This window comes from Ferrovibrio sp. (assembly GCF_029255545.1).
Classification (GTDB): domain Bacteria; phylum Pseudomonadota; class Alphaproteobacteria; order Ferrovibrionales; family Ferrovibrionaceae; genus Ferrovibrio.
The window spans coordinates 2,615-87,423 of the sequence record NZ_JANLJJ010000015.1; the positions used below are offsets into that span (position 1 = coordinate 2,615).

At 62.6% G+C, this 84,809-nt stretch carries 87 protein-coding genes, 1 tRNA gene and 1 riboswitch; of the genes, 46 read left to right on the plus strand and 42 right to left on the minus strand.

The window, feature by feature from the left end; all coding sequences use genetic code 11:
- A partial coding sequence (locus Q1J79_RS01365) for a hypothetical protein (protein WP_300295511.1) occupies positions 1 to 719 on the minus strand: 719 nt, incomplete at its 3' end.
- A 43-nt stretch (positions 720 to 762) separates the two neighbouring features.
- On the opposite strand from Q1J79_RS01365, the gene Q1J79_RS01370 reads away from it, so the two are divergent.
- A complete protein-coding gene (locus Q1J79_RS01370; protein ID WP_300295512.1) occupies positions 763 to 1,503 on the plus strand; it encodes a DUF2470 domain-containing protein in 741 nt (246 codons plus the stop codon).
- A 70-nt stretch (positions 1,504 to 1,573) separates the two neighbouring features.
- On the opposite strand, the gene Q1J79_RS01375 is transcribed toward Q1J79_RS01370, so the two are convergent.
- The 5 genes from Q1J79_RS01375 to Q1J79_RS01395 are packed head-to-tail and all read right to left on the minus strand — an operon-like array spanning position 1,574 to position 4,593.
- Entirely contained in the window at positions 1,574 to 2,362 is a 789-nt protein-coding gene (locus Q1J79_RS01375; RefSeq protein ID WP_300295515.1) for a MetQ/NlpA family ABC transporter substrate-binding protein, read from the minus strand.
- A gap of 39 nt (positions 2,363 to 2,401) precedes the next feature.
- Positions 2,402 to 3,055, minus strand: a complete 654-nt coding sequence (locus Q1J79_RS01380) for a methionine ABC transporter permease (protein WP_300295517.1) — start codon at positions 3,053 to 3,055, stop codon at positions 2,402 to 2,404.
- Positions 3,024 to 4,079, minus strand: coding sequence for a methionine ABC transporter ATP-binding protein (locus Q1J79_RS01385; protein ID WP_300295518.1), 1,056 nt, complete (start codon positions 4,077 to 4,079; stop codon positions 3,024 to 3,026). Before Q1J79_RS01385 ends, Q1J79_RS01380 begins: the two co-directional genes overlap by 32 nt.
- 13 nt (positions 4,080 to 4,092) lie before the next feature.
- Entirely contained in the window at positions 4,093 to 4,362 is a 270-nt protein-coding gene (locus tag Q1J79_RS01390) for a hypothetical protein (RefSeq protein ID WP_300295520.1), read from the minus strand.
- 3 nt (positions 4,363 to 4,365) lie between these two features.
- Positions 4,366 to 4,593 (minus strand): hypothetical protein, encoded by a 228-nt coding sequence (locus Q1J79_RS01395; RefSeq protein WP_300295522.1) that lies wholly within the window; start codon positions 4,591 to 4,593, stop codon positions 4,366 to 4,368.
- Between the two features lie 636 nt (positions 4,594 to 5,229).
- Between Q1J79_RS01395 and Q1J79_RS01400 the strand changes: the two genes are divergently transcribed.
- Positions 5,230 to 5,703 carry a PAS domain-containing protein gene (locus Q1J79_RS01400; protein WP_300295524.1) on the plus strand — a complete coding sequence of 158 codons (474 nt, stop codon included), beginning with the start codon at positions 5,230 to 5,232 and terminating at the stop codon, positions 5,701 to 5,703.
- Between the two features lie 13 nt (positions 5,704 to 5,716).
- Here the strand turns inward: Q1J79_RS01400 and Q1J79_RS01405 are convergent, their stop codons facing one another.
- From Q1J79_RS01405 to Q1J79_RS01425, 5 genes are all read right to left on the minus strand, one after another.
- The gene (locus Q1J79_RS01405) at positions 5,717 to 6,142 is read right to left on the minus strand and encodes a DUF2000 family protein (RefSeq protein WP_300295526.1); all 426 of its coding nucleotides are present in this window, start codon (positions 6,140 to 6,142) and stop codon (positions 5,717 to 5,719) included.
- A 35-nt stretch (positions 6,143 to 6,177) separates the two neighbouring features.
- Complete coding sequence (locus Q1J79_RS01410) at positions 6,178 to 7,029, minus strand: AraC family transcriptional regulator (protein ID WP_300295528.1); 852 nt, start codon at positions 7,027 to 7,029, stop codon at positions 6,178 to 6,180.
- Positions 7,030 to 7,070: 41 nt separating this feature from the next.
- Positions 7,071 to 7,613, minus strand: coding sequence for a superoxide dismutase [Cu-Zn] SodC (sodC, locus tag Q1J79_RS01415; protein ID WP_300295529.1), 543 nt, complete (start codon positions 7,611 to 7,613; stop codon positions 7,071 to 7,073).
- A 153-nt stretch (positions 7,614 to 7,766) separates the two neighbouring features.
- Complete coding sequence (gene rho, locus Q1J79_RS01420; protein WP_300295531.1) at positions 7,767 to 9,125, minus strand: transcription termination factor Rho; 1,359 nt, start codon at positions 9,123 to 9,125, stop codon at positions 7,767 to 7,769.
- A 303-nt stretch (positions 9,126 to 9,428) separates the two neighbouring features.
- On the minus strand, positions 9,429 to 10,040 hold the full coding sequence (locus Q1J79_RS01425; RefSeq protein ID WP_300295533.1) for a HupE/UreJ family protein: 612 nt from the start codon (positions 10,038 to 10,040) through the stop codon (positions 9,429 to 9,431).
- Positions 10,041 to 10,101: 61 nt separating this feature from the next.
- Positions 10,102 to 10,316, minus strand: a riboswitch (cobalamin riboswitch).
- A gap of 68 nt (positions 10,317 to 10,384) precedes the next feature.
- Between Q1J79_RS01425 and Q1J79_RS01430 the strand changes: the two genes are divergently transcribed.
- The 4 genes from Q1J79_RS01430 (at position 10,385) to Q1J79_RS01445 (ending at position 14,742) form a co-directional block, all read left to right on the plus strand.
- The gene (locus Q1J79_RS01430; RefSeq protein ID WP_300295535.1) at positions 10,385 to 10,810 is read left to right on the plus strand and encodes a DUF2946 family protein; all 426 of its coding nucleotides are present in this window, start codon (positions 10,385 to 10,387) and stop codon (positions 10,808 to 10,810) included.
- Positions 10,811 to 10,856: 46 nt separating this feature from the next.
- Positions 10,857 to 11,831: a DUF1775 domain-containing protein gene (locus Q1J79_RS01435; RefSeq protein WP_300295536.1), complete on the plus strand. Its 975-nt coding sequence runs from the start codon at positions 10,857 to 10,859 to the stop codon at positions 11,829 to 11,831.
- A 92-nt stretch (positions 11,832 to 11,923) separates the two neighbouring features.
- Entirely contained in the window at positions 11,924 to 14,020 is a 2,097-nt protein-coding gene (locus Q1J79_RS01440) for a TonB-dependent receptor (protein WP_300295538.1), read from the plus strand.
- A gap of 191 nt (positions 14,021 to 14,211) precedes the next feature.
- On the plus strand, positions 14,212 to 14,742 hold the full coding sequence (locus Q1J79_RS01445; protein ID WP_300295540.1) for an energy transducer TonB: 531 nt from the start codon (positions 14,212 to 14,214) through the stop codon (positions 14,740 to 14,742).
- A gap of 67 nt (positions 14,743 to 14,809) precedes the next feature.
- On the opposite strand, the gene Q1J79_RS01450 is transcribed toward Q1J79_RS01445, so the two are convergent.
- Positions 14,810 to 15,346 (minus strand): PRC-barrel domain-containing protein, encoded by a 537-nt coding sequence (locus Q1J79_RS01450; RefSeq protein WP_300295542.1) that lies wholly within the window; start codon positions 15,344 to 15,346, stop codon positions 14,810 to 14,812.
- 223 nt (positions 15,347 to 15,569) lie between these two features.
- On the opposite strand from Q1J79_RS01450, the gene Q1J79_RS01455 reads away from it, so the two are divergent.
- Both Q1J79_RS01455 and Q1J79_RS01460 read left to right on the plus strand, forming a co-directional pair.
- Entirely contained in the window at positions 15,570 to 16,448 is an 879-nt protein-coding gene (locus Q1J79_RS01455) for a helix-turn-helix domain-containing protein (RefSeq protein WP_300295544.1), read from the plus strand.
- A 79-nt stretch (positions 16,449 to 16,527) separates the two neighbouring features.
- Positions 16,528 to 16,941 carry a VOC family protein gene (locus tag Q1J79_RS01460; protein WP_300295546.1) on the plus strand — a complete coding sequence of 138 codons (414 nt, stop codon included), beginning with the start codon at positions 16,528 to 16,530 and terminating at the stop codon, positions 16,939 to 16,941.
- Positions 16,942 to 16,969: 28 nt separating this feature from the next.
- On the opposite strand, the gene htpX is transcribed toward Q1J79_RS01460, so the two are convergent.
- Complete coding sequence (htpX, locus tag Q1J79_RS01465; protein WP_300295548.1) at positions 16,970 to 17,926, minus strand: zinc metalloprotease HtpX; 957 nt, start codon at positions 17,924 to 17,926, stop codon at positions 16,970 to 16,972.
- A 91-nt stretch (positions 17,927 to 18,017) separates the two neighbouring features.
- On the opposite strand from htpX, the gene Q1J79_RS01470 reads away from it, so the two are divergent.
- The 3 genes from Q1J79_RS01470 to Q1J79_RS01480 all read left to right on the plus strand — a co-directional run bounded on the left by Q1J79_RS01470 (position 18,018) and on the right by Q1J79_RS01480 (position 19,998).
- Positions 18,018 to 18,263: a succinate dehydrogenase assembly factor 4 gene (locus Q1J79_RS01470; protein ID WP_300295550.1), complete on the plus strand. Its 246-nt coding sequence runs from the start codon at positions 18,018 to 18,020 to the stop codon at positions 18,261 to 18,263.
- A gap of 123 nt (positions 18,264 to 18,386) precedes the next feature.
- On the plus strand, positions 18,387 to 19,607 hold the full coding sequence (locus Q1J79_RS01475) for an argininosuccinate synthase (protein WP_300295552.1): 1,221 nt from the start codon (positions 18,387 to 18,389) through the stop codon (positions 19,605 to 19,607).
- Between the two features lie 160 nt (positions 19,608 to 19,767).
- Positions 19,768 to 19,998, plus strand: coding sequence for a hypothetical protein (locus tag Q1J79_RS01480; RefSeq protein ID WP_300295554.1), 231 nt, complete (start codon positions 19,768 to 19,770; stop codon positions 19,996 to 19,998).
- A gap of 6 nt (positions 19,999 to 20,004) precedes the next feature.
- On the opposite strand, the gene Q1J79_RS01485 is transcribed toward Q1J79_RS01480, so the two are convergent.
- From Q1J79_RS01485 to Q1J79_RS01505, 5 genes are all read right to left on the minus strand, one after another.
- Entirely contained in the window at positions 20,005 to 20,925 is a 921-nt protein-coding gene (locus Q1J79_RS01485; protein ID WP_300295556.1) for an RNA polymerase sigma-70 factor, read from the minus strand.
- A 1-nt stretch (position 20,926) separates the two neighbouring features.
- Positions 20,927 to 21,874 carry a hypothetical protein gene (locus Q1J79_RS01490; protein ID WP_300295558.1) on the minus strand — a complete coding sequence of 316 codons (948 nt, stop codon included), beginning with the start codon at positions 21,872 to 21,874 and terminating at the stop codon, positions 20,927 to 20,929.
- Between the two features lie 67 nt (positions 21,875 to 21,941).
- Positions 21,942 to 23,216, minus strand: a complete 1,275-nt coding sequence (locus Q1J79_RS01495; protein ID WP_300295560.1) for a PepSY domain-containing protein — start codon at positions 23,214 to 23,216, stop codon at positions 21,942 to 21,944.
- 22 nt (positions 23,217 to 23,238) lie between these two features.
- A complete protein-coding gene (locus Q1J79_RS01500; protein ID WP_300295562.1) occupies positions 23,239 to 23,922 on the minus strand; it encodes a Fe2+-dependent dioxygenase in 684 nt (227 codons plus the stop codon).
- A gap of 101 nt (positions 23,923 to 24,023) precedes the next feature.
- Positions 24,024 to 26,222 carry a TonB-dependent siderophore receptor gene (locus Q1J79_RS01505; protein ID WP_300295563.1) on the minus strand — a complete coding sequence of 733 codons (2,199 nt, stop codon included), beginning with the start codon at positions 26,220 to 26,222 and terminating at the stop codon, positions 24,024 to 24,026.
- Positions 26,223 to 26,602: 380 nt separating this feature from the next.
- Between Q1J79_RS01505 and Q1J79_RS01510 the strand changes: the two genes are divergently transcribed.
- The 4 genes from Q1J79_RS01510 to Q1J79_RS01525 are packed head-to-tail and all read left to right on the plus strand — an operon-like array spanning position 26,603 to position 31,579.
- Positions 26,603 to 27,766 carry an efflux RND transporter periplasmic adaptor subunit gene (locus tag Q1J79_RS01510; protein ID WP_300295564.1) on the plus strand — a complete coding sequence of 388 codons (1,164 nt, stop codon included), beginning with the start codon at positions 26,603 to 26,605 and terminating at the stop codon, positions 27,764 to 27,766.
- A gap of 25 nt (positions 27,767 to 27,791) precedes the next feature.
- Complete coding sequence (locus Q1J79_RS01515; RefSeq protein ID WP_300295566.1) at positions 27,792 to 29,765, plus strand: MacB family efflux pump subunit; 1,974 nt, start codon at positions 27,792 to 27,794, stop codon at positions 29,763 to 29,765.
- A gap of 6 nt (positions 29,766 to 29,771) precedes the next feature.
- Positions 29,772 to 31,217 carry an efflux transporter outer membrane subunit gene (locus Q1J79_RS01520; protein WP_300295567.1) on the plus strand — a complete coding sequence of 482 codons (1,446 nt, stop codon included), beginning with the start codon at positions 29,772 to 29,774 and terminating at the stop codon, positions 31,215 to 31,217.
- A gap of 32 nt (positions 31,218 to 31,249) precedes the next feature.
- Complete coding sequence (locus Q1J79_RS01525; RefSeq protein ID WP_300295568.1) at positions 31,250 to 31,579, plus strand: SMR family transporter; 330 nt, start codon at positions 31,250 to 31,252, stop codon at positions 31,577 to 31,579.
- Here Q1J79_RS01525 and Q1J79_RS01530 read toward each other — a convergent pair.
- The 11 genes from Q1J79_RS01530 to Q1J79_RS01580 all read right to left on the minus strand — a co-directional run bounded on the left by Q1J79_RS01530 (position 31,523) and on the right by Q1J79_RS01580 (position 40,493).
- Complete coding sequence (locus Q1J79_RS01530) at positions 31,523 to 32,461, minus strand: hypothetical protein (protein ID WP_300295569.1); 939 nt, start codon at positions 32,459 to 32,461, stop codon at positions 31,523 to 31,525. The genes Q1J79_RS01525 and Q1J79_RS01530 overlap by 57 nt on opposite strands.
- 134 nt (positions 32,462 to 32,595) lie before the next feature.
- Positions 32,596 to 33,030, minus strand: a complete 435-nt coding sequence (locus tag Q1J79_RS01535) for a hotdog domain-containing protein (RefSeq protein WP_300295571.1) — start codon at positions 33,028 to 33,030, stop codon at positions 32,596 to 32,598.
- 20 nt (positions 33,031 to 33,050) lie between these two features.
- Entirely contained in the window at positions 33,051 to 33,863 is an 813-nt protein-coding gene (locus Q1J79_RS01540; RefSeq protein WP_300295572.1) for an amidohydrolase family protein, read from the minus strand.
- Between the two features lies 1 nt (position 33,864).
- The gene (locus Q1J79_RS01545) at positions 33,865 to 34,764 is read right to left on the minus strand and encodes an alpha/beta hydrolase (RefSeq protein WP_300295573.1); all 900 of its coding nucleotides are present in this window, start codon (positions 34,762 to 34,764) and stop codon (positions 33,865 to 33,867) included.
- Between the two features lie 88 nt (positions 34,765 to 34,852).
- Complete coding sequence (locus Q1J79_RS01550; RefSeq protein ID WP_300295575.1) at positions 34,853 to 36,178, minus strand: TRAP transporter large permease; 1,326 nt, start codon at positions 36,176 to 36,178, stop codon at positions 34,853 to 34,855.
- A 12-nt stretch (positions 36,179 to 36,190) separates the two neighbouring features.
- The gene (locus Q1J79_RS01555; protein WP_300295576.1) at positions 36,191 to 36,706 is read right to left on the minus strand and encodes a TRAP transporter small permease; all 516 of its coding nucleotides are present in this window, start codon (positions 36,704 to 36,706) and stop codon (positions 36,191 to 36,193) included.
- Positions 36,707 to 36,719: 13 nt separating this feature from the next.
- On the minus strand, positions 36,720 to 37,844 hold the full coding sequence (locus Q1J79_RS01560) for a TRAP transporter substrate-binding protein (RefSeq protein ID WP_300295578.1): 1,125 nt from the start codon (positions 37,842 to 37,844) through the stop codon (positions 36,720 to 36,722).
- A gap of 107 nt (positions 37,845 to 37,951) precedes the next feature.
- Positions 37,952 to 38,905, minus strand: a complete 954-nt coding sequence (gcvA, locus tag Q1J79_RS01565; RefSeq protein ID WP_300295579.1) for a transcriptional regulator GcvA — start codon at positions 38,903 to 38,905, stop codon at positions 37,952 to 37,954.
- 73 nt (positions 38,906 to 38,978) lie between these two features.
- The gene (folD, locus tag Q1J79_RS01570) at positions 38,979 to 39,860 is read right to left on the minus strand and encodes a bifunctional methylenetetrahydrofolate dehydrogenase/methenyltetrahydrofolate cyclohydrolase FolD (protein WP_300295581.1); all 882 of its coding nucleotides are present in this window, start codon (positions 39,858 to 39,860) and stop codon (positions 38,979 to 38,981) included.
- A 4-nt stretch (positions 39,861 to 39,864) separates the two neighbouring features.
- On the minus strand, positions 39,865 to 40,233 hold the full coding sequence (locus Q1J79_RS01575; RefSeq protein WP_367182942.1) for a DUF167 family protein: 369 nt from the start codon (positions 40,231 to 40,233) through the stop codon (positions 39,865 to 39,867).
- On the minus strand, positions 40,215 to 40,493 hold the full coding sequence (locus tag Q1J79_RS01580; RefSeq protein ID WP_300295583.1) for a YggT family protein: 279 nt from the start codon (positions 40,491 to 40,493) through the stop codon (positions 40,215 to 40,217). The genes Q1J79_RS01575 and Q1J79_RS01580 overlap by 19 nt, the downstream gene beginning before the upstream one ends.
- A 348-nt stretch (positions 40,494 to 40,841) precedes the next feature.
- Here Q1J79_RS01580 and Q1J79_RS01585 point away from each other — a divergent pair.
- The 5 genes from Q1J79_RS01585 (at position 40,842) to Q1J79_RS01605 (ending at position 43,826) form a co-directional block, all read left to right on the plus strand.
- Positions 40,842 to 40,917 (plus strand) — tRNA-Ala (locus Q1J79_RS01585).
- A gap of 75 nt (positions 40,918 to 40,992) precedes the next feature.
- A complete protein-coding gene (locus Q1J79_RS01590; protein WP_300295585.1) occupies positions 40,993 to 42,732 on the plus strand; it encodes a site-specific integrase in 1,740 nt (579 codons plus the stop codon).
- Positions 42,733 to 42,735: 3 nt separating this feature from the next.
- The gene (locus tag Q1J79_RS01595) at positions 42,736 to 43,071 is read left to right on the plus strand and encodes a hypothetical protein (RefSeq protein WP_300295587.1); all 336 of its coding nucleotides are present in this window, start codon (positions 42,736 to 42,738) and stop codon (positions 43,069 to 43,071) included.
- A 6-nt stretch (positions 43,072 to 43,077) separates the two neighbouring features.
- Complete coding sequence (locus tag Q1J79_RS01600; protein WP_300295589.1) at positions 43,078 to 43,587, plus strand: hypothetical protein; 510 nt, start codon at positions 43,078 to 43,080, stop codon at positions 43,585 to 43,587.
- A complete protein-coding gene (locus Q1J79_RS01605) occupies positions 43,584 to 43,826 on the plus strand; it encodes a hypothetical protein (RefSeq protein WP_300295591.1) in 243 nt (80 codons plus the stop codon). The genes Q1J79_RS01600 and Q1J79_RS01605 overlap by 4 nt, the downstream gene beginning before the upstream one ends.
- Positions 43,827 to 44,290: 464 nt before the next feature.
- Here the strand turns inward: Q1J79_RS01605 and Q1J79_RS01610 are convergent, their stop codons facing one another.
- Complete coding sequence (locus tag Q1J79_RS01610) at positions 44,291 to 45,424, minus strand: M48 family metallopeptidase (protein ID WP_300295592.1); 1,134 nt, start codon at positions 45,422 to 45,424, stop codon at positions 44,291 to 44,293.
- 178 nt (positions 45,425 to 45,602) lie between these two features.
- Between Q1J79_RS01610 and Q1J79_RS01615 the strand changes: the two genes are divergently transcribed.
- The 3 genes from Q1J79_RS01615 to Q1J79_RS01625 all read left to right on the plus strand — a co-directional run bounded on the left by Q1J79_RS01615 (position 45,603) and on the right by Q1J79_RS01625 (position 47,152).
- A complete protein-coding gene (locus Q1J79_RS01615) occupies positions 45,603 to 45,884 on the plus strand; it encodes a helix-turn-helix transcriptional regulator (RefSeq protein WP_300295594.1) in 282 nt (93 codons plus the stop codon).
- 216 nt (positions 45,885 to 46,100) lie between these two features.
- Positions 46,101 to 46,574 carry a hypothetical protein gene (locus Q1J79_RS01620; RefSeq protein WP_300295596.1) on the plus strand — a complete coding sequence of 158 codons (474 nt, stop codon included), beginning with the start codon at positions 46,101 to 46,103 and terminating at the stop codon, positions 46,572 to 46,574.
- Positions 46,575 to 46,633: 59 nt separating this feature from the next.
- On the plus strand, positions 46,634 to 47,152 hold the full coding sequence (locus tag Q1J79_RS01625) for a hypothetical protein (RefSeq protein ID WP_300295598.1): 519 nt from the start codon (positions 46,634 to 46,636) through the stop codon (positions 47,150 to 47,152).
- Between the two features lie 3 nt (positions 47,153 to 47,155).
- On the opposite strand, the gene Q1J79_RS01630 is transcribed toward Q1J79_RS01625, so the two are convergent.
- Complete coding sequence (locus Q1J79_RS01630) at positions 47,156 to 47,899, minus strand: hypothetical protein (protein WP_300295600.1); 744 nt, start codon at positions 47,897 to 47,899, stop codon at positions 47,156 to 47,158.
- A 291-nt stretch (positions 47,900 to 48,190) separates the two neighbouring features.
- Between Q1J79_RS01630 and Q1J79_RS01635 the strand changes: the two genes are divergently transcribed.
- From Q1J79_RS01635 to Q1J79_RS01655, 5 genes are all read left to right on the plus strand, one after another.
- Positions 48,191 to 48,817 carry a TetR/AcrR family transcriptional regulator gene (locus Q1J79_RS01635; RefSeq protein ID WP_300295602.1) on the plus strand — a complete coding sequence of 209 codons (627 nt, stop codon included), beginning with the start codon at positions 48,191 to 48,193 and terminating at the stop codon, positions 48,815 to 48,817.
- Positions 48,814 to 49,968, plus strand: coding sequence for an efflux RND transporter periplasmic adaptor subunit (locus Q1J79_RS01640; protein ID WP_300295604.1), 1,155 nt, complete (start codon positions 48,814 to 48,816; stop codon positions 49,966 to 49,968). Before Q1J79_RS01635 ends, Q1J79_RS01640 begins: the two co-directional genes overlap by 4 nt.
- Positions 49,965 to 51,098 (plus strand): ABC transporter permease, encoded by a 1,134-nt coding sequence (locus Q1J79_RS01645; protein WP_300295605.1) that lies wholly within the window; start codon positions 49,965 to 49,967, stop codon positions 51,096 to 51,098. Before Q1J79_RS01640 ends, Q1J79_RS01645 begins: the two co-directional genes overlap by 4 nt.
- A 2-nt stretch (positions 51,099 to 51,100) precedes the next feature.
- Entirely contained in the window at positions 51,101 to 51,799 is a 699-nt protein-coding gene (locus Q1J79_RS01650) for an ABC transporter ATP-binding protein (RefSeq protein ID WP_300295607.1), read from the plus strand.
- Positions 51,800 to 52,040: 241 nt separating this feature from the next.
- Positions 52,041 to 52,448: a helix-turn-helix transcriptional regulator gene (locus tag Q1J79_RS01655; protein ID WP_300295608.1), complete on the plus strand. Its 408-nt coding sequence runs from the start codon at positions 52,041 to 52,043 to the stop codon at positions 52,446 to 52,448.
- Here Q1J79_RS01655 and Q1J79_RS01660 read toward each other — a convergent pair.
- Positions 52,445 to 53,260 carry a recombinase family protein gene (locus tag Q1J79_RS01660; protein WP_300295610.1) on the minus strand — a complete coding sequence of 272 codons (816 nt, stop codon included), beginning with the start codon at positions 53,258 to 53,260 and terminating at the stop codon, positions 52,445 to 52,447. The genes Q1J79_RS01655 and Q1J79_RS01660 overlap by 4 nt on opposite strands.
- Positions 53,261 to 53,436: 176 nt before the next feature.
- Between Q1J79_RS01660 and Q1J79_RS01665 the strand changes: the two genes are divergently transcribed.
- From Q1J79_RS01665 to Q1J79_RS01680, 4 genes are all read left to right on the plus strand, one after another.
- Positions 53,437 to 53,688, plus strand: coding sequence for a type II toxin-antitoxin system ParD family antitoxin (locus Q1J79_RS01665; protein WP_300295612.1), 252 nt, complete (start codon positions 53,437 to 53,439; stop codon positions 53,686 to 53,688).
- Complete coding sequence (locus tag Q1J79_RS01670) at positions 53,685 to 54,014, plus strand: type II toxin-antitoxin system RelE/ParE family toxin (protein ID WP_300295614.1); 330 nt, start codon at positions 53,685 to 53,687, stop codon at positions 54,012 to 54,014. Before Q1J79_RS01665 ends, Q1J79_RS01670 begins: the two co-directional genes overlap by 4 nt.
- A 196-nt stretch (positions 54,015 to 54,210) precedes the next feature.
- Positions 54,211 to 56,775 carry an SIR2 family protein gene (locus Q1J79_RS01675; protein WP_300295616.1) on the plus strand — a complete coding sequence of 855 codons (2,565 nt, stop codon included), beginning with the start codon at positions 54,211 to 54,213 and terminating at the stop codon, positions 56,773 to 56,775.
- Positions 56,738 to 58,246, plus strand: coding sequence for a hypothetical protein (locus Q1J79_RS01680; RefSeq protein WP_300295617.1), 1,509 nt, complete (start codon positions 56,738 to 56,740; stop codon positions 58,244 to 58,246). The genes Q1J79_RS01675 and Q1J79_RS01680 overlap by 38 nt, the downstream gene beginning before the upstream one ends.
- Positions 58,247 to 58,388: 142 nt before the next feature.
- On the opposite strand, the gene Q1J79_RS01685 is transcribed toward Q1J79_RS01680, so the two are convergent.
- Positions 58,389 to 59,447, minus strand: coding sequence for a DUF977 family protein (locus tag Q1J79_RS01685; protein WP_300295619.1), 1,059 nt, complete (start codon positions 59,445 to 59,447; stop codon positions 58,389 to 58,391).
- Between the two features lie 394 nt (positions 59,448 to 59,841).
- Between Q1J79_RS01685 and Q1J79_RS01690 the strand changes: the two genes are divergently transcribed.
- The gene (locus Q1J79_RS01690) at positions 59,842 to 60,834 is read left to right on the plus strand and encodes a tyrosine-type recombinase/integrase (protein ID WP_300295620.1); all 993 of its coding nucleotides are present in this window, start codon (positions 59,842 to 59,844) and stop codon (positions 60,832 to 60,834) included.
- Between the two features lie 27 nt (positions 60,835 to 60,861).
- On the opposite strand, the gene Q1J79_RS01695 is transcribed toward Q1J79_RS01690, so the two are convergent.
- Positions 60,862 to 61,125 carry a helix-turn-helix transcriptional regulator gene (locus tag Q1J79_RS01695; protein WP_300295622.1) on the minus strand — a complete coding sequence of 88 codons (264 nt, stop codon included), beginning with the start codon at positions 61,123 to 61,125 and terminating at the stop codon, positions 60,862 to 60,864.
- 71 nt (positions 61,126 to 61,196) lie between these two features.
- Between Q1J79_RS01695 and Q1J79_RS01700 the strand changes: the two genes are divergently transcribed.
- From Q1J79_RS01700 to Q1J79_RS01745, 10 genes are all read left to right on the plus strand, one after another.
- A complete protein-coding gene (locus Q1J79_RS01700) occupies positions 61,197 to 61,664 on the plus strand; it encodes a hypothetical protein (protein WP_300295624.1) in 468 nt (155 codons plus the stop codon).
- A gap of 52 nt (positions 61,665 to 61,716) precedes the next feature.
- Positions 61,717 to 62,499 (plus strand): dienelactone hydrolase family protein, encoded by a 783-nt coding sequence (locus tag Q1J79_RS01705; RefSeq protein ID WP_300295668.1) that lies wholly within the window; start codon positions 61,717 to 61,719, stop codon positions 62,497 to 62,499.
- Between the two features lie 12 nt (positions 62,500 to 62,511).
- On the plus strand, positions 62,512 to 63,219 hold the full coding sequence (locus Q1J79_RS01710; RefSeq protein ID WP_300295626.1) for a hypothetical protein: 708 nt from the start codon (positions 62,512 to 62,514) through the stop codon (positions 63,217 to 63,219).
- Positions 63,220 to 63,512: 293 nt separating this feature from the next.
- Positions 63,513 to 63,836, plus strand: coding sequence for a hypothetical protein (locus Q1J79_RS01715; RefSeq protein ID WP_300295628.1), 324 nt, complete (start codon positions 63,513 to 63,515; stop codon positions 63,834 to 63,836).
- Positions 63,837 to 63,886: 50 nt separating this feature from the next.
- The gene (locus tag Q1J79_RS01720) at positions 63,887 to 65,164 is read left to right on the plus strand and encodes a TolC family protein (RefSeq protein WP_300295630.1); all 1,278 of its coding nucleotides are present in this window, start codon (positions 63,887 to 63,889) and stop codon (positions 65,162 to 65,164) included.
- Positions 65,161 to 66,441, plus strand: coding sequence for an efflux RND transporter periplasmic adaptor subunit (locus tag Q1J79_RS01725; protein ID WP_300295632.1), 1,281 nt, complete (start codon positions 65,161 to 65,163; stop codon positions 66,439 to 66,441). Before Q1J79_RS01720 ends, Q1J79_RS01725 begins: the two co-directional genes overlap by 4 nt.
- Positions 66,438 to 69,548 carry a CusA/CzcA family heavy metal efflux RND transporter gene (locus tag Q1J79_RS01730; RefSeq protein ID WP_300295634.1) on the plus strand — a complete coding sequence of 1,037 codons (3,111 nt, stop codon included), beginning with the start codon at positions 66,438 to 66,440 and terminating at the stop codon, positions 69,546 to 69,548. Before Q1J79_RS01725 ends, Q1J79_RS01730 begins: the two co-directional genes overlap by 4 nt.
- A gap of 62 nt (positions 69,549 to 69,610) precedes the next feature.
- The gene (locus tag Q1J79_RS01735) at positions 69,611 to 69,937 is read left to right on the plus strand and encodes a copper-binding protein (protein ID WP_300295636.1); all 327 of its coding nucleotides are present in this window, start codon (positions 69,611 to 69,613) and stop codon (positions 69,935 to 69,937) included.
- A gap of 67 nt (positions 69,938 to 70,004) precedes the next feature.
- Positions 70,005 to 70,742 carry a recombinase family protein gene (locus Q1J79_RS01740; protein WP_300295638.1) on the plus strand — a complete coding sequence of 246 codons (738 nt, stop codon included), beginning with the start codon at positions 70,005 to 70,007 and terminating at the stop codon, positions 70,740 to 70,742.
- A 74-nt stretch (positions 70,743 to 70,816) separates the two neighbouring features.
- Positions 70,817 to 71,923, plus strand: coding sequence for a hypothetical protein (locus Q1J79_RS01745; RefSeq protein WP_300295640.1), 1,107 nt, complete (start codon positions 70,817 to 70,819; stop codon positions 71,921 to 71,923).
- A gap of 37 nt (positions 71,924 to 71,960) precedes the next feature.
- Here Q1J79_RS01745 and Q1J79_RS01750 read toward each other — a convergent pair whose 3' ends face one another.
- The 3 genes from Q1J79_RS01750 to Q1J79_RS01760 all read right to left on the minus strand — a co-directional run bounded on the left by Q1J79_RS01750 (position 71,961) and on the right by Q1J79_RS01760 (position 75,637).
- Complete coding sequence (locus Q1J79_RS01750) at positions 71,961 to 73,385, minus strand: hypothetical protein (RefSeq protein ID WP_300295641.1); 1,425 nt, start codon at positions 73,383 to 73,385, stop codon at positions 71,961 to 71,963.
- On the minus strand, positions 73,382 to 75,064 hold the full coding sequence (locus Q1J79_RS01755; protein ID WP_300295642.1) for an SIR2 family protein: 1,683 nt from the start codon (positions 75,062 to 75,064) through the stop codon (positions 73,382 to 73,384). The genes Q1J79_RS01750 and Q1J79_RS01755 overlap by 4 nt, the downstream gene beginning before the upstream one ends.
- 195 nt (positions 75,065 to 75,259) lie before the next feature.
- The gene (locus tag Q1J79_RS01760; protein ID WP_300295644.1) at positions 75,260 to 75,637 is read right to left on the minus strand and encodes a hypothetical protein; all 378 of its coding nucleotides are present in this window, start codon (positions 75,635 to 75,637) and stop codon (positions 75,260 to 75,262) included.
- 264 nt (positions 75,638 to 75,901) lie between these two features.
- On the opposite strand from Q1J79_RS01760, the gene Q1J79_RS01765 reads away from it, so the two are divergent.
- The 3 genes from Q1J79_RS01765 (at position 75,902) to Q1J79_RS01775 (ending at position 77,755) form a co-directional block, all read left to right on the plus strand.
- Positions 75,902 to 76,123, plus strand: a complete 222-nt coding sequence (locus Q1J79_RS01765) for a hypothetical protein (RefSeq protein ID WP_300295645.1) — start codon at positions 75,902 to 75,904, stop codon at positions 76,121 to 76,123.
- Between the two features lie 2 nt (positions 76,124 to 76,125).
- Positions 76,126 to 76,941, plus strand: a complete 816-nt coding sequence (locus Q1J79_RS01770; protein WP_300295649.1) for a hypothetical protein — start codon at positions 76,126 to 76,128, stop codon at positions 76,939 to 76,941.
- A gap of 295 nt (positions 76,942 to 77,236) precedes the next feature.
- The gene (locus Q1J79_RS01775; protein ID WP_300295652.1) at positions 77,237 to 77,755 is read left to right on the plus strand and encodes an HXXEE domain-containing protein; all 519 of its coding nucleotides are present in this window, start codon (positions 77,237 to 77,239) and stop codon (positions 77,753 to 77,755) included.
- A gap of 37 nt (positions 77,756 to 77,792) precedes the next feature.
- On the opposite strand, the gene Q1J79_RS01780 is transcribed toward Q1J79_RS01775, so the two are convergent.
- From Q1J79_RS01780 to Q1J79_RS01800, 5 genes are all read right to left on the minus strand, one after another.
- Positions 77,793 to 78,344: a hypothetical protein gene (locus Q1J79_RS01780; RefSeq protein ID WP_300295654.1), complete on the minus strand. Its 552-nt coding sequence runs from the start codon at positions 78,342 to 78,344 to the stop codon at positions 77,793 to 77,795.
- Between the two features lie 115 nt (positions 78,345 to 78,459).
- On the minus strand, positions 78,460 to 80,805 hold the full coding sequence (gene hsdR, locus Q1J79_RS01785; RefSeq protein WP_300295656.1) for an EcoAI/FtnUII family type I restriction enzme subunit R: 2,346 nt from the start codon (positions 80,803 to 80,805) through the stop codon (positions 78,460 to 78,462).
- A gap of 5 nt (positions 80,806 to 80,810) precedes the next feature.
- Complete coding sequence (locus Q1J79_RS01790) at positions 80,811 to 81,998, minus strand: restriction endonuclease subunit S (protein WP_300295658.1); 1,188 nt, start codon at positions 81,996 to 81,998, stop codon at positions 80,811 to 80,813.
- A complete protein-coding gene (locus Q1J79_RS01795) occupies positions 81,995 to 83,449 on the minus strand; it encodes an N-6 DNA methylase (RefSeq protein ID WP_300295661.1) in 1,455 nt (484 codons plus the stop codon). The genes Q1J79_RS01790 and Q1J79_RS01795 overlap by 4 nt, the downstream gene beginning before the upstream one ends.
- 320 nt (positions 83,450 to 83,769) lie before the next feature.
- Positions 83,770 to 84,809, minus strand: a 1,040-nt coding sequence (locus Q1J79_RS01800; RefSeq protein ID WP_300295664.1) for a polyhydroxyalkanoate depolymerase, incomplete at its 5' end; no start/stop codon positions are given.

Below are 84,809 nucleotides of genomic sequence, written 5' to 3' on the forward strand. Positions count from 1 at the left end.
TTCAGCGCCGGTTCGCTGATCCGCCACAGCGCGTCCCGATCCAGCTTCGGCTTCGCCCCATCCGCTGGGGCTGCGGCAATCTGGCTGGCCGCAGCCGGCTGGGTGACAGATTGGCTGGCCGGCGCCACCGATGCCACGGCGACGGGGGCATCGGTGCCTGACTTGGCCACCAGGGTCACGGACGTCACCGGGTTATATTTGATGCTGGCGCCCGATGCGGCATCGACGATCAGGCCAATCCCGCCGCCGATCAGCACGTTGCCGATTGTCGAGACGGCCATGTCATACGGAATCTGGGCAACGGCATCCTCGTAACCCGGCTTGCGGCAGGTCACCTCGATATCGGCCCGGGTTTTCTGCACCAGCACGGTGCCTGGCGTCGTGGCGCGGCCGATGATCATGCCGGCCCGCTTCAGCTCGCAGGCCGCGCCGGGCGGGTCGCTCTCGAAAGTCAGGGTCTGCGATGTGCCCTCGGTAAGCGATGAGCAGGCCCCCAGGCCCAGAAGCAGGCTGGCCCCAATCAAAAGCTGGCGCATGATTTTCTGTTCCCCCCGGAACGGTAACCGACCCCGCGCGACCACCCCTGGCAGGTCGCGTTTTGTCATTCCGCCGCAGCCTGCGCGGGAAGTCAATATCGATAAATAAGCCTGCGCGAGGTATTTTCCGAAAAATTGCAGCTTTAACATATCCTGCCGGCCATTCGCCCGGGCGGCATGCATCCCCTATAATTTCCGCAGCACATCTTCCGATCGGACCAAGCCGATGACTGACATTCCCCCTACCCCGGCTGCACGGGCTGTCGCGCGCGCCTGCCGCACCGCGACGCTGGCCACCACGATGGCGGAGGCCGGCAAATCGGGCCAGGGTGGCCAACCCTATGCCTCGCTGGTGCTGCTGGCCTGCGATCTCGACGCCGCGCCCCTGCTGCTGGTCTCCACCCTGGCCGAGCACACAAAAAACATCCTGGCCGACAATCGCGTATCGCTGCTCTGCGACGGCACAACAGGCTTCACCGAACCGCTGACCGGCCCACGCGTAACCCTGCTGGGCTTTGCCGAGAAAACCGAGCTGCCGCGCCACCAGACCCGTTTCCTCGCCCGGCATCCCTCGGCCGAAGGTTACGCCGGCTTCCGGGATTTCGCCTTCTACCGCGTGAGCGTGACGCGCGCGCATATCGTGGCCGGCTTCGGCAAGATCCACTGGCTCGACGATTACACATACAGCGGCGACTGGCAGGCCCTGGCCGAGGCCGAGGCCGGCATCATCGCGCATATGAATACCGACCATGCCGAGGCCGTGCAGCTTTATGCCACCAAGCTGCTGGGCCGCACGGAGGGCACCTGGCGCATGTGCGGCGTGGACCCGGAAGGCGCCGACCTGATCCGCACGGATGAAAGCCATGAGGGCGAGCTGCTCCGCCTGCCCTTCGCCAAACCGGTGAGCGATGCCGAAGGCGCGCGGGTGGAACTGGTGCGCCTGGTGAAGCAGGCGCGGGCGGCATAAAAAAAGCCCGCCAGCCTTTCGGCTGACGGGCTTTCGCGTCCGAGGTCCGGGGAGGACTGAGGCGGACGGTTTACCAGCTGGTGACGACGGCACCCTTGAACTTCTCTTCCACGAAGGCTTTCACCTCGGGCGAACGATAGGCCTGCACCAGTTTGGCGTATTCGGGCTTGTCCTTGTCCTGGCTGCGCACGGCGATGATGTTCACGTAGGGCGATTTCGGCGTCTCGATGGCGATGGAATCGCGCTTGGGGTTCAGGCCGGCGGGGATCGCGTAATTGGTGTTGATCACGGCAGCATCGAGTTCGTCCAGCGCACGCGGCAGCTGGGCGGCGTCGAGCTCCACGATCTTCAGCTTCTTCGGGTTCTCGGCGATGTCCAGCGGCGTCGCCTTCAGGCCGGCATCGGGCCGCAGCTTGATCAGCCCCGCCGATTCCAGCACCAGCAGGGCGCGGCCGCCATTGGTGGGATCGTTGGGGATGCCGATGCGCGCGCCGCTGCCCAGCTCGCCGATGGCCTTCACCTTCTTGGAATAGGCGCCCATCGGGAAATTCACCGTGTAGCCGATATTGCTGAGCTTGTAGCCGCGATCCTTGATCTGCGCCTCGAGATACGGCAGGTGCTGGTAGGAATTCACATCCAGGTCGCCGGCATTCAGCGCGGCATTGGGCTGCACGTAATCGCTGAATTCCACGATCTGGATTTTCAGGCCGTCCTTCTCGGCCACCTTCTTCACGACTTCAAAGATTTCCGCATGCGGGCCGGCGGTGACACCGACCTTGATCGGCTTGTCCTGGGCGACAGCAGGGAGCGAGACGAGAGCCGCGACGGCGAGAACGGCGAAACTGCGACGGTTCAACATGGTATTTTTCCTTTTCTGTGTAGGGAGGTTTAACGAAACTCAACGATGGCTGAGGCGGCGCACCAGGCGGTCGCCCAATGACTGCACGCCCTGCACGAAGACGATCAGGACAGCGACGACGGCCAGCATCACCTCGGGCAGGAAACGCTGGTAGCCGTAGCGGATGCCGATATCGCCCAGGCCGCCGCCGCCCACCGCGCCCGCCATGGCGGAATAACCGATCAGGCTGACCAGCGTGATGGTGAGGCCGGCGATGATCCCGGGCAGGGCCTCGGGCAGCAGCACCTTGGTGACGATCTGCAACGGCGTCGCACCCATGGCCTCGGCCGCCTCGATCAGGCCGGCCGGCACCTCGCGCAGGGCGGTTTCCACCAGGCGGGCAATGAAGGGGATGGCGGCGATGGTGAGCGGCACGACGGCGGCCAGCGTGCCGATCGAGGTGCCCACCACCAGCCGCGTGAAGGGGATCACCGCCACCATCAGGATGATGAAGGGCGTGGAGCGCGCCGCATTCACGATCAGCCCGAGCGCGCGGTTGAGCGGCACGTTCTGCAGGATGCCGCCACGGTCGGTGAGGATCAGCACCACGCCGAGCGGGATGCCGAAGGCAGCCCCGATGCCGCCCGAGACGCCGACCATCACCAGCGTCTCGAGCAGGCCGTCAAACAGCAATTCGATCAGGGCGGACGACATGATTCAGATCCTCGACATGAAGCTGGCGGGTCGCCAAGAACTGGCGGGCGGCGGTGAGCTGGGCTTCGCTGCCGCGGGCCTGCACGACCATGACGCCGAAGGGGCGGCCCTGGATCTCGTCAATCCGGCCATGCAGGATATTGAGGTCGATATTCAGGTTGCGGCTGAGCGCGGCGATCACCGGCTCGTCGGCATGCGGCCCGGTGAAGAGAATCCGCCACAGGCCGGCATGAACATGATCCGGATCGGCGGCGATGCGTTTCTCCAGCGCCGGCGGCAGGGCGAAGCCGATCTGGTCGGCCACGAAACTGCGCGTGGTGGCATGCTGCGGCCGGGTGAAGACATCGAAAGTCTTGCCCTGCTCGATTACGCGGCCCTGTTCCATCACGGCGACGCGGTCGGCGATTTCCTTCACCACCGCCATCTCGTGGGTGATCAGCACCACGGTCAGCTTCAGCCGGTCGCGGATATCCTTGATCAGCGCCAGGATCTGCTCGGTGGTTTCGGGATCGAGCGCCGAGGTGGCCTCGTCGCAGAGCAGCACTTTCGGATCGGTGGCCAGCGCACGGGCAATACCGACGCGCTGTTTCTGCCCGCCGGAGAGCTGCGCCGGATAACGCCCGGCCTTGTCGGCCAGGCCGACCAGCTCCAGCAGCGGTTCGACCTTGGCCTTGATCGCAGCACGGCTTTCGCCACGCAGTTCCAGCGGCAGGGCCACGTTGTCGAACACATTGCGCGCCGACAGCAGGTTGAAATGCTGGAAGATCATGCCGATGTCGCGCCGGGCAGCGCGCAGCGCGGGCGCCTTGAGCAGGGTGAGGTCGCGGCCGGCGACGATCACGCTGCCTTCGGTGGGCCGTTCCAGCAGGTTGATGCAGCGGATCAGCGTGGACTTGCCGGCGCCGCTGCGGCCGATCACGCCGAAGATTTCCCCGGCGGCGATCTCCAGGCTGACATCGCGCAGGGCCTCGACGCTGCCCGATACGCCGGCAAAGCGCTTGGTGATGTGACGCAACTCGATCATGGACAGTGATCCTTCAGCGGTCGAAGGGCAAAAAACTCAGCCCGATCAGGTCGCCGCCCTGGTTCCACTCACGCCCATGCCATTCCGGCGGCAGGGCCAGCGGATCGGTGAGCGATACGGAAGGGTTATCATTGGCGGCGGGCTGCAGCCGGTCGGGCGCGAGGAAGGCGCCGAAGGCGGCCTGCAGGCGATGGGCAAAGCCGGGCCGGCGCCGGCTGCGCTCATGCCGGGTGATGTGGGTGGGCACTTCGTTGGCCGGTGCCAGAAGCAGGAACTCGGTCATGGCTTACCTCCAGGACTGAGACGGGTGGGAAAAACCGCGGCGGCGCGCCGCGTTGTCGTTGGCGGCCAGCAGGGCACGGGCGGCGCGTTCGGCATCGGTGCTGCGGCGGAACAGTTGCTGCTCCAGCGCGGCGAATTGCGGCGCGGATGCGAAGAAGCGGAAACCGCCACGTTCGCGGATCACCACACCGGCGGCCTCGCCGGCCGCCTCGATCAGATAGGCTTCACTCATGGGAATATCTCCGTTGGCCGGCCCGGTTCAGGGCGCGGCTTTCAATCGCTGGACTGGAAAACGCGGTTGGATCGGCGCGTGGTCAGCGACAACAACAGAGACGGGTTTTGCGGATGCAGGTACGGATCATGGGTCACTCCGGACTTTTCATTCGGGCCCACGACTTCCGCCGTGGCGCTTTAGCATTGGTGTCGCGGTGCAAGCTGCCCCTCAAATCCCGCGGTCCGGCCGAAGCCGACGACCCCTATATTTCACACCAGGAAACACAGGTCAACATAAATTCACAAACAGTTACGCAAATAAAACATGCCTCAGGCGCAAAAAATTCATAGCTCCGGCTGAAGCTATTGATAATCATCAATTTTCAGGAGATTTCGGTCGGGGTCGGCCCGGCAATGCCCCATTGTACCGGACCGACCACAAATCCCGACACGACCAGCAGAGTGTCGGGACCGACCTAAGAAACCGCCCCGGCTGCAGGGAAGCAGTGGCGCGATGGGCCTGAGTATATGCGAATGATTTTCAGTTACAAGATCAATCTGCAACCCGACGAAAGTTTTTTGCCCCGGCCTTTTGCCATGGCGCCTGCCCACGGTCGCCATGGCATACTGCCGACAAGGCCATAGCGGGCATGACGTGACGAACCAGCTTCCGGCAACACTGGACACCGTATCGCAACCCCGCTTGCGGCGGATGCTGGGCTACTGGGAAGGCCTGCGCCGCGACGGCGCCCTGCCCGCCCGCGCCGATATCGATCCGCTGGATTTTCCCTGGATGCTCGGCAGCGTCTCGCTGGTCGAGGTGCATGACAGCGGAAACGGCACGCGCCGCTATCGCGTCCGCCTCGTGGGCACCAACACCACCGAACGCTTCGGCTATGAAACCGGCGGCCGCTGGCTGGATGAGCTGCCCGAGCCCGATTATGTCGAACACATCACCACGATGTTCGACGAGGTGGTGCGCCTGGCCTGCCCGATGGTGGAACGGCCGGATATGATGATCGACGGGCGGATTTACAATTATGAGGTGCTGCGCCTGCCGCTGGGGAACGATGGCGCCCATCCCGACATGCTGCTGCTGGCCGCCGACTTCTTCGACTCCAGCGTTTGATCGGTGATTGACGTCAAGGATGCAGCTTCAGGCCCTTCACGGCCTTGTCCACCGCCCTGCGGTCGCCGTGCAGCCCGAGCCCCACCCAATCCTGCGCGGTCGCGTCGCCCGCGGCGAAGACGGCGCGGTTGGCCGCGTCGTGACCGGTGGCAAACATCGCCGCCACATAGGGTGCGATGGTCAGGCCCTGGGCCAGCGCGCGGTCATGCGCCCTGCGCAGGTCATCCAGCCCGGCAGCAAAGACCAGGATCGGCTGGCCACACAAGGCGGCATAGCGGCGGCCGGCGGCATCCACGTAAGCTTGGCCGATACAGCCGGGAATGGCGGCGGCGAGCCCGCTGGCCAGGAAGGCCGTCACGTTCAATTTCTGCCACGCGGCCAGGTCCTCGCGCACCGCAATCGCGATCTTGGTCTCGAACGCCACCTTCGTCTCCGACACGTCATCCTCCTGCCGTTGCAGGACCGAGGATGGCGTCAGGCCGGTAGGCTGTCTGGAAGGTTTGTGCAGGCGCGGCGATAGGCGGCCGGCGTCATGCCATAGGCGCGCCGGAACCAGCGGCCGAAATGGCTCTGGTCGGCAAAGCCGGTAGCGGCCGCGGCGGCCGCCGGCATTTCGCCGCGCACCAGCATCTGGCGGGCCCGGCTGAGCCGGCGCTGCACCAGATAGGCATGCGGCGCCAGGCCATAAGCCGCTTTGAAGGCGCGGGTCAGGCGGAAGCGGTCGGTATCGAGCTCAAGCGCCAGATCCTGCAGGCCAAGATCGGCGTCGAAACAATCATCGATGATCGCGCGCGCCTGCGCCGCCATGCGCGGAGCCCGGATTGCCGTGGCGCCGGCCGGATTGCGCCGGCGCCACAGCAACGCCGCCACGGCGTCCAGCGCCGCCTCGCGGGCCATCCGGCTATCGGGCCTGGCGACCTGTCGCCACGCGGCCCCGATCGCCTGCGCCAGCCGCGGATCGTCGGCCAGGATGGCGGGAAACCCCAGCACGGCCCGGCCATCGCCACGACCGGCATAGAGCGCCACGGCATCCCGCAGCCAGGCCGGATCGAAATACAGCATCGCATACGTGAAGCCGGTGCTGGCGCCAGCCTCGCCGTCATGGGTCTCGCCCGGCTCCATCAGGATGACGCGGCCGGGCGTGCTGCGATGCAGCTGGCGGCGGCAGCGGAATTGCTGCAGTCCCTGCTCGGTCACGCCGACCAGCACCTGATCATGGAAATGCGGATCATAGGCATGGTTGTGAAAGCAGGCGCGCACGGCTTCCGTGCCGCTTTGCGGGTCGCGGGCGAAACTGAGCCAGTCCTTCGGATGCACGCCGGTCATATGGTCGCAGTCTAGCAGAACCGCGATGCAGGCCCAATCGGCTACCGGACCACGCCACAGGCGATGCGGCCGCCACCGCCACCCAGCGGCGCCGGCTGGTCGCTGTAATTGTCGCCGCCGGCGTGGATCATCAGGGCATGGCCGGCAAGGTCGCTCACCTTCAGGCGCGGCGCGATCACCGGCAGCGTGGCGGTGCCGTCGCCGTTGACCACCAGCGGCGGCAGATCGCCCAGATGCCCGGCGCTGTCATGCGGGCCATGATGCCGGCCGGTCCGTCGTGGATCAAAATGCCCGCCGGCCGCCATGCCGGCCGCCATCTGCCCGTTGGGTCCCGGCCCCGGGCCGCAATCGGGCTTTTCATGCAGGTGGAAGCCATGCGGCCCCGGCGGCTGCAGGTTGGCCAGCGCCGGGCTGAGCATCAGGCCCTGGGGCGTGTCCCTGGCCGCGATGGTGCCGATCTTGGCGCCCATGCCACTGGCCGTGATGGCATGGATGTCGATGGTTTTCTCGGCGGCGAGCGCCGGGCCGGCCGCAAGGGCGATGGCCCCGGTGAGAGCTAGGGTCAGGATCAGAACACGCTGCATGTCGTTTCCTCCTCGGGCAGGCCTGCCCTGTCCAACAGATATGCGGCGGAAAAGGTCCGGCAAGCAGGCCGGAATGCAAAAATAGGCGGGACGCACAAAAAAAGACGGGCGGGGTTGCCCCCGCCCGTCCGGTCGCCCAGCCGAGGCCGGCGATCAGGTATTCATCGAATCGAAGAAATCCGCGTTGGTGCGGCTGTGCTTGATCTTGTCGAGCAGGAATTCCATTGCGTCCTGGCCGCCCATCGGCATGAGGATGCGGCGCAGCACCCACATCTTGGCCAGCACGCCCTTGTCGACCAGCAGCTCTTCCTTGCGGGTGCCCGACTTGGTGATGTCGATCGCCGGGAAAGTACGCTTGTCGGAGAGCTTGCGGTCGAGGATGATTTCCGAATTGCCGGTGCCCTTGAACTCTTCGAAGATCACTTCGTCCATGCGCGAGCCGGTATCGATCAGCGCGGTGGCGATGATGGTGAGCGAGCCGCCCTCCTCGATATTGCGCGCGGCGCCGAAGAAGCGCTTCGGGCGCTGCAGCGCGTTGGCGTCCACGCCGCCGGTCAGCACCTTGCCCGAGGAGGGCACCACGGTGTTGTAGGCGCGCGCCAGGCGGGTGATCGAGTCGAGCAGGATGACGACGTCGCGCTTGTGCTCGACCAGGCGCTTGGCCTTCTCGAGCACCATCTCGGTGACCTGCACGTGGCGGCTGGCCGGCTCGTCGAAGGTGGAGGAGATTACCTCGCCCTTCACCGTGCGCTGCATGTCGGTGACTTCTTCCGGACGCTCGTCGATCAAAAGGACGATCAGGTAGACTTCCGGATGGTTGTGGCTGATGGCATGTGCGATGTTCTGCAGCAGCATCGTCTTGCCGGTGCGCGGCGGCGCCACGATCAGCGAGCGCTGGCCCTTGCCCTGCGGCGAGATCAGGTCGATCACGCGGGCCGAGACGTCACGCTTCGGCGCCGAGGAGATCAGCTTCTCGCGCTTGCCCTCGCCGCCGCGGCTCTTGATGGTCGGCGTCTTGGCGGCGGCGGCCGGCGCCGGGGCCGGCTCGGCTTCCTCGGCGGCCGGCATTTCCATGCGCAGGCGCTCGGTCGGATAGAGCGGCGTCAGGTTGTCGAAATGCACCTTGTGCCGGCTCTGCTCGGGGTCTTCGTAATTGATCGTGTTGACCTTGAGCAGGGCGAAGTAACGTTCGCCATCCTTCGGCGCGCGGATCGTGCCTTCGATGGTGTCGCCGGTGCGCAGGCCGAAGCGGCGGATCTGGTTCGGGCTGACATAGATGTCGTCGGGGCCCGGCAGGTAGTTGGCCTGGGCGGAGCGCAGGAAGCCGAAGCCGTCCTGCAGCACTTCCAGCACGCCCTCGCCGGTGATCTCGACTTCCTTCTCGGCCAGCTGCTTGAGGATCGCGAACATCATGTCCTGCTTGCGCAGGGTGGATGCGTTCTCGATCTGCAGCTCCTCGGCGAAGGCGAGCAGGTCGGTGGGGGATTTGGTTTTCAGTTCCTGGAGATTCATCGACGGACTCGCGGACTCAGGCTAGAGCGGATGTGTTTGGGAGATTTGGGCGCTGGCTCCAGAGCAGAGCAGCAGCCAGTGAAGGGGGGTGTTGAGAGCCGCCCGCGCAGATTCCGCATCATGAACTGGAATTCGAAATAGTGCGGAAGGGGTGCCAGAACGGCGCCAGCCCGAAAGAAGATGGGCCGGTTGCCTAAGCGAAATAGCAATGCGCGCCGGGTAAGTCAAGGGCGGGCGGCCACGATTGCAGCCACCCGCCCCATCTTGTCACGATGACAAAAATGCGATCAGAACCGACCGGCGTCAGGCGGCGAGGTTGAGCACCAGGAAAACCGCGCCGATTACCGCCACGCCGGCGCCGGCGAAGCGGCTGAGCTGCGGCAGCCTGTCGCTGGCGCTGCGGCCGAGGAAGCGCCAAGCCAGCACCACGCCGGCGGCGATGCCATACTGGATAATCGCAAGCCCGGCGACATAGGCGCCCAGCGGCGTGGTTTCGGCGCCGACGATGCTCTCGCCGAAGGCATAGCCGTGGAACAGGCCGGCCAGCGCCAGGATGGCGGCGAACAGGCTGTCATCGATCCTGCGCGGGATCACCAGCAGGATACCAAGCAGCAGCACCGAACCGGCCACCAGGATTTCGCCGGCCGGCAGGTCAACGCCGTTGAGATGCACCACCACGCCGGCCAGCGAGGCCAGCACGAAAGCAAGCGGCAGGACCAGACCGCGGGCACGCGGCGCCGCCAGCAGGCCGGCCGCGAGGATGAAGGCCAGATGATCGAGGCCGATCACCGGATGGGCCAGGCCGGAAATCAGGCCGGTGGCCAGCGTGTTTGGGGTTTGACCATCCATCGCGTGATGGGCGAAGGCTGGTGTGGCGGCAAACAAGGCCGCGATGGCGGCAACAAGACGTAACATAGGCGTACCTCCCGTACAGGAAAGACGATCCACCCTGCATCATTCCCCTCGAAGCAGGGCAACCGCCCGGTCAGATGATGGCAGGTCTCCGGGCTTGCGGGTCGTCGCTTGGCGCCGCCTTCCCAGCCGGTTTCCCGGCCAGTGGCATTCTGGTGCCGCGCTCGCCGCCTACCGTAGCGGGGGCTGCTGCGGCCTTGGAAGCAAGCTTCCGCACCGCATTCCCTTTTCACCGCCGGCTGGGTGAATCGCCGGCGGACCATCGCGACGGAGCTTAAGAGCCCGGCCGGCCTGCGTCAAACCGCCGCCCTTGCCGAAGACCGGCGACAGGGGTAAGCCTTGCAGTCATGAGCATTGCCGCATCCCTGTCGCACCCCTCGCGCCGCCATCTGCTGGCGCGCGTTCTGGCGCGCCTGGCCCTGCTGGCAGTGATTTTCCATGCCCTGCTGCCGCTGACCCAGCATGCCATCCAGCGCGTGCAGGCCACCAATGGCATCGAACAGGTCGTGTTGTGTTCGGCGCTGGGGTTCCGCACGCTGGCGCTGAAAGACGGCCTGCCGGTTGACGCCGATCCCGACCAGCCGATGCAGGCAAGCAAGAACTGCCCGGTCTGCCTGGTCACCGCCAATCTGGGCCATGCCATCCTGCCCAGCGCCCTGCCGCTGCTGCTGCCCGGCCTGGCGATCACCGTCCTTTATGGCGCCGCGCCGGACAGCACGCCGGCCCAGGCCCGTTATCTTCCCGCCCAGGCCCGCGCCCCCCCGCTTTCGTAAACCTGAAAACCATCTTTATCTTCAGGATTTACGGGAGGATTTCCCCATGTCGCGTATTTTGTTCATGAGCGCTGCGGCGCTCGCTCTCAGCCTTTCCGCCCTGCCCGCCACAGCCCACGTGGTCGCCGATCCGGCGCTGGCCGAGCCGGGCAGCTATTTCCGTACCGCCCTGCGCGTGTCCCATGGCTGCGGCAGCAGCCCGACCACGGCGATCCGCGTCGCCATCCCCGAGGACGTGGTGAGCGTGCGGCCGCAGGCCAAGGCGGGCTGGCAGGTTGCCATCGAAACCCGCAAGCTGGCCCAGCCGGTCGAGATCGGCCATGGCCAGAAGGCCGACATCCTGGTCAGCGCGGTGAGCTGGAGCGGCGGACGCCTGCCCAACGAGCAGTTCGACGAGTTCGGCCTGGTGCTGAAACTGCCGAACCAGCCAGGCGCGCAGCTCTGGCTGCCGGTGGTGCAGACCTGCGAGGGCGGCGAAACCCGCTGGGAGCAGATTCCCGCCGCCGGCCAGTCGGCCCATGACCTGCCGCGTCCGGCCGCGCTGATCCGCGTCGCCGATGCCACCAAGCCGGTCCTGCTTGCGCAGGCCGGGCATGGCCATGGCATGCCGGCGGCGCCAAAGGCCGGCGACATTGCCATCGAGCAGCCTTTCGCCCGCGCCACGCCGGCGAAGGTGGGCGGCGTGTTCATGACGCTGAAGAATGCCGGCGGCACGGCCGACAGGCTGATGAAGGCTGCTTCGCCGGTGGCCGAGAGTGTCGAGCTGCATACCCATGTGAAGGATGGCGACGCCATGCGCATGAGGCCGGTGGAGGATATCCCCGTGCCCGCCAAGGGCCAGACCGGCCTGGTGCCCGGCGGCTATCACGTCATGCTGATCGGCCTGAAGCAGCCGCTGAAGGAAGGCACGCAGTTCCCGCTGACGCTGACCTTCGAAAAGGCTGGCACGGTCACCATCCAGGTTCCGGTCATGAAAGCCGGCAGCATGGGTGACGCCGGCAACGGCGGCCACAAGCACTAAGCCATCCGATCCTGAAGGCGGCCTGCCGCGCAGCCCGAGCTGCGCCACGGGCGGATTCCGCCTGTCACACAACTTCATCGAAAGATGCCACCATGCATTGCAATGACGCTGCATTCGTGACCCTGCGCCGCAGGGCCGAGAAACTGCTACCCAAGATCGCGCTGACCCTGCTGGGTACCAGTGCCGCCCTCGCCCTGCTGGCGCCTGCCGCCAACAGCCAGACCGTCACCTCGCCAATCACCGTGACCGGCAAGGCCGAAGCCGATTCGATCACCGTGCCCGACGCGGCAGAAGCCCGCCGGCGCATCGAGAAAACCCCCGGCGGCGTCGATATCGTGCCGGCGGAAGAAATCCGCGACGGCCGCGCCACCACGGTGAAGGACGTGCTGGATTACGTGCCGGGCGTGTTCGCCCAGCCGAAATACGGCCAGGAGGATTCGCGGCTTTCCATCCGCGGCTCCGGCCTGTCGCGCAACTTCCACCTGCGCGGCACCCGCATCCTGCGCGACGGCATTCCGCTCAACGACGCCGACGGCGCCGGCGACACGATGGAGATCGATCCGCTGGCCCTGGATTACAGCGAGATCTACAAGGGCGCCAATGCCCTGCAATATGGCGCGCTGTCCCTGGGCGGTGCGGTGAACATGGTCAGCCCGACCGGCCGCAGCCAGCCGGGTTTCCTGCTGCGCCAGGAACTGGGCAGCTTCCAATCGGCGCGCACCCAGCTCGGCGCCGGCGGCGCATCCGGCAATTTCGACTACTACCTGACGCCGACCTACAGCCACTCGGAAGGCTACCGCGACCATACGGGGCAGGATTACCTGCGCTTCAACGGCAATGTCGGCTATCGCTTCGGCGATGGCGCCGAGACGCGTTTTTTCCTGAGCGCAGCCAACATCAACCAGAAGATCGCCAACAGCGTGACTAAGGCAGAGGCCCTGAGCCAGCCGAAAACCGCCTATGCGACCAACGAAAGCAACAACACCAAGCGCAACATCGACTCCATACGCGGCGCCAGCAAGACCACCTTCCTCACCGATACCGGCGAGGTGACGCTGGGACTGTTTGCCGCCAACAAGCAGTTGTTCCATCCGGTGATGTTCAGCCGCACCTTTGGCCGCGTCATCGACAACAATGAGACCAATGGCGGTGGTTTCGCGCGCTGGACCGGCGATACGCAACTGGCCGGGCATCGCAATGAATTCACCCTGGGCATCAATTACATGACCGGCCTCAATCATGCGCGGGTCTATGCCAATAGCGGCGGCGCCAGGGGTGCCTTGGTCAGCGATGCCGACCAGACCTCGAACAACCTCGATGTCTATGGCGAAAACGCCTTCTATGTGATCCCGGAGGTGGCGCTGGTTGGCGGCCTGCAGGGCAGCCTGGCCAAACGCGAGCAGGACAACAAGTCCGGCACCACGTCGTTCGACCGCGACTACAAAAGCCTGAATCCAAAGCTCGGCGCGCGCTGGGACCTGGCGCCGCAGACCCAGGCATTTGTCAACTTCAACTGGTCGACCGAGCCGCCGCCCTTCTCGGAACTGGGCTCGGCCACCGGGCTGGACGCGCAGGAATCGCAGACGCTGGAACTCGGCACCCGTGGCCGGCGCAGCGATTTTGCCTGGGACGCGACGCTCTATCGCGCCCGGCTGCATAACGAGCTGCAGTTCATACAGCTCAGCGGCGGCCCAACCAACGTCAACATCGACCAGACCATCCACCAGGGCATCGAATTGGGCGGCGACTGGACCTTCGCCCGCAATCTGGCAGCGAACAACGACAGGATGACGCTGCGGGGCGCCTACACCTTCAGCGACTTCCGCTTCGACGGCGATCCGACCTATGGCAACAACGATATCCCTGGCGCACCGAAACATTACCTGCGCGCCGAACTGCGTTATGCCCATGCCAGCGGCTGGTATGCCGGACCGAATGTCGAATGGGCGCCGCAGGGTTATTTCGTCGACAATGCCAACACGACGAAAACCAGCCCCTATGCCCTGCTGGGCGCCAAGGCGGGTTATGACTTCGGCAACGGCCTCAAGTTGTTCGTCGATGGCCGCAACCTGCTCGACAAGACCTATATCTCCAATACCGGCGTCACCACCAACATCGCCAACAATGCCGACCTGTTCAACGCCGGCGACGGCCGCGCGGTGTTTGTCGGCGCCGAGTTCCGGTGGTAACGGCAACACTCGCACAGCTGCGCGCACCGGGGCGGCCTCAGCCGCCCCGGTCGCTCCCCTGGCATGGCCTCGCGCCGGCTTTGCTGCTGCATGGCGGCATCGCCTTGATGCTCATGGCGGTAGGGCCTGAGCCACAATCCCAAGCGCCCGTTTTTGAAATCCTGCTGCAACCGGCAGCCTCGGCATCTGAAATGCCGCCGCCTGAAATGCCGGCATCGGATACGACGCCGGCAGAGGCCGCACCGCCTGAGCTTGCCATCGAAACGCTGCCAGAGATCGTGCCGCCGCGCCCGCGCACCCGGCCGCAACGGACCACGACGCCGGTGAACGCGGCCGCAGCCCCCGAATCCATTTCCGGCCCGGTGGCGCCGCCGGTCGCCGCAGTAGCAACCACAACCGCAGTCGCAGCCACGCCGCGCCCGGCCGAATACACGCCGCCGCCCTATGCGCCGGTGCTGCTCGACTGGCTCGGCCGCCATCGCGACTATCCACGCGCCGCGCGCCTGCGCCGCTGGGAAGGCATGCCGCGCATCGCCATCACGCTCGACAATTCAGGTCGCCTGCTGGCCTTGTCCCTGGCCGAAAGCAGCGGTTTCGCCCTGCTGGACGAGGCCGCGCTCGACATGGCCCGCCGCGCCGCACCCTTTCCGCCACCCGTGCTGCCGCGCGGCACCGACCGCGCCACCTATATCGTGCCGGTACAATTCGCCCTGCAGCGCTGATGCGGTTGACCGAAACGGCAAAAAAAGGCGGCCATTTGGCCGCCCTTTCAGGATAGGGAAGTCGGGATCAGTTCTGATAGACTCCGCTATCGCTGAACACCTTCCCTCGATAGGTCCTATCCGGATATTTGTATTCCGGCATGGATTTGAGCTGGTCCTTGGTCAGCGTCGTGCGGACCGCGTCGCCGCCATCGGCCACCATGAGCGAGTTCCAGTTCATCTCGACATCGCGCTGACCCAGGCCCAGGAAACCGCCCACGCCGACGATGACCGACTGGATCTTGCCGTTCTGGTCGATATAGATCGATTCGACCTCGCCGATGGTTTCGTTGTTGGCGTTCTTCACATCCGCGCCGAGAAGCTGATCGGCCGGCACGGCGCCAACCGTCGGGGACGAATTCAGGCCGGGCGCGGTGTCCGCCGAAGATGCCGGAGGGGTATTGGGCGACGTTGTGGCAGGAGACTGGGCCCGCGTGTCCGGAGCCTGCGTACCTGGAGCCTGCGTCTGGGTGTTATCCTTCTTCATGTCGCCAGCAGCCATCGCAGGACCGCCCAGGGCGACTGCGACAGCCAGGGCTGGGAGCCATATGTAACGATGGTTCATTTCACACCTCATACTGTTGTGGATACAGCCCGCGCACGGGTACATACGAAACCCCTTGGCCCCGGCTTTGTTCCGCCGATTGCGTGCCTTTCAACGCTGGCCTGCACCGGGCCCGATCATTTCGGGAATAACGGGCATCGCGCCGCATTCCGCGGAAAACGGCGCATGATGTCTTGTTGAAATCCTGCTGGACGCACGCGGCCGCACGACAAATACTACGTTCATGCAGGTGATCCGTCATCGGTCCGAACGCGGCGCATGGGAAATGGCCTTCGCGCCACCGCACCCACGTCTTGCCGCGCTGGTGGACACCTATATCGGCTATGACGAACGCGACACGGCTTTCACGCGCCGGCATGAACTGCCCGGCCTCAATGCGGTGATGATCGTCAACCTGGGTGATCCGATCACCATCGTCGACACAGCGGGCTTCGTTGTCCCGGTCGGCACCGGCTGCGGCTTCGCCGCCGGCCTGAGCGATGCCTATGCCGTATCGGAAACCGGCGGCTGCCAGCGCGGCATCCAGGTGATGTTCACGCCGCAGGGTGCACGGCGCTTCTTCCGCCTGCCGATGAGCCAACTGACCAATCGCGTCTTCCTGCTGCCCGAGCTGCTGGGCCCGGCGGCAGCGATGCGCCTGATCGAGGGCCTGCAGGCGGCCAATGACTGGCACGCCTGCTTCGCCCGTCTGGATGCGACCATCGCCGCATGCATCGCAGCGCATGAGGCCGTCGACTTGGCCGGCATCCGCAATGCGGGTTGGGCGCTGCGCCAGATCGCGGGGTGCCGTGGCGATGTCTCGATCGCGGCGCTGGCCGAGGCGATGGGCTGCAGCCGCAAGCATCTGGCCGTGTTGTTCCGTGAGCATGTCGGCCTGACGCCCAGCACGGTGGCCGGCCTGCTGCGCTTCCGCCACGCGCTGGACCTGATCGATGCGGCCCAGATCGATGCAGCCCCGGCGAAATGGACCGATATCGCGTTGGCCGCCGGCTATTACGACCAGGCGCATTTCAACCGCGATTTCCGCCGCCTGACCGGCCGCACGCCGGGCGATTACCTCAGCACCCGGCTGCAGGGCCAGGCCGGCCTGCCGGTCGGCTGAACAATCCGGTTACATCTGTACAAGCGCGCCGGCGGGCGGGCCGCTAGCGTGCCGGCATCCAAAGATCAGGAGCCACGACATGACCGACACCCGTCCCAGCATCTATCCCGTCCTGCAATACCGCGACGCGCCGGCCGCCATGGCCTGGCTGGAAAAGGCTTTCGGCTTCCACACCGTGGCCTGCCACAAAAGCCCCGATGGCAAGGTCGCCCATGCCGAGATGCGCTATGGCAATGGCATGGTCATGCTGGGCAGCGTGCAGAATGAAGGTCCGTTTGCCTTCCGCACGCCGCGCGAGGCCGGCGTGACGACCCAGGGCAGCTATGTCGCCGCTGATGATATCGATGCGCTGTATGAGCGGGCCCAGGCCGCCGGCGCCGAGATGGTGATGACCATCCGCGACACTGATTACGGCTCACGCGATTTCTCGGTGCGCGACCCGGAGGGCCATCTATGGAGCTTCGGCAGCTACCGACCCGATTTCGGCGCCTGACCTCAGCTCCCGGGATCAGTTCCAGGGATCAGTTCCAGGGGCCGCGGCGACCACGACCTGAACGGGGCACCGAGCTGCCGCCACCGGAATAGGATGGGGCCGGCGAGGGTGATGGGCGGTAGCCAGCACCGCCGCGCACGCTGGCGGCCAGCTGCATCAGGGCGGCGACGCGGTTCTCGGTGCTGGGATGAGTCGAGAACAGGTTGTCCATGCCGCGGCCATGCAGCGGGTTGATGATGAACATATGCGCCGTGGCGGGGCTGCGCTCGGCCTGCTCGTTGGGAATGCGCTCGGCCGCGCCCGAGATGCGCTGCAAAGCCGAGGCCAGCCCGGTCGGGTCGCCGGCGATTTCCGCGCCCATGCGGTCGGCGGCATATTCGCGGCTGCGGCTGATCGCCATCTGCACCAGCATGGCGGCGATCGGCGCCAGGATCATGATGGCGATCGAGCCGATGATGCCCAGCGGGTTGTTGCGGCTGTCGGAACTGCCATGGCCGAAGAACATGGCGAAATTGGCCAGCATGCCGATGGCGCCCGCCAGGGTGGCGGTGATCGTCATGATCAGGGTATCGCGGTTTTTCACATGGGCCAGCTCATGCGCCATCACGCCGGCGATTTCCTCGCGGCTCAGAGAATGCAGCAGGCCGGTGGTGGCGGCCACGGCGGCATTTTCCGGGTTGCGGCCGGTGGCGAATGCATTCGGCTGGTCGTTGTCCATGACATAGACGCGCGGCATCGGCAGGCCGGCGCGCTGGGCCAGTTCGGCGACCAGGCCATGGAATTCCGGCGCGGTGGCGGCATCGACCTCGCGCGCGCCATACATGGAGAGCACCATCTTGTCGCTGTTCCAGTAGGCGAACAGATTCATGGCGGCGGCCAGGCCGAGGGCGATCAGCATGCCCGCCTCGCCGCCGATCAGGAAGCCGACTGCGCCGAACAGCGCCATCAGGCCCGCCAGCAGGATAGCCGTCTTCATGTAGTTCATCGTCTTTGGTCCTCTCTCCCGGGTGGCTTAACAAGCCGCCCATGCCGCTATATGTATGCAGGGTTGATCCTTACGCAAGATATCCCCAGCCGTGACCGCCGATACCAAACCGACCGGACAACCCGATTTCAGCCTCGACGGCAAGGCGACCGATGCCCCAATTGATACCGGGCCGGTCGATACCAGGCCCGCCGATCCGAAAACCGGCAAGCCGCTCGCCCCGGCCAAACCGGCCGTGAAGCTGACCCAGGCGCCCGGCGAGCAGGAGGGCCCGCAGGGTCCGGAACCCACCCGTTACGGCGACTGGGAACGCAAGGGCATCGTCTCCGACTTCTGAAGGCCGATTTAGGTGCCGATTGCGCCCGAATTGCGGCGGCCAGACCGGGCTGCGCGGCTTGCAAGCCCCCCGCGCCTGCCTATACTCCGGCCCGATTTTCCCGGCTTTTGAGGAGTATGCCCGATGAGCGGCAGCAAGCATGGCAGCGTCAAGAAGGTGGTTCTGGCCTATTCCGGTGGCCTGGACACCTCGGTGATCCTGAAATGGCTGCAGGAGACCTATGGCTGCGAGGTGGTGACCTTCACCGCCGACCTGGGTCAGGGCGAGGAACTCGAGCCGGCGCGCAAGAAGGCCGAGATGTTCGGCGTCAAGCAGATCTTCATCGAGGATGTGCGCGAGGAATTCGTGCGCGACTTCGTCTTCCCGATGTTCCGCGCCAACGCCATGTACGAGGGGCTGTACCTGCTGGGCACCTCGATCGCCCGGCCGCTGATCGCCAAGCGCCAGATCGAGATCGCCCGCGAGGTCGGCGCCGACGCGGTCTGCCACGGCGCCACCGGCAAGGGCAACGACCAGGTGCGCTTCGAGCTGGGCTATTACGCGCTGAAGCCCGACATCAAGGTGATCGCGCCCTGGCGCGAATGGGAGCTGAATTCCCGCACCGCCCTGATCGACTTCGCCGAGAAGCACCAGATCCCGATCGCCAAGGACAAGCGCGGCGAGGCGCCCTTCTCGGTGGATGCCAACCTGTTGCATATCTCGGCCGAAGGCAAAGTGCTGGAGGATCCGTGGGTGGAAGCCCCGGACTTCGTCTACTCGCGCACCGTCGATCCGGAAAAGGCACCCTCCACACCCGAATATATCGAGGTCGAATTCAAGCGCGGCGATGCCGTGGCGGTGAATGGCCAGGCCCTGTCGCCGGCCGCTTTGCTGACCAAGCTGAACGAACTGGGCGGCAAACACGGCATCGGCCGGCTGGACCTGCTGGAGAACCGCTTCGTCGGCATGAAGAGCCGCGGCATCTACGAAACCCCGGGCGGCACCATCCTGCACATGGCCCATCGCGGCATCGAGCAGGCCACGCTGGATCGCGGCGCCGCGCATCTGAAGGACGAGATCATGCCGCGCTATGCCGAGCTGATCTATAACGGCTTCTGGTTCTCGCCCGAGCGCGAGATGCTGCAGGCCCTGATCGACAAGAGCCAGGAGAATGTCGAGGGCACCGTGCGTCTCAAACTGTACAAAGGCTCGGTCAACGTGGTCGGCCGCAAGTCGCCCAAGTCGCTCTACTCACTCAGCCACGTCACCTTCGAGGCCGACTCGGTCTACGACCAGAAGGACGCCCAGGGCTTCATCAAGCTGAACGCGCTGCGCCTGCGGTTGCTGAACCGGCAGAAGGGCTGATCGCAAGTTTCAGCGGATTTCCGCAAAAAGGCGGGTCGCAAGGCCCGCTTTTTTAGTGTGCGGCCCCGTTTTTGTCACAGGCTGCCCCGATCTGGTCGCAACCGGCGCGGACGGCCGCCGGTTACCCTGCCTTCACCTCTGTAGAAGACAGGAGACCGCCATGCCGACGACCACGCGCATCCATGCCGTCAGCGCCTATCGCAGCATCCCGCGTTCCACCGAACGTTACATGGAGGAGCGGCTGTGGCAGCGCGCGTTGCAGCGCCTGGAAGGTCCGAAACAGAAGCCCGTGCCGGCACGCAAAAAGAAGACCGGCCCGGCCAAATCCTTCGCCACCATCCTGCGCGCGATCCGCAACGGCCTTGGCCGCCACGTCGATATCTACGTCTGATCCCCGTCAGGCCACCGCCGGCAGCCGCGCCAGCTTGTCGGGGTTGCGGATGATGAACACGTTGCGCACCACGGCCCCGGAATCACTCTGGGCGACATCCACCGCCATCGCCAGATAAGGCTTGTCGCCATCGAACAGCAGCCAGCCCGGCTGGCCGTTGATGCGCACCGCCATGCCGCGCAGCGTATCGGGCTGCTTGCGGCGCACGCCGACGAAGAACCGCACCACCTTGTCGGCGCCGTGGATCACATTCAGCGCGGCCGCCGCCTTGCCGCCGCCATCCGACCAGATCATCGCATCCTCGGCCAGCAGGCCGGCGAACATCTGCGCATCGCCCGCCCGCGTGGCGGCGGCGAAGCGTTCCGCCAGCTTGCGCGCCGCCTGCGTATCGGCGGCAAAGCGCGGGCGTTGATCCTTCAGGTGTTTCTGCGCCCGGCTGACCAGCTGGCGGCAGGCGGCTTCGGATTTCTGCAACGCCGTGGCGATCTGCGGATAATCGTAATCAAAAGCCTCGCGCAGCAGCCAGGCGGCGCGTTCGGCCGGCGTGAGCCGTTCCAGCACCAGCAGCATCGCCATGGAAAGATCGTCGGCCTGCTCATGGGCCGCGTCGGCGCCCGGCGTCGGGTCGGGCAGGCTGACCTCCAGCTCGACCAGCGGCTCCGGCAGCCACACGCCGGGATACGACACGCGTTCCAGCTTGGCCGCGCGCAGACGGTCGATGCACAGCCGCGTGCAGGCGGTGACCAGCCAGGCTTCCGGATTCTGGATCGCCGACGCGTCGCTGCGATGCCAGCGCAGGAAGGTATCCTGCACGGCATCCTCGGCATCGCCCACGCTGGCCAGCATGCGATAGGCCAGACCGAACAGCCGCCGGCGATGCTGCTCGAAGGTCGCGGTCTTGGCGTCGATCGCCGGCGCGGTCGGCATGTCAGGCCACCTTCAGTCGGATCAGGCTGCAACTCTTGGCATAGCCCAGGGCCCGCTTCAAGACGGGATAGAAACGCGCCAGCCCCAGGGCAATGGCGAGATCGAACATGGCGCGGCGGCCGAGCTGGCGCTGCAGCTGCTCGGCCAGGGTTTCCAGCGCCGGATCGTTTTCCGCCGCGGCGCGGCCGAACCGCAACGCCAGCGCCTGCAACGGCGGCAGGTCGGTCAGGCGATTGTCGAGCGCGGCCTGCAGATGCGCCGGCGCGATGCCGTCCTTCAGCGCCAGGTTGACATGGATCTGCACGCATTCGCCGCAATCGTCGACCTGCACGGCGCCCAGCGTCGCGAAATGCAGGGCCTCGGCCGGCGCCGTCACGTCCTGCCGGCTCAGGCCCGCGATGGCGCCAAACTTCGCCAGCAGGACCGGGGCGATGCGGCCGATCTCGCGCATATAGTCCATGCGCACGCCGAGATACTGCTCCGATGCCGCCACACGCTGCTCGATCAGCTTTGCCGGCGCCAGCCTGGCCAGCGTGGCGGTGGATGGGCGCGGCAGGACCAGCGCAAGCGCCGCCAAAGCCGGCAGGTGGATGCCCAGCAGTTCAACAAACAGCGCGGTGCCATGGGCATGGCCGGCCACCAGCGTCTCGACCAGATGGATGGCCGCATGCAGGCCCAGGAACACCGCCGCCGGCAGCAGGCCGCTCCGTTGGCCACGCCGGGCCGCCCAGGCCGCGCCCAGGCCGGTGGCGATGAAGGCGGCGCCGATATCACGCACGAAATGGTCGTTGAACGGGCCGGTGCCGCTCACCCCCGGCACCCCGGCATACCAGCCGCCGGGAACGGCCAGCATGAACAGGCCGTTCAGCACAAGGCCGGCCGCCAGCAGCGCGGTCAGGCCGCGCCAGACCGGGCCGGGCGCAGGATTCGGGGTAGAAGGGGTCGTCATGGGGCTATCCTTTTCTCTGTGGATACCCCAAAGACGGCCGACCTATGGATTTTGTGACAGGCCGCTTTTATTCAGCCACTTGGCGCAGGGCCTCCTGCTTGGCGCGTTCGGTCGCCTGCCGGTTGCGACGCTTGATCCACCACATGAAAAAGCCGGTGACGGCAAACAGGGGGATGATCACCCCGGAGACGAAAACGAGGAATTTGTAGACCCCGCCCAGGCCGGTGCCGTAATGCAGCGCGCGCTGCCAGGCGATGATGGCCTCGCCCGCCGAAAAGGTTTTCGGGTCAAACACGTCGATCACCTGCGCGCGCCAGGGATCGATCAGCACGGTAATGCCGGGAGCGCCGTCTTCCGGCGTGCCGCGCACCAGGCCAATGCGCAGGGCCTGATCCGGCCGGGTCGGCAGGAAGGCATTCAGGAAGCGCGCATCGGGCACCTTCTCCTGCGCCAGGGCCAATCCCTCGGTGAGGCCAATGCGGCTGCCGCCCCGTACCGGCTCGACGCGGGCCTGGAACATCGCCGCCCGCATGTCGCGGCCAGGGAAGACCGCGTTCACCGCCACCGAAATCTGCTGCGGGAAAGCCAGATAGACGCCGGTGAAATTCACCAGCATGAACAGCAGCAGGCTCCAGATGCCGACCGCGCCATGCAGGTCGCGATGCAGCCGCAGGCCCTTCGCTCCCTTGCGGATGGTGAAGGCGGCTTTCCACTGACCGTTCCGTGGCCACCAGATCACCAGCCCGGTGCAGCCCAGCACCAGCATGGCGATACCAAGATAACCAACCAGGTCACGGCCCAGGCCGCCCGGGATGAACAGATGGCCATGCAGGTCGTGGAAAAAACGCACCCAGCCGGTCATGGCCTGCTGGGTTCCCATCGGCTGCGCCGTTACCGGATCGAGCAGGATCTGCAGGCTGCCGGCAAAGGGGCTGACCCGCGGGATTGCCGCCTGAACCTGGCCCGGCGCTTGGCCCGCCCCGGCCGGCCCGGCATTGCGCATCGCCGGCCGTTCATCGGCCATGCCGGGCCGCGACAGCCGCACGGCGGCGGGCTCACCCGGTTCGGCCGGCCAGCGCACGGCAATGGGAATCCGGCCTGGCTCGCTGTTGGCGGCCGTCGCCGCTTCGATCAGTTCAGCCGGGCTGCGCCATTCGCCGGCTGCCGTGGCCTGCGGTTCATCCTGGCCGAACAGATGCTCCAGATCATGGGCATAGACCAGCACGCTGCCGGTGATGCCCATCATCACCAGGGGCAGCAGCAGGATCAGGCCGGTCCATAAATGAATCTGCTCCAGCCAGTAACGCAGGCTGCGGCGTTGCGGTTTGGATTTGCCAGCCATGGAGCGGGACCCTCGTGTCGTCTCAGCTGTCGGCCCAGCGCCGCAGCAGGTTGTGATAGATGGCGGTAAGCTGCACCACGGCCGGGTCGCCGTGGGTTTTCTCGGCCGCGAGCTGCTGGATGCTGGTATCGAGCTGGAACAACAGGCTGCGCTGGCCGTCATCGCGCACCATGCTCTGCAGCCAGAAAAAACTGGCGACGCGGGCCCCGCGCGTCACCTCGGTGACACGATGCAGGCTGGTCGATGGATACAGCACCATGTCGCCGGCCGGCAGCTTCACCCGGTGCTCGCCATAGGTATCCTCGACGACCAGCTCGCCGCCGTCATACTCCTCCGGCTCGGCCAGGAACAACGTGCAGGACAGGTCGGTGCGGATGCGGAAATCGCTGCCCGCCAGCGGGCGGATCGCGTTATCGACATGATTGCCGAAGGATTCGCCGCCGGCATAGCGGTTGAACAGCGGCGGGAACACCTTCAGCGGCAGGGCGCCGGAGATGAACAGCGGGCTGCGCTCCAGGGCATCGAGCACCAGCTCGCCGACCTGGCGGGCGGCAACCGAGCCCTCGGGAAGCTGCATATTCTTCTTGGCCAGCGCCGACTGGTGGCCGGCGGTGACATTGCCGTCGACCCATTCGGCCGCATCCATGACCTGACGGCATTGCGCGACCTGCTGTTTGGTCAGCACGGCCGGTATTCGCAGCATCATCGGTATCGTCTCCACATCGTGCCGCTTCGGAAAAAGCAACGGCCCCGCCCGTTTTTGCACGGGCGGGGCGCGCGATTCCTGCGCGGTTTCGTTGCCTGGACTCAGAACTTGAAATTCGTCGTCAGCAGCGCCACCCGCCCCGGCGCCACATTGGCGAACTGGCCGGCATGGGTGGCGTCGTAATAGGTTTCGTCGAGCAGGTTCTGGACATTGAGCTGCACATCGACATTTTCGGTGACCTTGTAGCCAACCATCGCATCGAAACGCCAGAAATCAGGCAGCTCGTAGGTATTTGCGGTATTGGCATATCGCCGCGCGGTGTAGATCGCGCCACCACCGATCTTCCAGTCCTTGGTCAGGTCGTAGCTGGTCCACAGGCTGAAGTTATGTGGCGCAATGAAGGGGAACTCCTTGCCGTCGTTGCTGTTGGCCGGACCGTCATCGACCAGCTCGCTTTTCAGGTAGGTATAGCCGCCGAACACCCTCCAGGCCGGCGTGATATTGCCGGTCGCGCCAAGCTCGAAGCCATCAACGCGCTGCTCGCCGACATTTTGAGTGACGCCGCTGCCGACGCTAACCCTGGCATTGGTTTTCTCGGTGCGGAACACCGCGCCGGTCAGGGACAGGCTCTTGTCGAACAGGTCCCACTTGGTGCCCAGTTCGTAGCTGCGGTTTTCCTCGGGCGAAAGATCCTGGACCGCCACGCTCGGATTGCCGGCATCGCCACCCTCGCCGGCCGCGCCGCCGGGCGGATTTGACGACGTGGCATGGGCCACGTAGATGCTGCCGTTGGGCAGCGGCTTGTAGACCACGCCGGACTGGTAGTTGAGGAAATTCGAACTGCTCCTGGTGGCATAGGCGCCGCTTGTGGTCACGCCGTTGCCGTCACTGACATAGCGGTCAAGCCGCAGACCGAGATTGATGTCCCATTGCGGATTCAGCTCGACGGTATCCAGCACATACAGCGCCTGGGTCTGGGTCTTCACATGGGCGAAGGTGGAAGCAGGCGTGATCGTGCCGCTATAGGCGTCGCTGGGATCCGGGTCATACAGGTTGATGCCGGTGATGGTGGCCGGATTGAGCGTATAACCACGGTTCTTCGACTGCTCCAGGCTCAGTTCGATGCCGGCCACATAGGTGTTCTTGTAGCCGCCGATCTCCAGGTTCCCGGTCAGGTCGGTGACATTCGCCAGCAGCATGTTGTCGGCATTGCGGCTGCGGGATTCGCGGCTCATCTGCCCGGTTATGATCTGCGCCAGGCTGGCATTCGGCTTGGTGACGATATAGTCGTTTTCCGAATAGCTGTAGCGCGTGGTGTTGCGCAGCGTTGCGTTATCCAGGTCATGCTCGACCTGCGCGGTGACGCCGTCGTAATAGGTCTTCACGAAATCCCGGCTGGTGAGGCCGTAGAAGTTGTCGCGGGCGACTTCCACCGGCTTGCCGGTGCGCGGATCAAACGGATGACCGTAATCGGGAATATCGTCAGTCTGCAGGTGGTAGTAACTGAGCGTCACGCGGGTCGGCTTGGCCAGGCCGAGGGTCACGGTCGGCGCGAAGCCGAAGCGCTGCACTTCCACTTCGTCGCGGCCGGCGACCTCGGCGTCATGCGCCATCGCATTGATGCGGAAGGCGATGTTGTTGTCGATCACCCGGTTGATGTCGACGGTGGCGCGTTTGGTCAGGTCGGTGCCCAGCGTCAGGCTGCCCTCGTTGAAATCCCGCGCCTTGGCCGTCTTGCTGACCAGGTTCAGGCTGCCGCCGGTGGAGCCGCGGCCGGTATAGGCGCTGCCCGGCCCCTTGACCACCTCGACCTGCTCCAGGTTGAAGGTCTCGCGCGACTGCGCGCCGCTGTCGCGGATGCCGTCGACGAAGGTGTCGGTCAGCGCGTCAAAGCCGCGGATGAACGGCCGGTCGCCGATCGCGGTGCCGCCCTCGCCCGAACCCAGGCTGATGCCGGGCGTGGTGCGCAGCACCTCCTTCAGCGATACGGCGCCACGGTCCTGGATCAGCTCCTTCGGAATCACCGTCACCGATTTCGGCGTGTCGAGCAGCGGCGCGGTGAATTTTGGCAAAGCCGGCTCGGCCTTGTACCCCTCGGGCTCATCAGCCGGCTTCTGTCCCTCGACCGCGATCGCCGGCAACTGCGCCGGCGGCTGCGTCTGCTGCTGCGCCGCGGCCGGCAGGGCAACGGCGCCGAGTGCGACGGCCGAGGCCGCCCCCAGCACATGTGGCGCGACGCGGCCAAGCCGCAGGCGGCCGATGGTGGGTTGTTGAATGGTCGGAAGGCTGGAATCAGCCATGGTTCACCCCCGGAACACGTGAGAAGGATGGAAACCTGGCTGGCGGGTCCGCGCGGCAGGCCGCAGGGCCGGACTGGGCTGGCTTGGCACTTGATATGGGCACCGGGGAAATCAGTCCCGGCGCACCAGCCAGGCGGACCTTTTTCGTCGTCCGCGACTGGCGGTCAGGGACATACCATTGCCATCAGCAATATTGCAACTGATTATCACTCGTATAATTATCCCTGTCGTATAATTATTTTTGCGACTTTGCCGACACCCCAGCCCCGCCCGCGCGCCCTTCCATGTTCCGCCATCCGGTCCGAGTATCGCCGGGTCCAGCGCAGGACTCGGGCGGGAAGCCCGTTTAAGCCGTAAACCCTTCATTTGGCCCCGGTATTATGAAACGCCCGACCCTGATCCTGTCTTCCGCCGCCCTTGTCCTGCTGCTGGCCGGAGGCGCCTGGTGGTTATGGGCCGGCCGCGCCGATACCCAGCCGGCCTTGCGCACCCAGACCGTGGCCTTGGGCAGCGTGGAGGATACCGTTTCGGCGGTCGGCACCCTGCAGCCCCTGACCTACGTCGATGTCGGCACCCAGGTTTCGGGCCAGCTCAGGTCGATCTATGTCGATTACGGCCAGCGCGTCGAACAGGGCGCGCTGCTGGCGCAGATCGACCCCACCGTCTACGAGGCGCGCGTCGCCGCCGACCAGGCCAATCTGCTGGCGCTGAAGGCGCAGCGCTCCGACAAGCAGGTGCAGCTTGGCCTGGCCGAACGCCAGTTCGAGCGCCAGCGCCGCCTGCTGGCCGAACGCGCCACCAGCCAGGATTCCTATGACAGCGCCGAGGCCAACCGCCGCTCGCTGCTGGCGCAGATCGCCGTGCTCGACGCGCAGATCCAGCAGGGCGAGTCGACGCTGAAATCCGACCAGGCCAATCTGGGTTACACCAAGATCTACGCGCCGATGACCGGCACCGTGGTGGATATCAGCGCCAAGCAGGGCCAGACGCTGAATGCCAACCAGTCGGCGCCGATCATCCTGCGCATCGCCGATCTGGATACCATGACGGTGAAGACCCAGGTCTCGGAGGCGGATGTGCCCAAGCTGACCATCGGCATGCCGGCCTGGTTCACCACCCTGGGCCAGCCCGACAAGAAACGCACCGGCACTTTGCGCCAGATCCTGCCCACGCCGGAGACCGTCAACAACGTGGTGCTGTATTCCGCTTTGTTTGACGTGCCCAATCCCGAGCATGACCTGCTGACGCAGATGAGCGCGCAGGTTTTCTTCGTGGTGGCAAAGGCCGAGAACCTGCCCGTGGTGCCGGTCGCGGCCCTGCGCCCGCTGCCCAACGACAAAACGCGCTTCGCCCTGCGCGTGATGGAAAACGGCCAGCCGGCGCGCCGCATGGTGGACGTGGCCGCCAGCAACCGCGTCACCGCCGCGATCGCCGCCGGACTGAAGGCCGGCGAGCAGATCGTGCTGGATGCGCCGCCGGCCGGGCAGCGCAATGCCGCGACGACGCGCCAGAGCGGCCCATCCGGCCCGCCGCCGCGGCTGTAACGCGGGACCCGCGGCGATGAACGTCATGTCAGCTTCCCAGCAGGCCGATCTGCGGCTCGATACGCCGATCATCCGCCTGCGCGATATCCGCAAGACCTTTTATCGCGGCGCGCTGGCCGTCGAGGTGCTGCATGGCGTCTCGCTCGACATCCATGCCGGCGAATTCGTCGCCATCATGGGCGCCTCGGGCTCTGGCAAGTCGACGCTGATGAACCTGATCGGCCTGCTCGACCGGCCGACCAGCGGCTCCTACGCGCTGGACGGTGCCGAAGTCGCGGCCCTGGATGCCGACCAGCGCGCCCTGCTGCGCCGCGAGGCCTTCGGCTTCATCTTCCAGCAATACAACCTGCTGCCCGGCGAAACCGCGGCCGGCAATGTCGAGATGCCGGCGATCTACGCCGGTCTGTCGCGCGGCGAACGCACGGCGCGCGCCGCCGAGCTGCTGACCCGGCTGGGCCTGTCCGACCGCATGGACCACCGCCCGACCCAGCTCTCGGGCGGCCAGCAGCAGCGCGTCTCGATTGCCCGCGCCCTGATGAATGGCGGCGCCGTGATCCTGGCCGACGAGCCGACCGGCGCGCTGGACAGCAAAAGCGGCGCCGAGGTGATGCAGCTTCTGCGCGACCTCAACGCCCAGGGCCATACCGTGCTGCTGATCACCCACGATCCCGAAGTCGCGGCGCAGGCCAACCGCATCGTCGAGCTGAAGGACGGCGACGTCGTGTCCGACCGCAGCGTCGGACAGGCCACGTCCCCGCAGGCATCGCCAAAGCGGCCGCAGCATCGCGCCACGCCCGGCTTTGCCTTGTTCGACGTCGTGGAAGCCGGCCGCATGGCCCTGCAGGCCCTGCGCGGCAACCTGCTGCGTACCCTGCTCACCCTGCTCGGCATCATCATCGGCGTCGCCTCGGTGGTGGCAATGCTGGCCATCGGCGATGGCGCCAAGCAGTCAGTGCTCGACCGCATCACCGCCATGGGCACCAACCTGCTGCTGGTCCGGCCCGGCGCGCCGAATATCCGGCGCAGCGACGGCGTCACCGCCACCCTGGTGGTCGAGGATGCCGACGCCATCCGGCTGGAAATCGCCAACATCGCCGCCGTGGTGCCGGAATATACCGGCAATGTCACCGCGCGGTATCGCGGCCGCGACGTCACCACGCAGGTGAATTCCACCGTGGCCGATTTTCCGATGGCGCGCGACTGGCCGGTGGCCGAGGGCCTGTTCTTCTCGGCCGAGGATGTGCGCGCCTATGTGCCGGTCGCCGTGATCGGCCAGACGGTGGCCACCAACCTGTTCCCCGGCGGCGACCCCATTGGCCAGTATGTCCTGCTGAACAGCATTCCCTTCCAGATCACCGGCATCATGACGCCCAAGGGCGCCACCCCCTGGGGCGCCGACCAGGATGACGTGATCTACGTGCCGCTCACCACCGGCATGCTGCGGCTGTTCGGCCAGCGCTATGTGAAGACGATCACAGTCCAGGTCGAGGATGTGACGAAGATCGATGACACGCAGGAGGAAATCCGCCAGCTTCTGATGGCGCGCCATCGGGCGGAGGATTTCCAGATCCGCAACATGGCCTCGATCATCGAAACCGCCATGGCCACCCAGAACACGCTCACCATCCTGCTCGGCTCGATCGCCGCCATCGCCCTGCTGGTGGGCGGCATCGGCGTGATGAACATCATGCTGGTCAGCGTCACCGAGCGCACGCGCGAGATCGGCGTGCGCATGGCGACCGGCGCGCGGCGGCTGAACATCATGCTGCAGTTCAATTCCGAGGCGCTGGCGATCTGCACGCTTGGCGGCCTGATCGGAGTCGGCGTGGGCCTGGGCGTCACCTGGCTGTTCGCCTGGTTCGGCCGGCCGGTGATTTTCTCGCCCGAGCCGGTGCTGCTCGCCTTCTCCTGCGCCTTCGCCACCGGCCTGCTGTTCGGCTATCTGCCGGCGCGCAAGGCCGCCGATCTCGACCCTGTGGTCGCCCTTTCCGCGGAATAAGCCAGAATGACAATCCTCCGTTCCACTGCCGCGGCCATGGTGGCCCTGTCGCTCGGCGCCTGCTCGATGGTGCCGGAGTATTTCAGGCCCAATGTCGAGGCGCCGCAAAACTGGGACAGCCGGCAGGACGGCGCCGGCCTCTGGCCCGACACGCGCTGGTGGCAAAATTTCCGCAGCGCCGAACTCGATGCCCTGATCGTCGAGGCGCAGGCCAACAACGCCGACCTGCGCGCCGCCGTGGCCCGCATCCGCCAAGCCGAGGCCCAGGCCAAGATTTCCGGCGCCGCGCTCTATCCCACTTTGGGCAGCGATGGCTCCGCCACGCGCAGCCGCACCGGCCGCGGCACCAGCACCACATCGACCACCACCAGCAGCAGCGCCACGTCAGGCCAGGTGATCCGCAACAGCTTCGCCGGCAACCTGACCGCCGGCTATCAGGTGGATCTGTTCGGCGCCAATGCGGCCACCGCCGATGCCGCGCTGACCCGGCTGGAGTCCAGCCGTTATGACCGCGAGACCGTGGCGATCACGCTCTATGCCGATATCGCCACCGGCTATTTCCAGCTGCTCTCGCTGCGCGACCGCATCCGGCTGGCCAACGACACCCTGCGCGTGGCCGTGGGCGTGCTGGAGCTTTTGGAAAGCCAGCGCCGGCTCGGCGTGACCACCGATTACGAGGTGGCGCAGCAGCGCAGCAGCGTCGCCACCCAGCGCGCCACCGTGGCCGCCCTGGAGCAGAGCGAACGCCAGGCGCTGGATGCCCTGGCCGTGCTGCTCGGCCGCAACCCGCAGGGCTTCCGCATCCAGGGCAGCAGCCTGTCCGCGCTCGACCTGCCGCCGGTCACCGCCGGCCTGCCCTCGGAGCTGCTGCTGCGCCGGCCCGATCTGCGCAAGGCGGAAAGCGACCTGCGCGCCGCCAATTTTGATATCGGCGCGGCGCGGGCCGCGCGTTTCCCCAGCCTTGACCTCACGGCGCGGGCCGGCACCCAGAGCGGCACCACGGGTGCGCTGTTCGAGCCCAGCACGATGATCTATTCCATCGCCGCCTCGCTGACCGCGCCGATCTTCCAGGGCGGCAAACTGGAAGGCCAGGAGGAATTGACCCGGGCGCAGAGCCAGGAACTGGTCGAAACCTATCGCGGCGCGATCCTGTCGGCCTTCCGCGACACCGAGGATGCCCTGGGCGCCACGGTGAATACCGGCCGGCAATACGGCTTCGCCACGGAAGCCTTCGAGCAGGCCAACGACGCCTATCGCATCGTCGAGGCGCGCTACCGCGCCGGCACGGTCGGTTTCCTCGACCTGCTGGATGCCCAGCGCTCGGTGTTTTCGGCCAATGACAGCATGGTGCAGGCGGGCCTGAGCCGCTTCACCGCCAGCGTCGACCTCTACAAGGCTTTGGGCGGCGGCTGGGACGGCAGCACGGTTGCGCCTATAATCACGCGTCCCTGAACCACAGCCGGCGCGGCCCGGCAGGAGCGCGCATGGCCTGGCTTTATCTCGGTATCGCCATCGCGGCCGAAGTGGCCGCCACCAGCCTGCTGAAAAGCGCCGAAAGCTTCAGCCGCCTGCTGCCCAGCCTGGGCGTGCTGCTCGGCTACGGCATTTCCTTTTATTTCCTCTCGCTCACGCTGCGCGACATTCCGGTTGGCATCGCCTATGCGGTCTGGTCGGGCATCGGCATCGTGCTGATCGCGCTGATCGCCTGGCTGCTGCATGGCCAGAGGCTGGACCTGCCGGCGATGATCGGCTGCGGCCTAATCGTTGGCGGCGTGCTGGTGATCAACCTGTTCTCGAACAGTGCCCCGCATTGATTCATGCGGCGCTGTCGCCGCCTGCAGCAGCCAGTCGGCCTGCGTCGCCCAGTGCCGGGCCGGCATGTCGCGCTTGAAGAAGCCGAAATGGCCGATGCGTTGCAGGCCCCACTCGGCCGGCGCCACGTGCAGGCGCTCGATGGCAGCATTGGGGTAATAGTCCATCAGCTTGTCGACGCCCTTCTTCGGCCCGAAATCGTGGTCGTCGGCGAAACTGATCATGCGCATGCGCGCCCGTACCGCGTGGTTATGCGGGCGCAGTGGCGCGCCGTCGTCATCGACCAGGTAATGCGGCGAGCAGCACCAGCGCCGCCAGTCGCGCGCAATCGCGCCGGGCAACGGCTGGCCGCCCAGCCACCAGCCGGGGATGCGGCCGATCAGGCTGACCACCGTCGGGAAGGCGACATACCACGACAGGAACAGGCGCAGCTGGTGCCAGCGCGACCAGTTGCGCCAGTAGCCGTGCTGCGCGGCGATCGCCAGCACGGCATCGATCTCGCCGGCCTGCGGCATCAGGCCCAGCATCTGGCCGCCGAAGGAATGGCACACCATGGCGCGGCGAGAGCCCGGCACGTGCCGGCTGAGGAAATCGGCGGCGGCTGGGATGTCGCGCCGGCCCCAGTCGAGCATGCGTGGCAGCGGCGCGCCGGGGCTGCGCGGCGAGCCGCTGATGCCGCGATAGTCGAAGGTCAGCACGGTGAAGCCGCGCCCGCCGAGAAAGGCGGCGAAACCTTCGTAATAGCGGCGCGAAACGCCGGTGGCCGCATTGATCTGCACGCTCACGTCGTTGGGCTGGGCGGGCTTCACCAGCGTGCCGGCCAGCATTTGGCCATCGGCAACGGGAATCGAGACGGAGAGAATATTCAGTCGCGGGATCTGCATGGCGCGCAAACTAGAGGCGCCGGTTCCGCGCCGGCAATTACGCGCGGCGTAAGTTTCCGGGAATGTGATGGGCCTGCCGCAACGGCAGGCCGCTTCGCCGGGTCACGGAGGCGTGGCGGGTGGCCGCGCCACCGCTATCCGGCATACACCGGCATCACCATGCCGGTGCAGGTGGCGAAAACCGTCTCGCCGTCACTCAGGCTGCCCTCGACGAAGCAGACATGCCGCGTCGTCCGCGTCGCCCGGGCCCGGAAGGCCAGCGCGGGCGCGGGCCGCGCCAGATGCAGGAACTGCACCGCCAGATTGAGCGTCACCACGGTATCGGTGTCGTAATGGCCAAGCCCGGTCAGCACCACTGCCGCGTCGAAGCCGGCGGCGATCACGCCGCCATTCAGCGCCGCCGCGCCGCCGCCGCCCAGCACGCCCTGGGGCAACGCCGTGAGGCGGATGACCGCTTCAGCGGCCTCGAAGCCGCCTGCGAAGCCGAACCAGAGGATTTCCGGGCGTCGGTTGAACAGGGCAAGCGCCTGCGCGCGCTCGTCCGGAGCGCGACGGAAAGGCAGTGGCAAGGTGGCCGCCACCCCTCGTGTCACAACCGGTAGACCCGCTGCGCGTTGCCGGCGAGGAACAAGGCCTTTGCCTCGGCATCGAGGCCGAGCGAATCCAGCCGCTCCAGCGCCTTGCCCGGCATGATCATCGGATAGTTGCTGCCAAACAGCACCTTCCTGCGGCCATGGCCCTTCATGTATTCGACCAGCGCGGCGGGATAACGTTCCGCCGTATAGGCCGAGGTGTCGATATAGACCCGCTCATGCTTGGTGGCGACGGCGATCGCCTCGTCGGTCCAGGGATAACCGATATGGCCGCCGACGATGGTGAGCTCGGGAAAATCGATCGCCACCTGGTCGAGATAGATCGGCCGGCCGACCTCGGATGGCATCAGCGGCCCGGTATGGCCGATCTGGGTGCAGAAGGGCACGTCCATCTCGCAGCAGGCGGCGTAGACCGGATAGAAGCGCCGGTCGGTGGGCGGCACTTCCCACAGCCAGGGCAGCACGCGGATCGCCTTGAAGCCAAGCTCGCGCACGCAGCGGCGCACCTCGCGCATGGCAGCCATCGGCTTGGAGATATCCACCGAGCCGACGCCGACCAGCCGCTCGGGCGCCTGCGCCACGAAAGCCGCCACCTCGTCATTCGAGATCATGCTGTGGCGCGGCGCTTCCCAGGCGCAGATCAGGCTTTTGGTTATGCCGGCCTGATCCATGGCGGCGATGGTGGTCGCCACCGGCAGGTCGCTGGTCGGCATCTGGCCCCTGGTCCAGCGCCGCAGCGACTCGAATATCGGGTCCTGCATCAGCCGCAGGGTCGGATGCTGCGCCCAGGAGTCGATGATCATCGTCATCTCAGGCCGCCCTTGAGGCGCTTTTGCGATACGCGGCAGCATACAGCCAGTCGGCCAGTTCGGCCCAGCGCTCATCCGGCATGTCGCGCTTGAAGAAACCGAAATGACCGATGCGCTGCAGGCCCCAGTCGCGCGGGGCGACATGCAGGCGCTCCACCCGCGCCCCGGCATAGGTCTGGGCCAGGGCGTCGACGCCGCGTTTCGGGCCAAAATCGACATCGTCGGCGAAGCTGATCATGCGCATGGGCGCGCGCAGGCGGCGGTTCTGCGGCTGCAGCGGCTTGCCGGCATCGTCGGACATGTAATGCGGCGTGCGGCACCAGCGCGCCCAGTCCAGCGCCACGCCGCGCGGCAGCGGCTCGCCGCCCAGCATGCGGCCCGGCACATGGCCGCGCACAGCGACCGTCAGCGGCATGGCGACATACCAGATCGAGACGAGCCGGACCTGATGCTTGAACGGCCAATGCCGCCAGTAGCCCTGCTGCGCGCCGATGGTGACGGCGGCAGCCAGGTCCTCGGCACGCGGCAGCAGGCCAAGGGCCTGGCCGCCGAAGGAATGGCCCATCATGCAGGGCCGCGCCTCGGGGAAACGCCTGCTGAGGAAATCGGCCGCCGCCGGAATGTCGTGGCGGGCCCAGTCGAGCATGCGCGGCGCCGGGGCGCCCGGACTCTGCGGCGACCCGCCGATGCCGCGATAATCGAAATTCAGCGCGGCGAAGCCGCGTCCGGCCATATAGGCGGCGAAGGCATCGTAATAACCACGCGGTACGCCGGTGGCGCCATTGATCTGCAGGGTCAGGCCATTGGCCTGCGCCGGCGGCGGCACGAACAGGCGGGCAGACAGCTGCTGGCCGTCGGCGGCCGCAAGGGTGACGGATTCGGAGTGGACCATGTCGCTCATGCGCGATCTATAAGCGTGGTCCGGCGGCGCCGGCAAATGCAAACGGCCCGGCTTCGGATGAAATCATTTCATCTCGCCACGGACCGGACTATCCCATCACCGCCCCGACCAGCCAGTAACTCAGCGTCGGGAAGGCCGCCACCAGCACGACCCGCACCGCTTCCGAGCACAGGAAGGGCACGATGCCGGCGAAGATGTCGCGATGCGGGATGTCGCGCGCCAGCATCGAGATGATGAACAGGTTCAGCCCGACCGGCGGCGTGATCATGCCCAGCTCGACCACGATCAGGGTGAGGATGCCGAACCATAGCGCCTGCTGCTCCGGCAGCAGGCCGAAATCCAGCGCCATCACGGCCGGGAAGATGATCGGCACGGTGAGCAGGATCATCGACAAGCTGTCCATCACGCAGCCGAGGATGAGGTAGATCACGATGATGACGATCAGGATCGCGTAGGGCGCGATGCCGGCCGCCGAGATCCACTCGGCCATATGGGTCGGCACCCGGGTCAGGGCCAGCGCCACGTTGAACAGGTCGGCGCCGAACACGATGGCGCAGATCATCGCGGTGGCCGCCGCGGTTTCCAGGCTGGCATCGACCAGGCCGCGCCAGCGCAGGCCGCCGAACAGCACCGCGACCAGGCCGGTGATGACGGCGCCAACCGCCGCGCCTTCCGTCGGCGTGAACAGCCCGCCATAGATGCCGCCCAGCACGATGCCGAAAATCGCCACCACATGACCGACTTTCTTCAGCGCCTGCAGCCGCTCGCGCAGCGGCAGCCGCTCGCGCAGCGGTCCCGCCGATGCCGGGAACAGCCGCACATAGACCATGATGGCGATGATGAAGCCGACCACGGCGATCAGGCCCGGCACGGTGGCGGCGAGGAACAGCTTGACCACATTCTGCTCGGTGAGGATGGCATAGATGATCAGCACCACCGAAGGCGGGATCAGGATGCCGAGCGTGCCGCCGGCGGCCAACGTGCCGGCCGACAGCGCGTTGGAATAGCCGTGCCGGCGCATTTCCGGCAGGGCGAAACGCGACATCGCCGAGGCCGTGGCCAGCGACGAGCCGCAGATCGCGCCGAACCCGGCGCAGCCCAGGATGGTGGAAATCGCCAGGCCGCCACGGCGATGGCCGACCCAGGCATTGCAGGTGGCGAACAATTCCTGGCTGATGCCGGCCCGTGCCGCGAAATTGCCCATCAGCAGGAACAGCGGCACCACCGAAAGGTCGTAGGAGACGAACAGTGAGCTGAGCGAGCCCTTCAGGTAGTTCAGCAATGGCGGCGCGCCGACCAGCGTGACATAGCCGACCGCGCCGACCAGCGCCATCGAGAGGAAGATCGGCATCCTGATGACCATCAGCGCCAGCATGGCCAGGATCATCACCAGGCCGATTTCAACCGGACTCATACGGAAGCCTCGTTACGCGATATTGCGGGGACGGAACAGCGCCAGCACGTCGAGCGCGGCCAGCCAGGCGGTGCCGGCCACGCCGAGCAGCGCCGCCACCGATACCAGGCCAAGCGGAATCTGCAGCATGGCGGTGACGTCGTTATTCTCGAATGTCTCGATCATGCCGAGCCAGAGCCGCCAGCAGAGCAGCGCGGCCGAAACCGCCAGCACCACCGACCACAGCGCATCGAGCGGATCGCGGATCGATCGCGGCAGCCCGTCGGTGAAAATGCCGATCACCACATGGGCGCGGTTCGACTGGCAATAGGGAAAAAACAGCAGGATGGCCAGGCCGCTGCCGACCGAGAGAATCTCGAAATCGCCGCGCACCTGGCCGTTCACCGTCAGCCGCAGGCCAACCGACAACGTGGCGGCGATCGCCGCCGCCAGCAGGATCAGGCTGCCCAGCACGGCCAGGAAAGCGGCGATGCGGTCGGCCAGCCGCGGCGGACGGGCCGCCGCGGCATCGAAAGGCATTTCACTCATGATAAACCGCTGATCAGGCCATCTTGGCGTATTTGTCCACCAGCCGGTCGGCGGTTTCGACCAGCATCTTGCCGTCGAACCCCTTCTTGTTCAGGGTGTCGATCCACTGCGCGGTCAGCGGCGCCACGGTATCGCGCCAGCGTTTGGCCTCGGCCACCGAAATCGTGGTGAAGGTGGCGCCGGCCTTTTCGCACAGGCTGCGGCCGAACGCATCGCCGGCATCGAAATCGGCGCCGAATTTCCGCGCCATCGCCGCGCCGGAATTGGCATCGATCACCTTGCGCAGATCGTCCGGCAGCTTCTCGTATTTCTGCAGGTTCATGGCGAAGACCATCGGCACCGTGTAGAAATTGCGGCCGCCCTTGGCGACTTCGGCGAAACAGTTGGCCAGCTCGTGCAGCTTGAAGGCCGGCACGATCTCGTAGGGCAGCGCCACGCCATCGGCGACGCCCTTGGACAGATTCTGCGCCACTTCGGTGACCGGGAAGAACACGCCGTTGGCGCCCATCATGGAGATCGCCTCGGTGATGATCTGGTTGCCGCCGCGGATGCGCAGGCCCTTCAGATCCTCCATCTTCTCGATCTTCTTGCCCTTGGTCATGAACAGGCCGGGACTCTGCGCCCACCAGGCGATCGGCTTGCAGAAGGCGAATTCCTTGGCGCCCACGGTATTCATGTATTCGTGAATCGACTGGCTGGTCTGCGTCGAGTTGGTGATCAAGAACGGCAGCGTCCAGGTCTCCAGCACCGGATAGCGGCCGGGCTGGTAATGCGGCAGGGCCCAGACGAAATCGGCGCCGCCGCCTTTCAGCTGGTCGAGCAGCTCGGGCGGCTTGCCGCCCAGCGACATGGCTGGAAAAATCTGCACGTCGATGCGGCCGCCGGATTCCTTCATCACCTTCTCGGCCCAGGGCTGGAACATCGTCTTATGCGCGGTCGAGACCGGCGGCAGCATGTGATGCAGCCGCAGGGTCACCTCGGCGGCTTTCAGGTCGCGGATCACCGCCGGCGCGGCCACGGCCCCGCCGATCAGGGCGATGGCATGGCGGCGGCTGATCCGGCGCGCCTTTGCATGCCGGGAATCAGAAGACTGGGAATCCGAAGACAGGGTTTTGGTGGCAGTCGGGCTGCGTGTCATGGCTGTTTCCTCCGCTTGCGGTTTTTGCCGGCGCCCTGGCGCCGCCGCTTCACATCCGGAATTTACTATGACTAACAATAATTATGAATACAAATTATTTTCTGGCGTCACAATTTTTTGACGCTGCGGCGGCGCGGCTTTGCGGCCGGGGCGGCCGGCAGGAAGGGTTGCATCTGTTCGTTGGCGCGCCGCATCAGGTCGAGCAGCCAGTCGCGCAAGGCCTGCAGGGCCGGCCGCTCGGCATCGGTCCGGCGGCAGACGAACCAGTAGCCATGCTCGGCCGGCACCACGACCGGAAACGGCATGACCAGGCGCCCGCTGGCCAGGCGCGGCGCGATCAGCGGCACCACGGCCGGCGCGATGCCTAAGCCCTGCTCGGCCGCCTCGATCATCTGGGTGACGCTGTCGACCCAGACCTCGCGGCCCGCCGTCACGCCATCGATGCCGGCCGCCCGCAGCCAGCGCGGCCAGGCATCGGCGAAGGTGGACAGATGGATCAGCGTCTGGCCCCGCAGGTCGCGCGGGGCCTTCAGCCTTGCCGCCAGTTTCGGCGCGCAGACCAGGGTGGTGGCGAGATCGGTGATCTTCACCGCCGTCAGGCCGGGCCAGCGGCCATCGCCGTAGCGCACCGCGGCGTCGATCGCATCGCGGGCAAAATCGGCATGGCGCGGCGAGGATTCGACGAACAGCCGCAGGCCCGGCCGGCTTTCCAGGAATTCCGCCAGGTTGGGGATGATCCAGGTGGCGGCCACGTTGGGCACGGCCGACAGCCGCAGATCCTCGGCATGCGGCGTCTGGCCGATCCGCAGCGAGGCCTGCGCCACCTGGTCGAAGGCCTTGCGCACCGTGCTGAAATAATCCTGGCCGGCTTCGGTCAGGCGGATTTCGCGATTGAGCCGGCGGAACAGGCTGAGGCCCAGATGCTGCTCGATCTGCTTGACGCGATGGCTGATCGCCGAGGGCGTCAGGTTGAGCTCGGCGGCGGCCGCCTTGAAGCTTAAATGCCGGGCGGCGGCGTCGAAGGCCTCGAGGGCCAGCAGGGGCGGCAGGCGTTTGGCCATGGCGCCAGATTAGGCCGATTCAGCCGGATGGGAAGCCGTGACGTGGCGGCAGCCCCTGCCGCAGCGGCAACGGTCAGAGCATCTTCGGATCGAGCTTGGCGCGGTAGCAGGCGGCCGTCAGCGTATTCTGCAGCAGGCAGGCGATCGTCATCGGACCAACCCCGCCGGGCACCGGCGTGATCACGCCGGCGACCTCGACGGCGGAGGCATAATGCACGTCGCCGATCAGCTTGGTCTTGCCGTCGTCTTTCGGTACGCGGTTGATGCCCACATCGATCACGGCAGCACCACGCTTGAGCCATTCGCCGCGCACCATCTCGGGCCGGCCCACGGCGGCGATCACGATATCGGCCTGTTTGCAGAGCGCGGGCAGGTCGCGGGAGCGTGAATGGGCGATCGTCACCGTGGCATTGCCGGCCAGCAGCAGGCCGGCGACCGGGCGGCCCACGAGAATCGAGCGGCCGATCACCAGCGCGTTGGCGCCGGCGACGTCCACGCCCGCTTTCTCCAGCAGGATCATGCAGCCCAGCGGCGTGCAGGGCGTGAGCGCCTCCATGCCCTGGGCCAGCTTGCCGGCATTCACCGGATGCAGGCCATCAACATCCTTCGCCGGGTCGATCGCCTCGATGATCGCCTGGGTGTCGATATGCTTAGGGAGGGGCATCTGCACCAGGATGCCGTCCACGGCGGGATCGGCATTCAGCCGCGCCACCACGTTGAGCAGGTCGCGCTGGCTGGTGCTTTCGGGCAGCTTGATTTCATCAGAGACCATGCCGGCCTCGCGCGTCTGCACGCCCTTGTTGCGCACATAGACTTCCGAGGCCGGATCGGTGCCGACCAGCACCACGGTCAGGCCCGGCAGGCGGCCGGTTTTCGCCTGAAAGCGCTTCACCCGCGCCGCCACCTCTTCGCGCAAAGCCGCCGCTACCGCCTTGCCGTCCAGAATGATCGTCATGCCGTCACCTCTTCGTGAATGTGGCAAGCCAGGCGATCAGCGCCGCTTCCAGCGCGGCCGGATCGCCGGCGATGTGGATCTGCTTGTGCCGGTCGGTGGCGCCGGCGACGATCTCGAAATCCCGCCCCGGCAGTTTAAGGCTTTTCGCCAGCAGCTTCAGCAGGGCGGCATTGGCCTTGCCGTCTTCCGGCACGGCGGTGACGCGGGCGGCCAGCTCCATGCCTCCGTCGGCGGTGGGTTTCACGCCCTCGACGGCGTCGCGGCCACCCTTGGGCGTGAGGCGCACGAACAGCCGCAGGCCGCCGGCCTGGCGTTTCCAGGGCTGGGGCGGGTCGCCCGGGGCAGGCCGGGCCGTCAGGCCAGGTATTCCCACAGCAGGTTGCGGATGAAGATCAGCAGCAGGATCAGCACCACCGGCGACAGGTCGATGCCGCCCAGGTTGGGCAGGATGCGGCGGATCGGCCGCAGCACCGGCTCGGTGATGCGATAGAGGAAATCGCCGATCGCGTAGACCACGCGGTTGCGCGTGTTGATCACGTTGAAGGCGACGAGCCAGCTCAGGATGGCCGAGGCGATCAGCACCCACATATAGAGGTTCAGCACCATATCGATCAGGACGATCAGCGAATGCACGTAACCCTCCGGGAGCGGCGGACCAGACCGGGCCGGACCGGGCCGCGGATGCGGCGGCCGGGCGGCGAGGCCATGGTCAGAGCGACACCGGGGAGTGATACCGGCAGGCGGGCGGAAACGCAACCGAGCGGCCGCCCGCCCGGGCGTAAATATGGGGACAACCACCGGGCCGCAAATGCCCGGCCGGATTGCGGAAACGGCGCGGCGCCCGGCGCCGGCCGGGCCCGGCCGGGCGGCATTTTGGCCCCTGAGGGTGTGGACAAAGCCCGGCCCGTTTGCTACTTGCTACCCGCCCGGCCGGGACCTTTGCGAAGTCCCCCTAAAATCTTACGGCCGGCGCGCCGGCTTGGGGCCGTAGCTCAGATGGGAGAGCGCCTCGTTCGCAATGAGGAGGTCAGGGGTTCGATTCCCCTCGGCTCCACCAATTTCACACGGATCAATGCTTTAGCGGCTGCTGCCTGGCGACTGTTACACATGGTTGCTACACAGAGGCAGGCGCATGGCGCTCTCCACGAATCTTGTACGGCGCGGCGGCATCTATTATTTCCGGTGCCGCGTCCCCAACGATCTCGTTGCCAGGCTCGGGCGGACTGAACTCAGCCGCTCTCTGGCCACTGCGAACCCGGACGTAGCCCGCCGGCGCGGTCGCTGGGCGGCGCATCTGGTTGAACAGGTCTGGTTACTGGTCCGCGAGTGCATGAGCCCCGAGCAGATTGACGACGTGATCCGCCGCTGGTTGAAGGCGGAGCTTGATAAAGACGAAGTGGCGCGAACCAACACGGCTTTTGCCGGGGATTATGCCGCTCGTCATGGCGTTGACGTCAAAGCCGTCGCCCGCGAAATGATCGGGTCGGATGCGGCGGCGCAGATGGACGAGTGGCAGCGCCATGCCCTGGACGCCCGATGGGAAGAAGCCCAGCCCTGGGCCAACACCATCATCCGCGACCAGGGGCTGCCCATAGAGAAAGGCTCGGACAATTACCGGCTTCTCTGCCTACGCCTGCTGCCCGCCCTCGCCGATTTCCATGGCATTCGGTTGGAACGCTCCGAAGGCAACTGGAGCCACCAGATCGCGCTGCCCTCCGCGCCCATGGTCGCCCCCGAGCTTCTACCTTCTCCCAAAAAAGGCGGCCAACCACTAAAGGATGCGATTGGCGAGTACCTGACGAGCCTTAAGCGCCCAAATGGGCCGATTGAAAAACGCATCATGGAAATCAGGGGGTCCCTGAACCTGTTTTCTGGTTGGTTGGGAGAGGACACCGCCATTACGGCAGTAGATCGCGCGACCATGGGGCGCTTCCTGATGGCGCTGGAGAAGTTGCCGCCCAACTGGACCAAGCGCTTCAAGGGCAAGACCATCCATGAGGTTCTCGAAGCCATCGAGGGCTCCGGGGAGAAGCCACTGCGCTCGAACACCATTAATGGACATTTGGGCGTTCTGACAGGTTTCTTTGACTGGTGCATTTCTACCGGCCAACTTGAAGCCGGCACCAATCCCGCAGTCGGCATTCGGGCAAAAGGCGGACACGATACCGCTCCTGAGAACCAACGAGCGTCCTTCACCGCAGAGGAAGTTCACACGCTGTTCCAATCGCCACTATATACCGGTTGCCGCAGCGAACGGTTTGCCACAACTCCAGGAACTCAAAAGCCCCGTAACTGGAAATTCTGGATTTTGCTGATCGCGGTCTTTACCGGCACGAGGATCAGTGAAATCTGTCAGTTGCGGCCGGAAGACATCCGTGAAGTCCACGGGGTTTGGTGTTTCAGGTTCAACACCAAGGCAGGAAAGCGCCTAAAGACCAAGGCAAGCACTCGTGATCTCCCAATTCATCACGAACTGGTCAAGATAGGCTTACTAAAACTCGCTCAATCCCGGAAAGGGCAAAAGGAACTGTTACCTGATGTACCAGAGGCCGTTTACGGAGTTCCTGGGCATAAGCCATCGCGATGGGGCATTCGCTACCTCACCCGCATTCTCGGTAAAACAAACGAGGATGGGGAGAAATATGTGAACCACGGATTGCGTCATACGATGGAGACAAAGTTGCGAGAAACGGAAGGCGTGGAGGAGTGGATGCAGCACGCCATCATGGGGCACAAGTACCACCATATTAGCGATCGCTACGGCAAGAAGCCGGTCCAGCGACTCGCCGCTGCAATGCAACGGGTGGATTTCGGGGTGGACTTTTCGCACCTCTACTTGGAAGGCGAGGAACAACCAACTCGTGAGTCATAATTTATGAGTCATAAGTTTATGACTCATAAGTTTATGGCTTTTGGACTTTCTTACGTGTCGTGGAAAGAAAGTCGAGGCCAATCCTTAAAACCTGCCCATCATCCGATTGCCTGCTTTTCCAGGAAAATTCCGGCCGCGCCTGAAAGAGCCGCTCATAAAGCATTGATTTTCCATGGGCCGGATTTGGGTATTTTTGATGGGGTTTTCGGCGCTTTCCGAGCACGCTCAAAAATAAAATCGGGTCTCAACTCTCATAAAAAAACACGGCCTAATGCCTACCCGTTCCTATTCCAACTGATGCCAGGAACGGGATCGGTTGGCGACCCGGATGCGGAATAGAGGGCCATGAAGTCCGACTACGCGATCATCATCGAGCGCACCGCCTTCGAGGTGGCATTGTCGACCATGGTGACGGGCCACCGGCAGGCCCTCCGCGATCCCCACTGGTGTATGCTGCTGTCGCATGCATCCGGCCTCCAGGTCGAGACCGCCTGGCTGACAGCAACATTGGAGGGCGACGGGCAATGGTCCCGGCCTGTCAGGGCCGCCGCCCGCCTGCTGCTTCCCCTGGCCGGCAGGCTTGGATCGGCACCAAGCCTCCGCCTGCTGTATGTCTCGGAGCGGCTGTTCATCGATGGCCTGCCCGTGGAGGCCATGGACATGGGCATGTTCCGCCCGGCCTTTACCTCAGGGACGCGGATGCGGGCAGCCGTCCAGCGACAGCTCTTCCGTCCGGAGGCCCTGACGGGCAGGAAAGCCTCCTGGCACATCCAGGCGCCGCTCGCCTCCCTGCCGCTGTTCAGTGCGGACATGGGCGCAGAGATGGCCGGCAACCTGCCGGAGGAAGACCTGTGATCCTGACCGACACTTGGGCCGGCCTGATCGATCCGCCCAAACCATTCGGCGACAACGAAGCCGAATGGCTGCACTTCATCGACGACCTGAAGTCGCTGCCCCAGTGTTCCTTCATCGTGCAGTCAGAACTCTATGCTGCCCGCGAGCAGCTGAGGGACATACGGGCGAGGCAGCGTGGGCAGCAACCGCCCAGATGGACGCCGCGCCTGGTCGAGACCCAGCTGGAACTGCCGTTCTGAGGGGGTAGCACCACACGCGGCCGTTTCACCCAGGCTGCATCCATGACAGGATGCCCTCGGCGGGCGATACCGGCGTGCGTTTTGGACGTGCAAGGCCAGGCTCAACCTGGGCATCGGCCCCTCCGGACGGCCCGCCAACCATCTTCCGTGCTGCCTTCTGCTGAAGGCCAGTGTTGCGCCATATGGGATGGCTGGTAAGCGCGTTTATTTCGTCTTACAGCGCTTCCATGACGCTACCCGTTGGCGCCCTAGCCAATTGAGACCGGATGCGCCCAGCGCTCATATCATCGCCGGGAAATCGATAAGCCGACCTTTTAAGGTTAGAGGCTTAGGAAGGCCGGGACACCCTCACCACCCGCATGCAGGCAAACCAATCCTTCTAGGACCTCCACTTTTAGGCGCCGTCGCATTTGAGAGGCCTATTTACCCATTTGGGATTTCCGGGTCTGTGTGCCTCGCCCGTCTCAGTACTGGTCGCACCGGCGCGGTGTTGCGGAGTAAGCCGCCAGACAATCAGCACGACGCCTGTTGCGAGCCTCCTGCTCAGGCGTCTGCTCCTCCGTACCGGCGGCCTGGGGATTGCTCACCTGTCCAATCTTACGCTCCGGTAGCAGCGGCTTCCCCGCCGCTCTCTTGCCTTCGATCTCCTCCACAGTCTTTTCCAGCGCCAGGAAGCGCGAGGCGGTGTCCGGATGTGTCGTTCCGTGGGCGATGGCATTGGGGTTCTGCACGGCCATTTTGCGCCAGAACTTAGGGGCATCCTTGATCCCAAAACCCGCCTTGGCAGCATAGTACATGCCCACATAGTCCGCCTCGGCCTCGAACTCCTGGGAGAAGGCCATGGCGCCCATGCGGCCGAAAGTGCTCGTCATATCGATTCCAGTGGCACCACCAATCACAGCCCCCAACAGCATGCCGGCAAACTGGTTGCCCTTCTGCTTATCGACGTGATCCTCGACGTTGTGGGCCATCTCGTGGCCCATCACCAGGGCGAGTTCATCGTCGGTGCTGGCATACTGCATCATGCCGGTGGTGAAGATGATGTCTGCGCCCGTGGCAAAGGCGTTCACCATGCTCTGGTTGACCACCTTCAGGCCATATCCGCACTGGCGCACGCGGGGCACCACCACGTCGATCTCCTTGCCGCTGCGCAGGACGGTCATGTTGACCGGACCCTCGCCGGCGGGTGCGAACTTGGCAATGTCGGCCGCGCAGCTGACGGGCTTGCCCTCGACCTTGGTCACGAAGTCCCCGATCTGAACAGCGTCGGCGGCCGAATAGAACACCATCGGGTGATCCACGATCAGGTTATAGACCTTGATGGCTGCGATCAGCTCGTTGCCCTTGAACGACTGCTTTTCGGTGGTGTGGACGCCCATCAGCGCCCGGACATTAGGGCAGCTATCGACGTTCGCGCGGGCGATGCGCGTATAGATTCGATGTGCCCGCTCAGTGTGCCGGCGGTTGTCCTCCAGCACCAGCTCGAACTGCTTCTGCTGCTCCAGGTCCCGATCGGCCACCGATACGGTCGGCGTGTTGGTGGTCGGCGCACAGGCGGCAAAAGCGAGGGTTACGCCAAGTAGCCAGAACCGCCTCATATCCGCATTTCCCTCTGAAGCGGCCGACTCCAGGTCTTGGTTGAGGGCTGTGGTGGACAGGCAAGACTGAATACAAGGACGATAATTCCCATAAGTGTCAGACTTTCCTTGGCGATTCGGCAATATAAAGGGAATATATGCCCTTAATTTACTCGCTGCAAGGTGGTGCTTTCCATGGATGAAGGCCCGCAAAATTGTGGCATGGAACCTCCGACGCATCCGCGTCGAGAGGGAATTGACGATGGACGAACTGGCCGTGGATGCCGGTGTCGATTCCTCGTTTGTCGCCCGCATTGAACGGGGCGTCGTCAACAGCAGCATCGACACACTGGAGCGCCTGACCGACGCCCTCAAGGTCAGGCTGATGGAACTGTTCGTTGAGCCGCTACCGGGCGCGCCGAAACCATCCACGATGAAAAGAGGGCGCCGCCCTTCCCGGACTGAACGTCAAAAGCCTTGAACGTCAGGGCCATCCAAGTTGGATGCCGGAAGCGATCTGCCGACCTTTTAAGGATAAGACGCTGAGGAAGGCCGCCACACCCTCACCACCCTCCTGCAAGGCATCATCCGTTTCTAGGACTTCCATTTCCCCGCAGCCGAAAGGCGCCCCTCAGCAAGATCGACAGCCGCAGCTTTGGCCCATAGGCTAAGCCGGCTTTAATCGGGGGTGTTTAAGATGTCGATCTCAGCCGAGAAGCAGGATGGCCGTTTGGTCGTCACCCTGCCGGAGGAAGCGCTGGAAGCTGCCGAGGCTGTTTCGCTTCTGGAGACGTTTGCAAAGCTTGGCGCAGAGCAACGATCGACCTTCCTCCAGTCTTTGATGGAAGGTGGGCGGGATGCAGGCCGCGACAAGACTGATCCGATGGTCGGCCTGTCCCCCGAGCAGCGCCGCTATGTCGGTCTCCAGATCAAGGCACTGCGTGAGCGCGATCCAGGCGCCGAGGAATTCACGGACGCCGATCTGTATGCCCTGACCGAAGCGCAGCGGCTGCGCATACCCCTGACGGCCCGTCAGCGTCTGACGCTGATACAATATTATGTCGATCGAGAGCGGTTCAGTCCGCCTCCACCGCCCCGTGGTGGGGGAACTGGCTCACAGGCCATGAACCGAATGGCCGCTCTGGCCCGAACACTCCGCAAAAAGGCATAGTCTTTTTCCGATGTGTATTTTCGGTTGCAAACCATAAGGCTCATCACTACCGTTCGGCCATGTCTGCTGTCGAGCCGCTCTACGTCACTGCCGAAAACGCCCTGGTCAGGGTCGACCGCATGCCCCTGGAAGAGATGCTGGCATGCAATGGCAAGTTCAGCCTCGCCCATGCGCTCTGGCAACGCGACCACGCCGAAGATCAAGCGGTGCCGTTTGCTGAGGAGATGCGGCGGCTGTTCGGGCCGGACCCGGCCCATGTCATCGATACGACGGCGCACAGCCTGCTTGCCTGGCGGATCATCGACTTCGATCACCACCCCTTCGTGCTCGACGGCGAGGACGCCAGCAATCTGCATCTCGGTGCCATCCGTCAGGCGCCGGCCAGGATCGCCGCCGAACAGACCTATGCCGTGGTGGTCGCCGAGCGGATGCCCGCCTGCTTCACGGTCTCGATGAGCATCCGTGTCTATCAACGGGCAATGTTCCCCTTCCTCGACCTGACCGGCCAGGTCTCCCGCGTCGTGACGCTGATACGGCCGCTGACGGCGGGTGTGCCGCTCGCGGCCGTATCGCACTGATAGTCACGCTGCAATCGTCTGTTCAGGCGCCAGCATGGCCGGCACAGGTCCGGCCTCGATCTGCGCCAGCATGCCGGCACGATCGATCTGGGTCGTGTACATCCGGGCAAAGCGCCCGACCGCGCCGATCCACCCATCCATCGCCAGGTCAGCCCTGGCATAGCCGTAGCCATCGACGCGGAGCGGTATGCCGCTGCGGTACAGGTTCTCGTAGACCAGGCCGCAATGGTAATCGACGCCGTAGCGCTTGATGCTGATGGCGCGGATCAGATGGGTCAGCAGATAGGCCAGGCGCTGGCTGCGATAGGCTTCCGCCACCACCAGACCGCCGTGATGGCCGATCCGGCCGGTCCAGTTGCACTCGCGCGGCAGCAGTATCTTGGTCGTGCCCAGCGGCCCCAGCTTTTCCGAAAACAGGCGACCGCTGCGCAGCCAGTCGATCCAGCCGCCACGCCCGGTCTCGATCAGCCGGAAGGCGATCACTGCCGCGACCTCGCTGGTCTTGCACATCTGGTGGGCGGGATGGTTGGGGATGGTGGAAAGCCGCAACCAGTATTGCGGCCCGCCAGGGGCGAAGTCGTGGTGGGCTGGGTCGAAGCTCGGGTTGATCCCGACAATGCCGGGCATCCCCTCCAGGCATCGCCGCCAGCGCGACAGGTCCGGGTCCTGCTCCACGAAGAAACCCCGGGCGTTCAGGGCTTCCAGCAGAAGATCGATGTACTGGTCGGTGGTGCTTCTACGGCGCATGGGCGTCTCCTTGGTTGGCCTGCGCCGCCACTCTAGCTGGAGGCTTCGCCCATAGGTGGTGAATCATGGCTGAGAGGGTGAGGCTGTTTGCAAAGAGCCACCCCACAGATCATTGCCAATGAAGACAAGAATTTAAACGACTTTTCGGTATTGCCGGAGATCAGGGTTTGGTCTGCGGCAGCCGATGCCCAAATCCTTCACATGCACGTTTCCGGATGCCTGGGAGGGGAGGTTGACATTCCTGTCGGTGCTGATTAGTTAGTTATCACTTACTAACTATAGACGGTATCCATGCGCACCCGCAAACCCGCCGAAACCCGCAAGACCGAGATCGTCGACGCCACTTTGCGCCTGGCCGATGAGCTTGGTCCGGAACGGCTTTCGACCGAAGCCGTCGCCAATGTCGTCGGCCTGACCCAACCGGGCATATTCCGGCATTTCCCCACGAAACAGGATTTGTGGAGCGCGGTCGCCGAGCGCATCGGCACAATGATGGAGACGCGCTGGGCAAAGGCGCAGGAGGCGCGCGCTACGCCCTCCGAGCAGATCGGGAAACTGGTCACCGCGCAGCTACAGTTGATCCAGTCAACGCCGGCAATTCCCGCCATCCTGTTTTCACGGGAGCTGCACACCAAGAACAAGGTGCTGCGCAAAGCCTTCTTCGCGCTTCTGAGCCGTTTCCACCGTGTCGTTGCCGATCTGGCCGCGCGCGCGAAAGAGGCGGGGGAGTTGCGGGCCGATCTCGATCCTGACGATGCGGCTTACCTCATCATCGGCCTGATTCAGGGCCTCGCGGTGCGATGGTCGATCAGCGGCCGCGGCTTCGATCTGGCTCAGGAAGGCCGGCGCCTGCTGGAAATCCAATTGACCGCCCTGTCGGATCAGAAGGCGGCGAAACGCAAGGGGATGCAGCCATGAAGAAACGCTATCTTCTGGTTTCGCTTGGGCTCGTCGGAGCGATACTGGCGATCCTGTTGTTTGTCTTCATGCGCCCGCTGTCCGTTGTCGTCGCGGCGCCCGCCGAAAGCCAGCCGATACAGGTCTTCGGTCTCGGTACCGTGGAGGCGCGTATCACCTCCAAAATTGGCTTCGAGGTGGGAGCCGCGCTCGTCGAGCTGAATGCCGACCACGGCGACCAGGTGGAAAAGGGTAAGGTGCTGGCACGCCTGCATGACACCAAGCAGGTGGCCCGCCTCGCCAAGGCGACGGCGGGCGTCGTCAACGCCGAAGCGGCGCTGCGCAGGGCCGAGGCCGCCGTCGGCAAGGCCCGCGCCGTGCTCTCCCAGAAGAAGCAGGCAAACAGGCGCAAGCAGGCGCTTCTGGCGCGACAGACGGTCTCGGTCGAAACGGCTGAGGAGGCGCAGATGGGGGAGGATGTTGCTGCGGCCGAGCTGGCGGTGGCGGCCAGTGATGTCGCGGTAGCCAGGGCCGCGCTGGAAGACGCAAGGGCGCAGTATGAGTATGAAAAGGTCCTGCTCGACCATCATGTGCTGAAGGCGCCCTATGACGCCATCGTTGTGGCGCGTCATAAGGAGCTTGGCGCCGTCCTTACCCCGGGCGAGCCGCTATTCACCCTTGTAGCCCCGGAAACCGTCTGGGCGCTCGCCTATGTCGATGAGGCGCAGGCAGGCGGCATCCAGATCGGGCAGCCTGCCGACGTCCGGCTGCGGTCCCTGCCCCGGCAGATGTTCAAGGGCCATGTGACGCGGATCGATATTGAAAGCGACCGGGTCAGCGAAGAGCGCCGGGTCTACATAAGCTGCGACCGATGCCCCGAGACCTTTCACCTGGGCGAACAGGCGGAGATTTTCATCTCGACGGCCAGACTCGGCAAGGCACTGCTTGTCCCCGAAACAGCGATCGAGGGATATGACGGAAGCCAGGGAATGGTCTGGACGGTGGAAGACGGCGAATTGCGCCGCCGGCAGGTCACGTTCGGCCGCAGAACGCTCGACTCGCGCCTCGAAGTGATCGGCGGCCTGCCGGATGGCGCGCAGGTTGTCGCCATGCTCCGCCCAGGATTGCGGGAAGGCCGCGCCGCGAGGATTGCGGAAGGCGCAGCGTCATGAATCTCGCCTATCGGGACCTCCGGCACAATCTCGGCCGCTTCTTGCTGACCTGCTTCGGGCTGAGCCTGCTGCTTGGCGTGGTTCTCTCGATGATCGGCATCTACCGTGGCCTGGTCGAGGATGCCCTGACGCTCGTCCGCAGCCCGGCGGTCGATGTCTGGGTGGTGGAGTCCGGCACGCGAGGACCGTTTGCAGAGTCGTCGCGGATTCCGGGCGATACGCGGGAAGCGATCGCCCGCCTGCAGGGCGTGATTGCGGCGGGCAGCGTGAATTATCAATCGGTCGAAACCCTCCACCAGGGGGCAAAACGCCGTCTCTATGTTGTCGGCTACGAGCCGGGCCGCCCTGGCGGGCCTGACCGCGTCGTTTCCGGCAGGACCATCGGTCGCAGCCATTATGAGATGGTGGCCGACAGGCGCGCGGGCTTCGCCGTTGGCGATCGCGTGCCACTCGGACGGAACACCTTCACCGTCGTCGGCCTGACCGATGGGCAGGTGGCCTCGGGCGGCGATCCGGCGATCTTCATTACCCTGCTGGACTCGCAGGAATTGCAGTTCGAACTGGCGCCACCTGCCGCTCGTCGGGAGATCGCGCGGGGAAATGGCGGCGGCACCACCGATACGGTCAATGCCGTCATCGCCCGGGTTTCCCCGAATGCCTCTCCGGAAAGCGTGACCCTGGCGGCGCAGCGCTGGAAACACCTCGCGGCGATGACCCAGGCCGAACAGGAGATCGTCCTGACCCAGTCCGTGGTCGAAAGGGCGCGCAAGCAGATCGGCCTGTTCACGGCCATCCTGCTGGTCGTCTCGGCCGTCATCATCGCCCTGATCCTCTATACCATGACCATGGACAAAATCCGGGAGATCGCCACCCTCAAGCTGATTGGGGCGCCGGACCGCACGATCATCGGGCTGATCATGCAGCAGGCCCTTGCCATGGGAATGATAGGCTTCGGCTTCGGCGCGCTTCTGATCACGGCAGTCAAGGACTTCTTCCCGCGACGCGTGGTGCTGCAGCCCGAAGACGGGCTGGCGCTGGCGGCGGCCGTGCTGCTGGTCTGCATCCTTTCCAGCGGCCTCGGGGTCAGGCTTGCGCTGAAGGTCGACCCGGCAACGGCGCTGGGGGGCTGATCATGGCCGATCCGGCACCGCAATCCCCCCTTGTCCATATCCGCAATGTATCGAAGCATTTCGGGGAGGGCGAAACGCGCGTTGACGCCCTGCGCAATGTATCGATTGAGGTCTATCCGGGCCAGGTCGTCGCCCTGCTCGGCCCCAGCGGCTCCGGAAAGACCACGCTACTGAACGTCATCGGCTGCATCCTGGAGCCGAGCAGCGGCTGGGTAAAGCTGGACAACGAGATTGTCTATGACGGGCGCTGGCTGCGCTCCGACCTGCGCCGGCTACGACTGGAGAAGATCGGGTTCATCTTCCAGTTTCACAACCTGCTGCCTTTCCTGAACAGCATCGACAATGTCGCCGTGGTGCTCAACCTTGCGGGCTATGACGCCGAGGAAGCGAAACGCCGGGCCGGCGAGCTTCTGGATTACCTGGAGGTCGGTCACCGCAAGGATGCCATGCCCGCCAAGCTCTCCGGAGGCGAAGCCCAGCGTGTGGCGATTGCCCGGGCCCTGGCGAACCGCCCCCGAATAATCCTGGCCGACGAGCCGACCGCAGCGCTTGATTCGCAGAGGGCCGGGATCGTCATGGACCTCTTGCGCAAGGTTGCTGCCGAACAGCAGGCGGCCATCCTTGCCGTCACGCATGACGAGAAAATCTTCAATCGGTTCGACCATATCTTCCATCTGCGGGACGGCCGCCTGGAAACGTAGCAGGGTTCAGGCAGGGGCAGCTCTATGCCTCCTTGGACTGACACGGGAACCGGTCCACGCCTGTTCAGGTGGGCGGAGTTGGCCTGTCTGTCTTTGGCTTCCAGTGCCACAAGCGGCCAATTCCGGGGAAACCGACCCCGGCGTCGGATAAGTACAGTTCCCATCATTTCTCCAACCGACATCCCGCGTTTCCATGGGCATCTTCAGAGGCGTCACAGACATCAGCCTCAACGGAGAAGACATGACGCCCAAGTATCCCGCCCGCCATTCCCCCGTCGCCCGCTACCTGGAGCAGGCCATAGACCGCAGCGGGCTACCCCAGACCGAGATCGCCGAGGCCATGGGCTATGAAAGGCCGAACATCATTTCCATGTTCAAATCGGGGGCGACAAAAATCCCGATCGAAACCATCCCCAAGCTGGCTGAGGTGCTGGGTGTCTCCGAGCTGTACTTCATGAAGCTGGCGCTTGAGGAGTATCACCCGGAGATGTGGATGGTCATCGAGCGGACCTTCGGGAAGCTGGTATCAGAGAACGAGTACGAGATCGTGGATGCCATCCGAACCGCCAGCGCCGGCACTGATCCGGAACTCACCGAGGAGTTGGAGAAGGAGCTGTTCCGGCTGTTCGACATCAAAGTGGCCAGTTAGGAAAAGTCCGCCTCACCGGGAGGCGTCCTGGGAACCGAGGAGCCGGGCAGAACAAACGTCCGGCTCGACTTGGCTCCCCTGGGGCGCCCCCGGCTCACCTGATAGTCGATGCCTGCCTGCCGAAGGATCGACCTGACCTGGCTGGCATCCCACTTGCCTCCCCGGGCGGTGTCATATCCCCGCTTCGCGAGCCCCTCCGCGATCTTTGACAGCGGCATGGTGGTTCCGTGCTTTTCCTTCCAGGGCTCCAGAAGTTCATGCTGGATATAGGCAGCGACGCGGTTGGCTCTCCGCTGTCCCCTTGCCGTCTTCCGCTGGGCTGCCACCTGACGGGCCTTCCTGAGCCCCTCGGGATTCCCAACCTGCTTTCCTTCCTTGCGGCGGCGCCTGTGCGTCTTCTTGGCGGCGTTTGAGAGGTGTTTGCCCCGAACCGCTGCGGCGGCCGCCTTGGCATCAATAACTGCCGTCGCTATCGGCCCGCTGGTGGCTGAGATCAGCGGTACATTGGCTTCCTTCAGAAAACCACAGAGCTTCTCATTCCGGGTGATCCGGTCAAAATCCCATACGATGAGAGCAGCCCCATACTTCTGACATTCCCGGATAGCCTGAAACAGCTTCTTCCGTTCGTCCTCTTCCGGGTCTCTCGTCGCCGAACCAACCTCACTGAACCAACGGATAACCTGCTGACCATTGGCTTTGACATAAGCCTCTATGGCTTCTCTCTGCACTCGTTCGCCCAAGCCTCTCTCGTGCTGCTGCCTGCTGGAAACGCGGATATAGCCAATCAGATAGGGAGACTGAGGGTCGTTCATGAAATTAATATATTGGATTGTATGTAGCATTAGCAATAGATAATTCATATTAATTGATTTATTGGTATTAGTGATGAGGATTCAATCACTTAATAGGATTTTGACACGGTCAGCGGTCTACATGGGCGGGCCGAATTCATCTTGCCAATTTTTGCCAAGCCGCTAGATTTCCCTCCATGAGCACCATGAACATCTCCCTTCCCGAAAGCCTCAAGACCTTCGTGGACGAACAGGTCGATCAGCGCGGCTATGGGACCAGCAGCGAGTATGTCCGGGAGCTGATCCGCCGGGACCAGGACCGGGTGCGCCTGAGGGGCCTTCTGCTGGCCGGCGCTGCCTCCGCCTCGGCGGGAGAGGCCGACGGCGCCTACTTCGACGACCTGCGCCAGCGCGTCCGCAGGGCCAACCCGGCCGACGCGAAGCAGTGAGGGCCAGGCCGGTCATCCCGCGCGAGCAGGCCAACCGGGATGTCGAGGATGCGATCGCCTTCTACCTGGGTGAAGGTGCTGAGGCGGCGGCGCTCGACTTCATCGATGCCCTGGAGCAGGCATACGCCCATATCGGCCACCTGCCGGCTTCCGGCGCACCCCGCTATGCCCATGAGCTGAACCTGCCCGGCCTGCGCTGCTGGCCGCTGAGTCGCCATCCCTGGCTGGTTTTCTACATGGAGGGCGCAGACCACATCGATGTCTGGCGCGTCCTGCATGGTAAGCGGGATATTCCGGCGTGGATGATGGGGCCGGAGTTCGGGTGATAGCCAAGACGCTTTCTGCTGGCTGGCGTCACTCCTAGCTCCAGTTATCTGCCTGCATCCGCACATTCCCCCAAGCAGTGTTCTGTTTTTGTTTGATTCGAATATTCGACCTCCAGTATCATATGATTTTCCCGAGTCCCCACTGTATTCCCAATACGGAGTAAGTATTCGGCTAACCTCTACTGGATGTGGTGTAATGATGGCGGGAAATCGACTAGCCGTCTCTATTCTGGCACCCTTACTGCGAGCAACAGAAGAACCGTGCCCCGTTCTTTTGCTGGGTGCGGGAGCATCCTTTCGTTCAGGTGTGCCCACAGCTGCAGATGCGGTAAAGCAGATTGCCCGCCTCGTTTACTCGGAGCGGGAATTAGGTGGTTCGCGGCCGCCGGAGCGGGTAAAGCCGTCCGAATGGGAACCTTGGCTTCAAAATCAGCCATGGTTCATTCATGGGGCTGATAGGCTCGCTGAGAATTTTCCGCTCGCAGTCGAACACCTTCTTTATCCCGCTGATTTTCGGAAGCGCGTCATTCTGGAATTGATGCGCCCACGAAACGTTATTAGCGCCGGCTATGGCGTACTTTCAGATTTCGTCATGCGAGGATTGATTCGAACGATTCTCACCACAAATTTCGATCCTTGCCTTCCCGATGCACTGAGAGCACGGCAACCGCATATCCGGCATATTCACGAGGTCAATCGTACACCGACTGACTTTGATCAATTTAATGTATTTAACAAATGCCAAATCGTTTGGCTGCATGGCCGCGCAGAGCACTATTCCGACAAAAATGCAGCCGGAGAGATCGGTGCGCCTGATCCCGAATTGGTGTCATTACTTCGTCCGTTGCTCGACAGCTCACCTATCATTGTCATCGGCTATCGCGGTACCGAGCCTTCGATCATGGAGGGTATATTCGCACAGATCAAAGCTGGCCGACTTGATTTTCCACACGGAGTCTATTGGTGCATTCGGCGCGGAGAAACACCGCATCCGAACGTTGAAGCCTTGAGACGCCGCCTGGGCCAGAATTTCACCTTGCTAGAAATAGATGGGTTTGATGAGCTCCTGACCGATCTTTCACAAGAGCTTGTAGATTTTGATCGTTATCATGCGAGCAATATAAATCCGCCGTCGGTTCATCAGTTTCACGCGTTTGACGAACGTGTGTTGGACACGGCCTCCCTTGATGATCTTGACTTGGATTTGGCCCTGCCGGTATTGCGGCAGTATTGCGAGAAACTTAAGCGAGCGCCTGTTAGTCGAGACACCTTGTTGGCACTGATGAGGGAGCAGGGCCTTCTAGTTCAGAGCGATGGAAAGGACAAGGTGACAACTGGCGCTATTCTACTTTTTGGCAAGCGCCCTCAGGATTTCTTCCCTCATGCAGTCGTGGCGGTGACTGAGGCAGGAAAGAAGCGTGAGATATATGAAGGCAATCTAATCAGCCAACACAGACAGCTTCTGGAAAAGCTTGAAACACCTGAAGTCAATCCACTACTGAAAGTCAAGAAGCGCCGCCAACATGATGAGCAGCCTGCTTATCCGCCACGCGCACTTGTCGAGCTACTAGTCAATATGTTGGTCCACCGGGATTACGAGGCTCGAGAGCCGGCTTGCATAGACATTCAGCTAGGCTCTGAGATTGCATTTTTGAACCCGGGCTCGTTAACCAAGAAACTTGCCGGGCAATTTACCATCGAACGAGACGGGCGCATTGTCGTTTCAGAAAACGTTACAGATCAGCGTAATCCGTCACTTTGCGACATCTTCTTCGGGATAAGCGCGATGGAACGCGCCGGCACGGGCTTGATCGACGTTGGCCAACTCATGCAGGAGTGCGGAGGGCGGTGCGCGTTCTATAATTACGACGCAGATGCACGGTTTGAAGCAAAGATTGCTCCGCCTCAAGCATCGGCTGGCTCGCGCAGTATCGCCCGCTCGGAAGTGCCAACCGGCATGTACATCTTGAATGCCATACCCTTCTCCGTCATTCCCGACGCACTATCAATCATCCAGTTAAAGATGCACTGGCGTGAACGCCCTCGGGATTTCGACTTCTCTGAATGCGGAACATTCGTTGCTAGAGGTGACACGCTGTGGAGCTTCGCGCCCCTGCCTCTTCTAGCGGCACAACTTTCGCCAATAATTGATGTGGATGCCAGCGTCACCGTCGCACGCGAAGAAGTTGAGGCTTCTCCAGATGCAAAGCGCGTCTTGTCTTGGTTGCTGCGAAATCATTGGGAGCGCCATTTACTGAGCTTCAAGCAAGACGGCCTGATCCTGGAGAGGGGGCATAAGCATCGCGCTTACTTTGAAGGCCGGAATGGTGACGGACGAACTGTCGTCTGGAATGGTCAGCGAAAAGGCAATCGACGGGATGTCGTCAAGAGGCGTGGTGAAGGTGTTCGTACATGGTTTGAGAATGAGGGTATAAGCTACGAGATTGTTCAAATCGGTGGGCATTGGTGCGTTCGCATTAAGCCATTTTATATGTTCACTGGAAAGAACTCCCGCTCGCCATTACCGTCGTTCACGCGCGCTGCAAAAGCGACGAGTCGCATGAAATTTGACCGCAACAAGAATGTTGAAGGCGATTTAGCATTCTGGAGCAGCTTTTTAGGGCGCGGGAACGAAACAATAAACATAGGCCATCAGCATGTGGACGACCTTATCCTCGATTCGTCATTTCTAACCGTAGAAGTGCCAGAGATAGGACTTATCGATGATGGATCTGAAGATCAAAATCGAATGCCTGCCTGAGCCAAAGCTACTATTTGGCAGAGGCGAAACCGGCGTCGAGCCGCGCCGCATTATGGCAAAAGTGGGCGCCGCTGACGCTGTTACACCAAAGGAAATTCGTATCGCACTGGTTGGGCCTTCCGAAGAGGTGCAATTAGCCCGTGGTTGGTTGCCAAGACTCAATAGTTTGGCGATTGCGCGAGAGAGAAGCGCTCGGCGCTACCGCGATTGGCCCGGTGCTCCAAAGGCGCTAGGTGTGACGTTTGTGATCGAAGATCGTTTTGTACGCCCTTTAGATGACGAGAAATTCCGGCTGGCACTCAGCAAATCCTCCCCTTCGGAGAAATTTGATGAACTATTAGATTTATTCGACTCGAAAATTCAGGCCTTTTTCGGTGATGTCCGCCCTGATTGCATCATTGTCTGCCTTCCCGATGAGGCGGCAGACATGAGAATCAGCAACCCACGGCTTTCCACGGGGGAGCGGTTAGCTCTCGAGCGCTTGCAACGTGAAGAGGAAAACGACCAGCTTTCTTTATTCCAACCAACATCGGAGGAGCAAAAGGCAGCCGAAGACCTACGAACACAGGCTGAAGATCTGTTATTTCGCACCTTTTACCGGGCGCTGAAGGCTCGGATTATGACACACCAGAATCCAGTTCCGATTCAGGTTGTGCGACGAGATACCTTTGTTCGCCCCGACAATGAGGGACAGAGCTACGCGACCCGCGCATGGAATTTGGCCCTTTCCTTATACTATAAATCTGGTCACGAACCTTGGAGGCCGGCAAGCCTACCAAGTAACACCTGTTTCATCGGCATTTCCTTTCATCACCTTAAGAGACGCGAGGGTGAGGTCGTCTACGCCAGTGTGGCGCAAGCTTTCTCAAATGAGATAGAGCCATTTGCCCTTAAGGGCTCGACACTGCCTCACGATCAGCGAGGTGAAGACCGACAACCCTACCTCAAAGAAGCCCAAGCAGCCGAGCTGATGAAGGGGGTCCTTGACAAATACGAGTCTCTTGCGGGCATCTTGCCTTCTCGTGTTGTCGTTCACAAGACGAGCGGTTATGCCGCTGAGGAAGAAGCCGGATTCCGTCGCGCCGCCGAACAACGCGTTCCAGTTTGCGATCTCATCTGGTTGAGAAGTACCGCATTCGGGTTGATACGCAAAGGGACTCAGGAGCCATGGCGAGGGACGTTGTGTACAATTGGGGATGAATCGTACTTATTTACCAGCGGATATGTACCATGGTGGGATGAATATCCTGGCCCGCATATTCCGGCGCCGCTTCAGATTGGCTCCTGCGGCCCGACTAATATTCGAGAACGAGCACAGGAGATTTTAGCTCTGACCAAAATGAACTGGAATTCCAGTGAAGGTATAGGGCGTCATCCGATCACTATCTCGTTCGCACGCAAGGTCGGCATGCTAATGACTGAGCTATCCGATAATCAGACGCCTAACCCTTCATATCGATTTTATATGTAGCGCCTAAAAAACCGCTCCTATTTGCACCCGCATTTTCACGGAATATTGGCCAGTATCCGCCCCCCCTAGTCCTCTCCATTATCCATCTTCGAAGCACACACTTGCCACACCTATGCCACACGGGCGGTGCGGAAAGCCGCTCTCACCCCAGCGAGTACCACGCCCCCCGCGCCTTGCCGTGCCGGCGGATGCGCCCCTCCGCTGTGAGGTCGCGCAAACGGACCTTGAGCGTGTTGCGGTTGGCGCCGGTGATCTGCGCGATCTGCGCGATGGTGAGGCGGTGCTGGTCGCGCAGGGCTTTGAGTATCCTGAGCGACAGCTCGGGCAGATCGGCATCCCTGCCCTGCTGCTGCCGCTCGCGCTCCAGCCGCGCGGCGAGACCGTCCTTCTGCCGCTTGAGACACCGCAGGAAAAAGCCCAGCCAGGGCTCCCAGTCGGGCGTCTCGCCCTTCAGCGTCGTCTGGGTGCGCCGCAGGGCCTTGTAGTAGAGGTCCTTGTTCTCCTCGATCACACGCTCCAGCGAGGCGTATGGCACATAGGCATATCCGGCCCGCAGCAGCAGCAGCGAGGTGAGCACGCGCGACAGCCGTCCGTTGCCGTCCTGGAAGGGATGGATGGCCAGGAAGGCCACGATGAAGGTGGCGATGATGAGCAGCGGATGAAGGGCCTCTTCCTCCAGCGCCTTGCGCGTCCAGGCGACCAGCTCTTCCATCTCGCGCGGCGTGTCGAAGGGCGAAGCCGTCTCGAACACCACACCGATCTCGCGGCCCTCCTCATCGAAGGCCACGACATTGTTGGGCAGTGTCTTGTAGGTGCCGCGATGGCGCTCGTCCTTGTCGCTGTGCCGCAGCAGGGTCTGGTGCAGCTGCCGGATGTGGTTCTCGGTCAGGCGCAGATCGGCATAAGCCTCGAAGACGAGATCCATGGCCTCGGCATAGCCGGCGACCTCCTGCTCGTCGCGCGTCCGGAAGGAGTCCATCGTGAGCGCCCGCGAGAGCAGGTCTTCCACCTCGGCATCCGAGAGCCTGGCGCCTTCGATGCGCGTGGACGAGCCGACGCTCTCGATCGTCGCCACCTTGCGCAGGGCGTTGAGGCGGTCCGGCGAGAGCGTTTTGAGGGCCTCCCACCGCCCCTTGAACTCATCGATTTCGGCGATGAGCTTCACGAGGTCGGGGCCGAGGGTGATCCTGGGCTCCCTCATGTCTGGGGCATCCGCATATCCAATTTCATACCCGATTATACCCAATAATGCCCAATTTGCACCGGCCTTCTTTGGACGTCTTTTGGATATTTATGGATATGGAATTGGGTATCTGCCCAGGGCTATCCAGCCGCCGCAATTCGCAGGGATGCGGTCAGGCGGCCCGGGATACGCCTCTTGCCCCTGTCACGCCCGACTGCTACACATTGTGTAACAGTTACAGGCGGTTAGCCTGCTAACCCATTGATCCGTAAGGAGCCACGAAAAAGGGTTCGATTCCCCTCGGCTCCACCAATTTTCCACCTTGAAAAACAGTGACTTGCCCGTGAGGAATCTCGGGTCGAGTGCATCATGAAGGCTGCTTGCCACAACGTTGCCACAACAACGGGATGGCATGGCATCAATTCGCAAGCGTGGAACCGCGTGGGAGGTTCAGGTCCGTCGTCGCGGCCTGTCATCTGTCACCAAGAGCTTTCAATCTCGCAAGACAGCCGAGATATGGGCGCGGCAAATCGAGCAGGAGATCGAGCGCACCGGCGTGGTGGTGGATCGTGAACCACTACGTTCGACCGTGTTACGCGATCTTTGTGAACGATACGAACGGGAAGTGTCATCGAAGAAACGGGCCGGAGACCGAGATGTATACTTCTTTCGCAATATCGTTCGCAGCCCTTTAGGTCGCCTGACTCTCGACAACCTCAGACCAGAAAATGTGGCTGCCTATAGAGACCTGCGCTTGAAGGCTGTAGGTCCGGCCACGGTCTGCCGTGAGCTTGCTCTCCTGCGCCATGTCTTGGAGATCAGTCGCAAGGAATGGGGTTACCCGTTCACGAGCAACCCGGTCAAAGATATTCGCTTCCCTCGATTGCCGCCGCACCGCACTCGCCGCCCGACGAGTGAAGAACTCGGACGGATTCTGGATGTGGCCAAGACATACCCAAACCCGCTCGTTACACCCCTGATTGTTCTTGCACTGGAAACCGGCATGCGGCGTGGTGAACTGCTCGCCGCTCGATGGGATGGCCTGAGCACGCAGGACGCCACGCTCCACCTTCCGATAACGAAGAATGGCTTCCCCCGCCTCGTTCCTCTGTCACCCGTCGCACTTGCAACTATCTCGGCCCTACATCAATCCGATGATCGAATCCTGCCGATTTCGGACAATGCGGCACGCCTTGCGTGGGGGCGGATACTGAAACGAGCCGGCGTGAAAGACCTTCATTTTCATGATCTGCGACATGAAGCTATCAGCCGCTTTTTCGAACTAGGACTTTCAATCACAGAAGTCGCGACAATCAGTGGTCATCGCGACTTCAGAATGCTTTTCCGGTACACCCATCCCCGAGCGTCAGAAATCGCCCGGAAACTCGCCGCGAGACCGCATTGAGATGTCGACCTGCAATGAGGCGAGCAGTTAGCGAGGCCCCTTCGGACCCTTTGGCAGCGCCTTTAGGGGCTTTTCCTTGACCTGTGGTTGGGCGAGCAGATCGCGGACATGGCCACCAAGGGCCTGTGCGAGACGGTCCATAGTATCCAGCGTCGGGTTAACTTCACCTTTTTCGAGCCGCCAGACGTAGCTTCGCGCGATCCCGGCGTCCTCGGCCAAATCCTCTTGCGACACCCGTTTTAGAAGCCTCATCCGCTTGAGGTTATGGGCAACCAGTTTCTGCGCATCCATTCGCGGACGGCATCATCTTGGCAACTCCAATACCACTTACTATAATACGGGGTATTATACTGGGGGAACTAATGGACTCCGACCGGCAACCAGACGGACCAGCCAACACCGCAACCACCCCGTCCTCGCCCTTATTGTCGGGTAGCCTCATCGGGAATCTGTTTCGACTGGCATTCGTCGCCTTCGCCACGGTAATGGCCGGGTACTGGCTTCTGAAGCCTTATGTGAATTTTGATGCGTGGTTCGAAGCGGCATATGTCAAGGACTGCAAAGCCTTGGTGTCTCAATCGGACGGTGTCCGGAATTTCCGCGTCGAATTCCAGAAGATCGAAGCTGGTGAGACCTACAAGGTAGGCGATCCCGCTCGCACCACCGGTTATTACACCGCCTTACGAATGATTTATGGCCAAGGACGAGAAGTCGTTCACTGCCACGCGGACATTGGCAAGCATTTCACCAAAGCCGAAATCACACTTCCGGGGATTGGCTGTATTCGCCATTTCCCATCTGGCCAACGCGAAATTCGCCCGGCCTGCTGACTGGAACAAGGTGGAGAGAATGATGCGCACCTGTATTCCTGCTGTCCTGCTGATGTTGGTTGCAGTATTTGCAGCACAAGAAGCCCGTGCAGATGAGACTACGGAACTGAATCGCGTCTGGGCCAACACCTTGGTGGTGATCCCGCAAGAGCCAGATGTGTATTTCTATCGTGCTGAACGAAACCTCGATCTCGCAATTGAGAAGCTGGCGCCGGGCAAGAAGTATCCGGCCGTGGTATTCCTGCACGGTTGCTCCGGCTTATCCCTAGGCTCAACGCAAGTCACGCGCATGGTCCATGACATGGCTGCAGCCGGATTCGTGGTGTTTGCCCCGAACTCGCTGGATCGCCCCCATCCGCCTTACTGCGATCCCAAGACCCTGAAGTCTTACATCGACTTCAACAAGGTGGGGCTCCGAATCGCCGAGGCAAAAATGGTGCGCCAGCGCATTGCTGAGTTCGGCTGGATCGACACCCAGAGCATATTTCTGGCTGGCCACAGTATGGGCGGAATGACCACCCACAACTACACGGCTGCCGATCACTTCCGGGGGTATGTCGTGCTTGGCTACCATTGCGGACCACATACGGACCGCCGACTGGAAGGCATCAAGACACCTGCCGGTCGCCCCATCCTGTCAGTGCTGGGAGACGCAGACGAGTGGTTCGCAGGCGGTCCAAATCGTGCCGTCAATTGCGGTCAATACATGCGCGCCCATCCCGCCGGGAAGTCGGTCGTCCTGAAGGGAGCGCCACACGACATCTCGGCGCATCCAGATGGGATGAAGCTGGTGGTCGAATTCCTGCGGTCGAACTCCGTTACTTCTCATCAATGATGGGGCAAGGCGATGCAGTCACTTCAACGCTCCCTCGCTACGGCCTGCCTTCTCGTCGGGCTGATACTTCCTATTGCCGCCCATGCCGATGGGGTTGAGGAACTCCGCGATCCGCAGAACCGTCTGCTCGGAAAGATCATAAACAGACATGATGGCCTCAAAGAGGCCCGCTCGACATCGAACCAGCTTCTGGGGCGATACGACCCGGATTCAAACGAGACCCGCTCGGCCAACAACACACTGTTCGGGCGCGGCAACCAGCTTGCGGTGTTGATTTACAGTTCGAGCCGAACCGCCCAGCAGGCGGAGCCGCAGCGCCCCCCAATGACGGCTTCGGTCCAGCCGTCACAGGATCGACCCCGCCAGACGCTCGATGGTAACCGTGGCGTTGTTCTCCCCGAGGTTGCCGCTCGTTGGGCCAGAACGACATCGGCTGCGACTGCCGAGGATCGGCAGCTTGCCAAGGACGCCTTTCAGCGGGCCGGTGAGGCTCTGGGCCGGGAGCAGTTTTGGCAGAACCCAAGCAGTGGAAATTCAGGCTCGATCCTCTTGCATGCCGATCAAAAGGCCAAGGATACATTTTACCACGGCAAGCTGGTGCCGTGTTACTTCGGCCGCATGACTCTACATGCGGGTGGAGAGACCGATGTGCAGCGGCAATTGGTCTGCAAGATGCCGCACAATCAATACTGGACGACCGTGCAGGTCGAGACCGATTAGAAAACTGGAAAGCCAAATTTCATCCGCTTTTCCTCTGGGAAACACGAAAGAAATTTTAATTTCAGGGTATCCGCTCTGGGTTCGGTCAAAGAAATTTGAGCATGTCTACCGAATGGCGGACGCCACGACGGCCCCTGAGCGAAGAGTCAGAGTGACGCATCGTTCCATATCGCCCGGAGTCCCATATAAGGTTTGACGGGGTACCATGTGGGAAGGTTTGTCGGCGCTGACGATTGCGTGAAACCTGCCACCCCTCTGGCAAATCTGCTAATCCGCACTATGCTGATAGGCGCATGACCCGGTTTGCTCGCATCCTGTCCCTCCTAGCCGTTCTGGCACTCGGCCTGTCGCCGTTTGCGCCGGCCGAGGCCCAATGCGCCGATCAGAATCAGGAAGCCATGGCGGCAATGCCCGACATGCCCTGCTGTCCCGACGAGGCACCGGCCACGCCGATGACCTGCAAGATCGGCTGCGTCCAGCTACCCGCTCTCGCCGCCATGGCGGTCTCGGAGCCTGCCTCACTCACGCCGACCTTTATAGTTGCCGTTACGGTCGAGCCGCTGGACCAGTTCATCCTTCCCGATCCCAAACCTCCCCGCCTGAGCTTCCGCATCTGACGATCTGCCCGGTTCGCCGGGTCTCTTCTCGTCCATGACGGAGCAAAATCATGTTTGCCGCTCTTTTGCGGTGCGCGTCCCTATGGGCCGCATCGCTGCTGGCCGTATGGGCATGGGATGCCCCGGCCCAGCTTTATGCCGCCCAGCCCGCCTATGGTGCCGATCTCAGCGCCATGATCGCCCATGTCCGTGTGCAACATCCCGATGTCGCCACAGCCGCGCTCGAAACCGACATGGCGGCAGCCCGCGCTTCGGCTGCCGATAGCCTGCCCGACCCCAACTTCATTACCGAGTTCAATAACAACACATGGCGTGGCTCGGCATGGTCGGATCAGAGCAGTAACCGCAAATACATGGTCGAGCAGACCTTCCCGCTTGGCGGCAAACGCGAGCTTCGCCGGAGCGTCGCCACGGCCGACCGTGACGAAGCCGACAGCCGTCGTCGGTCGATTGCGGAAGACCTCGTGCTCCGGGTCAAAACGGTGCAGGCGCAACGCTATGCTACTATCTCCAGCCTGCGGCTGCTGCACGACCAGCATGCCCTGCTGTCGCGGGTGATCGATGCCGCCGACCGCGCCTATGCGCAGGGCCGGACAGGACAAGACGCATCGCTGATGGCCCGGTTGAACCTGAGCCGCCATGAGGTCGAGATCGTGCGGCTGGAGGGCGAGCAACGCCGGCTGGATGCTCGTCTGGCCGGACTGCTGGGGCAGAGCACTGTCGTTGAATTGGCCCCACCGCTGGCCTTCGCGCCGATCCCACCGCTGGACGGCCTTAATGCCGATAGCCTGCTGGTGTTGGCGCGTGAACGCAGCCCCGATCTGGCGCAGCAGGAGACCCGCATCGCGCGTGGTGAGCAGCAGCGCAAGCTGGCCGATTCCGAGTGGATTCCTGATGTCAGTCTCGGTGCCCGCATCGTCGAAGAGAGCTTTCAGGCCCGCGCTTATGAGGGCGTGGTGTCATTCAACATTCCCCTGCGCTGGGGCCTGCGCGACGCCAAACGATCCGAGGCCGTTTCCGAGACTTCGGCAGCGCGGATGAAGCGCAGCAGCATCGAACTGGACCTGATCGCGCGGCTGCGAGAGTCATTGGCTGCCCTGACGGCTCAGCGCCGCATCGAGGCTTTGCTGAGCAGCCAAGCCTTGCCACAGGCCAGAGCGACGACCGATGCCGCCATGCGCGGTCTGGAACAGGGCTCCGGTCAGATCACCGATGTGCTACTGGCACAAAGCCGTCTGCGCGAGATCGAGATGGAGCGCGTGAAGGTGCAAGCCGAGCAGCGCATGACGCTGGCCGAGATCGAACGCGCCGTCGGAGGCGAGCTATGAAGCAATCCTATATCCTTATGGCCTGCGCGGTCGCGGTGGCCGGTGCCGCGGCAGGCGGATACTGGTTCGGTACGCAGCGGCCCAAGCAGATGACGCCCGCCACAACCGTCATGGCCGATGCGGGTCAGCCTGCCGCTCCAGCGCAGGGCAGCGACCGAAAACTGCTCTATTACCGCAACCCCATGGGTCTGCCGGATGTCTCGCCGACGCCGAAGAAGGACTGGATGGGGATGGATTACATCCCGGTCTACGAGGGCGAGGAACAGGATACCGGCGAAGGCATCAAGATCAGCCTCGACAAAGTGCAGAAACTCGGTGTCCGCACCGAGCCAGCCGCGCGCCGCAACCTGATGCGCCCGGTGCGGGCCACCGGGACCATGCAGTTCGACGAACGCCGTCAGGTCGATGTCACCGTCAAATACGAAGGCTGGATCGAGAAGCTGCTGGTCAATGCGACCGGGGAGCCGGTGAAGGCCGGCCAGACTCTGATGCTGATCTACAGCCCGGCGCTGGTGCAGGCACAGGAGGAATATCTGGTCGCCAAGCGACTGCGTGACGAGGGCACGGCCGATGCTGATCGGCTGATGGCCGGGGCCATGGCACGCATGCGCAACTTCGATGTCCCAAAAACGGTGCTGGACCGGCTGGCCCGCGACGGAACCGTCAGTCGGCAGATCGCGCTGGCATCCCCCATACAGGGCGTGGTGGCCGAGAAGAATGCCGTGGAGGGCATGCGGCTGATGCCGGGGGAAAGATTGTACCGCCTGATCGACGACCGGCAGGTCTGGTTGCTGGCTGATGTGTTCGAGCAGGATTTGGGCCTGCTCAAGCCCGGCATCGAAGTCGGCTTCACCGTCAACGCCTATCCAGATCGCCGTTATACCGGTCGGATTGCCTATATCTACCCGACACTCAACCGCGAGACGCGGACAGCGCGGGTGCGGATTGAAGTGCCCAACGCGGACGGCGCACTGAAGGCAGATATGTATGCGACCGTCGACCTGCAGACCGCCGCTGCGATGCAGACCGTCGCGGTGCCGGAAAGCGCGGTTCTGGATACCGGCACCAAGCAGGTGGTGCTGGTCGATATGGGACAAGGCCGTTTCGAGCCCCGCATCGTCAAGCTTGGGGCGCGTGGCGATGGCTATGCCGCCGTGCTGGACGGCATCTTCGAAGACGAGCCCGTCGTAGTCAGTGCCAACTTCCTGATTGACGCGGAATCCAACCTGAAAGCCGCGCTGAGTGCCTTCACTGCCGATCAGGGAGCGCCGAAATGATCGCCGCCCTGATCCGCTGGTCGACCCGCAACGTCTTCCTCGTCCTGTTCGCCACAGGCTTCATTGCCGCTGGTGGGCTAGTTGCCGTCAGTCAGGTGCCGCTCGATGCGATTCCCGATCTCTCGGATACGCAGGTCATCGTCTACACAGAATATTCCGGCCAAGCGCCGCAGGTGGTGGAAGACCAGATCACCTATCCGCTGACCTCGGCGATGCTGAACGTGCCGCGCTCCAAGGTTGTGCGAGGATTCTCATACTTCGGCGTGTCCTTCGTCTATGTAATCTTCGAAGAAGGCACCGATCTCTACTGGGCCCGCAGCCGTGTACTGGAATATCTGAACTTCGCTTCTCGCCGCCTGCCGGCCGGCGTGACACCGTCGCTAGGGCCAGACGCCACCGGGGTCGGCTGGGTCTACCAGTATGCCGTGGTGGGCGCGCAACGCACGCTCGCCGAGCTGCGCAGCCTGCAGGACTGGACCATCCGATACCAGCTTGCCAAGACCGGTGGCGTGGCCGAGATCGCCTCGGCAGGCGGCTTCGTGAAGCAGTATCAGGTCGTCGTCGACCCCCGGAAACTGCAAGCCTATGGCATCCCGCTTGGCCGCGTTGCCGAGGCGATCCGCCAGAGCAACCGCGATGTCGGCGGCCGGGTGATCGAACTGGCCGAGGCCGAGTTCATGGTGCGCGGCCGGGGGTACCTGCGCGGTCCCGCCGATCTGGCCGAGATCGTGCTGAAGTCCAGCGGCGGCACGCCGGTCCGTCTCGCCGACGTCGCCCGTATCGACATCGGGCCCGACGAGCGGCGCGGCATCACCGAACTGAACGGCGAGGGCGAAGTCGTCAGCGGCACGGTAGTGCAGCGGTTCGGCGAGAATGCCCTGTCGGTGATCGCCGACGCCAAGGCACGATTGGCCGACCTGAAAGCCAGCCTGCCCAGCGGTGTGGAAATCGTGCCGGTCTACGACCGCTCCGACCTGATCCTACGCGCCATCGACACACTGAAACGAGCATTGGCCGAGGAATCGCTGGTCGTGGCACTGGTCTGCTTCGCCTTCCTGCTGCATGTGCGGTCCGCCTTGGTGGCCATCATCATGCTGCCGGTCGGTATCCTGATCGCCTTCATCCTGATGCGATGGCTCGGCATCTCGTCCAACATCATGAGCTTGGGCGGCATCGCCATCGCCATCGGAGCCATGGTGGATGCGGCCATCGTGATGATCGAGAATGCCCATAAGCGGCTGGAGCGGGCCGGGCCGGAGGCCGACCGGGTCAAGGTATTGACCGAAGCGGCCGTCGAGGTCGGGCCGTCGCTGTTCTTCAGCCTGCTCATCATCACCGTGTCCTTCCTGCCGATCTTCGCCTTGGAGGCGCAGGAAGGAAAACTGTTCAGGCCGCTGGCCTATACCAAGACCTTCGCCATGGCGGCGGCGGCGCTGCTGTCGGTGACACTGGTGCCCGCGTTGATGGTGCTGCTGATCCGGGGCCGCATTGTGCCGGAGCGGAAGAACCCGCTGAACCGCCTACTGATCGCGCTCTACCGTCCGGTGATCTCTGTGGTTTTACGCGCGAGACTTCTGACCATCGCCGTGGCGCTGGTGGTACTGGGTCTGAGCTGGATACCCCTGCAGCGGATCGGTACCGAATTCATGCCGAACCTGAACGAGGGCACCATCCAGTTCATGCCGACCACCCTGCCGGGTCTCTCCATCACCAAGGCTGCCGAACTGGTGCAGGTTCAGAACAAGATCATCAAGACCTTCCCCGAAGTCGCCAGCGTGTTCGGCAAGGCGGGCCGCGTCAATTCCGCCACCGACCCGGCCCCGACCGAGATGTTCGAGACGGTGATCAACCTGAAACCGCAGGCTGAGTGGCGCTCGGGCATGACCGTGGATGGACTGATTCAGGAAATGGACAAGGCGTTGCAGATGCCCGGCGTCAGCAACGCGTGGACCATGCCGATCAAGATGCGCATCGACATGCTCTCCACCGGCATCCGCACCAATCTTGGCCTGAAAATCTTCGGCAGCGATCTGGAGACGATGGACGGGATCGCCAAGAAGATCGAGACGGTCCTGCGCACCGTGCCGGGCACATCCAGCGCCTTTGCCGAGCGGGTGATCGGCGGCTATTACTTGACGGTCGAACCGGACCGGCCCGCACTGGCCCGTTACGGCACCACGATTGGCGAGTTTCAGGACGTGATCGCCATGGCGCTGGGCGGCGAGACGGTGACGACTACGGTCGAGGGCCGCGAACGCTACAGCGTCAACCTGCGCTACCCGCGCAGCCTTCGCAGCGATCCGCAGTCAATTTCCTCTCAGGTTCTGGTACCGACCGCCAATGGCGGCATGGTGCCGCTTGGGCAGGTAGCCTCGATCAAGCTCAGCCAAGGTCCAGTCAGCATCCGTACCGAGAATGCCCAGTTGGCCGTCTACGTCTTCATCGACATGCAGGGCCGCGACATCGGCGGTTATGTGGCCGATGCCCAGAAGGCTCTGGCCGAGCAGGTGCAGATGCCGAAGGGCACGTCCGTGGTCTGGAGCGGGCAGTTCGAGTATCTGGAACGCGCCAAGGCCCGACTCGGCATCGTGGTGCCGATCACCTTGGCGGTGATTTTGCTGCTACTTTACCTGAACTTCCGCCGCCTGACCGAGAGCCTGATCGTCATGCTGTCGCTGCCCTTCGCCCTTACTGGCGGGTTATGGCTGATGGACTATCTGGGCTTCAATTTCAGCGTGGCTGTGGCAGTGGGCTTCATCGCGCTGGCGGGCGTCGCGGCCGAGACGGGTGTGATCATGCTGATCTATCTCGACCATGCCCTGAAGGAGCGCCGCGAACAGGCGGTTGCCGAGGGTCGCGCCTTCACCCGCGCCGACCTCAATGCCGCGATCATGGACGGTGCGGTGGATCGCGTCCGCCCGAAGGCGATGACGGTGCTGACCATCATGGCCGGGCTGCTGCCGATCCTGTGGATCGAGGGCACCGGCTCCGAGGTCATGCAGCGGATCGCCGTGCCAATGATCGGCGGCATGGTGTCATCCACCCTGCTGACCCTGATCGTGATCCCGGCCATCTACGCGCTGGTGAAGGGCCACAGACTCACATGATCGTCGCTGGACCATGCCACACGGCAAGTCCGTACAGCTTCAACATCACAAGGATTAGACCCATGATGAAGCCCCTGATGATCGCTGCCCTGCTTGCCAGCGGCCTAACTGTTTCGACGGGCGCGGCTTTTGCCCAGATGAGTAATATAAACCAGACGGCCCCGACCGGCCGGGCCGAAGGCGAAGTCCGCAAGATCGACAAGGCGGCAGGCGAGATCACCCTCAAGCACGGTCCGATCAAGGATATGGGCATGTCTGGCATGACCATGGCCTTCCCGGTGGCCGATCCTACCCTGCTGGACAAGGTCAAGGTCGGCGACAAAGTCAGCTTCACCGTCGCCATGAAGAACAGCCAGATGGTCGTGCAGTCGGTCGAACCGAGAAAGTAGCCAGATGGAGTCGTCAAAAACCCTCAGATGTCACCTATAGGGTAGGAGCCACATCTGACGGAACCCCATGACGACCGTTCAAGCCCCCCACCCCGCCCGAAAGGGGCGGGACAAAAACCCCTCCCGCAAGCCCCAGCCGAAACCCGCGATAATGGCGGGTCGAATCACTCCGGTTCGGGCCGGGTCAAAACCACCCGTTAATGTCCCGTCCGGCAAACGGGTCGCCCTGTACTGCCGGGTCTCGACCGCCGATGGCCGCCAGACGGTCGCCAACCAGATCGCCGACCTGACCACCGTGGCCGACCGGCTGGGCTGGCAGATGACCGAGGTCATCACGGACGAGGCCAGTGGCACCAAGGGTCGGGAGAAGCGGCCGGGCTACGACCGCCTTCTGACCGCCATCACGCGGCGCGAGATCGACATGGTAGCCGTCTGGAGCGTCGACCGGCTCGCCCGGTCCCTCTCTGAACTGGTCGGATTCCTCGCCGAGGTCCAGAATCGAGGTATTGACCTTTACCTACACCGGCAAGCTGTCGACACATCGACACCGGCGGGCCGCGCCCTGTTTCACATGCTGGGCGTCTTTGCCGAGTTCGAGCGGGCCTTGATCATCGACCGGGTCCGGGCCGGGCTTCAGCGGGCGAAGTCCGAAGGCAAACGGCTCGGACGCCCAGCAATCTCCGATGCGATTCGCTTGCGCGTGGAGCAAGAGCTACACCGCAGAACTCCGGTCCGATCTATTGCTCGGAAATTTCGCATCGCACCCGTGAGTGTACGCCGTATACGAGCCGAATTAAGCGGCTAAAACCTTCACTCCGGCCTTGCGGTTCCGGCTTCTCATCCCGAGAATTGTGTTTAAGCGATTCGAGGACTCACAGCATGAACAGGCAAAAAGACTTGTTCATCGTGGATATGACCACGGTGACAAAAGGTGGTAGCGAGAAGCCGATCCGAAGAATCGTTGAAAGCGCGCTCGATTTTCTTGATCGTGCGGCGAAGGAAATCAAAACTCATCCAAAGTACTCGATTATAAATTTCGCTACCGCAATCGAGTTGATGTTCAAGGCGCGGTTAATGAAGGAACATTGGACACTCGTAGTCGAGCATCCTTCCAAGGCAATTCAGAAAGATTTCTACGAAGGTAAATCAAGAACAATCAGTACTGACGAGGCGATTCTTCGTCTCCGAAATGTCTGCGGGGAAAATGTCCCAGACGATGCCAAGCTGATCTTCAAAGCAATTTCGGAAAACCGAAATCGTGTAATCCATTTCTTCCACGAAGCGGTAACAAAGAGAGCAAAACCCTCACAGATAGAAGCCGTTATTAAAGAGCAATGCTTGGGATGGTACCATCTTGAACGCTTGCTGCGCAGTTGGGGGAAACCGTTCTCGAAGTATGACGCCGAGATCACCGCAATTGACAAGCTGATGCGTCAGAACTGGCAATATCTGAAAGCAATCTACGATACTGAACTTCCTAAAATTATTGAAGATCAGAAAAAAGGAATCGTGTTCGCCGATTGCGGCGGCTGTCAATTCAAAGCGTCCGAAGTGAGTAACCTAACCGACATGATTCTCGACCACAAATGCCGGGTGTGCGGCTTGGGCCAGAGGTATCTGGAGTTCAAGTGCCCAGAAGATGACTGCGGCGGCACGATCAGGATGGAAGCTGATCATGGCACAAAGGGTGTGTGCGAGAAGTGTGATCACGAACTCGATCAAGGTGAAATCGGCGAAGCACTTGACACCGAAATGGTCGATCACGGGATGATGCCGGACGCGAAGAACTGCGCCTTCTGCATGGGGTATCACTCAGTCGTGCAGCATCATGACTACTTCGTTTGCACTGAATGCTTAAGTGTCGAGAGCGACATATCATTATGCGACTGGTGCAACGAATACCAAATAGGCGGCGGTGACCTAGAACACAGTCACTATACCGGTTGCGAATTCTGCGATGGCAAAGCGGGATGGGACAAAGACTGAATAGTGCGCTCCAGTCTAGAACTAGCTTCAGAAGTGGTTACATAAAGAACCTGAACTGATACGGCGTACGTCCCAGACCATTGATGCGCTTGATTACTCGCGCAAGAACCTTCGCATAGCCCATTGTGACAGGCAGGGGATCATAAAGCGCGTCGTTGTTCCAATTCATTTTCGACAAGGCAAGCGCCGAACGGACACTATCGTCCCATGGCCCGTGACCCGCATGTCTAACGAGTTTTATCGGACGAGGCGTGCTGCGCTTGCCTTGAAAGTATGGCGCACGATCTGCAACTCCCCCTACTTCACCATGAATCCAAAGCAGGCTTTCTCTTGGCCCAAGGCTCAGGGCCGTCCCTCGTTGCACGGGATAAGCCGCCGGGCTACCACGCTGTCCATCACCTCTCGCTTGCTCGATCTTTACGCCGCGCCAGCTAACGTCCTCCACAACCTGAATCAGGTCGACCGACTCGCACAGGTGTAGCGCCTCCATACAGCCGTCAATCTCTTCTGCCTTGAACTCGGTCGTTTTATGGACAATTACCCGCCGTGGAGTGCGGCCCGCATGTCGCCGCCGATACAAGTCCAACGACCTTGTCATCACTCGGAACATTTCTGTGCGCGAGAGAAATGGGTTTTGTCGTTGCACTTCAACATCGTGCGCGTCGTAAGCCACGAACTCCAGACCCGATCCCTCTGCATCGAACACTTGACTGCAACAGGTCACGAATCTAGGCCGGTCAGATACGACCGGTCGAACGGCGTAGGAAATACCCACATAAGCCGTTTCCGGGTCTGTGTCCGCCAGCTTCCACGGAACGCCACCGGCCTTCGTGTATAGCGCAAGACCGATTCTCCACATGACACTGGCGCGGTCATTGTAGGCGATAGCCTTGTCTTCTCGGACAAGCTGCACCGGAATGCCACGCGCAGCCGTAACAGCTTTAATATGATCATGGAGATCAAAATCGTCTTCCGGTCCACCCACGTACCCACGCTTCCATCGCGCCGGAATGTAAATGAAGACCACATCGAACTCGTTTCGATGTGCTTCGAGAACTTGAATTGCACGAAGAATACGGTCTGCCAGAACTACGTGAGGCGTATTAGATTTATCAAATTCTGCCTGAAGGGATTTGTCGAGCTTGATATGGCAAGTCTTATCCGCACCACGCATGTGGACGTTGAAGACGGTATTGAATCCACGCCACTTCGGAACGTATTCCTTACGCTCGGAGGGTTCATGTTCCTCGTTTAGTTCCTTCATGAAAGCGTAGAGCTTCGGTGCATCTTCCTCCGGAGCAATTGTCGCAACTCGGATCGGGTCTGGGATCAAACCTGATGAATACGGTCCGAATCTCGACAGGCCTCGTAGGGGATGGATGTCCGTGTCTGACACGCGATCCGCATGGAACAGCAGCTTTGGTTCAGGGAACCAAAGGTGTGGAGCGATCTCACTTGTCACGAGCGAATCCTTCTCGAAAAAGCCGTGTCACCGCCCAGTTTGAATACGGCGTCAATCCCGGCCCCGATATTCAAGGCTCGCAATTCCTCCCCGCCGTTGGAGAGGACACCAGCCCAGTAGGCGATGAGATCATTAAGTTGCTTGTTGTATCGCCGAACCGTCCGCTCTCTGGCAAAGTCCGTTGCTGCAGCCTTGTTCTCTGGTGTTGCACCCTCAAATACGGTTCTCGGTTCGACCGTCAGCCAAAGCCGGTCACCCGCCCAATCAAGACGAACCCCAATTCCCTCAAACCATCGAAGCTCCGGATGCCCTGACACCACGCCGGACAACTGCTTCACGAGAGACTTCAGATCGGACCACAGCGCATCATTGGCGTCGGCAGGGAACAAGAGATCGGTGTGACGGCGATGTACCAATCGCAGTTTCAGCGTGCGTGCGAGGGCTCGCGAGACGGCTTCTCGAAGCAAACCACGTTCACCGGAATCAAACCGCATCCGATGCGGTTCAATTGGGTGAAGATCAAATTCGGATATGCCGAACGGCTCGAACGTCTTTCGTACATCTGCATCCGATCCATATGCCAGAACCCCAGCCTTGACTCGCGTCACCAAGATATTGGTGCCAGCGGCTTCCACTGCGGCTCTGACCTCCGCGTATCCATTTATTTTGCACTGTACACGCCGGCAATGAGTCGGAATCGTTTGCACCGGAAGCGCGTTCAATCGGACCACTGGGTAGCCCTTTGTGCCGCTCGGGATCGGTACGGCGGATACACGCTTACGCTCTGAAGCAAATGCATCGAGGATAGTAGTGTCGAGACCTGCGGTGAGGCGAATCAGGTCTCGCATCACTTCTTCGAAATTATCGATCCGAACCACAGCCGCATCAATCCCATTGGCAGCGGCTGTTGCGATTAGGTCTGTGACACGTGGCAATGGCTGACTGTCCCCTCTATGAAGCCAGAACAGTCCACTCGGAAACGCCCCATTCTGCTTCGCGGCGGCCACTAGCGTGTCCATGACCGAGTCGTCGCGTCCACTGTAGCCCACAACAACCAGTCCGGACCGTAGGCAAGTGTCTTGCAGCACCTGTCCGAGCTTGGCGTCTTGCTGGCGGAGTTCGTCTCCAGTATTTTTTAGTCGCCGTGAGCGGAAGTCACCGTGTAATTTGACCTCCATCGGCCAACGTTCGCTGCGGAATATTTCGTCTATTCCGCTCTGCCCCTCAAGATGAATGCTGGTCAGAGCACTGGTGCTGTCGAAGACTTTGGCACATGCGTCGGCAACCAAGGCGTCAAAATTCGTTGTCCAGACAATTTTGCACAATCCCGCCTTCATTAGGGTCGCGAGTGCAATATGGCCGTACGACGGCTTCGCTCCCTTTAGCTTCCCATCGAGATATGTCCGGCGGTCCCCCTCGTTTGGCCACACGGCTTCGAAGAGATCGGCATATTCGGTGGAGGTATCGGGCGCTGGAAGATTCCCGGCAGAATCAACGAACGACTGAAGTTGGGCGCGTACGTAAGGATTGGAGAGATCGGCAACAGATTTGGCTGACACCTTGCGCTGACTCAAGAACAGTTGTTGCTTGAACTCCCAGATCATCTCGCCAGCCGTCGGAACACCTGCGGCTGCCGAAGCGCCCGCGCCCAGCAGCCACATGATGTTCGCAGCACGCATAGAGTATCTTCGCGCGAAGTCGTCTGCGTCGACTTCGGCAACACCCGACTCACCTGCCATTTAAGAAATATGCCACACGCGCAGTTTGAATGACAAATTCTTCGCACGTGTGGCACGACGACATTGCTCGGTGATGCACCCTCTTCGATCAGCACACGTCGAATAGGCGAGCGCAACTCGATAAAGCATACAGGGTTATGCTGCCTCCGGCTCCCCAAAGATCGCGACGTACTCGGCGATTAGACCACGAAACTCAAGCCATCGCTTAGCATCTGCCGTATCCAGCGGCAGCAACTGACCGCCGCCGGCGCCGCCGATCCGGTGAATCGACTCCGGACCTCCCACAAGGCGCAGGAACAGCCGACCATTCACTGACCGGTACAGGTCTTCATCGAGCCATGCATCGCCGTATGTCTCGTACGGCTGCGTGTAGTTCGCAAGCAGCGTCGAATCCGCGACCCGAAACATCTTGCCGCCTATGATGCACTGTGCCGGGGCATCTCCCACGATGTAGGCCGTCTCCGTTGCGGTCTGAAGCGAGCGGAAGAAACGGGCGTAAGTCGTAGTTCTCATGATCACTCTCACTGAAAACTGGCGAACCAAGATTGGTCGCCATGCTGCAGATGTAGGTTTGCAGCGTGTGCCCGGCCATATCCGCTTCTGGATACATCAAGACGATTTCCAGCACATACTCGGTACGATCCGAGGCGCCTGACCCCTCGATTGGTCGCGAAGCGGCGAGCGGCATACATGCCCATCGGCAGGTTGATCCCTGCTGCGTCGGGTACCGGACGCAACACCGGCACCCACGGGTAATGCGAACCATCAGAGGTCGATATGACTGAAGACAATGAGCGTGGCGCTGCCAGAGTGCGCCGAGAGCCAACACCGACGGCCAACCACCAGACCAGTGCGGCCAGTCTCCTTGACGAGTACCGAAAGGCCGTCGCGGCACCGTCTAATGCGCCCAACGATCCGCCGACGGAAGAACAACTCGCCTTCGAGCGCAAGCTGGCCGGTTATCGGGCCCGCCGCGCCGCCATCATGGGGAGGGTCTAGCCATGACATTCAACGCCGATGACTTCTTCTCGAAGCCGCCCGTGCCCATCATACCTCCATCAGTCGAAGAACTTGTGGAAGGACTTGAGCACTGTCGTCGTGAGCGTTCCCGTCCAGTGATCCTGAATCTGCTTCGGCATTACCCGATTCCCCCTGCGGTTCGAAGGGCCGTGGATCGCATGAAGCGATGCGAGATCAGCACATGGCGTCGGGCGGGTGCTTACGACCGACCGTATCGCCGCCAATGCAAGCATCCGCTTTGCCCTGCCTGCTCGCGCCGATTGGCACGAAAGGAAGCGGAGCGTGTATGGCGGATGCTGAACACGGTATCGCAGGGTGCATTGTCATACGACGACGTCTCATGGGTTACTGTGAACATCGGTTGCATGCCGGTTGGCCTTGACTTCCGGCATATTGCAGATCGAGCGAAGACGGCCATACGAAACATGTGGCGTCGGAAGTTCCCACTCACTGTTTGGGCGATGGAACTTGAGATCGAACTTCAGGTCGATGAGACAGGTAAACTCCACGCTCATGGCCTAGTTTGGCATCCAGACGTGACCCGCAATGAGATGCGTGAAGAGCTATGCAAGCTGTTCACTACCTATCGTGCGATCTGCGTGGTTCCACTAAAGTCTCGCCGGCTTCGTCATGAAGCAATGCGTGCCCTGACCTACAAATCGGACATTGACCTCTCAGTCAGTGGCTGGGGTCAATACACGCCGGAGATTCTATCTCGATTGATCCAATCATATGAATCGATGCGATCTCGTGGTCGGTTCGGGCTTCGGTTCGAGATGGGTCTACGTCGCAAATGACCAGAGTTTGAGTGGACAGTGTATAATAACTCTTGAGATGAGAGGGAGGGGCCAGCCGGCCCCTCCCTTGCCACACCTGTGCCACAACAACTTGCCACTTGCGGGCTGTTCACCCGCCACAGTAAAATGATTCCCGGCAATCAGTTCAGCAGTAACGAGTTGGATTTATTGGTGGAACACACTGGAACAGGCTGAACCACAGTTGGGCAGCGTCCCCGTTCGCAATGAGGAGGTCAGGGGTTCGATTCCCCTCGGCTCCACCAAACTTCCCTCGCAAGACATGAATGACCACCCCATGAACGCTGCCGTCTCTGTCGCCGCGCGCCACCCGAACCTGATGCGCTTCGAGCGGTTCCTCTGGGCCCTGCCGCTGGCTTATGCCGCGCATATCCCCGAGGAGTTCTTCGCCGGCTTTCCGAGCTGGATGAGCCAGCACATGCATGCGGACATGGACAACCAGGGCTTCTGGCTCAACAACAGCCTGTTCATGGCGATCCTGCTGTCGCTGTCGCTGTGGGCCAGCCGCAGCCGGTCGGCGCTGGCCGCCTTTGCCTTCCTCAGCTGGGCGAGCGGCAACCTGTTCTGGAACTTCATCTTCCACGTCGTCACGACGGTTTATGCCGACAGCTATTCGCCCGGCCTGGTATCGGCCTCGCTGCTCTATTATCCGGTCGCGATCTGGGCGGGAGTACTGGCCCTGCGCAGCGGACGGCTGGGCCTGCGCGGCGTTCTCGGCGCCTTTGCCATCGGCGCCGGCCTGATGCTGTTCGTGATCTGGAGCGGCCTGTGGAATTTCAGGCTGCCCTTCGCCTGAGCGCCGACCAAAGCCCGGATACCCGGAAACTTCCGCGCTAGCCCGCCACCTCGAATGGCCCATGCGTCACCGTCACGCCGGGTTCGGGCGGCAGCAGGCGGAGCGGGCCGGCGCGGCTGTCGCTGGCGGTGAGCGTCTCGACGATGATCAGGCATTCCACCGCCGTGGCGCCATCGGCCAGCGGCAGGGCCAGCCGCTCGGCGGTGACCACGTTGTCCGGTCCGCCGGGTTCCAGCGGGGCCAGGGTATAGACGCTTTTGCAATAGACCGGCTTGCGCCGCTGGATCAGCTCGGCCAGCAGCGCGCGCATGTGGCGGGCATAGGCCGGCTCGGTCAGGCTGGCGAAGGCTTGCGCATCCATGCCCTCGGGCATTTCGCGGAACCAGCGGGCGATCTCGTGGCCGCAGAGCCGCAGCCGCCCGAGGTCGAAATTGGCATGGGTGATCTCGGCGATGATGATATGCGGCAGGATGACGCGCGGCAGCGTCGCCGCGTCGATCAGGCGGATATCGGGGATGTTGACCGGCTTGGGCAGGGCGCGCCAGTAATCGCGCGCCGCCTGCAGCACCGGATTGGCAGCCAGCAGCATGGGCCCTCGGCGGACGGGGTTGTTGTATCGGCCCCAGCTATGCCCGGTTTGCCCCGCCGGCGGCAGGTTGAGAATTGGATATGGCGGCAGTTTGCCCTGAACCCAGCCTGCCGGATCAGACGCCGTCGGGCGTCTCCTGGTACAGGTATTTCTGGAAACCGGTGAAAGCCCGGCCGATCTCTTCCGGCCGGCCCAGATCGGCCACCGCATCGGCAATCGAATCGCGATATTTCAGGCGCAGCAGCGGCGTCAGCTTCTCGGCATCCAGTTCCTCCACGCCATCGTCGACGTAATGCGACAACACGAAATCGAGGAAGGCCTGCTGCTTGGGCGTGAACTGCGTGGCGATCATCGCCCTGGCCCGGACCGCGCGCTGTTCGCGGGTCTGCGGCGGCATGGCATAGGCGACATGGGCCAACACGTCGAACAGGTCGCTGTTCTGCGCATCGATGATCTTTTGCATCTCGGCCAGCTGTTCGCGGCCGAAACCGGCCTCGGCCAAACCTTCCAGCAACTTGCGCCGGGTTTCCGGATCGCTCCAGAGCGCGCGCAACTCCTCTTCGTCATGAAAGAAATCCGGCAGCTTGCCGAACAGCATTTCCATGAATTGCTGCGCCGACATCGGCGTGCCGTCGGGATGCCAGAACGAGGTCGCCATCATCGACTGGATGCTGCGCGCCCGGCCATCGGCCAGTTTCACCTTGATCTTCTGGCGCGGGACTGGCGGCTCGAGCGGCGGCGCAGGTGGGTCATCAAAACCACCGCCATGCGGCGGGCGCGGCGTCACCGGCTCGGGCGCCAGCGGCTCGCCATCCCATTCCGGATCACTGAAATGGTGATGGGCGCGCACGAAATCGTAGATGGTGAAATAATCCTTGCCGTCAAACAGCCGCGTGCCGCGCCCGATGATCTGCTTGAACTCGATCATCGAATTGATCGGCCGCAGCAGCACGATATTGCGGATATTGCGCGCATCCACGCCGGTGGAAAGCTTCTGCGATGTAGTCAGGATGGTGGGGATGGTCTTTTCGTTGTCGCGAAAAGCGTTCAGATGCATATCGCCCAGGGCGCCGTCATCAGCAGTGACGCGATGGCAGTAATTCGGATCGGGGCTGGATTTGATCTGGTTGATCAGGTCACGCACCAGCAGGGCATGCTCCTGGCTGGCGCAGAACACCAGGGTCTTTTCGCGCTGGTCAATCTGTTGCATGAACAGTTTGACGCGATGGGCCTCGCGTTCGTGGATCTCAATGATCTTGTTGAACTCGCCTTCGGTATAACGCCGCCCGGCCTCGACTTCGCCCTGCACCAGCGTATCGCCCGGCGTGAAGACGTAATCGTCCAAAGTGGTGGCGATCTGCTTGACGCGAAACGGCGTCAGGAAGCCATCGTTGATGCCGGCCTTCAGCGAATAGGTGAAGACCGGCTCGCCGAAATAGGCATAAGTATCGACGTTATCCTTGCGCTTCGGCGTGGCGGTGAGGCCGAGCTGCACGGCCGGCGAAAAATACTCCAGAATGGCGCGCCAGCTGCTTTCGTCATTGGCGCCGCCGCGATGGCATTCGTCGATGACGATGACATCGAAAAAGTCCGGCGGGTAGTCGCCGAAATAGGGCGAGGGTTCGCCGGCTTCATTCGGCGGGCCGCTCATGAAGGTCTGGAAGATGGTGAAGAAGATGCTGCCATTGGTGGGCACGCGGCCCTTTTTGGCGATCTCGTCGGGCCTGATGCGCACCAGGGCATCCTCGGGAAACGCCGAGAAGGCATTGAAGGCCTGATTGGCCAGGATGTTGCGGTCGGCCAGGAACAGGATGCGCGGCCGGCGCGATGGCGTGCTGTCCTCGTGCCAGTCCTTCAAGTTCCAGCGACTATGGAACAGTTTCCAGGCGATCTGGAAGGCGATGAAGGTCTTGCCGGTCCCGGTGGCCAATGTCAGCAGGATGCGGTCGCGGTGATCCGCGATGGCCTGTAGCACACGTTCGACTGCCGTATCCTGGTAATACCGGCCTTCGAAATAGCCACCGCGATCCTCAAACGGCACGGCGGCGAAACGGTCGCGCCAGGCATTGGCAATGCTGAAGGTCTGCGCCCAGAGTTCATCCGGCGTGGGGAAACGCGGTAACTCACCTTCATGGCCCACCCGCATATCGATGCCATAGACGCCCTGGCCATTGGTCGAATAGGCGAAACGCACCGCCAGCTTGTCGGCATAATTCTTGGCCTGCGCCACGCCCAGCGTCAGCGGCTCGGCCCAGGCCTTGGCCTCGATCACCGCCAGCGTGGTGTTGCGATAGATCAGCAGGTAATCGGCGGTCAGGCTCTTGCCGCGCCGGCCCTGGCCTTCCAGCCGGCCCGGCACAATGGGGTATTCACGGCGGATGCGGCTGCCCGCCACCACGCCCCAGCCGGAAGCGGCCAAGGCAGGATCGATATGCTCGGCGCGGGTTTCGGCTTCGTTCATGCAGATCAGAGATTGCCGCTGAAGGCTTGGCGCAGCAAGGATTTCTTCAACTCGTCGAGGGCGGCGAGCTTGCGCTGGTACAAGGATTCAAGATGACGAATATTTTCACGCAGGGAGTCGAGTGTCGCTACAATTTCCGACTGCACTTTCAAGCTGGGGAATGGAAACCTTTGTCCTTCAAATGTTGCTAAATTAATATTTGCCTGCGCACTGCCTTTCCCCTGAGCCTGCAGGTGTACTTTGAAACTTTGGAGCAAATACTCCAGATATTTTGTGCTGGTCTGCTTTGCATCTACCACCACCCCAATCACGCTATCCGGAAAGCAGGCTTCAAAACCCAATATTCCGGTCTCGGCGATATTTGCCGCAATCGTTATGCAGAGCGTTCCTTTGGGCCAAAGCTTACTCTGAGCGAGCCCAAGATCGTTATATGTTTGACTGAATGTCGTGATTAAGTGGTCCGAATTTCGGACATCACCAGTTTGTATGAATGGGTATTTGCCGCCATAAAGGGCCGGATCGTTGCGCGGGCGATGTTTGGATTTTCCACGCCCGAAATCCACGGAGACTTCACTCAATCTCTTCTCGTCCCAATCGTCGCCGCGGCGAGCAAATACCTCCTGCAAATACTGATCAAACAGATCAATCGCATTCTGTATATTCTTTTCCGTATTGCTCTTAACTGTGGAAACCTCACCAAGCGCCTTATCAAGAGTTCTGGCAATCCGCTGCTGTTCTGAAAGAGGAGGATATGCAATTGGTTGAGAGTAGATTTCACCATCCGTAACCGCTGGATAGCTAGCACCTTTCTGCAGGCTCTCCATTTGACCCATAAATTCTTCGGTAAAGAGATAGTAGAAAAGAAATCTATAATTTAACTCAGGCTTTGGCCGCAGAATAACGTACCCCGTGCTGCAAACCTGCTTATTTAACTCGACAGGAACAATTGCAATGCGCTGTAGAGTCGGACGAATTGTGGCAAACAAGATATCATTGGTCCGCACCAACCGGCGCGCCCGACTTGGCGCATTCTTGCCTTGTAGTCGCTGGACTGCCTCAATCCGGAAATTTCGATTCGAAATGCTAGATACATCGATATAATCGAACTCTTCCTCTGGAGACTGCAGGGGATTGACCGTCTCCGTTTTTTCCAGAATTTCCCCAAGAGGCCTTACTTGCCAGCCAGCCTTCACAGCAACCCCCGGATGGTCTCGAGTACCTTGGCGCTTTCAACATCCAATGCATTGACCTCATCAAGGATATCGCGGGCGCCGCGATTCCTGGGGGCCGCTCTCTCACTCGGATTCCGCATCGAGAGGTCGAACACCTCCGGATCAATGGAAGCCGCATTGATGCCCCAGCTTTTCGGCGACTCCGCGAAAGCCCTCTGCAACTCGACGAATTCCGCGATATCAGCATCGTTCAACGGATTGATCTTACCCAAGCTCCTGCCCGGATCGAGTTGGTAGTACCAGATTTTCCGCGTTTTCGTGCCCTTTTCAAAAAACAACACCACGGTCTTCACACCCGCGCCCTGGAAGGTACCACTAGGGCAATCCAGCACGGTGTGCAGGTTGCAACTGGTCAGCAGCTCTTCACGCAGCTTGATCGAGGCGTTATCGGTGTTGGAGAGAAACGTGTTCTTGATCACCACGGCGGCGCGGCCGCCGGGCTTCAGCATCTTGATAAAATGCTGCAGGAACAGATAAGCCGTCTCGCCGGTGCGGATCGGGAAATTCTGCTGGATTTCCTCGCGCTCTCCTTTCCCACCGAAAGGCGGGTTGGCGAGGATCACATCGACCTGGTCCTTGGCCTGGATATCGCCCAGGTTCTCGGCCAGCGTATTGGTATGCAGGATATGCGGCGCTTCGATGCCATGCAGGATCATGTTCATGATGCCGATCACATAGGCGAGCGACTTCTTCTCCTTGCCGAAGAAGGTTTGCTCCTGCAGGATTTTCTTGTCTTTGGTCTTGGCCGCCTTGGCGTTCAGGTATTCGAAGGCCTCGCATAAAAAGCCGGCCGAGCCGCAGGCACCATCATAGACGCGCTCGCCGATCTTGGGGTCGATCACCTTGATCATGGCGCGAATGAGCGGGCGCGGCGTGTAGTATTCGCCGCCGTTGCGCCCGGCATTGCCCATCTTGCGGATGCGCGATTCATAGAGATCGGAGAGTTCGTGCTTTTCGGCCTGCGAACCGAAGCGCAAGCCATCGAGCTGGTCAATGATCTCGCGCAGGGTATAGCCGCTGGTGATGCGGTTTTTGATCTCGGCGAAGATTTCGCCGATCTTGTATTCGATGGTGTTCGGTCCACTGGCCTTCTGGCGGAAGCCGCGCAGGTAGGGAAACAAATCGTCGTTGACGAACTCGATCAGGTCGTCGCCGGAACGCGCCGTATTGTGATCGAGCTTGCCGGCTTTATCCTTCGGCGCCGCCCAGCTTTCCCAGCGATAACGTTTATCGAGGATGAACTTGTAGGGCTTGCCCTCCATCCGGGCGACCGTATGCCGCTCCTGCTCCAGGGCATCGAGGTATTTCAGGAACAGCAGCCAGGAGGTCTGTTCGGTGTAATCCAGTTCGGTGGTGCAGCCGGCCTCCTTGCGGAGGACATCGTCGATATTCCTGAAGGCCTGTTCGAACACGCGGAAATCCTGACCACTTTTTGAAAGACCGACCCTTTTACTTGACCTCGGGCGCCTTGTGCAATATTCTCTATTTGTTCTCTTTCGCTCTTATCCATTGTGCATACTTTGGTATTCGGCATTTGACCTTTGCCGCCGCGCCATAGCCGCCCGTTCTGGCGACGATTGGCCGGAATTGGCGATCATTGGCAATAATTGTCGATTATTGTCGATAATTGGCGAGGTTTGGCCGGCGCTCGGCAGCCCATTGGCCGGGCTTAAGCGCGCGTTGGCCCAAATCGATCAAGGCAGATCAGTCCCTTAGGCCAATCCGCGCCGCCTTATTCGCTGGCCAGGATGGTGTTGCGCAGGATCGGATAGATCTGGTTGTTCCAGCGTTTGCCGCTGAACACGCCGTAATGGCCCACGCCGGCCTGCATATGGTGGCGCTTGCGATAGGGCCGCAGGCCCGTGCACAAATCATGCGCCGCCATGGTCTGGCCGATGGCGCAGATGTCGTCGCGCTCGCCCTCCACGGTGAGCAAAGCCGTGCGCTTGATCAGGCCGGGATTGACGGGCTTGCCGCGATACAGGAGCTCACCCTTGGCCAGCCGGTGCTCCTGGAACACCCATTGCACGGTCTCGAGATAGAATTCCGCCGTCAGGTCGAGCACGGCGAAATATTCGTCGTAGAAGTCCTTGGTCTTGCCGGCCTGCTCCAGGTCGCCGGTCCACAGATGCTGGAACAGGTCGACATGGGCCTTCACATGGCGGTCCATGTTCATGCTCATGAAAGCCGTGAGCTGCACGAAGCCGGGATAGACGCGGCGGCCGGCGCCGGGCAGGCCCGGCGGCACGGTGGAGATCAGCTTGCGCTCGAACCAGTCGATGGCATTCTCCATCGCCAGGTCGTTCACCTTGGTCGGGTTGATGCGGGTGTCGATCGGGCCGGCCATCAGGGTCATCGAGCGCGGCTGCGCCTTGTGGCCCTGCTCCGCCATCACCGCCACGGCCACCAGCGCCTGCACGCAGGGCTGGCACACCGCCACGATATGGCCGCCGGGGCCGATCGCGTTCAGGAATTCGATCAGGTGATCGACATAGTCCTCGAAGCCAAACCGCCCGGCGTCGAGCGGCACGTCGCGCGCGTTATGCCAGTCGGTGATATAGACATCATGGTCGGGCAAAAGCGTCGCCACCGTGTCGCGCAGAAGCGTGGCGAAATGGCCCGACAACGGCGCCACGACGAGGACGCGCGGCTGCTCGGTGGCGATGTCCTTCCGGAACCGCAGCAGGGTGCCGAACGGCGTGACATGGGCCGGCTCCTCGGTCACCGCCACCTCGGCATTGCCCACCTTCACGCTGGTGATGCCATAGGGCG

Coding starts and splice junctions, on each gene's coding strand:
- Q1J79_RS01370 (WP_300295512.1), top strand. CDS start 763: ATGACTGACATTCCCCCTACCCCGGCTGCACGGGCTGTCGCGCGCGCC.
- Q1J79_RS01375 (WP_300295515.1), bottom strand. CDS start 2,362: ATGTTGAACCGTCGCAGTTTCGCCGTTCTCGCCGTCGCGGCTCTCGTC.
- Q1J79_RS01380 (WP_300295517.1), bottom strand. CDS start 3,055: ATGTCGTCCGCCCTGATCGAATTGCTGTTTGACGGCCTGCTCGAGACG.
- Q1J79_RS01385 (WP_300295518.1), bottom strand. CDS start 4,079: ATGATCGAGTTGCGTCACATCACCAAGCGCTTTGCCGGCGTATCGGGC.
- Q1J79_RS01390 (WP_300295520.1), bottom strand. CDS start 4,362: ATGACCGAGTTCCTGCTTCTGGCACCGGCCAACGAAGTGCCCACCCAC.
- Q1J79_RS01395 (WP_300295522.1), bottom strand. CDS start 4,593: ATGAGTGAAGCCTATCTGATCGAGGCGGCCGGCGAGGCCGCCGGTGTG.
- Q1J79_RS01410 (WP_300295528.1), bottom strand. CDS start 7,029: ATGACCGGCGTGCATCCGAAGGACTGGCTCAGTTTCGCCCGCGACCCG.
- sodC (WP_300295529.1), bottom strand. CDS start 7,613: ATGCAGCGTGTTCTGATCCTGACCCTAGCTCTCACCGGGGCCATCGCC.
- rho (WP_300295531.1), bottom strand. CDS start 9,125: ATGAATCTCCAGGAACTGAAAACCAAATCCCCCACCGACCTGCTCGCC.
- Q1J79_RS01425 (WP_300295533.1), bottom strand. CDS start 10,040: ATGTTACGTCTTGTTGCCGCCATCGCGGCCTTGTTTGCCGCCACACCA.
- Q1J79_RS01430 (WP_300295535.1), top strand. CDS start 10,385: ATGAGCATTGCCGCATCCCTGTCGCACCCCTCGCGCCGCCATCTGCTG.
- Q1J79_RS01435 (WP_300295536.1), top strand. CDS start 10,857: ATGTCGCGTATTTTGTTCATGAGCGCTGCGGCGCTCGCTCTCAGCCTT.
- Q1J79_RS01440 (WP_300295538.1), top strand. CDS start 11,924: ATGCATTGCAATGACGCTGCATTCGTGACCCTGCGCCGCAGGGCCGAG.
- Q1J79_RS01445 (WP_300295540.1), top strand. CDS start 14,212: ATGCCGCCGCCTGAAATGCCGGCATCGGATACGACGCCGGCAGAGGCC.
- Q1J79_RS01450 (WP_300295542.1), bottom strand. CDS start 15,346: ATGAACCATCGTTACATATGGCTCCCAGCCCTGGCTGTCGCAGTCGCC.
- Q1J79_RS01455 (WP_300295544.1), top strand. CDS start 15,570: ATGCAGGTGATCCGTCATCGGTCCGAACGCGGCGCATGGGAAATGGCC.
- Q1J79_RS01460 (WP_300295546.1), top strand. CDS start 16,528: ATGACCGACACCCGTCCCAGCATCTATCCCGTCCTGCAATACCGCGAC.
- htpX (WP_300295548.1), bottom strand. CDS start 17,926: ATGAACTACATGAAGACGGCTATCCTGCTGGCGGGCCTGATGGCGCTG.
- Q1J79_RS01475 (WP_300295552.1), top strand. CDS start 18,387: ATGAGCGGCAGCAAGCATGGCAGCGTCAAGAAGGTGGTTCTGGCCTAT.
- Q1J79_RS01480 (WP_300295554.1), top strand. CDS start 19,768: ATGCCGACGACCACGCGCATCCATGCCGTCAGCGCCTATCGCAGCATC.
- Q1J79_RS01485 (WP_300295556.1), bottom strand. CDS start 20,925: ATGCCGACCGCGCCGGCGATCGACGCCAAGACCGCGACCTTCGAGCAG.
- Q1J79_RS01490 (WP_300295558.1), bottom strand. CDS start 21,874: ATGACGACCCCTTCTACCCCGAATCCTGCGCCCGGCCCGGTCTGGCGC.
- Q1J79_RS01495 (WP_300295560.1), bottom strand. CDS start 23,216: ATGGCTGGCAAATCCAAACCGCAACGCCGCAGCCTGCGTTACTGGCTG.
- Q1J79_RS01500 (WP_300295562.1), bottom strand. CDS start 23,922: ATGATGCTGCGAATACCGGCCGTGCTGACCAAACAGCAGGTCGCGCAA.
- Q1J79_RS01505 (WP_300295563.1), bottom strand. CDS start 26,222: ATGGCTGATTCCAGCCTTCCGACCATTCAACAACCCACCATCGGCCGC.
- Q1J79_RS01510 (WP_300295564.1), top strand. CDS start 26,603: ATGAAACGCCCGACCCTGATCCTGTCTTCCGCCGCCCTTGTCCTGCTG.
- Q1J79_RS01515 (WP_300295566.1), top strand. CDS start 27,792: ATGTCAGCTTCCCAGCAGGCCGATCTGCGGCTCGATACGCCGATCATC.
- Q1J79_RS01520 (WP_300295567.1), top strand. CDS start 29,772: ATGACAATCCTCCGTTCCACTGCCGCGGCCATGGTGGCCCTGTCGCTC.
- Q1J79_RS01525 (WP_300295568.1), top strand. CDS start 31,250: ATGGCCTGGCTTTATCTCGGTATCGCCATCGCGGCCGAAGTGGCCGCC.
- Q1J79_RS01530 (WP_300295569.1), bottom strand. CDS start 32,461: ATGCAGATCCCGCGACTGAATATTCTCTCCGTCTCGATTCCCGTTGCC.
- Q1J79_RS01540 (WP_300295572.1), bottom strand. CDS start 33,863: ATGACGATGATCATCGACTCCTGGGCGCAGCATCCGACCCTGCGGCTG.
- Q1J79_RS01545 (WP_300295573.1), bottom strand. CDS start 34,764: ATGAGCGACATGGTCCACTCCGAATCCGTCACCCTTGCGGCCGCCGAC.
- Q1J79_RS01550 (WP_300295575.1), bottom strand. CDS start 36,178: ATGAGTCCGGTTGAAATCGGCCTGGTGATGATCCTGGCCATGCTGGCG.
- Q1J79_RS01555 (WP_300295576.1), bottom strand. CDS start 36,706: ATGAGTGAAATGCCTTTCGATGCCGCGGCGGCCCGTCCGCCGCGGCTG.
- Q1J79_RS01560 (WP_300295578.1), bottom strand. CDS start 37,844: ATGACACGCAGCCCGACTGCCACCAAAACCCTGTCTTCGGATTCCCAG.
- gcvA (WP_300295579.1), bottom strand. CDS start 38,905: ATGGCCAAACGCCTGCCGCCCCTGCTGGCCCTCGAGGCCTTCGACGCC.
- folD (WP_300295581.1), bottom strand. CDS start 39,860: ATGACGATCATTCTGGACGGCAAGGCGGTAGCGGCGGCTTTGCGCGAA.
- Q1J79_RS01590 (WP_300295585.1), top strand. CDS start 40,993: ATGGCGCTCTCCACGAATCTTGTACGGCGCGGCGGCATCTATTATTTC.
- Q1J79_RS01595 (WP_300295587.1), top strand. CDS start 42,736: ATGAGTCATAAGTTTATGACTCATAAGTTTATGGCTTTTGGACTTTCT.
- Q1J79_RS01600 (WP_300295589.1), top strand. CDS start 43,078: ATGAAGTCCGACTACGCGATCATCATCGAGCGCACCGCCTTCGAGGTG.
- Q1J79_RS01610 (WP_300295592.1), bottom strand. CDS start 45,424: ATGAGGCGGTTCTGGCTACTTGGCGTAACCCTCGCTTTTGCCGCCTGT.
- Q1J79_RS01615 (WP_300295594.1), top strand. CDS start 45,603: ATGAAGGCCCGCAAAATTGTGGCATGGAACCTCCGACGCATCCGCGTC.
- Q1J79_RS01620 (WP_300295596.1), top strand. CDS start 46,101: ATGTCGATCTCAGCCGAGAAGCAGGATGGCCGTTTGGTCGTCACCCTG.
- Q1J79_RS01625 (WP_300295598.1), top strand. CDS start 46,634: ATGTCTGCTGTCGAGCCGCTCTACGTCACTGCCGAAAACGCCCTGGTC.
- Q1J79_RS01630 (WP_300295600.1), bottom strand. CDS start 47,899: ATGCGCCGTAGAAGCACCACCGACCAGTACATCGATCTTCTGCTGGAA.
- Q1J79_RS01635 (WP_300295602.1), top strand. CDS start 48,191: ATGCGCACCCGCAAACCCGCCGAAACCCGCAAGACCGAGATCGTCGAC.
- Q1J79_RS01640 (WP_300295604.1), top strand. CDS start 48,814: ATGAAGAAACGCTATCTTCTGGTTTCGCTTGGGCTCGTCGGAGCGATA.
- Q1J79_RS01645 (WP_300295605.1), top strand. CDS start 49,965: ATGAATCTCGCCTATCGGGACCTCCGGCACAATCTCGGCCGCTTCTTG.
- Q1J79_RS01650 (WP_300295607.1), top strand. CDS start 51,101: ATGGCCGATCCGGCACCGCAATCCCCCCTTGTCCATATCCGCAATGTA.
- Q1J79_RS01655 (WP_300295608.1), top strand. CDS start 52,041: ATGACGCCCAAGTATCCCGCCCGCCATTCCCCCGTCGCCCGCTACCTG.
- Q1J79_RS01660 (WP_300295610.1), bottom strand. CDS start 53,260: ATGAACGACCCTCAGTCTCCCTATCTGATTGGCTATATCCGCGTTTCC.
- Q1J79_RS01665 (WP_300295612.1), top strand. CDS start 53,437: ATGAGCACCATGAACATCTCCCTTCCCGAAAGCCTCAAGACCTTCGTG.
- Q1J79_RS01675 (WP_300295616.1), top strand. CDS start 54,211: ATGATGGCGGGAAATCGACTAGCCGTCTCTATTCTGGCACCCTTACTG.
- Q1J79_RS01680 (WP_300295617.1), top strand. CDS start 56,738: ATGATGGATCTGAAGATCAAAATCGAATGCCTGCCTGAGCCAAAGCTA.
- Q1J79_RS01685 (WP_300295619.1), bottom strand. CDS start 59,447: ATGAGGGAGCCCAGGATCACCCTCGGCCCCGACCTCGTGAAGCTCATC.
- Q1J79_RS01690 (WP_300295620.1), top strand. CDS start 59,842: ATGGCATCAATTCGCAAGCGTGGAACCGCGTGGGAGGTTCAGGTCCGT.
- Q1J79_RS01695 (WP_300295622.1), bottom strand. CDS start 61,125: ATGGATGCGCAGAAACTGGTTGCCCATAACCTCAAGCGGATGAGGCTT.
- Q1J79_RS01700 (WP_300295624.1), top strand. CDS start 61,197: ATGGACTCCGACCGGCAACCAGACGGACCAGCCAACACCGCAACCACC.
- Q1J79_RS01705 (WP_300295668.1), top strand. CDS start 61,717: ATGTTGGTTGCAGTATTTGCAGCACAAGAAGCCCGTGCAGATGAGACT.
- Q1J79_RS01710 (WP_300295626.1), top strand. CDS start 62,512: ATGCAGTCACTTCAACGCTCCCTCGCTACGGCCTGCCTTCTCGTCGGG.
- Q1J79_RS01715 (WP_300295628.1), top strand. CDS start 63,513: ATGACCCGGTTTGCTCGCATCCTGTCCCTCCTAGCCGTTCTGGCACTC.
- Q1J79_RS01720 (WP_300295630.1), top strand. CDS start 63,887: ATGTTTGCCGCTCTTTTGCGGTGCGCGTCCCTATGGGCCGCATCGCTG.
- Q1J79_RS01725 (WP_300295632.1), top strand. CDS start 65,161: ATGAAGCAATCCTATATCCTTATGGCCTGCGCGGTCGCGGTGGCCGGT.
- Q1J79_RS01730 (WP_300295634.1), top strand. CDS start 66,438: ATGATCGCCGCCCTGATCCGCTGGTCGACCCGCAACGTCTTCCTCGTC.
- Q1J79_RS01735 (WP_300295636.1), top strand. CDS start 69,611: ATGATGAAGCCCCTGATGATCGCTGCCCTGCTTGCCAGCGGCCTAACT.
- Q1J79_RS01740 (WP_300295638.1), top strand. CDS start 70,005: ATGACGACCGTTCAAGCCCCCCACCCCGCCCGAAAGGGGCGGGACAAA.
- Q1J79_RS01745 (WP_300295640.1), top strand. CDS start 70,817: ATGAACAGGCAAAAAGACTTGTTCATCGTGGATATGACCACGGTGACA.
- Q1J79_RS01755 (WP_300295642.1), bottom strand. CDS start 75,064: ATGCGTGCTGCGAACATCATGTGGCTGCTGGGCGCGGGCGCTTCGGCA.
- Q1J79_RS01760 (WP_300295644.1), bottom strand. CDS start 75,637: ATGAGAACTACGACTTACGCCCGTTTCTTCCGCTCGCTTCAGACCGCA.
- Q1J79_RS01765 (WP_300295645.1), top strand. CDS start 75,902: ATGACTGAAGACAATGAGCGTGGCGCTGCCAGAGTGCGCCGAGAGCCA.
- Q1J79_RS01770 (WP_300295649.1), top strand. CDS start 76,126: ATGACATTCAACGCCGATGACTTCTTCTCGAAGCCGCCCGTGCCCATC.
- Q1J79_RS01775 (WP_300295652.1), top strand. CDS start 77,237: ATGAACGCTGCCGTCTCTGTCGCCGCGCGCCACCCGAACCTGATGCGC.
- Q1J79_RS01780 (WP_300295654.1), bottom strand. CDS start 78,344: ATGCTGCTGGCTGCCAATCCGGTGCTGCAGGCGGCGCGCGATTACTGG.
- hsdR (WP_300295656.1), bottom strand. CDS start 80,805: ATGAACGAAGCCGAAACCCGCGCCGAGCATATCGATCCTGCCTTGGCC.